This window comes from Pseudomonas sp. P4_C3 (assembly GCF_056402075.1).
The window spans coordinates 1-94435 of sequence record NZ_JBFUIC010000005.1; the positions used below are offsets into that span (position 1 = coordinate 1).

General features: G+C 61.0%; 88 protein-coding genes and 1 riboswitch. Of the genes, 47 read left to right on the top strand and 41 right to left on the bottom strand.

The window, feature by feature from the left end; translation table 11 throughout:
* On the bottom strand, positions 1–563 hold a 563-nt coding region (locus AC1DVH_RS02150), incomplete at its 3' end, for a serine dehydratase beta chain (protein WP_477752445.1).
* Positions 564–998: 435 nt separating this feature from the next.
* Between AC1DVH_RS02150 and AC1DVH_RS02155 the strand changes: the two genes are divergently transcribed.
* From AC1DVH_RS02155 to choV, 3 genes are all read left to right on the top strand, one after another.
* Positions 999–1943, top strand: coding sequence for a choline ABC transporter substrate-binding protein (locus AC1DVH_RS02155; RefSeq protein ID WP_046039346.1), 945 nt, complete (start codon positions 999–1001; stop codon positions 1941–1943).
* Between the two features lie 66 nt (positions 1944–2009).
* Entirely contained in the window at positions 2010–2855 is an 846-nt protein-coding gene (choW, locus tag AC1DVH_RS02160; protein ID WP_477752446.1) for a choline ABC transporter permease subunit, read from the top strand.
* Positions 2852–4030 carry a choline ABC transporter ATP-binding protein gene (gene choV / locus AC1DVH_RS02165; RefSeq protein ID WP_477752447.1) on the top strand — a complete coding sequence of 393 codons (1179 nt, stop codon included), beginning with the start codon at positions 2852–2854 and terminating at the stop codon, positions 4028–4030. The genes choW and choV overlap by 4 nt, the downstream gene beginning before the upstream one ends.
* Before the next feature lie 195 nt (positions 4031–4225).
* Here the strand turns inward: choV and AC1DVH_RS02170 are convergent, their stop codons facing one another.
* The gene (locus AC1DVH_RS02170; RefSeq protein WP_477752506.1) at positions 4226–6166 is read right to left on the bottom strand and encodes a BCCT family transporter; all 1941 of its coding nucleotides are present in this window, start codon (positions 6164–6166) and stop codon (positions 4226–4228) included.
* 380 nt (positions 6167–6546) lie between these two features.
* Between AC1DVH_RS02170 and betI the strand changes: the two genes are divergently transcribed.
* The 9 genes from betI (at position 6547) to yccS (ending at position 20373) form a co-directional block, all read left to right on the top strand.
* Positions 6547–7140, top strand: a complete 594-nt coding sequence (gene betI / locus AC1DVH_RS02175) for a transcriptional regulator BetI (protein ID WP_477752448.1) — start codon at positions 6547–6549, stop codon at positions 7138–7140.
* A 62-nt stretch (positions 7141–7202) separates the two neighbouring features.
* Positions 7203–8675: a betaine-aldehyde dehydrogenase gene (gene betB, locus AC1DVH_RS02180; protein ID WP_477752449.1), complete on the top strand. Its 1473-nt coding sequence runs from the start codon at positions 7203–7205 to the stop codon at positions 8673–8675.
* Between the two features lie 179 nt (positions 8676–8854).
* The gene (gene betA, locus AC1DVH_RS02185) at positions 8855–10555 is read left to right on the top strand and encodes a choline dehydrogenase (RefSeq protein ID WP_477752450.1); all 1701 of its coding nucleotides are present in this window, start codon (positions 8855–8857) and stop codon (positions 10553–10555) included.
* Positions 10556–10841: 286 nt separating this feature from the next.
* Positions 10842–12284 carry a TldD/PmbA family protein gene (locus AC1DVH_RS02190; RefSeq protein ID WP_477752451.1) on the top strand — a complete coding sequence of 481 codons (1443 nt, stop codon included), beginning with the start codon at positions 10842–10844 and terminating at the stop codon, positions 12282–12284.
* Positions 12284–13621 carry a TldD/PmbA family protein gene (locus tag AC1DVH_RS02195; RefSeq protein ID WP_477752452.1) on the top strand — a complete coding sequence of 446 codons (1338 nt, stop codon included), beginning with the start codon at positions 12284–12286 and terminating at the stop codon, positions 13619–13621. Before AC1DVH_RS02190 ends, AC1DVH_RS02195 begins: the two co-directional genes overlap by 1 nt.
* A 148-nt stretch (positions 13622–13769) precedes the next feature.
* Complete coding sequence (mdtD, locus tag AC1DVH_RS02200; protein ID WP_477752453.1) at positions 13770–15197, top strand: multidrug transporter subunit MdtD; 1428 nt, start codon at positions 13770–13772, stop codon at positions 15195–15197.
* 105 nt (positions 15198–15302) lie between these two features.
* The gene (gene dbpA / locus AC1DVH_RS02205; RefSeq protein ID WP_477752507.1) at positions 15303–16640 is read left to right on the top strand and encodes an ATP-dependent RNA helicase DbpA; all 1338 of its coding nucleotides are present in this window, start codon (positions 15303–15305) and stop codon (positions 16638–16640) included.
* A gap of 142 nt (positions 16641–16782) precedes the next feature.
* Complete coding sequence (locus AC1DVH_RS02210) at positions 16783–17961, top strand: BaiN/RdsA family NAD(P)/FAD-dependent oxidoreductase (RefSeq protein ID WP_477752454.1); 1179 nt, start codon at positions 16783–16785, stop codon at positions 17959–17961.
* 228 nt (positions 17962–18189) lie between these two features.
* Positions 18190–20373 (top strand): YccS family putative transporter, encoded by a 2184-nt coding sequence (gene yccS, locus AC1DVH_RS02215; protein ID WP_477752455.1) that lies wholly within the window; start codon positions 18190–18192, stop codon positions 20371–20373.
* Between the two features lie 155 nt (positions 20374–20528).
* Here yccS and AC1DVH_RS02220 read toward each other — a convergent pair whose 3' ends face one another.
* On the bottom strand, positions 20529–21266 hold the full coding sequence (locus tag AC1DVH_RS02220) for a substrate-binding periplasmic protein (RefSeq protein ID WP_477752456.1): 738 nt from the start codon (positions 21264–21266) through the stop codon (positions 20529–20531).
* Between the two features lie 257 nt (positions 21267–21523).
* Between AC1DVH_RS02220 and AC1DVH_RS02225 the strand changes: the two genes are divergently transcribed.
* Positions 21524–21976: a GNAT family N-acetyltransferase gene (locus AC1DVH_RS02225; protein WP_477752457.1), complete on the top strand. Its 453-nt coding sequence runs from the start codon at positions 21524–21526 to the stop codon at positions 21974–21976.
* Positions 21977–22084: 108 nt separating this feature from the next.
* On the opposite strand, the gene AC1DVH_RS02230 is transcribed toward AC1DVH_RS02225, so the two are convergent.
* The 3 genes from AC1DVH_RS02230 to AC1DVH_RS02240 are packed head-to-tail and all read right to left on the bottom strand — an operon-like array spanning position 22085 to position 25076.
* Positions 22085–22381 carry a winged helix-turn-helix domain-containing protein gene (locus AC1DVH_RS02230; RefSeq protein ID WP_090178776.1) on the bottom strand — a complete coding sequence of 99 codons (297 nt, stop codon included), beginning with the start codon at positions 22379–22381 and terminating at the stop codon, positions 22085–22087.
* Positions 22382–22418: 37 nt separating this feature from the next.
* The gene (locus AC1DVH_RS02235; protein ID WP_102699232.1) at positions 22419–22907 is read right to left on the bottom strand and encodes a YgjP-like metallopeptidase domain-containing protein; all 489 of its coding nucleotides are present in this window, start codon (positions 22905–22907) and stop codon (positions 22419–22421) included.
* A gap of 45 nt (positions 22908–22952) precedes the next feature.
* Positions 22953–25076 (bottom strand): putative bifunctional diguanylate cyclase/phosphodiesterase, encoded by a 2124-nt coding sequence (locus AC1DVH_RS02240; protein ID WP_477752458.1) that lies wholly within the window; start codon positions 25074–25076, stop codon positions 22953–22955.
* Between the two features lie 321 nt (positions 25077–25397).
* On the opposite strand from AC1DVH_RS02240, the gene AC1DVH_RS02245 reads away from it, so the two are divergent.
* Positions 25398–26063, top strand: coding sequence for a polysaccharide lyase family 7 protein (locus AC1DVH_RS02245; RefSeq protein WP_477752459.1), 666 nt, complete (start codon positions 25398–25400; stop codon positions 26061–26063).
* A 167-nt stretch (positions 26064–26230) separates the two neighbouring features.
* Here AC1DVH_RS02245 and fba read toward each other — a convergent pair whose 3' ends face one another.
* The 6 genes from fba to tkt form a co-directional block, all read right to left on the bottom strand.
* Positions 26231–27295 (bottom strand): class II fructose-bisphosphate aldolase, encoded by a 1065-nt coding sequence (gene fba, locus AC1DVH_RS02250; RefSeq protein ID WP_007981624.1) that lies wholly within the window; start codon positions 27293–27295, stop codon positions 26231–26233.
* Between the two features lie 228 nt (positions 27296–27523).
* The gene (locus AC1DVH_RS02255; protein WP_218431171.1) at positions 27524–27853 is read right to left on the bottom strand and encodes an MliC family protein; all 330 of its coding nucleotides are present in this window, start codon (positions 27851–27853) and stop codon (positions 27524–27526) included.
* A gap of 56 nt (positions 27854–27909) precedes the next feature.
* Positions 27910–28131, bottom strand: coding sequence for a hypothetical protein (locus AC1DVH_RS02260; RefSeq protein WP_223456761.1), 222 nt, complete (start codon positions 28129–28131; stop codon positions 27910–27912).
* A gap of 35 nt (positions 28132–28166) precedes the next feature.
* Entirely contained in the window at positions 28167–29330 is a 1164-nt protein-coding gene (locus AC1DVH_RS02265; RefSeq protein WP_057712964.1) for a phosphoglycerate kinase, read from the bottom strand.
* Between the two features lie 26 nt (positions 29331–29356).
* Positions 29357–30415, bottom strand: coding sequence for an erythrose-4-phosphate dehydrogenase (epd, locus tag AC1DVH_RS02270; protein WP_477752460.1), 1059 nt, complete (start codon positions 30413–30415; stop codon positions 29357–29359).
* 188 nt (positions 30416–30603) lie between these two features.
* The gene (gene tkt / locus AC1DVH_RS02275) at positions 30604–32601 is read right to left on the bottom strand and encodes a transketolase (RefSeq protein ID WP_477752461.1); all 1998 of its coding nucleotides are present in this window, start codon (positions 32599–32601) and stop codon (positions 30604–30606) included.
* Positions 32602–32862: 261 nt separating this feature from the next.
* Here tkt and AC1DVH_RS02280 point away from each other — a divergent pair, with 261 nt between their 5' ends.
* The 4 genes from AC1DVH_RS02280 to AC1DVH_RS02295 all read left to right on the top strand — a co-directional run bounded on the left by AC1DVH_RS02280 (position 32863) and on the right by AC1DVH_RS02295 (position 37533).
* Positions 32863–33858 carry an ArsR/SmtB family transcription factor gene (locus tag AC1DVH_RS02280; RefSeq protein WP_477752462.1) on the top strand — a complete coding sequence of 332 codons (996 nt, stop codon included), beginning with the start codon at positions 32863–32865 and terminating at the stop codon, positions 33856–33858.
* An 18-nt stretch (positions 33859–33876) separates the two neighbouring features.
* Positions 33877–35067, top strand: a complete 1191-nt coding sequence (metK, locus tag AC1DVH_RS02285; protein WP_477752463.1) for a methionine adenosyltransferase — start codon at positions 33877–33879, stop codon at positions 35065–35067.
* 294 nt (positions 35068–35361) lie between these two features.
* Positions 35362–37041 (top strand): NAD-dependent DNA ligase LigB, encoded by a 1680-nt coding sequence (ligB, locus tag AC1DVH_RS02290; RefSeq protein ID WP_477752464.1) that lies wholly within the window; start codon positions 35362–35364, stop codon positions 37039–37041.
* A gap of 96 nt (positions 37042–37137) precedes the next feature.
* Positions 37138–37533, top strand: a complete 396-nt coding sequence (locus AC1DVH_RS02295; protein ID WP_477752465.1) for a DUF1090 domain-containing protein — start codon at positions 37138–37140, stop codon at positions 37531–37533.
* 131 nt (positions 37534–37664) lie between these two features.
* Here AC1DVH_RS02295 and AC1DVH_RS02300 read toward each other — a convergent pair whose 3' ends face one another.
* Positions 37665–38114, bottom strand: a complete 450-nt coding sequence (locus AC1DVH_RS02300; RefSeq protein ID WP_477752466.1) for a c-type cytochrome — start codon at positions 38112–38114, stop codon at positions 37665–37667.
* Positions 38115–38242: 128 nt separating this feature from the next.
* Between AC1DVH_RS02300 and mltA the strand changes: the two genes are divergently transcribed.
* Positions 38243–39427: a murein transglycosylase A gene (mltA, locus tag AC1DVH_RS02305; protein ID WP_477752467.1), complete on the top strand. Its 1185-nt coding sequence runs from the start codon at positions 38243–38245 to the stop codon at positions 39425–39427.
* Positions 39428–39492: 65 nt separating this feature from the next.
* On the opposite strand, the gene AC1DVH_RS02310 is transcribed toward mltA, so the two are convergent.
* Together AC1DVH_RS02310 and AC1DVH_RS02315 are read right to left on the bottom strand one after the other, a co-directional pair.
* Complete coding sequence (locus tag AC1DVH_RS02310) at positions 39493–39876, bottom strand: MAPEG family protein (protein WP_477752468.1); 384 nt, start codon at positions 39874–39876, stop codon at positions 39493–39495.
* Positions 39877–39925: 49 nt separating this feature from the next.
* Positions 39926–40759 (bottom strand): EamA family transporter, encoded by an 834-nt coding sequence (locus AC1DVH_RS02315; protein ID WP_477752469.1) that lies wholly within the window; start codon positions 40757–40759, stop codon positions 39926–39928.
* 317 nt (positions 40760–41076) lie between these two features.
* Here AC1DVH_RS02315 and AC1DVH_RS02320 point away from each other — a divergent pair, with 317 nt between their 5' ends.
* Positions 41077–42246, top strand: a complete 1170-nt coding sequence (locus AC1DVH_RS02320) for an MFS transporter (protein WP_477752470.1) — start codon at positions 41077–41079, stop codon at positions 42244–42246.
* Between the two features lie 43 nt (positions 42247–42289).
* Here the strand turns inward: AC1DVH_RS02320 and AC1DVH_RS02325 are convergent, their stop codons facing one another.
* Positions 42290–42694: an acyl-CoA thioesterase gene (locus tag AC1DVH_RS02325; protein WP_007994339.1), complete on the bottom strand. Its 405-nt coding sequence runs from the start codon at positions 42692–42694 to the stop codon at positions 42290–42292.
* 198 nt (positions 42695–42892) lie between these two features.
* A riboswitch (S-adenosyl-L-homocysteine riboswitch) is annotated at positions 42893–42995 on the top strand.
* A gap of 23 nt (positions 42996–43018) precedes the next feature.
* Here AC1DVH_RS02325 and ahcY point away from each other — a divergent pair.
* From ahcY to AC1DVH_RS02345, 4 genes are all read left to right on the top strand, one after another.
* Positions 43019–44428, top strand: a complete 1410-nt coding sequence (gene ahcY / locus AC1DVH_RS02330; RefSeq protein ID WP_218431184.1) for an adenosylhomocysteinase — start codon at positions 43019–43021, stop codon at positions 44426–44428.
* 157 nt (positions 44429–44585) lie between these two features.
* Entirely contained in the window at positions 44586–45431 is an 846-nt protein-coding gene (gene metF / locus AC1DVH_RS02335; RefSeq protein ID WP_477752471.1) for a methylenetetrahydrofolate reductase [NAD(P)H], read from the top strand.
* A gap of 214 nt (positions 45432–45645) precedes the next feature.
* Positions 45646–46461, top strand: a complete 816-nt coding sequence (locus AC1DVH_RS02340) for a substrate-binding periplasmic protein (RefSeq protein WP_477752472.1) — start codon at positions 45646–45648, stop codon at positions 46459–46461.
* A gap of 223 nt (positions 46462–46684) precedes the next feature.
* Positions 46685–48553 (top strand): DEAD/DEAH box helicase, encoded by a 1869-nt coding sequence (locus tag AC1DVH_RS02345; protein ID WP_477752473.1) that lies wholly within the window; start codon positions 46685–46687, stop codon positions 48551–48553.
* A 192-nt stretch (positions 48554–48745) separates the two neighbouring features.
* On the opposite strand, the gene AC1DVH_RS02350 is transcribed toward AC1DVH_RS02345, so the two are convergent.
* The 3 genes from AC1DVH_RS02350 to AC1DVH_RS02360 form a co-directional block, all read right to left on the bottom strand.
* Entirely contained in the window at positions 48746–49339 is a 594-nt protein-coding gene (locus AC1DVH_RS02350) for a YceI family protein (protein ID WP_477752508.1), read from the bottom strand.
* A gap of 35 nt (positions 49340–49374) precedes the next feature.
* Complete coding sequence (locus tag AC1DVH_RS02355; RefSeq protein WP_477752474.1) at positions 49375–49926, bottom strand: cytochrome b; 552 nt, start codon at positions 49924–49926, stop codon at positions 49375–49377.
* Positions 49927–50191: 265 nt separating this feature from the next.
* Complete coding sequence (locus AC1DVH_RS02360) at positions 50192–51943, bottom strand: flavin monoamine oxidase family protein (RefSeq protein ID WP_477752475.1); 1752 nt, start codon at positions 51941–51943, stop codon at positions 50192–50194.
* Between the two features lie 223 nt (positions 51944–52166).
* Between AC1DVH_RS02360 and AC1DVH_RS02365 the strand changes: the two genes are divergently transcribed.
* Complete coding sequence (locus AC1DVH_RS02365) at positions 52167–53573, top strand: adenosylmethionine--8-amino-7-oxononanoate transaminase (RefSeq protein WP_477752476.1); 1407 nt, start codon at positions 52167–52169, stop codon at positions 53571–53573.
* A gap of 149 nt (positions 53574–53722) precedes the next feature.
* Entirely contained in the window at positions 53723–54442 is a 720-nt protein-coding gene (locus AC1DVH_RS02370; RefSeq protein WP_477752477.1) for a 16S rRNA (uracil(1498)-N(3))-methyltransferase, read from the top strand.
* 59 nt (positions 54443–54501) lie between these two features.
* On the opposite strand, the gene AC1DVH_RS02375 is transcribed toward AC1DVH_RS02370, so the two are convergent.
* From AC1DVH_RS02375 to AC1DVH_RS02385, 3 genes are read right to left on the bottom strand one after another with little or no spacing between them, the layout of a single operon-like run.
* Positions 54502–55404 carry a transporter substrate-binding domain-containing protein gene (locus tag AC1DVH_RS02375; protein ID WP_477752478.1) on the bottom strand — a complete coding sequence of 301 codons (903 nt, stop codon included), beginning with the start codon at positions 55402–55404 and terminating at the stop codon, positions 54502–54504.
* A gap of 29 nt (positions 55405–55433) precedes the next feature.
* Entirely contained in the window at positions 55434–55784 is a 351-nt protein-coding gene (locus tag AC1DVH_RS02380) for a RidA family protein (protein WP_477752479.1), read from the bottom strand.
* 27 nt (positions 55785–55811) lie between these two features.
* Positions 55812–57053 (bottom strand): D-amino acid dehydrogenase, encoded by a 1242-nt coding sequence (locus AC1DVH_RS02385; RefSeq protein ID WP_477752480.1) that lies wholly within the window; start codon positions 57051–57053, stop codon positions 55812–55814.
* Positions 57054–57162: 109 nt separating this feature from the next.
* On the opposite strand from AC1DVH_RS02385, the gene AC1DVH_RS02390 reads away from it, so the two are divergent.
* Positions 57163–58080: a LysR family transcriptional regulator gene (locus tag AC1DVH_RS02390; protein WP_108217029.1), complete on the top strand. Its 918-nt coding sequence runs from the start codon at positions 57163–57165 to the stop codon at positions 58078–58080.
* Here the strand turns inward: AC1DVH_RS02390 and trhA are convergent.
* Both trhA and AC1DVH_RS02400 read right to left on the bottom strand, forming a co-directional pair.
* Positions 58077–58694, bottom strand: coding sequence for a PAQR family membrane homeostasis protein TrhA (gene trhA, locus AC1DVH_RS02395; RefSeq protein ID WP_477752481.1), 618 nt, complete (start codon positions 58692–58694; stop codon positions 58077–58079). The genes AC1DVH_RS02390 and trhA overlap by 4 nt on opposite strands.
* 54 nt (positions 58695–58748) lie before the next feature.
* Positions 58749–58889 carry a hypothetical protein gene (locus tag AC1DVH_RS02400; RefSeq protein WP_477752482.1) on the bottom strand — a complete coding sequence of 47 codons (141 nt, stop codon included), beginning with the start codon at positions 58887–58889 and terminating at the stop codon, positions 58749–58751.
* Positions 58890–58946: 57 nt separating this feature from the next.
* Here AC1DVH_RS02400 and AC1DVH_RS02405 point away from each other — a divergent pair, with 57 nt between their 5' ends.
* The gene (locus tag AC1DVH_RS02405; protein ID WP_223460534.1) at positions 58947–59861 is read left to right on the top strand and encodes a LysR family transcriptional regulator; all 915 of its coding nucleotides are present in this window, start codon (positions 58947–58949) and stop codon (positions 59859–59861) included.
* A gap of 111 nt (positions 59862–59972) precedes the next feature.
* Here AC1DVH_RS02405 and madM read toward each other — a convergent pair whose 3' ends face one another.
* The 15 genes from madM to pilG form a co-directional block, all read right to left on the bottom strand.
* The gene (madM, locus tag AC1DVH_RS02410; RefSeq protein ID WP_103396750.1) at positions 59973–60737 is read right to left on the bottom strand and encodes a malonate transporter subunit MadM; all 765 of its coding nucleotides are present in this window, start codon (positions 60735–60737) and stop codon (positions 59973–59975) included.
* 1 nt (position 60738) lies between these two features.
* Positions 60739–61155 carry a malonate transporter subunit MadL gene (madL, locus tag AC1DVH_RS02415; protein WP_477752483.1) on the bottom strand — a complete coding sequence of 139 codons (417 nt, stop codon included), beginning with the start codon at positions 61153–61155 and terminating at the stop codon, positions 60739–60741.
* Between the two features lie 65 nt (positions 61156–61220).
* Positions 61221–62132 (bottom strand): malonate decarboxylase subunit epsilon, encoded by a 912-nt coding sequence (gene mdcH / locus AC1DVH_RS02420; protein ID WP_477752484.1) that lies wholly within the window; start codon positions 62130–62132, stop codon positions 61221–61223.
* The gene (locus AC1DVH_RS02425; protein WP_477752485.1) at positions 62129–62749 is read right to left on the bottom strand and encodes a malonate decarboxylase holo-ACP synthase; all 621 of its coding nucleotides are present in this window, start codon (positions 62747–62749) and stop codon (positions 62129–62131) included. Before AC1DVH_RS02425 ends, mdcH begins: the two co-directional genes overlap by 4 nt.
* Entirely contained in the window at positions 62743–63546 is an 804-nt protein-coding gene (gene mdcE, locus AC1DVH_RS02430; protein ID WP_477752486.1) for a biotin-independent malonate decarboxylase subunit gamma, read from the bottom strand. Before mdcE ends, AC1DVH_RS02425 begins: the two co-directional genes overlap by 7 nt.
* Positions 63543–64394 carry a biotin-independent malonate decarboxylase subunit beta gene (locus AC1DVH_RS02435; protein ID WP_477752487.1) on the bottom strand — a complete coding sequence of 284 codons (852 nt, stop codon included), beginning with the start codon at positions 64392–64394 and terminating at the stop codon, positions 63543–63545. The genes mdcE and AC1DVH_RS02435 overlap by 4 nt, the downstream gene beginning before the upstream one ends.
* The gene (locus AC1DVH_RS02440) at positions 64387–64686 is read right to left on the bottom strand and encodes a malonate decarboxylase subunit delta (protein WP_008001147.1); all 300 of its coding nucleotides are present in this window, start codon (positions 64684–64686) and stop codon (positions 64387–64389) included. The genes AC1DVH_RS02435 and AC1DVH_RS02440 overlap by 8 nt, the downstream gene beginning before the upstream one ends.
* Complete coding sequence (locus AC1DVH_RS02445; protein WP_477752488.1) at positions 64686–65576, bottom strand: triphosphoribosyl-dephospho-CoA synthase; 891 nt, start codon at positions 65574–65576, stop codon at positions 64686–64688. The genes AC1DVH_RS02440 and AC1DVH_RS02445 overlap by 1 nt, the downstream gene beginning before the upstream one ends.
* The gene (gene mdcA, locus AC1DVH_RS02450) at positions 65576–67246 is read right to left on the bottom strand and encodes a malonate decarboxylase subunit alpha (RefSeq protein ID WP_116579621.1); all 1671 of its coding nucleotides are present in this window, start codon (positions 67244–67246) and stop codon (positions 65576–65578) included. The genes AC1DVH_RS02445 and mdcA overlap by 1 nt, the downstream gene beginning before the upstream one ends.
* A gap of 233 nt (positions 67247–67479) precedes the next feature.
* Positions 67480–67941, bottom strand: a complete 462-nt coding sequence (locus AC1DVH_RS02455) for a chemotaxis protein CheW (RefSeq protein ID WP_477752489.1) — start codon at positions 67939–67941, stop codon at positions 67480–67482.
* Entirely contained in the window at positions 67934–73951 is a 6018-nt protein-coding gene (locus AC1DVH_RS02460) for an Hpt domain-containing protein (RefSeq protein ID WP_477752490.1), read from the bottom strand. Before AC1DVH_RS02460 ends, AC1DVH_RS02455 begins: the two co-directional genes overlap by 8 nt.
* Before the next feature lie 37 nt (positions 73952–73988).
* Positions 73989–76049, bottom strand: coding sequence for a methyl-accepting chemotaxis protein (locus tag AC1DVH_RS02465; RefSeq protein WP_477752491.1), 2061 nt, complete (start codon positions 76047–76049; stop codon positions 73989–73991).
* 156 nt (positions 76050–76205) lie between these two features.
* Positions 76206–76745, bottom strand: a complete 540-nt coding sequence (locus AC1DVH_RS02470; protein ID WP_477752492.1) for a chemotaxis protein CheW — start codon at positions 76743–76745, stop codon at positions 76206–76208.
* Positions 76746–76755: 10 nt separating this feature from the next.
* On the bottom strand, positions 76756–77121 hold the full coding sequence (gene pilH, locus AC1DVH_RS02475) for a twitching motility response regulator PilH (RefSeq protein WP_007897961.1): 366 nt from the start codon (positions 77119–77121) through the stop codon (positions 76756–76758).
* Positions 77122–77178: 57 nt separating this feature from the next.
* Entirely contained in the window at positions 77179–77583 is a 405-nt protein-coding gene (pilG, locus tag AC1DVH_RS02480; protein WP_090451937.1) for a twitching motility response regulator PilG, read from the bottom strand.
* A gap of 235 nt (positions 77584–77818) precedes the next feature.
* Here pilG and gshB point away from each other — a divergent pair, with 235 nt between their 5' ends.
* The 8 genes from gshB (at position 77819) to AC1DVH_RS02520 (ending at position 84811) form a co-directional block, all read left to right on the top strand.
* Complete coding sequence (gene gshB / locus AC1DVH_RS02485) at positions 77819–78772, top strand: glutathione synthase (RefSeq protein ID WP_431758689.1); 954 nt, start codon at positions 77819–77821, stop codon at positions 78770–78772.
* 64 nt (positions 78773–78836) lie between these two features.
* Positions 78837–79736, top strand: a complete 900-nt coding sequence (locus AC1DVH_RS02490; RefSeq protein ID WP_477752493.1) for a TonB family protein — start codon at positions 78837–78839, stop codon at positions 79734–79736.
* Between the two features lie 123 nt (positions 79737–79859).
* Positions 79860–80432 carry a YqgE/AlgH family protein gene (locus tag AC1DVH_RS02495; protein WP_477752494.1) on the top strand — a complete coding sequence of 191 codons (573 nt, stop codon included), beginning with the start codon at positions 79860–79862 and terminating at the stop codon, positions 80430–80432.
* Entirely contained in the window at positions 80432–80869 is a 438-nt protein-coding gene (ruvX, locus tag AC1DVH_RS02500; protein WP_057398155.1) for a Holliday junction resolvase RuvX, read from the top strand. Before AC1DVH_RS02495 ends, ruvX begins: the two co-directional genes overlap by 1 nt.
* Before the next feature lie 82 nt (positions 80870–80951).
* A complete protein-coding gene (pyrR, locus tag AC1DVH_RS02505) occupies positions 80952–81455 on the top strand; it encodes a bifunctional pyr operon transcriptional regulator/uracil phosphoribosyltransferase PyrR (protein WP_448109664.1) in 504 nt (167 codons plus the stop codon).
* A 27-nt stretch (positions 81456–81482) separates the two neighbouring features.
* Entirely contained in the window at positions 81483–82487 is a 1005-nt protein-coding gene (locus tag AC1DVH_RS02510; protein WP_007939362.1) for an aspartate carbamoyltransferase catalytic subunit, read from the top strand.
* Positions 82484–83755 (top strand): dihydroorotase, encoded by a 1272-nt coding sequence (locus AC1DVH_RS02515; protein ID WP_477752495.1) that lies wholly within the window; start codon positions 82484–82486, stop codon positions 83753–83755. Before AC1DVH_RS02510 ends, AC1DVH_RS02515 begins: the two co-directional genes overlap by 4 nt.
* A 594-nt stretch (positions 83756–84349) precedes the next feature.
* Positions 84350–84811 (top strand): hypothetical protein, encoded by a 462-nt coding sequence (locus tag AC1DVH_RS02520; protein WP_477752496.1) that lies wholly within the window; start codon positions 84350–84352, stop codon positions 84809–84811.
* 96 nt (positions 84812–84907) lie between these two features.
* On the opposite strand, the gene AC1DVH_RS02525 is transcribed toward AC1DVH_RS02520, so the two are convergent.
* Positions 84908–85327, bottom strand: coding sequence for an NINE protein (locus AC1DVH_RS02525; protein ID WP_477752497.1), 420 nt, complete (start codon positions 85325–85327; stop codon positions 84908–84910).
* Positions 85328–85578: 251 nt separating this feature from the next.
* Between AC1DVH_RS02525 and AC1DVH_RS02530 the strand changes: the two genes are divergently transcribed.
* The gene (locus tag AC1DVH_RS02530; RefSeq protein ID WP_477752498.1) at positions 85579–86199 is read left to right on the top strand and encodes a C40 family peptidase; all 621 of its coding nucleotides are present in this window, start codon (positions 85579–85581) and stop codon (positions 86197–86199) included.
* Positions 86200–86268: 69 nt separating this feature from the next.
* Here AC1DVH_RS02530 and AC1DVH_RS02535 read toward each other — a convergent pair whose 3' ends face one another.
* Positions 86269–87303 carry a type IV pilus twitching motility protein PilT gene (locus AC1DVH_RS02535; protein ID WP_477752499.1) on the bottom strand — a complete coding sequence of 345 codons (1035 nt, stop codon included), beginning with the start codon at positions 87301–87303 and terminating at the stop codon, positions 86269–86271.
* Between the two features lie 56 nt (positions 87304–87359).
* On the opposite strand from AC1DVH_RS02535, the gene AC1DVH_RS02540 reads away from it, so the two are divergent.
* The 10 genes from AC1DVH_RS02540 (at position 87360) to AC1DVH_RS02585 (ending at position 94327) form a co-directional block, all read left to right on the top strand.
* Positions 87360–88058, top strand: coding sequence for a YggS family pyridoxal phosphate-dependent enzyme (locus AC1DVH_RS02540; RefSeq protein WP_477752500.1), 699 nt, complete (start codon positions 87360–87362; stop codon positions 88056–88058).
* 35 nt (positions 88059–88093) lie between these two features.
* Entirely contained in the window at positions 88094–88912 is an 819-nt protein-coding gene (gene proC / locus AC1DVH_RS02545) for a pyrroline-5-carboxylate reductase (protein ID WP_477752501.1), read from the top strand.
* A gap of 24 nt (positions 88913–88936) precedes the next feature.
* A complete protein-coding gene (locus AC1DVH_RS02550; RefSeq protein WP_477752502.1) occupies positions 88937–89524 on the top strand; it encodes a YggT family protein in 588 nt (195 codons plus the stop codon).
* Entirely contained in the window at positions 89524–89811 is a 288-nt protein-coding gene (locus tag AC1DVH_RS02555; RefSeq protein ID WP_008019963.1) for a DUF167 domain-containing protein, read from the top strand. Before AC1DVH_RS02550 ends, AC1DVH_RS02555 begins: the two co-directional genes overlap by 1 nt.
* A 159-nt stretch (positions 89812–89970) precedes the next feature.
* Positions 89971–91110: a homoserine O-succinyltransferase MetX gene (gene metX, locus AC1DVH_RS02560; RefSeq protein ID WP_008046479.1), complete on the top strand. Its 1140-nt coding sequence runs from the start codon at positions 89971–89973 to the stop codon at positions 91108–91110.
* A 7-nt stretch (positions 91111–91117) separates the two neighbouring features.
* The gene (gene metW, locus AC1DVH_RS02565) at positions 91118–91738 is read left to right on the top strand and encodes a methionine biosynthesis protein MetW (protein ID WP_007975398.1); all 621 of its coding nucleotides are present in this window, start codon (positions 91118–91120) and stop codon (positions 91736–91738) included.
* Between the two features lie 26 nt (positions 91739–91764).
* The gene (locus AC1DVH_RS02570; protein WP_477752503.1) at positions 91765–92199 is read left to right on the top strand and encodes a DUF4426 domain-containing protein; all 435 of its coding nucleotides are present in this window, start codon (positions 91765–91767) and stop codon (positions 92197–92199) included.
* The gene (gene rdgB, locus AC1DVH_RS02575; RefSeq protein ID WP_477752504.1) at positions 92196–92792 is read left to right on the top strand and encodes an RdgB/HAM1 family non-canonical purine NTP pyrophosphatase; all 597 of its coding nucleotides are present in this window, start codon (positions 92196–92198) and stop codon (positions 92790–92792) included. Before AC1DVH_RS02570 ends, rdgB begins: the two co-directional genes overlap by 4 nt.
* Entirely contained in the window at positions 92789–93994 is a 1206-nt protein-coding gene (hemW, locus tag AC1DVH_RS02580) for a radical SAM family heme chaperone HemW (RefSeq protein ID WP_477752505.1), read from the top strand. Before rdgB ends, hemW begins: the two co-directional genes overlap by 4 nt.
* A gap of 9 nt (positions 93995–94003) precedes the next feature.
* A complete protein-coding gene (locus AC1DVH_RS02585) occupies positions 94004–94327 on the top strand; it encodes a DUF3392 domain-containing protein (RefSeq protein ID WP_007987827.1) in 324 nt (107 codons plus the stop codon).
* The last annotated feature ends 108 nt before the right edge of the window (positions 94328–94435 follow it).

The window sequence follows — 94435 nt, forward strand, 5'->3', positions numbered from 1 at the left end:
GGGTTATGTTTTTTACACAGTTCCAGCAGCTCGGCAGCGCTGGAAAAGTCATATGGCAACACGGTGCGGTCGAGGTCGACGACACCGCTGGAGGCCTGTGCCTCATCGACGACAAAACCGCCGCCGACCGAATAGTAGGTGTCGCGATGCAACTCGCCGTCAACGCCCTCGACAATCAGGGTCATGGCGTTGGGGTGGAATGGCAGGTTCTCGTCGATCAGGCGCATGTCCCGGGCCCAGATGAAGGGCACCGGCAAGCGACTGTCGAGCAGCAGCGTATCGGTCTCGCGAAGGGCCTGAATACGTATGCCGATTTGCGACGGATCGATCGCATCCGGCCACTCGCCCATCAGGCCCATGATCACCGCGTTGTCACTGCCGTGGCCGATACCGGTGGCCGACAACGAGCCGAACAGCTGGACTTCAACACGTCGCACCTGCTCAAGCAGCCCGCGCTCGCGCAAGCCCTGCACAAACAACGCCGCCGCCCGCATGGGCCCTACGGTGTGTGAACTGGAAGGGCCGATGCCGATTTTGAACAGGTCGAAAACACTGATAGCCATTACTGCCGAACTCCTGGATAGGCCCACTGCGCACGCGAAAGCGCACGGTGACGGAGCTGCTACGCTCAAGCTGCAATCCGCCGGGATGACCGCATCATCAAGCTTTTATCCAGTTGTTCGACGTCTCTAACCGACGCACTCATGCCCACCAGCGCCGCGTGTCTTTTACGCTGTGTTTTCGCCGTTTTTTTGCGGTTCAGAGGGGAAAATCGGGCTGAAAAAATCTGTAAACGACGTCACCGACACTGGATGCGACCATCCCTGTACTGGATACGACGCACCCTGTAGGCGTCAGATTTTCACTGGTACATGATCATATCGACTCGATTGCAAGGCGACGTGGTAGAGCTGTCTCCAGAACGCCATCCAACCGCAACCTATAAGTGCGGTGGTCCAGTCGGAACACTGCCAAAAAAAACACCAAGGAGTCCATCCATGAAAGGTTCCCCGTCGTTGTTGTTGGCCGCCATGCTTAGTCTGCCGGTTCTGGCGCAAGCCGCAGAACCGGCACAATGCAGTACCGTAAACTTCTCCGATGTCGGCTGGACCGACATCACCGCAACTACCGCGACCACCAGCGTCGTGCTCAACGCCCTCGGCTACAAGACCAAGACCACCATGATTTCCGTACCCGTGACCTACAAGTCCCTGGCCGACGGCAAGAACATGGACGTGTTCCTGGGCAACTGGATGCCGACCATGGAAAACGACATCAAGGCCTACCGCGATGCCGGCACCGTGGAAACCTTGCGCACCAACCTCAAGGGCGCCAAGTACACCCTCGCCGTCCCTCAGGCGCTGTACGACAAGGGCCTGCATGACTTCGCCGATATCGCCAAGTTCAAGAAAGAGCTCGATGGCAAGATCTACGGCATCGAGCCTGGCAACGACGGCAATCGTCTGATCCAGAGCATGATCGACAAAGATGCCTTCGGCCTGAAGGCCGCCGGTTTCAAAGTCGTCGAATCCTCCGAAGCCGGCATGCTGTCGCAGGTCGACCGCGCACAGAAACGCGACACCGCCGTGGTGTTCCTGGGCTGGGCGCCGCACCCGATGAACAAGCGCTTCAAGATTCAATACCTGACCGGTGGTGATGACTTCTTCGGCCCGGACTTCGGTGCCGCCACCGTGGCGACCAACACCCGCAAGGGTTACGCGCAGGAGTGCGGCAACGTTGGTCAGTTGCTGAAGAACCTGGAGTTCACCGTCGACATGGAAAGTGAACTGATGGGCAACATCCTGGACGACAAGATGAAGCCTGACGCGGCCGCCAAGGCCTGGCTGAAAAAGAATCCACAGGTGCTCGATACCTGGCTCGCTGGCGTGACCACCATTGACGGTAAACCTGGCCTGGAGGCCGTGAAAGCCAAACTGCAGTAATCGCTTATGCCGGGCAGGTTCGCCTGCCCGGGCTGTTTATTTCCTTGCATGCGGACGTTCACTACCATGCTGATTGATCAGAAAATACCCCTAGGCCAGTACATCGCGCGCTTCGTTGAATGGTTGACGCAACACGGCGCCAGCACCTTCGACGCAATCGCCGTGACACTGGAAACGATGATCCACGGCGTGACGTTTGCGCTGACCTGGTTCAACCCGCTGGCACTGATCGGCCTAATCGCACTACTGGCACACTACATTCAACGCAAATGGGGTCTGACCGCGTTTGTCGTTGCCTCCTTTCTGCTGATCCTCAATCTGGGGTACTGGCAGGAGACCATGGAAACCCTCGCCCAGGTGCTGTTCGCCACCCTGGTCTGCGTGGTCATCGGCGTGCCGCTGGGCATCGTCGCCGCGCACAAGCCGATGTTCTATACTTTAATGCGTCCGGTACTCGATCTGATGCAGACCGTACCGACCTTCGTGTACCTCATTCCTACCCTCACCCTCTTCGGGCTGGGTGTGGTCCCGGGCCTGATCTCCACGGTGGTGTTCGCGATTGCCGCGCCCATCCGCCTGACCTACCTGGGTATCCGCGATGTTCCGGAAGAATTGATGGACGCCGGCAAGGCCTTTGGCTGCTCGCGACGTCAGCTGCTCTCGCGGATCGAACTGCCCCACGCCATGCCAAGCATCGCGGCCGGTATCACCCAGTGCATCATGCTGTCGTTGTCGATGGTGGTGATCGCAGCACTGGTGGGCGCCGATGGCCTGGGCAAACCGGTGGTCAACGCACTGAACACCGCTGATATCGCCCTGGGCTTCGAAGCAGGCCTGGCGATCGTACTGCTGGCGATCATGCTCGACCGTATCTGCAAACAACCCGACGCCAAAGTAGGGGGTGACGCATGAGCATAATTCGCTTCGATAACGTTGACGTTATCTTCTCCAAGGATCCACGCGAGGCACTCAAGCTGCTGGATCAAGGCATGACCCGCAACGAGATCCTGAAAAAGACCGGGCAGATTGTCGGCGTTGAAAAGGCCAGCCTGGATATCGAAAAAGGTGAAATCTGCGTACTGATGGGTCTGTCCGGCTCCGGCAAGTCCAGCCTGTTGCGCTGCATCAACGGCCTCAACACCGTCAGCCGCGGCAAGCTGTTCGTCGAGCACGAAGGCAAGCAGATCGACATTGCCTCGTGCACGCCGGCAGAACTGAAAATGATGCGCACCAAGCGCATTGCGATGGTGTTCCAGAAGTTCGCCCTGATGCCCTGGTTGACCGTTCGCGAAAACATCAGCTTTGGCCTGGAAATGCAGGGTYGCCCCGAGAAAGAACGCCGCAAACTGGTGGACGACAAGCTTGAGCTGGTGGGCCTGACCCAGTGGCGCAACAAGAAACCCAACGAGCTGTCCGGTGGTATGCAACAACGCGTGGGCCTGGCCCGCGCACTGGCGATGGACGCCGACATTCTGCTGATGGACGAACCGTTCTCGGCACTCGACCCGCTGATCCGCCAGGGCCTGCAAGACGAACTGCTGGAACTGCAACGCAAGCTGCACAAGACCATCGTCTTCGTGAGCCACGACCTTGATGAAGCGCTGAAACTCGGCAGCCGTATCGCGATCATGAAAGACGGCCGGATCATCCAGTACAGCAAGCCGGAAGAAATCGTCCTCAACCCTGCGGACGACTACGTGCGGACCTTCGTGGCTCACACCAACCCGCTGAACGTACTGTGCGGTCGCAGCCTGATGCGTACCCTGGACAACTGCAAACGCATCAACGGTTCGGTATGCCTCGATCCGGGTGGCGATTCGTGGCTGGACCTGGCCGAAGGCAACACCATCAAGGGCGCTCGCCAGAACGGATCTGCCCTGGACTTGCAGAACTGGGTACCGGGTCAGGCCGTTGAAGGCCTGGGTCGTCGACCAACCCTGGTGGACTCGAACATCGGCATGCGCGATGCGCTGCAGATTCGTTATCAGACCGGCAACAAGCTGGTGCTGCATGACAACAACAAGGTGGTGGGGATTCTTGGCGACAGCGAGCTGTATCACGCACTGCTCGGCAAGAACCTGGGGTAAATAAGGCAACAGACACAAAAACGCCGCGAGAGAATCGCGGCGTTTTTGTTTGTAGAAAGATCAAAAGATCGTCCGAACGCGGCCCGAACCTTCGGCAGCTCCTACAGGGGAATGCATTCGGCGTAGGAGCTGCCGAAGGCTGCGATCTTTTCAAGCGGCGACGCGGTGCAACTGATACACCGCGCCACTCACTTCTTAGCTATAAACCCGGCCAAGGAGCTGCCGATGGCTTTCAAACTGATCGAGCACGTCACGGGTGATCTGATCCTGGGTGAAGCCCATCAAGTCGTAGTCCTGGCTGCCGTTGTGCAGATACACCTCGGCACGGTAGTAACGCTGACGTGCCTCATCGGACTGAGCCGATTCGGTTGGCGTGGCCAGGTAACCGTCCAGACTCACTTCGTAGACAAACGGATTACCCTCTTCCATCTCGGTGCGCAGGCCCATGCAGCGCTTGGACTTGCCCAGCAGCGTCTGCACTTGCAGACCTTGAGCACGCATTTGCACGGCGGCATCTTCCAGTGCCGGGCTGACGTGCTTGWCCATGAAACGCTGCACCACCGACTGGCTCGGTTGCAGGTCCAGCTGGGTCAAGCGCTCGCTGAAACCACGGCGACCGCGTGCCGCCAGTTCCGCTTGCTCCTGTTCGATCTGCACGTCCTGGCGCATGGCCTTGTGCAAGCCGAACATGAAGAACACCAGCACCACCGAGAACGGCAGACCGGCCAGCACCACCATGGTTTGCATGGCTTCGAAGTTGCCGGCGAACAGCAGGCCGATGGTCACCAGGGTGATCACCGCCGACCAGAAGATCCGCAACCAGTGCGGAGCGTCTTCATCGACGGTGCCACCCTTGCAGGACAGGTTGGCCATCATCACCGCACCGGAGTCCGCCGGGGTCAGGAACAGCACGAAACCAACGAAGATCGACACGCCGATCACCACCTTCGACGCCGGGTAATGCTCCAGCAACTGGTAGATCGCCATGGACGGCTGTTCCAGCGCCGTCTTCCCGAGTTCTACCGCCCCGTGGTTCATCACCAGGTCCAGGGCCGAGTTACCGAAGATCGACAACCACGCCAGGGTGAAGCCCAGCGGAATCAGCAGCACGCCGGCGACCAGTTCGCGCACGGTACGACCACGGGAAATACGCGCGATGAACATGCCCACGAATGGCGCCCAGGAAATCCACCAGGCCCAGTAGAACAGGGTCCACAGGCCCAGCCAGCGGTCGGACTTCTCACTGTCGCCTTCGTACACATAGAGGTCGAAAGTCTTCAGCACCACGCCGTTCAGGTAGTCACCGACGTTCTGTACGAAGCCGTTGAGCAGGTGCAGGGTCGGGCCGAACAACAGGACGAAAATCAGCAGGCCACTGAACAGAACGATGTTGAGGTTGGACAGGCGACGGATGCCGTTTTCCACCCCGGACACAGCGGCAATGGTCGCCACGGTGCTCATCACGATGATCACGATCAGCAGGTTGGTGTTGCTGTGTTCCATGCCGAACAGGTTTTCCAGCCCCGACGACACTTGCAGCGAACCAATCCCCAGGTTCGTCACCAGCCCCAGCAGGGTCACGAACATGCCGAAGCCGTCCACCGCATGCCCGGCCGCGCCCTTGACCCAACGCTCGCCCACCAGCGGATACAACGCCGAACGCAACGCCAGCGGCTGGTTATGCCGGTAGGCAAAGTAGGCAACGGCCAGACCGACCAATGCGTAAATCGCCCAGCCGTGCAGGCCCCAGTGCAGGAATGTCAGCTGCACGGCCTGACGGGCGGCAAGGTTGCTGCCGGCCACGCCTTCCGGCGGGTTGAAGTAGTGATCCAGCGGCTCCGACGCGCCGAAGTACAGCAACGAGATGCCGATACCCGACGAGAACAGCATCCCCGCCCAGGCGCCGTAGCTGAAGTCCGGGGTATCGTCCTTGCTGCCGAGCTTGAGTTTGCCGTAGGACGAAAACGCCAGGCCGACGACAAAAATCAGGTAGGCGGCAATCACCACCATGTAGTACCAGCCGAAGCTGCGGGACAACCAGGCTTGCGCCGTACCCAGCATTCTGCCGGCCTCTTGCGGGGCGATGATCAGAATGGCGGTCAACAACAGAATCAACGCGGTAGAGGTGTAGAACACCCAACCGTTGACCGTCACCTTCTCGGGTGGGGTCTTTATTAGCGAGGCAGAACTCATGGCACAGATGCTCCGGGCAGTGCGAGAGAAGAACGCAAGACAAACGAGTTACCCGACCAATCGGTTAGTGGGCAGCCGACCGGCGGGTGATATAAAGACAGCCCGAAAAAAGCCCGAAACCCCTGGAGCGCCGCAGCGCGTAGGTTTCGAGCAGTTTCGGAAGTCGTTTTTTCCGCCGCTACATGTAGGAAAAATCTGTAGGCAGCGACGATTTGTCGCAGATCTTATTCTTTGTTGATTGAACGTTCAATCAAAACAAAATAGACTGGCCTCAACCCGGTAGCCGTTCTACGCCCACCGGAAGGCCTAAGGAGATGTGCAAGATGCCCAAGGTCGGTATGCAACCCATCCGCCGCCAGCAATTGATCGAAGCCACTTTGCAGGCCGTCGATCAGGTCGGCATGGGGGACGCCAGCATTGCGCTGATCGCCCGTTTGGCCGGTGTCTCGAATGGCATCATCAGTCACTACTTTCAGGACAAGAACGGCCTGATTGCCGCCACCATGGGGTACCTGATGACCGTCCTCAGCGAGAACGTCACCCTGCGCCGACAGGCGCTGAAAGATGACAGCCCGAGGGCGCATCTGCAGGTGATCATCGAGGGCAACTTCGATGCTAGCCAGGTCAATGGCCCGGCAATGAAAACCTGGCTGGCCTTCTGGGCCACCAGCATGCACCAGCCGTCTTTGCACAGGTTGCAGCGGATCAACGATCACCGTCTGTATTCCAACCTGTGCTGCCAGTTCCGCCGCGTGCTGCCGCTCAATGATGCGCGCAGCGCCGCCCGAGGCCTGGCAGCGTTGATCGACGGCTTGTGGTTGCGCGGCGCGCTGTCGGGAGATGCTTTCGACACCGGGCAGGCGCAACAGATTGCTTACGAATACATGGATATCCAACTGGCCAAGCGGGTGAGTTAGAGCACACATAAACGCTCAACCACCGGACCGTGCCAACCACTTAATGCTCTTGCGAGGACTTTATGGCCCGTTTCGAACTGCAAAAACTCTACATCGATGGTGCGTACAGCGACGCCAGCAGCGACGCCACTTTCGAAGCCATCAACCCGGCTAACGGTGAAGTCCTCGCAAAAGTACAACGTGCGACCAAGGAAGACGTCGAGCGCGCTGTGGTCAGCGCCGAAAAGGGCCAGAAAATCTGGGCCGCGATGACCGCCATGGAGCGTTCGCGCATCCTGCGTCGCGCCGTGGAAATCCTGCGCGAGCGCAACGACGAACTGGCCGCCCTGGAAACCCTGGACACCGGCAAGGCCTACTCCGAAACCCGCTACGTCGACATCGTCACCGGCGCTGACGTGCTGGAGTACTACGCAGGCCTGGTACCGGCCATCGAAGGCGAGCAGATTCCGCTGCGCACCACTTCGTTCGTCTACACCCGTCGCGAGCCGCTGGGCATCGTGGCCGGTATCGGCGCGTGGAACTACCCGATCCAGATCGCCCTGTGGAAATCCGCACCTGCCCTGGCGGCCGGTAACGCGATGATCTTCAAGCCAAGTGAAGTCACCTCGCTGACCACCCTGAAACTGGCCGAGATCTACACCGAAGCCGGCGTGCCAAACGGCGTGTTCAACGTCCTGACTGGCAGCGGCCGCGAAGTCGGCACCTGGCTGACCGAACACCCGCGCATCGAGAAAGTCTCGTTCACCGGCGGCACCGACACCGGCAAGAAAGTCATGGCCAGCGCTTCGGCCTCGTCGCTCAAGGACGTGACCATGGAACTGGGCGGCAAGTCGCCGCTGATCATCTGCGACGACGCCGACCTCGATCGCGCCGCCGACACCGCGATGATGGCCAACTTCTACAGCTCTGGCCAGGTCTGCACCAACGGCACTCGCGTGTTCGTACCGGCCCACCTGAAAGCCGCTTTCGAAGCCAAGATCGTTGAGCGCGTTGCACGCATCCGCATCGGCAACCCGCAAGACGAAAACACCAACTTCGGTCCGCTGGTCAGCTTTGCGCACATGGAAAGCGTGCTGGGCTACATCGCCAAGGGCAAGGAAGAAGGCGCCCGCGTCCTGTGCGGCGGCGAGCGTCTGACCGACGGCGAATTCGCCAAAGGTGCCTTCGTGGCCCCGACCGTGTTCACCGACTGCACCGACGACATGACCATCGTCCGTGAAGAAATCTTTGGCCCGGTGATGGCGATCCTCACCTACGAAACCGAAGAAGAAGTGATCCGGCGCGCCAACGACACCGACTTCGGCCTGGCCGCCGGTATCGTCACCAAGGACCTGAACCGCGCCCACCGCGTGATTCATCAACTGGAAGCCGGTATCTGCTGGATCAACGCCTGGGGCGAGTCCGACGCGAAGATGCCGGTTGGCGGCTATAAGCAGTCGGGTGTCGGCCGTGAGAACGGCATCAGCTCGCTGAACAATTTCACCCGCATCAAATCGGTACAGGTCGAGCTGGGCGATTACGTCTCGGTGTTCTAAGACCCGAGTCTTGTATTGCCTGCGAGGGCCTCTTCGCGGGCAAGCCCGCTCCCACAGGTTTGGCGTCGTTCGCCAAACCTGTGGGAGCCCCGATCCCTTGTAGGAGCGAGCTTGCTCGCGATTGAGTGCGCAGCACTCATCGAGGCTCGACCTGACCCACATCAAAGAGGGTGCATTCAATGTCCCAAGAATTCGACTACATCATCATCGGTGCCGGCTCGGCCGGTAACACCCTGGCGACCCGTCTGACCGAAGACGCAGGCGTCACCGTCCTGCTGCTCGAAGCGGGCGGCCCGGACTACCGCTWGGACTTCCGCACGCAAATGCCGGCCGCCCTGGCGTTCCCGCTGCAAGGCCGTCGCTACAACTGGGCCTACGAAACCGATCCTGAGCCACATATGGACGGTCGTCGCATGGAGTGCGGTCGCGGCAAGGGCCTGGGTGGCTCTTCGCTGATCAACGGCATGTGCTACATCCGCGGCAACGCCATGGACTACGACGGCTGGGCGAAACTGCCAGGCCTTGAGGACTGGTCGTACCTGGACTGCCTGCCGTACTTCCGTAAAGCGGAAACCCGCGACATCGGCCCGAACGACTACCACGGTGGCGACGGCCCGGTCAGCGTGACCACGCCGAAAGCCGGCAACAACCCGCTGTTCCACGCCATGGTTGAAGCCGGCGTGCAGGCCGGTTACCCGCGTACCGAAGACTTGAACGGATACCAGCAGGAAGGCTTCGGCCCGATGGACCGCACCGTGACGCCGGAGGGTCGTCGTGCCTCCACCGCCCGCGGCTACCTGGACGTGGCCAAGAAACGTTCAACCCTGACCATCGTCACCCACGCCCTGACTGACAAGATCCTGTTCGAAGGCAAGCGTGCAGTCGGCGTGCGTTACCTGGTCGGTGCCGCAGAAGAGCGCGTTGAGGTCAAGGCGCGCAAGGAAGTGCTGCTGTGCTCCGGCGCCATCGCTTCGCCGCAGATCCTGCAACGCTCCGGCGTCGGCCCGGCCGAGTTGCTGAACAAGCTCGATATTCCGGTGGTCCACGACCTGCCGGGCGTCGGTGAAAACCTGCAGGATCACCTTGAGCTGTACCTGCAATACGCTTGCACCCAACCGGTTTCGCTGTACCCGTCGCTGCTCTTGCACAACCAGCCGGCCATCGGTGCCGAATGGCTGTTCAACGGCACCGGCATCGGCGCCAGCAATCAGTTCGAAGCCGGCGGTTTCATCCGCACCCGTCCGGAATTCGAATGGCCGAACATCCAGTACCACTTCCTGCCGGTAGCGATTAACTACAACGGCAGCAACGGTGTGAAAGAGCACGGCTTCCAGGCGCACATGGGCTCCATGCGTTCGCCAAGCCGCGGTCGCATCCAGGCCAAGTCCAAGGACCCGCGCCAGCACCCGAGCATCCTGTTCAACTACATGGCCACCGAACAGGACTGGCAAGAATTCCGCGACGGCATCCGCCTGACCCGTGAAATCATGCAGCAGCCTGCACTGGACGCCTTCCGTGGTCGCGAGATCAGCCCGGGCATCGACGTGCAGAGCGATGAGCAACTGGACAAGTTCATCCGCGAGCACGCCGAAACCGCGTTCCACCCGTCCTGCTCCTGCAAGATGGGCACCGACGAAATGGCCGTGGTCGATGGCGAAGGTCGCGTGCATGGCATGCAAGGCTTGCGTGTGGTCGATGCGTCGATCATGCCGATCATCACCACCGGCAACCTGAATGCACCAACGATCATGATGGCCGAGAAAATCGCCGACAAGATCCGTGGCCGCAAGCCGTTGCCGCGCAGCACCGCCACTTACTATGTGGCGGGTGAAGCGCCGGTGAAGGGCAAGCCGGTGCGGGAATTGAGCCAGACTGCATAAGGCGACAAACCGCGTCGAACCTATCGCGAGCAAGCTCGCTCCCACAGGTTTCGGGTTGGATTGCAGATTTGTGATCCAACCGAGCCCCCTGTGGGAGCGAGCTTGCTCCGGGCGGCGTTCCGACGATGGCGCCCGAACAAACAACACACAGCTCCCAGTAATCCCTCCTCCACAGATCCAAACTTGATCCTCCCCCCTCGCAGGCCTAATCTAGCGCCACGCAATCGTTTCACCCCTCCCCTCGCAGCACCGCTCCACCGCCACTCCATACCCAGGAGGTTCACGAATGTTCGATTTCTACCCCCAGCTCAAGCAGCGCTTCGCTGCCTTGCGCACGGGTGCTGAATTCTTTTCCCTGCGTTATGTGCGCGAATCCGGGCAGTACCTGTCGGTGCGCAAGAACGTCGCCGAACCGCCAAGCCTGAGCCGTGACGAAGGGGCGATGCTGACCGTGCGGGTCAATGGCGTCGAGGCCTATGCGGCCACCAACGACCTGTCGCAACAGGGCCTGCAAGCTGCCCTCGAACGCGCCGAACTCCAGGCCCGTCGACTCAAGCCCCACGCCTTGCTGGACCTGCGCGAGCAGGCTGTTTCCAGCGACCGCGCCGATTATTTTTCGCCCAACCTCGACCAGGCGTTCCCGTCCCTGAGCGACTGCTACCAACTGCTTGGCACCGAGTCGGCCGCCGTACCCAAGGACGAGCGCCTGGTGAACTGGCAGGTCAGCCTCGGCATCACCCACGTCGAGCAGATCTACCTCAACAGCGCCGGTGCCGAACTGCGCCAGGCCCAACGCTTTGTCTACCCCGGCCTGGACGTCACGGCCTACGATGGTAACGACAGCCAGACCCGCAGCCTGGGCCGCGAGAACTTCGGCCAGCAAGGCGCGGCGGACGTCATCAGCCGCTGCGGCCTGATCGGTGCCGGTGCCCAGGTGGCCGATCAGGCCCTGCAATTGCTCCTGGCACCGAACACCCCGCAAGGCAAGCGCGACCTGCTGCTGATGCCCGACCAGATGATGCTGCAAATCCACGAGTCCATCGGCCACCCGCTGGAGCTGGACCGCATCCTCGGTGACGAGCGCAACTACGCCGGCACCAGTTTCGTCAAAGCCTGCGATTTCGGCCGCCTGCAATACGGTTCCGGCCTGCTCAACGTGACCTTCGACCCGGACGTCCCCGAGGAGCTCGCCAGCTACGGCCATGACGACGACGGCACGCCCGCCAGCAAACAGTTCCTGATCCGTGAAGGCCTGTTGCTGCGCCCGCTGGGTGGTGCGCTGTCGCAATTCCGGGCCGGCATGGACGGCGTCGCCAACAGCCGCGCCTGCGGCTGGAACCGCCCGCCGATCGACCGCATGGCCAACCTCAACATCGAGCCCGGTGATCAGTCCATCGAACAGCTGATCGGCGGTATCGAACACGGCGTGCTGATGTCGACCAACCGTTCCTGGTCGATCGACGATGCGCGCAACAAATTCCAGTTCGGCTGCGAATGGGGCCAACTGATCGAAAACGGCGAACTCAAGGGCGTGGTGAAGAATCCCAATTACAGGGGCATCTCCGCGCAGTTCTGGAAAAGCCTCAGCGCCGTCGGCGATGCCAGTACCCTCAAGGTCCTCGGCACACCGAACTGCGGCAAGGGCGAACCGAACCAGGTGATCCGCGTCGGCCACGCGTCACCGGCCTGTGTGTTCAGCAACGTTGATGTATTCGGAGGAGACGCCTGATGAATCCTTCAAACAGCCAGTCCGCGTCGTTCAGGGCGCTGGTCAACAGCCTGCGTGCAGCGCTTCACGAGCCCGAGCAGTTCACCCTCAGCTACGCCGCCGAGTCGTCGGCCTTCGTGCGTTTCAACCACGCCAAGGTGCGTCAGGCCGGTCAGGTGCAGCAGGCGAGTATCGGCCTGAAACTGATCAACGAAGGCCGGCATGCCGACCTGCACATCACCCTGGCAGGCGATCCGCAGGTGGATGCGCAGCGCCTGAGCGAAGGTCTGCAACAGTTGCGTGAAACCCTGCCGCTATTGCCTCCGGACCCGTACCTGCTGCTCAACCACAACGGCTGGCAGAGCAACAACGTACAGTCGCATCCGCTGCCGGACACCGAGCAGGTGGTCGCGCAAATCACCCAGGCCGCCGAAGGTCTGGATCTTGTCGGTTTCTACGCTGCCGGCCCGATCAGTCGTGGCTTTGCCAGCTCTTCGGGCGCCTTCGGCTGGCATCAGGCCAACAGTTTCAACTTCGACTTCAGCCTGTTCCACGAGAACGGCCAGGCCGTGAAAGCCAGCTACGCCGGGCACGACTGGAGCAGCGAAGGCTTTGCCAAACGCTTCCAGCAAGCCCGCGAGCAGCTTGAGTTTCTGGGTCGGCCGCTACGCACTTTGGCGCCCGGCAAATACCGCGCTTACCTGGCACCGGCGGCGCTGGAAGAAATCATGGGCATGCTGTGCTGGGGTGGTTTCTCGGCACAGTCGATTGCCAGCAAAAGCAGCCCGCTGCAAAAGCTCTACGGTGGCGACAGCGCGTTCAGCCCGCTGATCTCGCTGGATGAAAAAGTCAGCGGCTCGCTGAGCCCGGCGTTTTCCGATGAGGGTTATCCGCGCAGCGATCTGGGGTTGATCGTCGATGGCAAGGCCGGGGCACAGCTGGTCAGCTCGCGCAGCGCCGCCGAATACGGTTTGACCGCCAACGGCGCCAGCGGCGGTGAATCACCGAGTGCGCTGAACATGAAAGCCGGGGCATTGCCTGACGCGGAGATCCTCAAGCAACTGGGCACAGGGCTGTACATCAGCAACCTGTGGTACCTGAACTTCTCGGATCAACCGGCCGCACGCCTGACCGGCATGACCCGCTTTGCCACGTTCTGGGTCGAGAACGGCGAGATCCAGGCACCGGTCAGCACCATGCGCTTCGATGACAGCGCCTTCAGCCTGCTTGGTTCGCAGCTGGAAGCGTTGACCGAGGAGCGGGAGTTGCTGTTGTCGGCGAGTACCTATAGCCAGCGGGCGACGGCTTCGGCGTTGTTGCCGGGGGCGTTGGTCAGCCGACTAACGTTGACACTGTAAACACGCATGCCCCTGTAGGAGCGAGCTTGCTCGCGATGGTCGTGAACGATGACGCGTGCTGCCTGGAAAAATGCATCGCCTTCACATTCATCGCGAGCAAGCTCGCTCCTACAGGAACGGAGTAAAGCTCACACTGACAAGAGGTCCCATGCCCAACCGCCCACCTCTCGACGCTGTCACCGCCCGTTGGGTGCCGTGGGTCGTCGCAATCGCCTTCTTCATGCAGTCCCTCGACGGGACGATTCTCAACACTGCCCTGCCAGCCATGGCCCGCGACTTGGCCGAAGACCCATTACGCATGCAGGGTGTGATCATCGCTTACATGCTCACCGTCGCCTTGCTGATCCCGGCTTCGGGCTGGATCGCCGATCGCTTCGGCACCCGAAAGATCTTTTTCAGTGCGATTCTGTTGTTCAGCTTCGGCTCGCTGCTCTGCGCATTGTCGAGCAGCCTGAGCATGCTGATCGGTGCCCGGGTGATCCAGGGCCTGGGCGGCGCGTTGATGCTGCCGGTCGGGCGGCTGGTGGTGTTGCGCGCCTACCCGCGTTCGGAACTGGTGCGGATCATGGGCTTCATCACCATTCCCGGGCTGCTCGGCCCCTTGATCGGCCCGACCATGGGCGGCTGGATGGTGCAATACCTGACCTGGCACTGGATCTTCCTGATCAACCTGCCAGTGGGTCTGGTCGGTTGCTACGCCGTGTGGAAATTCATCCCCGACCTTCGCGGCACCGAGCGCACCCGTTTCGATAGCCTGGGTTTCGTGCTGTTCGGCGCGGCGATGATTCTGATCACCATCGCCATGGAAGGCCTGGGCGAACTGCACCTGCCGCATTTGCGGGTGATGTTGCTGCTGTTCGGCGGCATGGCGTGCCTGGCGGCGTACTGGCTGCGCGCCGGGCATATCGACAACCCGCTGTTCGCGCCGTCGCTGTTCAAGACCCGGACCTTTGCCGTGGGCATTCTCGGCAACCTGTTCGCCCGCCTCGGCAGCGGCGCCCTGCCCTTTCTGGTGCCGTTGCTGTTGCAAGTGGCGCTGGGCTATTCGCCATCCCAGGCCGGGATGAGCATGTTGCCGCTGGCGGCGGCGGCGATGATCGCCAAGTGGGTCGCGCGGCCGCTGATCGAGCGTTTGGGTTATCGCATCGTGCTCACCGGCAACACCCTGGCGCTGGGGATCATGCTGGCGAGCATGGGTCTGGTCAGTGAGCAGACGCCGTACTGGCTGCTGCTGTGCCTGCTGGCGATCCTCGGGGCGATCAACTCCTTGCAGTTCACCGCGATGAACACCGTGACCCTGATCGACCTCGACGACGCCAGCGCCAGCAGCGGCAACAGCCTGCTGTCGGTGGTCGCGCAATTGTCCCTGAGCCTGGGCGTGGCCTGCGCGGGTGCATTGCTCGGTGGCTTTACGGCGGAGATCGGCAATGACGGCGTGGAGACGGTTTTGGGCGCCTTTCAACTAACGTTCGTGACGGTTGGAATCATGGCAATGCTGGCTGCAACGATCTTTTCCCAGCTCTCCCGGGAAGACGGACGGCGCGTCAAGCGTCCGGAAGAGCACATCGAACCTTAGGGCGAATGGCCATCGGACTGGTACACTGCGCGACATTTTGTTTTGCAGGCCAGTCCCGTGACCACCATCGCCACCGAATTTAATACTTTGCCGCTGTCCGCCGCCATGCTGGCTAACCTCGACTCCCTCGGTTATGCCCAGATGACGCCGATCCAGGCGCAAAGCTTGCCGGTGATCCTCAAGGGGATGGACCTGATCGCCCAGGCCAAGACCGGCAGCGGCAAGACCGCTGCCTTTGGCATCGGCCTGCTGAACCCGATCAATCCGCGTTACTTCGGTTGCCAGGCGCTGATCCTGTGCCCGACCCGCGAGCTGGCTGACCAGGTCGCCAAGGAAATCCGTCGCCTGGCCCGTGCCGAAGACAACATCAAGGTCCTGACCCTGTGCGGCGGCGTGTCCCTCGGCCCGCAGATCGCTTCGCTGGAACACGGCGCGCACATCATCGTCGGCACCCCGGGCCGTATTCAGCAGCACCTGCGCAAGGGCTCGCTGGTACTCCACGGCCTCAACACCCTGATCCTCGACGAAGCCGACCGCATGCTCGACATGGGTTTCTACGATTCCATCGAAGAAATCATCATGCAGGCCCCGGAGCGTCGCCAGACCCTGCTGTTCTCCGCCACCTACCCGGTAGGCATCAAGCAGTTGGCCTCGAAGTTCATGCGTAACCCGCAGCAAGTGAAGGCCGAGGCGTTCCACGACGACACGCAGATCGAGCAGCGCTTCTACGAGATTTCCCCGGACGACCGCATGAGTGCGGTGACCAAGGTCCTTGGCCACTTCCGCCCGGCCTCCTGCGTGGCCTTCTGCTACACCAAGCAGCAGGTTCAGGAAACCGTCGACCACCTGACCGCCAAAGGCATTTCCGCCGTCGGCCTGCACGGCGATCTGGAACAGCGTGACCGCGACCAGGTACTGGCGATGTTCGCCAACCGCAGTACTTCGGTGCTGGTGGCGACCGACGTGGCCGCGCGCGGCCTCGATATCGATTCCCTGGACATGGTGATCAACGTCGAATTGGCCCGTGATTCGGAAATCCACATCCACCGTGTCGGCCGTACCGGTCGTGCCGGTGAGAAAGGCCTCGCGATCAGCCTTGTCGCGCCGTCCGAAGCACAGCGCGCACAAGCCATCGAGCAATTGCAGAAGACGCCGCTGACCTGGGATCAGGTGGACAACCTCACCTCCAAGGGTGGTGGCCCGCTGCTGCCGCAGATGAGCACCCTGTGCATCGCTGCCGGCCGCAAGGACAAGGTTCGCCCGGGCGACATTCTTGGCGCACTGACCGGTGACGCCGGTATCCCCGGTGCCCAGGTCGGCAAGATCGCGATTTTCGACTTCCAGGCCTATGTGGCCGTGGAGCGCGGCGTCGCCAAGCAGGCCTTGCAGCGCCTGAACGACGGCAAGATCAAGGGCCGTGCGTTGCGCGTTCGTATCCTGTAAGAACGACGCATATCCCTGTGGGAGCGAGCTTGCTCGCGATGGCGGACTGTCAGACAACATCTATGTTGAATGTGCCGACCTCATCGCGAGCAAGCTCGCTCCCACAATAGTTTTTGTGGTGACACATTTAGAGGACACCGTTTTGCGCTCTACCGAAGTCGTGATCATTGGCGCTGGCGCCGCAGGGTTGATGTGTGCACTGACCGCCGCCGGGCGCGGGCGCAAGGTGCTGTTGCTCGACCATGCCAACAAGGCCGGCAAGAAAATCCTGATGTCGGGCGGTGGTCGCTGCAATTTCACCAACATGTACACAGAGCCGAGCAATTTCCTCTCGCAGAATGCGCACTTCTGCAAATCCGCCCTGGCCCGTTACACCCAATGGGATTTCATCGGCATGGTGGCCAAGCATGGCGTGCCGTACCACGAGAAAAAACTCGGCCAGTTGTTCTGCGATAACAAATCCAGCGACATCCTCGAAATGCTCCTGAATGAGTGCGACCAGGTCGGCGTCAACCTGCATCTGGACACATCGATCCAGACCATCGAGAAGCTCGAAACGGGCTATTTGCTGGACACATCGCTTGACCAGATAACGTGCGAATCGCTGGTGATCGCCACTGGCGGCCTGTCGATCCCGACCCTGGGCGCCACCGGTTTCGGCTACCAGGTCGCCAGGCAATTCGGCCACGAGCTGCTGCCGACCCGCGCCGGTCTCGTGCCGTTCACCATCACCGACCAGCTCAAGGCCTTGTGCACCGAGCTGTCCGGTACGTCGGTGGATTGCCTGGTGAGCTGCAATGAACAGAGCTTCCGCGAGAACATCCTGTTCACCCACCGCGGCCTCAGCGGCCCGGCGATTTTGCAGATTTCGTCATTCTGGGAATCCGGCGATACCGTCGAGATCAACCTGATGCCCGACCACGACGTACCAAACTGGCTGCAACAGCAACAGGCCGAACGTCCCAACAGCGAGCTGAAAACCCTGCTCGGGGAAATCTTCACCAAGAAGATGGCCAATCTGTTGGCGGACAACTGGTTCGTGTCCAAACCGATGAAACAGTACACCCACGCGGAACTGGCCGATATCGCGGAAAAACTGGCGAGCTGGAAAGTCGTGCCGGCGGGCACCGAAGGCTATCGCACCGCCGAGGTGACCTTGGGTGGCGTCAACACCAATGAAGTGTCGTCCAAGACCATGGAATCGCTGAAAAGCCCGGGGCTGTACTTCATCGGCGAAGTGCTTGACGTGACCGGGCATCTGGGCGGGTTCAACTTCCAGTGGGCGTGGGCTTCGGGCTACGCCGCTGCGCAGTACGTCTGATTCAAAAATCCACACAATCCCTGTGGGAGCGAGCTTGCTCGCGATGAGGCCATAACATTCAACAGAGATGTTGACTGACAGGCCGCTATCGCGAGCAAGCTCGCTCCCACAGGGGTTTGTAGTGCCTGACAAGGAACAGATTTTGCTGTCTGATGTGATCGACGCCATTGCGTCGGCGTCATTAGTGGCTCAATTTAGCGTCATTGCCTCGGAAGGCCTTCGCATTTCATGTCATCGACTTCGTTCCGCCAGACTCTGCGGCGCCTTTGGGCGCTGGATAAATYCAGCTACAGCGTGCGGGTATTCATTGCCCTGACCGGCACCATGGCGCTGTGTTGGTATCAGGATGAAATGGGCCTGCTGATCCCGTTGTTCCTGGGGATTATCGCCAGTGCCCTGGCCGAAACCGACGACAGTTGGCAGGGCCGCCTCAACGCGCTGGCCGTGACGCTGGTGTGTTTCGCTGTCGCCGCCCTGTCCGTCGAACTGCTCTTCCCCTACCCTTGGCTGTTTATCATCGCCTTCGCCCTGGCCGCCTTCTGCCTGACCATGCTCGGCGCCCTCGGCGAACGCTATGGCGCGATTGCCTCGGCGACACTGATTCTGTCGGTCTACACCATGATCGGCGTGGACCAGCGCGGCGGCGCGGTCATCGATGTCTGGCACGAGCCGGTACTGCTGGTGGCCGGTGCCGCCTGGTATGGTCTGCTCTCGGTGTTGTGGCAGGCGCTGTTTTCCAATCAGCCGGTGCAGCAGAGCCTGGCGCGCCTGTTCCGCGAACTGGGCTTTTACCTGAAGCTGAAATCCTTGCTGTTCGAGCCGATCCGGCAAATGGACGTGGAAGCACGGCGCCTGGAGCTGGCCCAGCAGAACGGTCGGGTGGTGGCGGCATTGAACGCTGCCAAGGAAATCATCCTGCACCGGGTCGGTAACGGTCGCCCGGGGTCGAAAGTCAGCCGCTACCTGAAGCTGTACTTCCTCGCCCAGGACATTCACGAGCGCGCCAGCTCTTCACACTATCCGTACAACGCACTCGCAGAAGCGTTTTTCCRCAGCGACGTGCTGTTCCGCTGCCAACGCCTGCTGCGTCAGCAAGGCAAGGCCTGCCGGGCCCTGGCCGAATCGTTCCAGATGCGCCAGCCGTTCACCTATGACGCCAGTTTCGCCGAGGCCCTGAGCGACCTGGATGCTTCTCTCGAACACCTGCGCATCCAGAGCAACCCGGCCTGGCGCGGCTTGCTGCGTTCACTACGGGCACTGGCTGCCAACCTTGGCACTCTCGACCGCTTGCTCAGCGATGCCAGCAACCCCGACGCCCTGGCCGACGCCACCGACAGCAGCTTGCTCGACCGTTCGCCGCGCAGCCTCAAGGACGTGTGGCTTCGCTTGCGCACGCAGCTGACGCCAACCTCGCTGCTGTTCCGCCATGCCCTGCGATTGCCCCTGGCCTTGAGCATTGGCTATGCCATGGTGCATTTGATTCACCCGTCCCAAGGCTACTGGATCATCCTCACGACGCTGTTCGTCTGCCAACCGAACTACGGCGCCACCCGCCGCAAACTCGGTCAACGGATCATCGGCACCGCCATCGGCCTGACCCTGGCCTGGGCGCTGTTCGACCTGTTCCCGAACCCGCTGATCCAGTCGTGTTTCGCCATCGCCGCCGGAGTGGTGTTCTTTACCAACCGCACCACCCGCTACACCCTGGCGACGGCAGCGATCACCCTGATGGTGCTGTTCTGCTTCAACCAGGTGGGTGACGGGTACGGACTGTTCCTGCCCCGGTTGTTCGATACCTTGCTCGGCAGCCTGATCGCCGGGCTGGCGGTGTTCCTGTTCCTGCCGGACTGGCAGGGCCGACGCCTGAACAAAGTGCTGGCCAACACCCTGGCCTGCAACAGCATTTACTTGCGTCAGATCATGCAGCAATACGCTGCGGGCAAAAGCGACGACCTGGCTTACCGCCTGGCCCGCCGTAATGCGCACAACGCCGACGCGGCGCTGTCGACCACACTGGCCAATATGCTGATGGAGCCTGGGCATTTCCGTAAGGAAGCGGATGTCGGATTCCGCTTCCTGGTGCTGTCGCACACGCTACTGAGCTATCTGTCAGGCCTGGGCGCACACCGGGAAACCCAACTGCCGGCGGACGTGCATGAACATTTGATCGACGGAGCCGGGGTGAAACTGGCTGCGAGCATCGACGAAATCGCCCATGGGCTGGCGAGCAAATCCTCAATTGCGATTCAAAGCGATGAGGAAGAAGCTCTGGCCAATGAGCTGGAACAGATGCCCGATGAAATCGATGAGGGGCAGCGGTTGGTGCAGACGCAACTGGCGCTGATTTGTCGGCAGTTGGGCCCGCTGAGGACGTTGGCGGCGCATCTGATCAAGGATACGAGTGAGGATTGAGATCTGTGGTGTCTGAGCGGGCCTCWTCGCGAGCAGGCTCGCTCCCACAGGGGCTCTGGTGTTCATAAAACTTGTGTCGACTGAAGATCTACTGTGGGAGCGAGCCTGCTCGCGAWGAGGCCATCAGTAACAGCAAAAAATCTGGATCAACTCACTTACATCCCATGCTGCCTCATCAACTTGTCATAACTCCCGTCCGCCTTCATCGCCGCGATCTCCCGGTCGAAACCGGTGACGATCCGTGCATGCTCGGGATTCTTCAGGCTGACCATGATATGCAGGCTGTTCTCGCTCAATGCCTTGGGCAGGAACTCCACGGCGTTTCGCAGTTTGGGTGACTCACGGGCCAGGTAGTAGCGGGCGACGAATTCATCTTCCAGCGTCAGCTTGACCCGGCCGGCCGCGACCATGCGCACTGCCATGGCGAAGCTGTGCACCGGGATTTTCTGCAATGAGTCGTCGTTGTCGAACGCGGGCGAATAGGCGTAACCGCGCACGATGGCAATCGGATATGTGTGCAATTGCTGCAGGTCGTTGAACTCGATGGGCGCGTCTTTACGCTTGAGAAACCGTACGCGATTGAGCAGGTATTCGCCAGAAAACTGGCCGAGTTTTGTACGTTCGTCGTTGTACCAGGCGTTGACCAGCACGTCGTAGCGGCCCTCGCCCACACCCATCAAGGCCCGCGCCCAGGGCACTTGTTCAAACTCACTGGCATAGCCGGCCCTGGCGAGCGCGGTACTGACAATATCCGTGGCCAAACCACCGTTGACGAGCGTGGAATCGGTAAAGGGGGGCCAGGCATCAGCGACCAACCGCAGTTTTTCTGCCGCTGCTCCCTGAACCAGCAACAGCAATCCAATCAAGGCAAAAGCTCGATGCAATCGCGGCATGCCAGAAAATCCTTAGCGGGCGGATTGCCCAACGTGTTTTCAGCCAGAACCCCAAGGCCTCGTACTGACAAGACCCGGGTACGAAACATTAGCTCATCGAAGCCACAGCACAGCGCTTCGATCCAGATTACACAAAGAAGACATCCGCGCGAGAAATGAATGATGGCATTTTGGCCTATGTCACAGATTCTTCCGCCATAAAGACTTCTGGCGTGACTGCGCTTAGTATCGGAACGACGTTTTCAGGGAATCAAAACATGACAGTCGATTGGATCTGCAAACACCACAGCGACCTGGGCAAGGAGCAGCTGTACGCCATTTTACAGCTGCGTGCAGAAGTGTTCGTCGTCGAACAAAAATGCGTTTACCAGGATATTGATGGCCAGGACCTGGAAGGCGACACCTGCCACGTGATGGCCTGGGACGGTAACCGGCTGGTGGCCTACCTGCGCCTGCTCGACCCGCAATCACAGGGCGGCGATGTAGTGATCGGGCGGGTGATCATTGCCCCGCAGGCACGCGGTGCAGGCCTGGGGCATGAGCTGATGGATCAGGCGTTGAAACAGATCGAGAAATACTGGCCCGGCCTGCCGGTCTACCTCTCGGCCCAGGCGCATTTGCAGGGGTATTACGGGCGTTATGGTTTTGTCGTGGCAGGTGAGGAATATGTGGAAGATGGCATTCCACACATTGGGATGCGTCGTCCTTGAAGACCCTTTCGCGAGCAGGCTCGCTCCCACACTGGATCGTGTTCACAGCTCAATTCAACTGTGGGAGCGAGCCTGCTCGCGATGGCGTCAGTTCAGGCACCGCAAATCTCAGGGATACTCCAGCACTGCCTTGATCTGCCGCAGATTACGCTCGATCCACCCACGATCAATCGCCCCCCACTCGCGAATCCGATAGCGCCCCGCATGGTTGCGCGCACCCTCTTCCTGCTCGAACTCACAAATGATATCCAGATCCGCCAGCGCCGCGATGGTGTCCTGTGCCGTGCGCCGGGGCATGCCGGTGACCTCGGTCAGCGCCGGGACACTGCTGGCCAGCCCGCTGTCGATCAGGTACGCCACGTACAACCGGCGGTAGAAGCTGCTCTTGGTCTTGCTCACGTCCATCCAATGCTCCTTAAAAGGTCGCAGCCTGCGGCAGCTCCTACAGATCCCGCCACGTCAGGTACACCCGCACATCAAATTCCACCTGGTGATAACCCGGCAGCATGTGCTCGCACAGTTTGTAGAAGGCCTTGTTGTGGTCCGACTCCTTGAAGTGCGCCAGCTCATGCACCACGATCATTTTCAGGAACTCGCAAGGCGCTTCCTTGAACAGCGAAGCGATGCGGATTTCCTTCTTGGACTTGAGTTTTCCGCCTTGCACCCTGGAGATCGTGGTATGCAGGCCGAGCGCGCGATGAGTCAGGTCCAGGCGGTTGTCGAACAGCACCTTGTCGATGGCCGGCGCATTACGCAGGTATTCCTGCTTGAGGTCCAGGGCATAGGTGTACAGCGCCTTGTCGCTCTGCACCCCATGCTTTTGCGGGTAACGCTGGCTCAGGTAATCGCCCAGCCGACCGTCGGCGATCAGCTGGCGCACCTGATCCTGCAAGGTAGCGGGATAAGCCTGGAGATATTTCAACACGGTCATCGGGGCGGCAATACACGTCACTAAAAGGTCGCCAGTGTAGCGAATTCAGCGGAACAGCGCGCTCCAGTCAAACGGCTGGACAAAGACCCCGGTGTCTTCGGCCATCATCGGCCGGGCCACCAGAAAGCCTTGCACATATTCACAGCCGTTGGCCTGCAGCCATTCATACTGCGCGACGGTTTCCACCCCTTCGGCAATCACCAGCATCCCGAACTGTTTGCACAGTTCGATCACACTGCGCACCAGCGCCGCATCCCGTACCGACTCCGGCAACCGGGCGATCAAATGCCGGTCGAGCTTGAGGGTATCCAGCTCCAGGTCGCGCAAGTGCGACAGGGAGCACGGTCCAGCCCCGAAGTCATCCAGTGCCACTCGTACGCCCAGATTGTGCAGCAGGCGCAATTGCTTGCGGGTTTCTTCGGGGTTATGCATCAAGGCCTCTTCCGTGACCTCGACTTCCAGATAACGTGGTTGCAAGCCATGGCGTTCAAGCACCTGACGCAACTCAGTGACCAGGTTGGGCACGCCGAACTGCGTACTGCTCAAACTGACGCCGAGCACCAGGTCCTCGGCAAACAGGGACTCCCAGGCTTTGCGTTGCCCGGCAACGCGATGGTAGATCCAGCTGCCCAGACGACTGATCAGCCGCGCCTCCTCCAGCAATGGCAAAAACAGCCCCGGGGGTACATCGCCAACGCTCGGATGCTGCCAGCGCAACAAGGCCTCGAAGCCACGAATCCGCCCGTCGGCAATCGCCACCTGAGGCTGATACACCAGATTGAAATCCCGATTCTCAATGGCGCTTCGCACACTTTCTTCCAGCATCAGCCGCGAGCGCGCCCGGCCGTTCATTTCGTGATCGTAGAAGCGATATTGCTGGCGACCGGCACGCTTGGCTTCGTACATGGCGATGTCGGCCGCCCGCAGCATCCCGTCGAGATTGGCACCACAATCCGGGAACGTGGCGATGCCGATACTGGCACCCAGGGCGATATCGAGGCCGTCGATCTGCTGACAGATCGACACTCGCTCGATGAGCTTCTCGGCAATCTTCGCCGCTTGCTCGGGGAACTCCAGATCCAGCAGCGCGGTGAATTCGTCGCCGCCCATCCGCGCCAGAATGTCGAAGGGCCGCAGGCAGGCCCTCAACTGTTCGGATACCCAGCGCAGCACTCGATCGCCGGCATCATGCCCGAGCGAATCATTGACTCGTTTGAAGCCGTCGAGGTCCAGGTACATCAAGACCCAGGAACTGTCGGAACGCTCACCGCGCAACAGCAGGTTCTCGACGGTCTGGTAGAAACCCCGGCGGTTGAGCAATCCGGTCAGCGGATCGGTGACCGCCTGAAATTCCAGTTGCTGATGCAGATGGCGCACCACCGACATGTCCAGCACGGTGACCACCATCGCATGCTGCTCGGCAGGCAACGGCGCGCAGGACAAGGCCACCGGCACCTGCTGGCCGGGCGCCGTACGTAGCAGGGCATCGTGCAGGCGCAGGGTTTCGCCGCGTTTATATCCGGCCAGCAACTCGGAATCGGCCCAGATCGGGATATGCGGTTTTTGCAGGTAGTCCAGAAACTCCTTGCCTTGCAGTTCCTGCACCGTGGCATTGAGCAGCCGCGACATCGCCGGATTGGCAAAACGAATCAGACCGTCCTCACCCAATACCAGAATGCCTTCGGCAGCGTTATCCAGCACCGACGCATTAAAGGCACGAGCGGATTCCAGATCATGACTCAAGCGCTGCAAGGCCCGGCGGTTACGCTGGTGTTCGAGCAACGCCTGGACCTTGGGCGTGAAGATCTGTGGGTCGAACGGCTTGAACAGGAAATCCACCGCACCACTGGCATAGCCCTTGATCACCGCGTCCTGGGACTGTTCGTTGGCGGTCAGGAAAATGATCGGCGTGAAACGGGTCCGCTGGCTACCGCGCATCAGGCGCGCCACTTCATAACCGTCCATGCCCGGCATCTGTACGTCCAGCAGCACCAGGTCGATATCGTGTTCAAGCAACAAGCCGAGGGCCTCGAAACCTGAGGCGGCAGTCATGACCCGCCAGCCCTGGCGCTGTAACAACGCACGCATGCTGATCAGGTTTTCAGGGTAATCATCGACGACTAAAAGGGTTGAGCCGCCTTCTACTGGCGTGGGTTGCGCGCATTCCATGCTGCCTCTCTAATTGCGGGGTGTCAGGCCGGCTTCTCGTGAAAACCGGACAAATACGGTGCCATCACTCTAGACCCGGTTCTGCAAAAGCAGAAGGTGTCAGTAAGCCATCATATAATCATTGTGTCTTTTACCGACTAACGGTCGATTGTTCAGCTCCATGAAAACCAGGAAGATGGCATTTCGACAGGTTGTTGACGTCAACCACCCGTCAGACAAGCGTTAACAAAATATCCCGCTACGCTTATAAAGGCCGCCACAAAGGTGCGGTCTAGAGCTTCTGGCACGCCCGTTCAGCATGAATCGAGTGGAAGAACCGACATGATCGATCTCGCAAGCTGGAACCTCAGCGTTCCCGTTGGCAACCCGCCGTACACCGTCGAAACCGCCAAACTGGTGGATGGTTTCAAGGATCAATACTTCCACTCCGACACCGGCACATTGTTTTTCTGGGCGCCCGTGACCGGCTCCCGTACCGAAAACGCGATTTATCCACGCACCGAATTGCGTGAAACCTACAGCAACGGCACGTTGAAAAACTGGTACTACCCCGACGCTGACAATTCCCTGCATGCGACCCTTTCGGTCAGCCAGGTACCCAGCTCGGGCAAGATCGTCATTGGCCAGATCCACGCCTATAACAGCCAGAAGCCCATGGTGAAGGTCGAGTATCAATACAAAACCGACAGTTCAACCGGCAACATCGTCGCCAAAGTCCGCATGCACCCCGACGACACCCCCCGAGTCATCACCATCGCCACCGGCGTGAAACTCAATCAGGAATTCTCCTACCTCATCCACCTCAGCCCCGGCGGTGCATTGGGCATCAGTGCGGCGGGCTATCAGTGGAATACCGATATCAGCGCGATGTGGCGTGATAAACCGCTGTACTTCAAGGCCGGCGTCTATGTGCAGGACAACACGGGGTACACAAGCGAAGGCGGGGAAGTGACGTTCAGCAAGCTGGATATCGATCACAATCAATAGTATTTACCGTTGAAAAGATCGCAGCCTTCGGCAGCTCCTACAGGAAATTGTGTACACCCGTAGGAGCTGCCGAAGGCTCGGGCCGCGTTCGGACGATCTTTTGATCTTGCGCTCACAAAAAACCCGCATTTCTGCGGGTTTTTCATGCGACTAAAACGCTGACGGTCTTAGTTGACCTTGGCGTTCAACTCACCTTTCAGGTAACGCTGATACATGCCTTCCAGCGAGATCGCCTTGATCTTCGAAGCGTTGCCGGCAGTACCGAAGGCTTCGTAGCGAGCAATACACACATCGCGCATGGCGGTCACGGTGGCGCCGAAGAATTTACGCGGGTCGAACTCGCTCGGGTTGGTGGCCATCAGGCGACGCATTGCGCCAGTGGATGCCAGACGCAGGTCGGTGTCGATGTTGACCTTGCGCACGCCGTGCTTGATACCTTCGACGATTTCTTCAACCGGTACGCCGTAGGTTTCCTTGATGTCGCCGCCGTACTGGTTGATGATCGCCAGCCACTCTTGCGGAACCGAAGACGAACCGTGCATCACCAGGTGAGTGTTCGGAATGCGCTTGTGGATTTCCTTGATGCGGTCGATGGCCAGCACGTCGCCGGTAGGCGGCTTGGTGAACTTGTAGGCGCCGTGGCTGGTGCCGATGGCGATGGCCAGGGCATCAACCTGAGTGCGTTTTACGAAGTCGGCGGCTTCTTCCGGGTCGGTCAGCATCTGGCTGTGATCCAGAACGCCTTCGGCGCCGATGCCGTCTTCTTCACCGGCCATGCCGGTTTCCAGCGAACCCAGGCAGCCCAGCTCGCCTTCTACCGAAACGCCGCAGGCGTGAGCCATGGCCACGGTTTGTTGGGTCACACGCACGTTGTAGTCGTAGTCGGTCGGGGTCTTGCCGTCTTCGCCCAGGGAACCGTCCATCATCACCGAGCTGAAGCCCAGTTGAATGGAGCGCTGGCAGACGTCAGGGCTGGTGCCGTGGTCCTGGTGCATGCACACCGGGATGTGCGGGAATTCTTCGATGGCTGCCAGGATCAGGTGACGCAGGAACGGTGCGCCGGCGTATTTGCGAGCACCGGCCGAAGCCTGGACGATCACCGGGGAGTCAGTCTTGTCAGCGGCTTCCATGATGGCGCGCATCTGCTCAAGGTTGTTGACGTTGAAGGCTGGAACGCCGTAGCCGAACTCGGCTGCGTGGTCCAGCATCTGGCGCATGCTGATAAGTGCCATTGTGTATATCTCTCCCGGTTGAGGGTCGTTAATCGTGCCAGCCTGCCGTAGCGGCGGCGGCTATTCAAGTTTTTGCAGATCGGGGGTTGGCCCGGACTGCGGATTTGGTGTTGCATCTGGTAGCTGCCCCCCCTGTAGGAGCGAGCCTGCTCGCGATGGTAGACCAGACAACGCGGGCATTCAGGCCCCCAGCGTTATCGTTAACGACCATCGCGAGCATGCTCGCTCCTACAGGTGACAGCCACGGCCAATCAAATCATTGGTGGCGACCCAGTAAACCAGGCCTTCCTCACCTTTTATGTGAAACGCCAGCATGTCATTGCTGTACAGCGAACCCGACGCACCCGGTTCCTGCTTCAAGCGGTAGACCTGATCGGCACCGCCCAGGCGCACGTCGACTTCCCTAAGGCTGTCATCGGTGTAGCGCCACAGCACTTTGGCCTGGCTGTCGCAGGTCCAGGTGGTCCAGTTATCCACAGGCGCGGACGAATGGAACAGGTTCAACTGAGCACAACCGGCCAACAACGCCAATGCCGCAACTGCGATAAAACCTTTCATCCGTGTCCCTCGGCTGACGGCGCACGCTGCCAGCCCTGAGTAAAGAGTCAGACCCGTCAAGGGCAGCCATGTTCCTTGGCGGGTGCCTGGGTCTCGTATTTGTCCAGACCCTCGGGACCTGCGCGCTTGTTGAGCACCGGGTTGGTTTCGGCCTGCCAGTCAGCCTGGTAGCAGCCTTTTTCCGACTCGGACGGCGCAGGTTCCGGTGTGGCCTTCGGGTTACTCCCGCACGCCACCAGTGAACCCGCGACGATCAACAGCGCTAACGTCTTGACCATGTAAACACTCCCTTGCCTGGTCAAACGGGCGACCCTCAGGCCTTGGCCCGGCTTTCCAGGACTTCAACGGCTGGCAGAACCTTGCCTTCGACGAATTCGAGAAACGCGCCGCCACCGGTAGAAATGTAGGAGATTTGCTCGGCAACGCCATATTTGTCGATGGCCGCCAGGGTGTCGCCGCCGCCAGCGATGGAGAACGCAGCGCTGTCCGCAATAGCCTGAGCCAACACTTTGGTGCCATTACCGAACTGATCGAACTCGAACACGCCGACCGGGCCGTTCCACAGGATAGTCTTGGACGACTTCAGCAGCTCGGCGAAATTCGCCGCGGTCTGCGGGCCGATGTCCAGGATCATGTCGTCGGCAGCGACGTCAGCGATCAGCTTGACGGTCGCAGCGGCGCTTTCAGCGAACTCCTTGGCAACCACCACGTCCACTGGCAGCGGTACGCTGACCTTGGCGGCGATGGCGCGAGCGGTATCCAGCAGATCCGGCTCGTACAGCGACTTGCCGACTGGATGACCGGCAGCGGCCAGGAAGGTGTTGGCGATGCCGCCACCAACGATCAACTGGTTGCAGATCTGGCTCAGGCTGTTCAGCACGTCGAGTTTGGTCGACACCTTGGAGCCGGCAACAATGGCCGCCATCGGCTGGGCCGGAGCGCCCAGGGCCTTGCCCAGCGCATCCAGTTCAGCGGCCAGCAATGGACCTGCCGCAGCAACCTTGGCGAACTTGGCCACGCCGTGGGTCGAACCCTCGGCACGGTGAGCGGTGCCGAAGGCGTCCATCACGAACACGTCACACAGGGCAGCGTATTGCTGGGCCAGTTCGTCAGCGTTCTTTTTCTCGCCTTTGTTGAAACGCACGTTTTCGAACAGCACGATGTCGCCGGCCTTGACGTCAACGCCGCCCAGGTAATCGGCCACCAGCGGCACTTCACGGCCCAGAGCGCGGCTCAGGTAGTCGGCGACTGGCTTGAGGCTGTTCTCGGCCGAGAACTCGCCTTCGGTCGGACGGCCAAGGTGCGAGCAGACCATCACGGCCGCGCCTTTTTCCAGGGCCAGCTTGATGGTCGGCAGCGAGGCCAGGATACGCGCATCGCTGGTGACAACACCGTCCTTGACTGGGACGTTGAGGTCTTCGCGGATCAATACGCGCTTACCTTGCAGATCGAGGTCGGACATCTTCAACACGGTCATGGGTCGCATTTCCTGAGTAGCTGATCTTAAAGAGCAGGTTTTTTTGAAGTCGCTGTTTGCAGATAGTGCTCTGCAACGTCCAGCATTCGGTTGGCAAAACCCCATTCGTTGTCGAACCAGGCCAGGATGTTCACCAGCCGTGGGCCGGAAACGCGGGTCTGACTGGCATCGACGATCGCCGAATGTGGGTCATGGTTGAAATCACAGCTTGCGTGAGGCAACTCGGTATAGGCCAGCAGGCCTTTGAGCGGGCCGCTGGTGGCGGCTTCGCGCAGAATCCGGTTGACCTCGGTGGCGTCGGTCGCAGTGGCGGTCTGCATCGTGATATCGAGGCAGGACACGTTGACCGTCGGCACCCGCACGGCTTTGGCCTGAATTCGGCCGGCAAGTTCCGGCAGCAGGCGTTCGATACCACGCGCCAGACCGGTGGACACCGGAATCACCGACTGGAACGCCGAACGGGTGCGGCGCAGGTCTTCGTGGTGATAGGCATCGATGACCGGCTGATCGTTCATGGCCGAGTGAATGGTGGTGATCGACACGTAGTCCAGGCCAATGGCCTGATTCAGCAGGCGCAACAGCGGCACACCGCAGTTGGTGGTGCAAGACGCGTTGGACACCAGCAGTTCGTCGCCGGTCAGGCAATCCTGGTTCACGCCGTAGACGATGGTGGCGTCGACATCGGTCTCGCTGGCCATCGGCTGGGAAAACAGCACACGCGGGGCGCCGGCGTCGAGGAAACGCTGGCCGTCTTCGCGAGTGTGATAAGCGCCGGAGCACTCCAGCACCAGATCGACGCCCAGGGACGCCCAATCGATGCCTTCGGGGGTGGCACTGCGCAGGACCTTCACGCAGTCGCCATTGATATGCAGACAATCGCCGTCGATCTTCACTTCGCCGGGAAAACGCCCGTGGGTGGAGTCAAAGCGTGTCAGGTATTCGATGCTGGCCATGTCCGCCAGATCGTTGATCGCGACAATCTCGAACCCGGCCTTGTCGCCTCGCTCGAACAACGCACGCAAGACGCAACGACCAATCCGGCCGTAGCCGTTGAGTGCAACTTTGTAGGGACGCGGTTGAGGCATGGGGTTCTCGATAGACGCAGGCAGATCGAAATCTAGTTAACAACGCAAACCCTGTAGGAGCGAGCATGCTCGCGATGGTGGCCCGGACAACGCGGGCATTCAGGCACCCAGCGTTATCGTTAACGACCATCGCGAGCATGCTCGCTCCTACAAGGGATCGCGGTGGTCCGGAAACCACCGCGTCATGCTTAGTCTTCCAGCAGCTCTTCAGCCTGACCCAGGATGTTTTCCAGGGTGAAGCCGAACTCTTCGAACAAGGCTGGCGCAGGCGCCGACTCGCCGTAGGTGGTCATGCCGATCACACGCCCTTCCAGGCCCACGTACTTGTACCAGTAGTCGGCATGGGAAGCCTCGATGGCGATACGCGCGCTGACCTGCAACGGCAGGACCGCTTGCTTGTAGCCGGCGTCCTGGGCATCGAACACGCTGGTGCAAGGCATGGAAACCACGCGAACCTTACGGCCCTGCTCGGTCAGTTTGTCGAAGGCCTGAACGGCCAGGCCGACTTCCGAACCGGTGGCGATCAGGATCAGCTCAGGCTCGCCTGAGCAGTCCTTCAACACGTAGCCGCCACGGCTGATGTCGGCGATCTGCAGAGCGCTGCGGGTCTGGTGCTGCAGGTTCTGACGGGAGAAGATCAGAGCCGAAGGACCGTCCTTGCGCTCCAGTGCGTACTTCCAGCTCACCGCCGATTCAACGGCGTCGGCTGGACGCCAGGTATCGAGGTTCGGCGTGCAGCGCAGGCTGGCCAGTTGCTCGATTGGCTGGTGAGTCGGGCCGTCTTCGCCCAGACCGATGGAGTCGTGGGTGTAGACGTGGATCACGCGCTGCTTCATCAGGGCCGACATGCGTACCGCGTTACGGGCGTATTCCATGAACATCAGGAAGGTCGCGCCGTAAGGCACCAGGCCGCCGTGCAGGGCTACGCCGTTCATGATCGCGGTCATGCCGAACTCGCGCACGCCGTAGTACATGTAGTTGCCGCTGGCGTCTTCGGCGGTGACGCCTTTGCAACCTTTCCACAGGGTCAGATTGGAACCGGCCAGGTCAGCCGAACCGCCGAGGAACTCAGGCAGCAACGGGCCGAACGCGTTCAGGGCATTCTGGCTGGCTTTACGGCTGGCGATGGTTTCGCCCTTGGCCGCCACTTCGGCGATGTAGGCCGAGGCTTTTTCCGAGAAGTCAGCTGGCAGGTCACCGCTCAGACGACGCACCAATTCGTTGGCTTCGGTCGGGAAAGCGGCAGAGTAGGCAGCGAAACGCTGATCCCACTCGGCTTCCACGGCGCGGCCGGTTTCCTTGGCGTCCCACTCGGCGTAGATGTCGGCCGGGATTTCGAACGGGCCGTGATTCCACTTCAGCGCCGCACGGGTCAGGGCGATTTCCGCGTCACCCAGCGGGGCGCCGTGGCAATCTTCCTTGCCTTGCTTGTTCGGCGAACCGAAACCGATGGTGGTCTTGCAGCAGATCAGGGTTGGCTGCTCGCTTTTGCGTGCAGTGTCGATCGCAGTCTTGATCTCTTCCGGGTCGTGACCGTCGACATTACGGATCACTTGCCAGTTGTAGGACTCAAAGCGCTTCGGCGTGTCGTCGGTGAACCAGCCTTCGACTTCGCCATCGATGGAGATGCCGTTGTCATCGTAGAAGGCGATCAGTTTGCCCAGGCCCAGGGTACCGGCCAGGGAAGCGACTTCGTGGGAAATGCCTTCCATCATGCAGCCATCACCCAGGAATACGTAGGTGTGGTGGTCGACGATGTTGTGACCAGGACGGTTGAATTGTGCCGCCATGACTTTTTCAGCCAGGGCAAAACCCACGGCGTTGGCCAGGCCCTGGCCCAGTGGACCGGTGGTGGTTTCAACGCCCGGGGTGTAGCCGAGTTCCGGGTGGCCCGGGGTGCGGCTGTGCAGTTGACGGAACTGCTTCAGGTCGTCGATCGACAGGTCATAGCCGGTCAGGTGCAGCAGCGAGTAGATCAACATCGAGCCGTGGCCGTTGGACAGCACGAAGCGGTCACGGTCGGCGAACGATGGATTGCTCGGGTTGTGCTTGAGGTAGTCGCGCCAAAGTACCTCGGCGATATCCGCCATACCCATCGGGGCACCGGGATGGCCGCTGTTGGCTTTTTGCACGGCATCCATGCTGAGGGCACGAATGGCGTTGGCACGCTCACGACGGCTAGGCATCGCTGTTCTCCTGGGGGCTTGAATAAAACGAATCGGAAAAAAGGCGAGCATTTTCCCTCACCGGGCCGCCTCGGGGCAATGACAGATAGTCATCTGGAGGCGTTTTTCCAATGGATAACGACGTATTAACGTGATGAAACCTTTCTGCTCTGGCTTTGTTGACTGAACCTAACGTCAAGAAGTGCCATCTATCGAGCAATATCAAAACTTTTTGATATTGCTCTTGCGATGCTTTCGGCTCGTGACTAGACTGCCGGCCTTATGAACTTACGCGTGCCCTCCATTCAACATGACGATTGCGATGAACTGGCGGCCTTGTGCAAGGCTGGCGGCGATCCCCTGCGGTTGAATGTTTTGCGCGCACTGGCCAATGACTCGTTCGGTGTGCTGGAACTGGCGCAGATCTTCGGCATCGGCCAGTCAGGCATGAGCCACCACCTCAAGGTACTGGCCCAGGCCGGCCTGGTGGCAACGCGCCGCGAAGGCAACGCGATTTTCTACCGTCGCGCCCTGCCCCACACCGAACTGCCGGGCGGCAAATTGCACGCCGCCCTGCTCGAAGAAGTGGACAACCTGACGCTGCCGACCGACGTACAGTCGCGCATCGCCCAGGTCCATGGGCAACGGGCGGCCGCCAGCCAGGACTTTTTCTCTCGGGTAGCGGAGAAGTTTCGCGCCCAGCAAGACTTGATCGCCGGCCTGCCGCAATACCGCGAAAGCGTGGTGGCCCTGCTCGACAAGTTGAGCTTCGACAAAGACGCCACGGCCATTGAAGTCGGCCCCGGCGATGGCGCATTCCTGCCGGAACTGGCGCGCCGCTTCTTGCAAGTCACGGCGCTGGATAACAGCACCGCGATGCTCGAACTGGCGCGTCAGGTCTGCGAACGCGACAAGCTGACTAACGTTAGCCTGCAACTGGCCGATGCATTGAACGGCGTCAGCCTCAAGGCCGATTGCGTGGTACTGAACATGGTGCTGCACCATTTTGCCGCGCCGGCCGATGCGCTCAAGCACATGGCCAATTTGCTGCAACCAGGCGGTAGCCTGTTAGTGACAGAGTTATGTAGCCACAACCAGAGTTGGGCCAAGGAGGCCTGCGGTGATCTCTGGTTGGGGTTTGAACAGGACGATCTGGCCCGTTGGGCCACCGCTGCGGGACTCGTTCCCGGGGAAAGCCTCTATGTAGGCTTACGTAATGGTTTCCAGATCCAGGTCCGCCATTTTCAGCGGCCGGCTGGCGACACTCACCATCGGTAATTTCAGGAAAACATCGAGATGAGCGAATACTCCCTTTTCACCTCCGAGTCCGTGTCTGAAGGGCATCCGGACAAAATCGCCGACCAGATTTCTGATGCGGTGCTGGACGCCATCATTGCTGAAGACAAGTTCGCCCGTGTGGCGTGCGAGACTCTGGTGAAAACGGGCGTGGCCATCATCGCTGGCGAAGTCACCACCTCGGCCTGGGTCGACCTGGAACAGATCGTTCGTGACGTGATCACCGACATCGGCTACACCAGCTCCAACGTCGGCTTCGACGGTGCGACCTGCGGCGTGATGAACATCATCGGCAAGCAGTCCCCTGACATCAACCAGGGTGTCGACCGTGCCAAGCCTGAAGATCAGGGTGCCGGCGACCAGGGCCTGATGTTCGGCTACGCCAGCAACGAAACCGACGTGCTGATGCCTGCGCCGATCACCTTCTCGCACCAGCTGGTGCAGCGCCAGGCCGAAGCCCGCAAATCCGGCCTGCTGCCTTGGCTGCGTCCGGACGCCAAGTCGCAAGTGACCTGCCGCTACGAAAACGGCAAGGTTGTCGGCATCGACGCCGTTGTCCTGTCGACCCAGCACAACCCTGAAGTGTCGTACAACGACCTGCGCGAAGGCGTGATGGAGTTGATCGTCAAGCACGTGCTGCCTGCCGAACTGCTGAGCAAGGACACCCAGTTCCACATCAACCCGACCGGCCAGTTCATCATCGGCGGCCCGGTGGGTGACTGCGGCCTGACCGGTCGCAAGATCATCGTCGACAGCTACGGCGGCATGGCCCGTCACGGCGGTGGCGCGTTCTCCGGTAAAGATCCATCGAAGGTTGACCGTTCGGCAGCCTACGCCGGTCGTTACGTGGCCAAGAACATCGTTGCTGCCGGCCTGGCCGAGCGTTGCGAAATTCAGGTTTCCTACGCGATCGGTGTTGCTCAACCGACTTCGATCTCGCTGAACACCTTCGGCACCGGCAAGATCAGCGATGACAAGATCGTCAAACTGGTCCGCGAAGTGTTCGACCTGCGTCCATACGCGATCACCACCATGCTCGACCTGCTGCACCCGATGTATCAGGAAACCGCTGCGTACGGCCACTTCGGTCGTACCCCGGCAACCAAGACCGTTGGCGAAGACACCTTCACCACGTTCACCTGGGAAAAAACCGACCGCGCCGACGCTCTGCGTTCTGCTGCCGGCCTGTAAGATTTCCCCGCAACACCCGAAGCCCCGCACGGTTCGCGCCCTGCGGGGCTTTTTATTGCCTTGCGCTTGAGACCGTATGGCCTCTTCGCGAGCAGGTTCGCTCCCACAGTTGATCTTTGGCGTGACTGATATCTGTGGGCAAACGCAAATCCCTGTGGGAGCGAGCCTGCTCCGGGCGGCGTTCCGACGAAGAGGCCAGCACAGCCACCGGACATACCCGGCAAAATACCCCCTCTGCGCGCCACCCCATACTGACCTAGCCTTCACGCACCTCACCGAGCAAGGACGCTCAAGATGCTTCCCGACCTGCGCCTGTTTTTCGCCTTTCTACTGACCTTTGCCCACCTGACCGCCAATGCCACCGAGTGCCCGGACTGGCCATCCGAACGCGCCCTGAACGAAGTCAACAAACAGCAACAGCAAATCGACTTCTGGGACGACAGCTATCACCGCCAGGGACGCTCACTGGTCGCCGATGAGCTCTACGACCAGTCCCGCTCGCAACTTACGCAATGGCGCCACTGCTTCAACCTGAGCCCGTCCGCAGACCCCTTGCGCACTGCGCGCGGCACGCTGCCCCACCCCATCGCCCACACCGGTCTGGACAAACTGCATGATCGTCCCGCCGTGGAAAACTGGCTGCGTGACCGGGTGGACGTCTGGGTCCAGCCTAAAATCGATGGCGTGGCGGTGACCCTGGTTTACCGCAACGGTCTGTTGGCCCAGGCAATCAGCCGTGGTGACGGCGAAAGCGGTCAGGACTGGACGGCTCCGGCACGGCAGATTCCGGCCATCCCGCAACGGCTGTCGCAGGCCCGGGACGTGATCGTGCAAGGCGAACTGTATTGGCGCCTGACCGATCACGTGCAGGCCCAGGCCGGCAGCCTCAATGCTCGTGCCTCGGTGGCCGGCCTGATGGCACGCAAGGTCTTGAGCGCCGAACAGGCCGCCGGCATCGACCTGTTTGTCTGGGACTGGCCCCAAGGGCCGGCGAGCGTACCCGCGCGTGCCGCGGCGCTGACCGCGCTGGGCTTCCCGAGTACCACGGCATACAGCCAGCCAATCACCTCCGTCACCAATGCCGAACGCTGGCGCGAACACTGGTATCGCTCCCCCCTGCCCTTTGCCAGCGACGGCATCGTCCTGCGCCAGAACCAGCGCCCGGCCGCCGAACGCTGGCAGGCCAGGTCACCTTACTGGGCCATCGCCTGGAAATACCCCTTTGCCCAGGCGCTGGCCGAAGTCCGCCGGGTTCATTTCAGGATCGGCCGGACCGGGCGGATCACTCCGGTACTTGAACTGACCCCGGTGATGCTCGATGACCGGCAGATCAAACACGTCAGCGTTAGCTCGCTGCAACGCTGGCAGGCGCTGGACATACGTCCGGGTGACCAGGTCGCCATCAGCCTGGCCGGGCTGACCATTCCCAGGCTCGATAGCGTTGTATTACGCAGCAGCGCACGCGCCGAGTTGAACGTGCCGCTGGCAGAGGACTTTAATTCATTGAGTTGCTGGCGACCGACTCCGGGCTGTGAGAGCCAGTTTCTCGCGCGCCTGACCTGGCTCAGCAGCAAACAGTGTCTGGCGCTGCCCAATGTGGGTCCGGGCACTTGGGAAAAACTTCTTGCAACAGGTCGCCTGAACGGTCTGCTGGATTGGTTGACCCTCGATGCTCAAGAGCTTGCTACCATTGACGGTTTCGGCGAGCGCAGCGCGGCTCGCCTTGCAGACAGCTTCAACCTAGCCCGGCAACGCTCGTTCGCGCACTGGCTGAAAGCCCTGGGATTGCCGCCGACAGGTCAGGTGCACCTCGGCAACTCATGGCAGGCACTGGCGCAGCGAGACATCGAACAATGGCGGGCCGAGACCGGTATCGGTCCGGGACGCGCGGCGCAACTGAACGCCTTTTTCCGCGATCCGCAGGTCCTGGCCTTGAGTGAAACATTACGTGATGCGGGGATTGACGGCTTTTAGCGGTCAGCCTTGCGCCCAGCGGGAACCCCAGGGGACCGCCGGGCTCCAACAAGCCATTGCCACACCGGCCCGCTTGTCTTCTTACATGGAGCTTTTATGAAATTTCTTTCACCGCTCGTCCTGCTAGCCCTTTGCAGCGTGCTGGCCACCCCGTTGATGGCGGACGAGGAAGCGCCGGGGCTGACCGGTTGCGCGGCCAGGAAGCAAGGTATCGTCAACCAGATCGAATTGGCCAAGGTCCACGGCAACGCCGACCAGCAGGCAGGCCTGGAAAAAGCCCTGAGCGAAGTCGAGGCGAACTGCACCGACGCCTCGCTGAAGAAGGAACGGGAAAACAAGGTGCTTGACGCCAGGCACGAGGTCAGCAAGCGTCAGGCGGAACTCGACAAGGCCATGAGCAAAGGCGACTCTGACAAGATCAACAAGCGCAAAGACAAACTCGCCGATGCCCGCAAGGAATTGCAGGACGCTTTGGATGAGCTGGATAAATAAGAACAGATAACGAGCAAAGATCTTTGGTGTTGCCGAAGCAGTCTTCGCGAGCAAGCTCGCTCCCACAGGGTCATGCGCTCACCTGTGGGAGCGAGCTTGCTCGCGAAGACGCCAGACCGGGCACCGCTGGGTCAATGATCCCGAAACGCCTTATGACACGCACTGCAAGCATCTTCGACTTTCTGCACCGCCGGCCCAAGATTGCTGGCCTTGTAGGGTTGAACCTGGCTGGCGATCACCAATTCACCGGTGGCGGATTCAAGGTCACGGGCCATGGCCTGGAAGCGCGCCTGCTGCTCCCAGACATCGCTCTTGGCGCTGGTGTGATCTTCCTCGCGCACCTGCGGAAAATGCTGCCACGGCTCACGGGACAGCGCATCGAGTTTCACCGAGCCCTTGGCGAACTTCGGGCCATCGAACGCAATGCGCCCACGCAGCATGCCGCCCAGGTCTTCGCCAGTCTTGAGCATCTGCTTGAAAATGGCCTTGCGCTGGCCGAGCGGCGAGTTGGGGTCGACTCCGCCACAAGCGGACAACGTCAGGCAGGCCAGCAATACAACAGAAAGTCTTTTAAGAGTCATGGTGGCTTCAGGTCACGGGAAACGGCGGCCAGTATCCTCGCGTCATCGGCAAAGACCAATAGCCCTATTATCAATAAGGGTTGTTTGAGCGCATGGAGCGCCCAGGCAACCGGCAAAGGAATCACTCCATGAACAGCCGTTTCAAGGCATGGCGTCACAGCCTGGCCTGGACCCTGCCGATGGTGACCCTGCTCGCAGGCTGCACCGGTGGCGACAACCAACAACCGAAGACCCACGCTCTGGCGACCTATTCCAGTGCCACATGGGAAGCGCTGCCGGCGGTGTCCGACAACGACCTGGTCGCCGGCTTCGGCTCGTGGCGCAGCGCCTGCACCCGACTCAAGGCCGACCCGGTCTGGGGTGGCACCTGCACAGCGGCTGCCAACGTGCCGCAAACCGCCAGCGACATTCGCGGCTTTCTCAAACAGAACCTCGATGTCTATGGCCTGCGCGCCGCCAACGACAACCCCAGCGGCCTGATCACCGGCTACTACGAGCCGGTCTATCCCGGGAGCCTGACCCAGACCAGCGCGGCCAATGTCCCGGTCTATGGCGTCCCCGAAGACATGATCATCGTCGCCCTCGACAGCATTTACCCGGAACTCAAGGGCAAACGCCTGCGCGGTCGGCTCGAAGGTCGCGTGCTCAAGCCGTACGACGATTCGGCGACCATTGAAAGCAAAGGGGTCAAGGCGCCGGTCGTGGCCTGGCTGACCGATCCAATGAACCTGCAGTTCCTGCAAATCCAGGGTTCGGGTCGTATCCAGCTCGACAATGGCCGCCAGTTGCGCATTGCTTACGCCGATCAGAACGGCCATCCGTATCGACCGATCGGCCGCTGGCTGGTGGAACAGGGCGAGTTGAAAAAAGAAGACGTGACCATGGGCGCCATCAGCACCTGGGCCAAGGCCAATCCGTCGCGGATTCCCGAACTGCTCGGCAGCAACCCCAGCTACGTGTTCTTCACCCGTAACCCGGACAGCAACGAAGGCCCGCGCGGCTCGCTGAACGTACCGCTGACCGCCGGTTACAGCGCGGCAGTGGATCGCAAGGTCATTCCGCTGGGCAGCCTGTTGTGGCTGTCCACCACCAAACCGGACGGTACAGCCCTGGTTCGCCCCGTGGCAGCACAGGACACCGGCGGCGCCATTGCCGGCGAGGTTCGGGCGGATCTGTTCTGGGGTACCGGCGATGCGGCCGGGCAACTGGCCGGGGACATGAAACAGCAGGGGCAGATCTGGATGCTCTGGCCCAAAGGTGCGGCGCTACCACAAGTGCCGCAGGTGGCGGATACGGTTAAAGCAAATCCGTGAGCAACTGATTACTGTAGGAGCCGGCTTGCCGGCTCCTACAGGTCAATGGTGTCGGCGAAGATCTCTCAGACCGACACCACAAAGAAACTCACGATCAACGCTATCCCCACGAACCACACCAGCGACCGCAGTGTCGGCCAGTCCGCCAGGTAGCAAATGATGTAGAGCAGGCGACTGGTGATGAACAACACCGACAGCACATTGATCGTCACCAGTTCGGCATTGCCGGCCAGGTGCGCCACGATCACCGCCGCGGCGAACGCCGGGATCACTTCAAAACTGTTCAGTTGCGCCGCGTGCGCCCGTCTGCCCACGCCTTCCAGAGAGTCGAGAAAATCCCGAGGGTCATGATTGTCTTTCAGCCGGAACCCGCCACTGATCTTGGCGAACCACGCACACACATACGGCAGGAAAATCGCGATCAAAATGCACCACAGAGCCACCGTCATAACGCCGTCCTTTCTTCTAGTTGTGGAGAATTGAATTCCATCCGGGCGATCAAAATTTCATCACCAGTATGCCGATCATGACAAGGCTACAGGCGAGTAACCGTGGCCCGCCAAACGGTTCTTTCAGGTAACGCATGCCAAACAGCACCACCAGAATCACGCTGATCTCGCGCAACGCTGCGGCCTCGGCAATCGAACCCAACTGCATCGCCCACAGCACCAAAGCGTAGCTGAACAACACGCAGAACCCGACCGCCAGGCCCAGCCGCCACTGCTCGCGCCAGAACAGCATGAACGCGGGTCGTTTACGCACCAACGCCAATAGCGGAAACGGCCAGGCGCTGAGCAGAGTGACCCAGACCAGGTAATCCAATGGATGGGACCAACGCCGCAATGCCTGCCCATCGATGTAGGTGTAGCAACCGATGCACAGGCCGATCAGCGCCACCACCGGCAGCATTGACCACGGCAAACGCGCACCGCCGCCGCCCTGCCAGAGCAGGCACAGCATGCCGAACGGGATCAGCAGGATTCCGAAAATCTGTTGGCGGGTCAGCTCTTCCCCGGCAAAGATCAGCGTCAGCGCCAGCACCATCAACGGCGACAGGCCGCGCATCAACGGGTAAACCAGCCCGAGGTCGCCAACCCGATAGGCCTGGATCAACAAATAGCGATAGAGCAACTCGAGCGCCGCCGATGCCAGGATCCACGGCCAGATCTCCAGCGGCGGTACGCTCAGGAACGGCAACATCAGTGCGACAAAGAGCAGCGCCACGCTGTCCATGCAGGCCACCACCAACAACCGCTCCGCACTGAACTTGATCAGGGTATTCCACGCCGCATGCAACAGCGCCGCGACCAACACCAACGCCGTTGCAAGCACGGCCTACTCCTTTTGTTGTCTCCACGATCCTTGTAGGAGCGAGCTTGCTCGCGAAAAAAGCAAGGGCAACGCGGTTAGCCAGCAAACACGCGTCATCGTTGACGTCCATCGCGAGCAAGCTCGCTCCTACAGGGGCCTGGTACAGAATTGATTCGCCATATATCAGTGGCTGTTTATACTGCAAGCGACCACGCCGCACTCAGTTGCGCACAGACTAATTCCAATAATAACTCTGCCCGGCCCGCTCTCGTCGAGAACGGTCGTCGGCCTGCGTATGCCTGATCACAGCGTCAAGACTACCGATAGAGACCTTGCGCATGCCACTCGCTTTGCTTGCCCTCGCTGTTGCCGCCTTCGGCATCGGCACCACCGAATTCGTCATCATGGGCCTGTTGCCCGACGTCGCCCGCGATCTCAGCGTGAGCATTCCCGATGCCGGACTGCTGATCACCGGCTATGCCTTGGGCGTGGTGTTCGGCGCACCGATCCTCGCCGTCGGCACCGCCAACATGCCGCGCAAAGCTACCCTGCTGGGCATGACGCTGATGTTCATCCTCGGCAACATGCTCTGCGCGCTGGCGCCGAATTACGCCACGCTGATGGCCGCGCGAGTGATCACGGCACTGTGCCATGGCGCATTTTTCGGCATCGGTTCAGTGGTCGCCGCCGGGCTGGTGGCACCCAACAAACGGGCCCAGGCGATTGCCATGATGTTCACCGGCCTGACCCTGGCCAACGTGCTCGGCGTGCCGCTGGGCACCGCACTCGGGCAATACGCAGGTTGGCGCTCGACCTTCTGGGCGGTGTCGGTGATCGGTGTACTGGCGGCAATCGCGCAATGGGTCTGGTTGCCGAAGAACATCGCGATGGATAAAGCCAACCTGGCCAGCGAGTTCAAGGTGCTGGGCAAGGCCAACGTACTGCTGGCGCTGGGCATGAGTGTGCTGGCCTCGACCAGCCTGTTCAGTGTGTTTACCTACATCGCGCCGATCCTGCAGGAAATCACTGGCGTCAGCCCCCACGGTGTCACCATCATGCTGCTGTTGTTCGGCGTTGGCCTGACCGCCGGCAGCATGCTCGGTGGTCGTCTGGCGGACAGCCGCTTGCTGCCTTCACTGGTGGGCATGGCGCTGGCGGTGCTGGTGCTGCTGGCGGCGTTCACGCAAACCAGTCATTCGGCCATTCCGGCAGCGATCACGCTGGTGCTGTGGGGTACGTTCGCCTTTGCGCTGTGCCCGATCCTGCAACTGCTGATCATCGATCAGGCCTTTGAGGCGCCGAACCTGGGTTCGACCTTGAACCAGAGCGCCTTCAACCTCGGCAACGCCGCCGGAGCCTGGATCGGCGGCCTGGTGGTGGCCAGCGGCGCGGACCTGGCGGACTTGCCGTGGACCGGTGCGCTGGTCAGCGGGCTGACCGTGTTGACTGCATTGTTCTTCATCTATCGCCAGCGTCACGTTGCGGCTGCGTTTGATGTGGCGGGTTGAGCATCAACTTGATTGTATGCTCGCAAAGGGGGCGCCACCGATCTCACTGAGCGGCGTCATCATCCTTGAACTGGTCTTTGACGTACTTGATCTCGGTTCGGCCATGGGGCGCGGGCAAGCCGTCTTCACCCAGGTTGACGAAGACCATCTTCTCCACCGTCAGGATGCTTTTGCGGGTGATCTTGTTGCGTACTTCGCATGTCAGGGTGATCGAGGTGCGGCCGAATTCGGTCGCCGTGATGCCCAGCTCGATGATGTCGCCCTGGCGCGAGGCGCTGACGAAGTTGATTTCGGAAATGTACTTGGTCACTACACGCTGGTTCCCCAACTGGACGATGGCGTAGATCGCCGCCTCTTCGTCGATCCAGCGCAGCAGGCTACCGCCGAACAAAGTGCCGTTAGGGTTGAGGTCTTCGGGTTTTACCCATTTGCGGGTGTGGAAATTCATATTCACTCCTGACCATCTTGCCGATTGATGCCTGGCATCATGGCAGAGCCCGGGCTAGAGCTCTATCAAGCTTCGACTATGGTCTCGATTACCGTTCGGACATTGACCAACAGAAACGCTTTGGAAGATCAGCATAGCCCGCTATAATCGCCACCGTTTCAAAACGGTCATCATCGCTTGATACCGTTTTCCCGCCACCTGTCCGAGGGGCGCTGCAGCAGGTTCGACCTGTCAGGCTCGGATGGGGCGTTGCCAGGCCTTGATCGGCCCGACACTAAACGCACAACGGCGCCCATTCGCATACATTACGAATGGAGGCTCTTCATGAGCGCTGTTATCACGCCTGCAGATTTTACCGATTACAAAGTCGCCGATATGTCCCTGGCTGCCTGGGGCCGTCGCGAAACCATCATCGCTGAATCCGAAATGCCAGCCCTGATGGGTCTGCGTCGCAAGTACTCCGAAGAGCAACCGCTCAAGGGCGCGAAGATTCTCGGCTGCATCCACATGACCATTCAGACTGCCGTGCTGATCGAAACCCTGGTTGCCCTGGGTGCCGAAGTACGCTGGTCGTCCTGCAACATTTTCTCGACTCAGGACCAGGCCGCCGCTTCCATCGCCGCTGCCGGAATCCCGGTTTTCGCCTGGAAAGGTGAAACCGAACAAGAGTACGAGTGGTGCCTGGAGCAAACCATCCTCAAGGATGGCCAGCCATGGGACGCCAACATGATCCTCGACGACGGCGGCGACCTGACCGAGCTGCTGCACAAGAAGTACCCACAGGTTCTCGATCGCGTCCACGGCGTGACCGAAGAAACCACCACCGGCGTTCACCGCCTGCTGGACATGCTGGCCAAGGGCGAGCTGAAAATCCCGGCCATCAACGTCAACGACTCGGTGACCAAGAGCAAGAACGACAACAAGTACGGCTGCCGTCACAGCCTGAACGATGCGATCAAGCGCGGCACCGACCACCTGCTGTCCGGCAAGCAAGCGCTGGTCATCGGCTACGGCGACGTGGGCAAGGGTTCCGCTCAGTCCCTGCGTCAGGAAGGCATGATCGTCAAGGTTTCCGAAGTCGACCCGATCTGCGCCATGCAAGCCTGCATGGACGGTTTCGAAGTGGTTTCGCCATTCATCGACGGTATCAACAACGGTACTGAAGCAAGCATCGACAAGGCATTGCTGGGCAAGATCGACCTGATCGTGACCACCACCGGCAACGTCAATGTTTGCGATTCGAACATGCTCAAAGCCCTGAAGAAGCGTGCCGTTGTCTGCAACATCGGTCACTTCGACAACGAAATCGACACCGCTTTCATGCGCAAGAACTGGGCATGGGAAGAAGTGAAGCCGCAGGTTCACAAGATCCACCGTACCGGCGCTGGCGATTTCGACCCACAGAACGACGACTACCTGATCCTGCTGGCCGAAGGCCGCCTGGTTAACCTGGGCAACGCAACCGGCCACCCGAGCCGCATCATGGACGGTTCGTTCGCCAACCAGGTTCTGGCGCAGATCTTCCTGTTCGGCCAGAAGTACGCCGACCTGTCGCCAGCCCAGCAAGCCGAGCGCCTGACCGTTGAAGTACTGCCGAAGAAACTCGACGAAGAAGTGGCCCTGGAAATGGTCCGTGGCTTCGGCGGCGTCGTGACTCAACTGACCAAGACCCAGGCCGACTACATCGGCGTGACCGTCGAAGGTCCGTTCAAGCCGCACGCTTACCGCTACTGATCGGCCGGCTCTTCCTGTGTAGGAGCGAGCTTGCTCGCGATGGACGTTAACGAAAACGCGCGCTATCTGGCTAAACGCGTTGCCCTGACGTTTTTCGCGAGCAAGCTCGCTCCTACAGGGGCCTGCGTCCGCCTTACGCGTTTTCAAGGGTATTCCCATGTCCCAAGATCGTCGCTACAGCTTCGAGTTCTTCCCTACGAAGACCGATGCTGGGCAAGAAAAGCTGCTCGCCACTGCTCGCCAGTTGGCCACCTACAACCCCGATTTCTTCTCCTGCACCTACGGCGCCGGCGGTTCGACCCGTGATCGCACGCTGAACACCGTGTTGCAGCTAGAAAGCGAAGTCAAAATCCCTGCCGCTCCGCATCTGTCTTGCGTGGGCGATAGCAAAGCTGACCTGCGCGGCCTGCTGGCCCAGTACAAGGCCGCCGGCATCAAGCGTATCGTCGCTCTGCGCGGTGACCTGCCTTCGGGCATGGGCATGGCCAGCGGTGAATTGCGCCACGCCAACGACCTGGTTGAATTCATTCGTGAAGAAACCGGTGATCATTTCCACATCGAAGTCGCCGCTTACCCGGAAATGCATCCGCAAGCGCGCAATTTCGAAGACGATGTTGCCAACTTCGTGCGCAAGGCCAACGCTGGCGCCGACAGTGCGATCACCCAGTACTTCTTCAACGCCGACTGCTACTTCTACTTCGTGGAACGTGTGCGAGCGCTGGGTGTGAACATCCCGATCGTGCCGGGCATCATGCCGATCACCAACTACAGCAAGCTGGCGCGCTTCTCCGATGCCTGCGGTGCGGAAATCCCGCGCTGGATCCGCAAGCAACTGGAAGCCTACGGCGACGACACCCAGAGCATTCAGCGCTTTGGTGAACAGGTCATCACCGAAATGTGCGAACAACTGCTGCAGGGCGGCGCTCCAGGGCTGCACTTCTACACATTGAACCAGGCTGAAGCGAGCCTGGCGGTGTGGAATAACCTGAAGTTGCCACGTTGAGGCAGCTACAAGCTGCAAGTTGAACGCTACAAGCAAGATCAAAAGATCGCAGCCTTCGGCATCTCCTACCCCGGAATGTGTATTCCCTGTAGGAACTGTCGCACGCTGCGATCTTTTGCTTTCAGCGCACTATTAATGTGCAGCAATCCACGGAGTTAGAGCATCTGCAGTGAGTTTCTGGCTCTTTCCGGTTTCTCGTCGTAATCTCAAACCCATGCCTTTGATCACGCAATTAATCGCCATGCTTGTCTTCACTTGCCTGAGCTTCGCCGCTCGGGGCGAGAAGCTGCGCATTGTCACGGAGCCGTGGGCGCCTTATGTGTACGAAGACAACGGCAAATCACTGGGCCTGGACTACGAAACCACCGCCATTGTCTTCAAGCGCCTGGGCATCGAAGTGGAGTGGCAGTTCCTGCCATGGAAACGCTGCCTGTCGATGCTTGAAACCGGGCAGGCCGACGGCGCGCTGGACATCTTTCACAGCGTCGAACGTGATGCGACCCTGCTCTACCCCGGCGAACCACTGTCTGAAGTCCAGTTCGTGATGTTCTACGCCAATGAACGGCCCCATCCGTTTCGCACCCTCGATGACTTGCAAGGCCTGACCATCGGCACCTCGCCGGGTTACCTGTACAGCAAGGACTTCAGCGATTCGACGCTGTTCACCCGCGAGCCGGCTCCCACCCATGAAGCCAACTTCGGCAAACTGGTACGCGGGCGGATTGACCTGCTGATCACCGACCGCCGGGTTGGCCAGCATTTGCTCGACGAGCTGGGCATCCGCGACAAGATCACCGAAAACCCCACGATCATCAGCCAGCAAAGCCAGTTTCTCGCGGTACGTCGCAATGCGGGCATGGATCTGCTGGTGCAGCGTTTCGGCGCCGAACTCAAACGTTTCAAACGCGAGCCTGCCTACGCTGAACTGAGTGCGCGCTACGGCGCGGAACCGGCAGCCAACGTGAAGACTGAAAAGACCACGGCCGCCACGGAAAAAACCGTTGAGCAGCAGGAAAGCGGCGCGCAGTGATTGCTCTGTTATACTCCGGCCTTCCCGCCAGGCTCACGCCCGGACGCTCGGAATCGTTCAAGGCATCTCAACCCCGCTACTGCGCAGCTTTCAGCCCGCGCGAGCGCTTGCAGACGAGCCTTCGAGACCCAGCAGGACCGGACGGGATTGCGTCCTCTTAAACGCCATTCGCGCCAGGCAAGACTCCCATTGGGCCAAGCCCTAACTTAAAACAGGATTACTCATGTCCTTTGCTTCCCTCGGTCTCTCCGAGGCTTTAGTCCGCGCCATCGAGGCAGCGGGCTATACCGAGCCTACTCCGGTGCAACAGCGGGCCATTCCCGCCGTGTTGCAAGGTCGCGACCTGATGGTCGCGGCACAGACAGGTACTGGTAAAACCGGCGGTTTCGCCCTTCCGATCCTGGAGCGGTTGTTCCCCAACGGTCACCCGGACAAATCCCAGCGTCACGGCCCGCGCCAGCCGCGCGTACTGGTCCTGACCCCGACTCGCGAACTCGCGGCGCAAGTGCATGAAAGCTTCAAGGTCTATGCCCGTGACCTGAAGTTCGTCAGCGCCTGCATCTTCGGCGGTGTTGGCATGAACCCGCAGGTTCAGGCCATGTCCCGTGGCGTAGACGTGCTGGTGGCCTGCCCTGGCCGCCTGCTCGACTTGGCCGGCCAAGGCAGCGTCGATCTGTCCCACGTGGAAATCCTCGTGCTGGACGAAGCCGACCGCATGCTCGACATGGGCTTCGTCCATGACGTGAAGAAGGTCCTGGCCCGTCTGCCGGCCAAACGCCAGAATCTGCTGTTCTCGGCGACCTTCTCCAAGGACATCACCGACCTCGCCGGCAAACTGCTGCACAACCCGGAACGCATCGAAGTCACGCCGCCGAACACCACGGTCGAGCGCATCGAACAGCGCGTATTCCGCCTGCCAGCCAGCCACAAGCGTTCGCTGCTGGCGCACCTGATCACCGCTGGCGCCTGGGAACAGGTACTGGTGTTCACCCGCACCAAGCACGGCGCCAACCGTCTGGCCGAGTATCTGGACAAGCACGGCCTGAGCGCCGTCGCGATCCACGGCAACAAGAGCCAGAACGCCCGCACCAAAGCCTTGGCCGACTTCAAGGCCGGCACCGTGCGCATCCTGGTGGCCACCGACATCGCCGCCCGCGGCCTGGACATCGACCAGTTGCCACACGTGGTCAACTTCGAACTGCCGAATGTCGATGAAGACTACGTGCACCGCATCGGCCGTACCGGCCGTGCCGGTCGTTCGGGCGAGGCGATTTCGCTGGTAGCCCCGGACGAAGAAAAACTGCTGAAAAGCATCGAACGCATGACCAGGCAGAAAATCGCCGACGGCGACCTGATGGGCTTCGATGCCAGTGCTGTGGAAGCCGAGAAACCTGAAGTGCGCGAGCGTCCGGACATGCGTAACCCACGCAATCCACGTGGCCCGCGCGGCGACGGTCCGAACGGCAGCGGTGGCGGCGGTGGTCGCAAGGACAAAGGCAAGGACAAGGGCAAGGAAAAACCGGCCGGCGAGCGCGGTGAGCGCCCGGCCCGTCAGCAAAAACCACGTGAAGGCACTCCGGCTCGCGAACAGCGTCCGTCGCAGCCTCCTCGTGCCGCCGCTGACCGTGCCCCGGACGAGTTCCTGGACGACGATGTCGATAACTTCGGTAACCGCGTCGACTACGTGCCGCAGCAGAAACCCGCGCAAGGCCGTGGCCGCCGTCCGGGTGCTCCGGCACAAGGCACTGCAGCAGGTTCGGGCGCTCCACGTTCCGGCAAGCCACAAGGTCGCCAGAGCGGTCCGCGCAACAGCGATGGCGCCAGCACCGGCACCCCACCGGCCAAGCGTAGCGGCCCTCGCAGTGGCGCACCGCGCGACGGCCAGGCCCGCCGCGAAGACTCGCGCAATCGCCGCCCGGCCCGTGACGACCAGCCGCGTTCGGAACCGGCCGTGCAGAACCCGCGCGGCCCCGCGCCGAAGATCATGCACAAGGAGTCCAAGGCTGACCGCTTCCCGACACCAGAGCAACTGGATCAACTGCCAAGCCGTCCTCGTGGTGAGAAACCAGCGCTGCTGACCCGCAATCGCTGAGTTATCGCTGCAATGAAAAATGCCCCTGATCGCGAGATCAGGGGCATTTTTTTATGGCTGATGAAATCCTGTAGGAGCGAGCCTGCTCCGGGCGGCGTTCCGACGATGGTCGTCAACGATAACGCTGGAAGCCTGATGCTCCGCGGCGCTCTCAGGTTTTTCGCGAGCAGGCTCGCTCCTACCGTCTCAGCATTACTTCGCTTTAACACCTTCAAACGTGATGTACAGATCGACCGCGTCGGACTGTGGGCCCAAGTCCATCATCTTGCCGAAATCGGAACGCTTGATGCTGGTAGTGCCCTCGAAGCCTGCACGGTAGCCGCCCCATGGATCCTTGCCTTCACCCAGGAAAGTGGCCTTGATCACGACTGGCTTGGTTACGCCATCAATAGTCAGGTCGCCGGCCACGTCGGCCGTGTCTTTGCCAGCGGCGTTTTTACCGGTGGCTTTAACGCTGGTGGACACGAACGTGGCCTTAGGGAAATCAGCCACTTTCAGGAAGTCTTTGCTGGAGACGTGCTTGTCACGTTCGGCGTTGTTGGTGAAAACGCTGGCGGTGTTCACGTTGAACTCGATCTTGCTGTCTTCAGGCTTGGCAGCGTCGAAGCTGAACTTGCCGTCCATGGTCTTGAAGGTACCGGTGATGAAGCTGTAGCCCAGGTGGCTGATCTTGAAGTTGACGAAGGCGTGCTGGCCTGTTGTGTCTACTACGTAGTCAGCAGCCATCACATTAGCGGACAGCAGGGCCGAACCGATTGCCAGAGCGGCGAGAGTCTTTTTCAACAACATGCTTTGTTTTCCTTGGGAGTCGAGGTTGAACTTCAGGCTTTGCGACCCAGCATTCGCTTGAGGGTCACATCACGGTCGATAAAGTGGTGCTTCAATGCTGCCAACGCATGGAGGCCGGAAAAAATTACCAGCACCCACGCCAGGTAGAGGTGAATCGCACCGGCGTTATCTGCCTGGTCCGGCAGTCCGGAAACCAGGGCAGGCACTTCAAACCAGTCAAACACCGGAATCCCGGCACCTTCTGCGGTGGAAATCATATAACCGGCAATCATCACAGCGAACAGACAGAGATACAGAAAGGCATGGCCGAACATGGCACCCAGACGCGTCATGCGGCTATAGCTGGCCAGGGTTGGCGGCGGCGGGCTGATGAAACGCCACAATACCCGCAGCACCATGACGCCCAGCAAGATCAAACCGATGCTCTTGTGCAGATCCGGCCCGGTCTTGCGCCAAGGGTCGTAATAGCCGAGCCCGACCATCCACAGCCCGAGGGCGAACAAACCGAACACGGCCAGTGCCACGCCCCAGTGCATGAAGATGCTGACCCAGCCGTAGCGGGAGGTCGAGTTACGTAGCTGCATTGCCTAGATCCCTGTAAGTGCTGGCCCAAGACTATCGAGTTATCTATCGAATTAAAGCCGAAAATTTCGCTTTGAAATATCGAGAAATACGATCAAGAGTCTGAAACAGGCGAGTTAAGGAAAGATTAAAGTCGAAAGTGTTAGAAAAAATGAATACAAACCGAAGAACACCTGTACCAAATGTTTTATTCGATTTTTGACCCCGGCTTTCTTCAGGCAAAAAAAACGCGGCATTTACGCCGCGTTCTTTTTGTCCCAGGGCTTACTACGCCTTGGCATCCATTGCCGGAGTCGCCGCAGGTTTAGCTGCTGGCTTCTTCACCGGCTCGGTTTTCTTGGCCGGTGCCTTGACCGGGGCTTTTTTCGCCTCAGTCTTGGCAGCCGGTTTTGCCGGAGCCTTTTTGGCCGGCTCGGTTTTTACCGGGGTCGCAGGCTTCGGTGCTTCCACCGGGGCCGGTGCGACCGCCGGGGCTGGCACCGGAGCAGGCGCTGGCGGTGCAACCGGCTCAGGTGCCTTGACCAGCTCTGGCTTCTTCTCGTCATCGGAGCCGCCGAACAGATTGCTGAAGAAATTGCCTTTCTTCGCCGCCACCGCACCAGCGCCCGCCGCAGCGGCGGCCGGGACCACTTTCGTCGGTTCGAACGACTTGCCCGCCGCCAGGTCTTCAACCTGGCTGGCTGCACGCTGACCAGTGCGCAGCGCGCCTTCCAGGGTGCCCGGGTACAGGGTGTCGGTGTGTTCGCCAGCGAAGGTTACGCGCTGAATCGGGCGTTCCCACAGGCGCCAGAACTTGCTGATCTGGCCCGGACCGAAGGCCAGGTAGGCGCCGCCAGTCGACGGATCGGTGCTGTAGCGACGGAGTTCATAACCAGTGAACGAACCGCGAGCCTGCGGATAGAACGCATGCAGGCGAATCAACACCTGATCGACCATCTGCTTGTCGCCGAACGCCTGCATCACTCGCGCATTGTCGCCGGACAGGTTGATCACCACATTGGCACCGCCCTTCAGGGCAGGCTCGATCCACAACATGCCCAGGCCGGTGTTGCTGTAGATCTCGCCAGACATGCGCGCCTTGGATTCCCACACCGGCGTCTTGAACTTCAGCATGATCTGGTCGCGCCATCCGTAGTTGGTGCCCTTGATCGCCGCCAGGTGCTGGGCGTCCAGCGCCGGGGTCATCTGGATCTTGTCCAGGGCACGCAGTGGCACGGCCAGCACGACGTAGTCAGCCTGATAGCTGACGCTGTCGACTTTGACGTTCACGCCGTCCTTGTCCTGAGTGATTGACGAGACCCGGGAATTGGTCTTGATGGTTTTCAGCTGCTTGACCAGGGCCTGGGCCAGCACCGGACTGCCACCGACCAGGCGCGAAGCCCGCAGGTCACGATCGGAGACGCCTCGGTAAACGCGGCTCTGCTGCGCGAAGTACAGCAGCGACAAGCGCGAAGGTTCGTCGTAGCGGGTACGGATCTGCTGGTTGATCAACTGCCGGGCGGTGGCCGGCAGGTTCTGCTTGTCGAGCCAGCTCGACACGTTGATCTGATCCAGCGCATACAGCGTGTTGTTGGCGGCCGGGTTCTGCGGGTCGTCGATCGAGCGCGCCAGATCGTCCACGGTCTTGTCGAAGCGCTTGAGCGCCTCGGCGGTGGCCGGTTGTTTGGTCGCCAGGTCGGCGGCGGAGAAATACTCACCATCGATCAAATAGCCTGGGGTCCGCACGAATTCAGGGGCCGGCGTGGTGCTCAGCTTGAAGTTCGATACGTATTTGTTCAGCACCGGTTGGACCTTGTCGTTGCCGATCCACTCGCTGGTGGCCATGCCGGAACGGCCGCCCAGGCTCGACTTGGCTTCCAGCAGGGTGACCTGCCAGCCCTTGTTCTGCAGCTCGTACGCAGCAGTCAGGCCCGACAGGCCGCCGCCGATCACGATCGCGGTTTTATCCTTGGCCAGCGCAGACACGCTGAACAGCCCCAACATCACCAGCGCACAGGCGCGCAGCCAACCGACAGACATTCAGCGAACTCCGGAATCACACGAGGAAAACAGCAGTTTTTGCGAGCCAGACGGCTCAAGAACCGCGAAGGATACGTCAGCCTTCAGACGCCCGCCAGCAACGTCTATCGGCCTGTAGAAAGTAGCTCATTCGACACAATGGGTTGTCCCCGTGGCACGCATTGCATAGGCTTGCGCGATTGTTTGTCCGCGCTGGTCACGGACCGCCTCCAGGAGAGTGAAAATGGGCCTCAATAATCAGTGGATGCAACGCGATCTCGCCGTGTTGTGGCATCCCTGCACCCAGATGAAAGATCACGAACAACTGCCACTGATCCCGATCAAGCGCGGGGAAGGCGTGTGGCTGGAAGACTTCGAAGGCAAACGCTACCTCGATGCGGTCAGCTCCTGGTGGGTCAATGTATTCGGGCACTCTAACCCGCGGATCAACCAGCGCATCAAGGACCAGGTCGATCAGCTCGAACATGTGATCCTCGCCGGTTTCAGCCATCAACCGGTGATCGAACTGTCCGAGCGCCTGGTGAAGATGACGCCGGAAGGCCTGACCCGGTGCTTCTACGCCGATAACGGTTCGTCCTGCATCGAAGTCGCGCTGAAAATGAGCTTTCACTACTGGCTCAACCGCGGTACGCCTGCCAAGAAGCGCTTCGTCACCCTGACTAACAGCTACCACGGCGAAACCATGGCGGCGATGTCGGTGGGCGACGTGCCGCTGTTCACCGAGACCTACAAAGCGCTGTTGATGGACACCATCAAGGTGCCGAGCCCGGATTGCTACCTGCGGCCCGAGGGCATGAGCTGGGAAGAGCATTCGCGCAATATGTTCGCCGCGATGGAACAGACCCTGGCCGAGCACCACGACACAGTTGCGGCGGTGATCGTCGAGCCGCTGATCCAGGGCGCCGGCGGCATGCGCATGTATCACCCGGTCTACCTCAAGCTGCTGCGAGAAGCTTGCGACCGCTACGGCGTGCACCTGATCCACGACGAAATCGCCGTCGGCTTCGGCCGCACCGGGACGATGTTCGCCTGCGAACAGGCCGGCATCCGCCCTGACTTCCTCTGTCTGTCCAAGGCCCTGACCGGCGGCTATCTGCCGCTGGCGGCGTGCATGACCACCGACGAGGTCTACAGCGCCTTCTACGACGACTACCCGACCCTGCGCGCCTTCCTGCACTCCCACAGCTACACCGGCAACCCGCTGGCGTGCGCGGCGGCCCTGGCGACCCTGGACATCTTCGAAGAAGACAATGTCATCGAGAACAACAAGGCCCTGGCGCAGCGCATGGCTTCGTCGACGGCGCATCTGGTCGACCACCCGAACGTGTCCGAAGTGCGCCAGACCGGCATGGTGCTGGCCATCGAAATGGTCAAGGACAAGGCCAGCAAAGAGGCTTACCCATGGCAGGAACGTCGCGGCCTGAAGGTGTTCCAGCACGCCCTGGAGCGCGGTGCTTTACTGCGTCCACTGGGTAGCGTGGTGTATTTCCTGCCGCCGTATGTGATTACCCCGGAGCAGATCGACTTCCTCGCCGAAGTGGCCAGCGAAGGGATCGACATTGCGACCCGTGACAGCGTCAGCGTGGCGGTGCAGAAGGACTTCCATCCGGGGTTCCGTGATCCGGGTTGATGATGCGGTCAATGTGGGAGCGAGCTTGCTCGCGATAGCGGTCTTTCAGCCACCATCAATGGTGAATGTCAGATCGTCATCGCGAGCAAGCTCGCTCCCACAGAAGTCCCCACCGATCAATGACCAACACCCTTTTTCAGAGACCCAGCATGAGACTGTCCCGCTTCTTCATCGACGCCCCCTTGAGCATCGGCGAGCACGAGTTGCCCGAAGCCCAGGCCCATTACATCAGCCGCGTGCTGCGCATGGCCGAGGGTGATGCGTTGCAGTTGTTCGACGGCTCGGGCCAGGAGTTTCGCGCCACACTGGTCGAAGTCGGCAAAAAGCGCGTCGTGGTGCAGATCGATGAAAGCTTCGCCGGGCAGGTCGAGTCGCCGCTGCAAATCCATCTCGGCCAAGGCCTGTCCCGGGGCGAGCGCATGGACTGGGCAATTCAGAAAGCCACGGAACTGGGCGTCACTGAAATCACCCCGATCTTCACCGAACGCTGCGAAGTCCGGCTCAAGGACGAGCGCGCCGACAAGCGCCTGCTGCATTGGCGCCAGGTGGCGATCAGCGCTTGCGAACAGTGCGGTCGCTCGCGAGTACCGGTGATTCATCCGCCATTGTTGCTGGCTGACTGGATGAAGCAAACGCAAGCCGAGTTGAAACTGGTGCTGCACCCGGTGGCCGAACCGCTGGTGAGCCATGCCAAGCCTTCAAGTCTGGCATTCCTGATCGGTCCGGAGGGTGGTTTGTCCGATGCCGAAGTCGATCAGGCCAAGGCCGGCGGCTTCCATGCCGCCCGCCTCGGTCCACGGGTGCTGCGCACCGAAACCGCGCCGGTTGTCGCACTGGCGGTGGCCCAGCAACTGTGGGGTGATTTCTAAAAAAGATCGCAGCCTGCGGCAGCTCCTACAGGCTGCCGCAGGCTGCGATCTTTTGTATTTTACTGCACCGGATCACTCACCGGTTTGGCAATGATCGCCTTGAGTTCGCTGGTCATCGGGAACTCGAGGTTCAAGCCCTTCGGCGGGATCGGTTGCTCGAACCAGCGTTTGTAGATGCCGTTGATCTCGCCCGAGCTGTACAGATCCGCCAACGCACCGTTGACCAGCGCCAGGAACTGCGGGTCGTCCTTGCGCACCATGCAACTGTAGATCTCACGCGATTGCTCCTCCCCGACTACCGCCCACTTGTGCGGGTCTTGAGCCTTGGCGCGCTCGCCGTAGAGCAGCGCGTCGTCCATGTAGAACGCCACCGCCCGGCCTGATTGCAGCATCTGGAAGGCTTCGCCGTGGTCCTTGGCGCTGATCACGAACATGTCGATCTTGTGATCGACGTTGTAGCTTTTCAGGAAGCGCTCGTTGGTGGTGCCGGCGGTGGTCACCACGTTCTTGCCGCGCAGGTCAGCGAAGCTCTTGATCCCGCTGTCCTTCGCCGTCAGCAACTGGCCTTTGACGTAGATGAAGCCATAGGAGAAAGCCACCTGTTTCTGCCGTTCGGCGGTCACGCCGGTGGAGCCGCACTCCAGGTCCACGGTGCCGTTCTGCACCAGTGGAATGCGGGTCTGCGAGGTCACCAGGTTGTAGTTCACCTTCAAGTCTGGCAGTGCCAGTTGCTGCTGGATGCGCTCGACGATCTTGCCCGCCAGATCCACCGAGTAACCCATCGGCTTGCCGCTATGATCACCCACGTAGGAGAACGGCACCGAAGCATCGCGATAGCCCAGGGTGATGCTGTTGGCGCTGGCGATCTTGCTCAGGGTGCCGGTCAGCGGCGCTTCATTGGCCTGAACCTGACTGCCGAGCAACAGGCCAAGCGTACAAGCGAGCAACGTGATTTTTTGCATTGTTATTCTCCGTTGTGGGTGTTGGTTTATCAGACGCGTGCAGCGATGACGGTGATTTCCACCAGCACCTGCGGACGGGCCAGTTCGGCCTGCACGGTGGTGCGGCTCGGCGCCTGCCCCGGCGACAGCCAGGCCGACCAGACCTCGTTCATCGCGGCGAAATCCTCGGTGATGTTCTTCAGGTAAATGGTCGCGCTGAGCAGATGATCCTTGTCGCTGCCCAGTTCGGCCAGCAAGGTATCAATTTTCGCCAGCACTTCGCGGGTCTGGCCGCTGGCATCCAGGGCATCGCCCGGCACCTGCCCGGAGAGAAACACCAGGTCGCCAAAGGTCACGGCGCCAGACAGGCGCGGGTTGCTGTGCAGTCGGGTAATGGTCATCGCAGTGTCCTTTTCAGAAATCGCTATTCAGGCGGCCCGGTGGTTGAAGCCGCGCAGGTCGATGGAAGGCTCGCGCTCGCCGATCAGCTCGCTGAGCAAGCGCCCGCTGCCGCATGCCAGGGTGAAGCCCAGCGCGCCGTGGCCGAGGTTGAGCCACAGATTGCGATACGCCGTCGCGCCCAGCAACGGCACGCCGCTGGGGGTGGCCGGGCGCATGCCGGCCCACTCGACGGCTTCGTCATAGGCGCCGGCATTTGGAAAGGTGTCATGGGCCTGACGCTTGATCAGCGCCAGGCGCTTGGGGTCCAGCGCAGGATCGAAGCCGACGATGTCGACCATCGCCGCCACTCGCAATTGCTCGCCGATGCGGGCGTAGACAATCTTGCGGTCGTAGTCGGTGATGCTCACGTCCGGCGCCCGGTGACCGGCGCCGATCGGCACGGTCAGGCTGTAGCCCTTGAGCGGATAAAGCGGCAGTTGCAGCCCGGGCAGCGCCAATAGTGGGCTGCGGTGACCGGCGGCGATCACCAGTTGCTCGACCGGCAGCACGTGTTCGCCCAGTTCGATGGCGTTGACGCTGCCGTTGCTGTGGCGAATGCCGGTCACCGCTTGCCCGAGGAGAAATTCGCAACGGCCGGACGCCTTCAGTCGTGCGGCCAGTTGCTGGCAGAAACCGTGGCAATCGCCGACCTCTTCGTCCGGGGTGTAGATTGCCCCGACAAAGGGCGCATCGGTCAGCGCCGGTTCCAGCTGCGCGCATTCGGCCGGCGACAACACCTGCTGTTGCTGCGGGTCGGCCAGACACTGGCGCGCATGCTCGAAGCTGCTGTTCTGACGGAAAGTCACCAGTTTGCCATTGCGCCGCCACTGGAATCCCGCCAGTCCATCGTCCTCGCGCCAGGACCTCAAGGTGTCCTGGCTGAACAGCGCCAGGCGCAGCAAGTGCGCGGCGTTCTCGCGGTTGACCGAGCGGCGGCAGGCGCCGAGGAACGCCGCCATCCAGCGCCACTGGGCCGGGTCGAAGCGCGGGCGCAGCTTCAACGGTGAATCGCCGCGCAGCATCCAGCCGATGGCTTGCAAAGGCACACCGGCGTCGGCCAGGGGCGCGACATAGCGATAGGACAACTGGCCGCCGTTGGCGAAGCTGGTTTCGCTGCCCAGCGAGTCCCGTGCCTCGATCACCGTCACCTCGAAGCCGTCGCGCACCAGCGCATAGGCCGTTGCAAGGCCAATCACGCCGCCACCGATGATGCACACACGCTGAGCCATGTCCGTCCTTAAAACCGTTGTGAAGACGAGGCCAAGGTTAGAGCCAGGTGACAGACGTTGAACAATGCATAAAGATGGCAATCCCATAAACAAAGGTTATGGACTTGCCATGCGCCTCCGCCATATCGAGATTTTCCAGGCCATCCGCCAGACCGGATCGATCAGCGCTGCCGCGCAATTGCTGCACGTCTCGCAACCGGCAGTGAGCAAGGTGTTGCAGCACGCCGAGCAGCAATTGGGCTTCCCGTTGTTCCTGCGGGTACGCGGCAAGTTGCAGGCGACGCCGGAAGCGCTGGAGCTGGAGCGCGAAGTGGATAAGGTCAGCGAAAGCCTGCAAGGCGTGCGACGCCTGGCGCAGAGCCTGCGCCGCGAGCCTGGCCACAGCCTGCGCATCGGTGCCACCCCGGCGCTGGCCCTGTCATTGCTGCCGCCGGCCATTCACGAATGGACCGGGCGTTACCCGGACATCGTTTGCGAACTCTCCAGCGCCCACAGTCGCGAACTGGTGCAGAACCTGTTGATGCGCGAAGTGGATGTCGCCCTGACCCTGCAACGCCCGGATCACCCGGGGCTCAAGGCCCAGGCGCTGGCGTCCGGCGTGCTGGTGGCGCTGGCGCCGAGTGGTTACTGGCCTCAGGAAGAGGCGGGTAAACCGTTGCCGCTGATGGCGCTGGCGGATGCGCCGCTGATCGGTTTATCCAGCGCTGATCCGCTGGCCGCGCGGCTCGACAGTTACCTGGAAGCGGTCGAACCGCCGCCGCGGGTACGCATCGCCGTGCAAACCTACTCACTGGCACGGGCGATGGTGGAATCCGGCGCGGGCCTGGCGGTGATCGATCCGTTCACCGCCCTTGGCGCCTCTTGCGCCAGCACAACGATCCGCCCTCTGGCACCGCCGCTACCCATCACCCTGTACGCAGTGACCCGCGCCGCCGAACCACCGCCCCACACCTTGAACGACCTGTTGCAGGTGTTCAGCCGTCGAGCCCGGGAGCAGCTGGATCGCCTGGTTCCGGTACAGCCTTAAAGCACATAAAACAAGATCGCCACAAAGTGCAGCAAGCTCCCGGCGATCACGAACAGATGCCAGATCCCGTGGGCATGCCGCAGCCGGTCGTCCAGGGCAAAAAAGATAATCCCGACGGTGTACAACACCCCGCCTGATGCCAGCCACGCAAATCCGGCGGCGCCCAGCGCCGCAAGTAACGGCTTGACCGCCACCAACACGATCCAGCCCATCACCGCGTAAATCACGATCGACAGAATGCGTGCTTCCGAACGCGGTTTGATCTCTTGCAGGATGCCGATCAGCGCCAGCCCCCAGACAATCCCGAACAACGTCCAGCCCCACGGCCCGCGCAGGGTCACCAGGCAGAACGGCGTATAGCTGCCGGCGATCAACAGGTAGATCGAGAAGTGATCGACCTTCTGCATGATCGCTTTCTTGCGCCCGCGCACGCTGTGGTAAACGGTCGATGCGCTGTAAAGCACCAGCAAGGTAAAGGCGTAGATCGCCATACTGACAATCTTCCACGGGCTACCGTCGAGACTGGCCAGCACAATCAGCCACACCCCGCCGACAAACGCCGCCACTGCCCCGACCAGATGCGTCCAAGCGTTGAGTCTTTCCCCGTGATACATGCGTTGCTCACCTCAAAATTCGTTACCGCCTTGCGCAAGGCTCAGGCCTCAAGGTTAAAAGCGCAATGTTTCCGTATAGCGCAATCCCGTGTAGGAGCTGCCGAAGGCTGCGATCTTTTGATCTTCAGCACCTTCAAGGGCAGCGAAAATCAAGATCAAAAGATCGCAGCCTTCGGCAGCTCCTACGAAAGCCATCGAGCCAAACGTTAGCCAATTGGGCACAATCGAGTCATTCCAAAAAGAGTCCGCCCCATGCTGATCGATGAAGAGTTGACCCTGAAAAAACTCGAGGTGTTCCTGGCCTTCATGCGCACCGGCAACCTGGCGCGGGCCGCGGCCGAATTGCAGACCAGCAATGTCAGCGTGCATCGGGCGATCCATTCCCTGGAAAGCGCCCTGCGCTGCCCCTTGTTCAAGCACGAAGGCCGCAGCCTGACGCCGCTGGAAAGCGCTTATGTGCTGGAAGAGCGGGCACAGAAGCTGATTCAGGACGTCGTCGAAAGTGTGCGCTTGACCCGCGAAGCCGCCGGGTTCTCGGCCGAACGTTTCAAACTCGGCTCGCTGTATTCACTGACGGTGAAGACCGTGCCGCAGCTGATCATGGGTTTGAAGATCCGCCGTAGCGAGCTCAACATCGACCTGATTCTGGGCTCCAATATCGACCTGCTCTACAAGCTCAAGAACATGGAAGTCGATGCGGCCCTGGTGTCGCTGGACGAGAGTGTCAACGATCCGGATTGCGAGCAGATCCCGCTGTTTTCCGACGACATCTTCCTCGCCACGCCCGCTGACTCGAAGTTTGCCCAGCGAACTGAAGTCGACCTGGCCGAGGTCCGCGACGAAACCTTCATCACCCTGACCCAGGGCTTCGCCACCCACCAGGACGGCAAGCGGGTATTCGAGCAGGCAGGGTTCGAGCCGAAGGTGGCGATGCAGGTCAACGACATCTTCACTCTGCTGAGCATGGTCAGCTCGGGCGTGGGTTATGCGTTGCTGCCGGGGCGGATTGCGGCGGTGTACGAGAACCGGGTGAAGCTGATCCCGCTGCAGGAAAAGTACCGGTTGCAGCAGCACATTGGCGTGGTGTTCCTGAAGGCCAAGGAGCGCGATCCGAATCTGCTGGCGTTGTTGGCGGAGTGTCGGATGTATGCCAATCGGCAGGCTTGAAACCGTGTCGCGGCCATCGCGAGCAAGCTCGCTCCCACAGGAGACCGCATTCCAATGTGGGAGCGAGCTTGCTCGCGATGACGTCGGTACAGTCAGCGAAGATCCTGCGACTTACCCGACAATCCCGCGAACAATGAAGAACAACAGCGAAGGCCCGAGCAAGCAGCCAAGCCCGGTGTGGAAGGTCGCGGTCAACGCGCCATAAGGCACCAGGCGCCGATCCGTCGCCGCCAAACCGGCGGTCACGCCACTGACAGTCCCGGCCAGCCCACCGAACACCATCGCCGAGCGCGGATTGTCCAGGCCCATCCAGCGCGCCGCCATCGGCGTACCCACCATCACCAGAATCGCCTTGATCAGGCCGGTGGCAATCGACAGCGCCACCACATCGGAACTGGCACCAATGGCCGCACCGGTCACCGGCCCGACGATGTAAGTCACCGCACCGGCGCCAATGGTGGTCATGCTCACCGCGTCGCGGTAACCGAATGCCCAGGCCATGCACGCGCCGACAATAAACGGCAGCACCGTGCCCAATAGCAGCGCGATCACGCCGATCAAGCCGGCCTTTTTCGCTTCCGTGGCCTGCACCTCAAATGCCGTGGCAACGATGGCGAAGTCCCGCAGCATGGCGCCGCCCATCAGCCCGATGCCGGAAAACAGCGTCAAATCCGCCAGGCCTTTTTGCCCCCCGGTCATCGTGCCACCGACCCAGGCCAGTACCAGGCCGATGACGATGGCAATCGCCGAACCGTGGATGCGCCCGAAGGTCAGGCGTTTGGAGATCACCACTGACACCCACATGATCACGCCGACAAAGGCGAATGCGGTGACCAGACCGTTGTGTTCCAGACCGTTCTTGATGAGATCCCACATATCAGCGACCTCCCGCCGGTGCGCCGACCGGCGTTACATCCGCCGGTTCATCGGGCAAGGGTTCGCCTTTGTGGGTCCGGCTGATCAGGGCAATGGTGCAGCCGCAGATCACCACCGAACCGATCGCCGCCAACACCGCCACYGGACCACCATGCAGCGCCGTGACCACATTCTGTTGCGCCGCCATCGCCACCACCACCGGGATGTACATCGCGCCCCAGAAGCCGACGCCCAGCTCGCAATCCTTGGTCATGCCGCCACGCTTGTGCATCCACAACCGTGCGCAAATCAGCAGGATCATCGCGATCCCGACGCCGCCGACGTTTGACTTCACACCCAGCAATACACCAAGCATGTCACCCATGATCACCCCTGCCAGCGTACAGATCGCCAACAGCGCCACACCGTARATAATCATTGTTGTAGTCCTCAAAGTGCATTTCGAATGTTGTTTTTGTTGTTCGAAGCCTTAAGTCGGATGATCTAAGAGTGACGGCTTCCCTCCTCACGCATCAGCGCCTGCAAGGTATCGAGCCGGGCACCGTCGAAGGCAATCACGGTGCCCTGCTCGAACACCCGGCGCGCCAGCCCGGTCAGCACCGCACCGGGCGGCAGTTCGATCTGTAGACGTACGCCGCGCTCGTAGGCGCTTTGTACTGTGCCGCGCCAGTCGACGATGCGGCACATGTTGAAGGCCAGGTCGTCACGCAAGGCTTCAGGCTTGATCAGCGGACGCGCGCGACTGCCGCTCAGGTAGCCGATCTTCGGGGTTTGCAGCGGCACCTTGGCGAAGGCTTCGGCCAACCGTTGCGCGGGCACCTCAAGCAATGGGCAGTGGGACGGCACGCTCACTGCCAGCCGCCTGGCCAAGCCAGCCCCGCAACCTTTCGCCAACTCCGCCACCACTTTCATCGCCGCGTCGCTACCGGCAATCACCACCTGGTTATCGGCGTTGATATTGGCCAGATAAACCGGCATTTCTGCGCGGTACACCCGGGCCAGTAATCCTTCCACCGTGGCCAGGTCCAGACCGATGATCGCGGTCATGCCGTAGCCTTGTGGATAAGCCTGCTGCATCAGCTCACCGCGCAGACTGACCAGATGCAGCGCATCGCTGAAACTCAAGGCACCGGCCACCACCGCGGCCGGGTAAGCGCCGATCGACAAGCCGGCCACGTAGTCCGGGGTCAAGCCCAGCTGGCGTGAAGCGGCGACACCGGCGATCAGCAGGCAAAGCTGAACCGCCCTCGTCGACTGCAACGCCTCGGCAGAATCCAGCTGCGTCACATCCTCACCGAGCAGGTCGCTCGCCTCGTTCAACGTTTCCCGAGGCAAACGCGCCAGCATCCCGGGTTGTTGTGCACCCTGGCCGGGGAACACCAGCAAGCGGCTCACGCGGCTTGCTCCTGCGGATTCCACGGGTCGGAAACCAGAGTGGCTTGAATGGCATTTTTTAGCAGGACCCGCGACGAAGCACCGGCCCATTCGCGCAAGGCAACGGCGCCCGACGGTGTCTGCAATTGCAGGTCCACGCGACACACGGCTGCGTCGAGAACGGCCACCAACGCCTGGGCGTCGACACGACTCAACGGACGTGGCGTACGCAGGATCAGATCGAGGTCGCTGCCCTCGTGCAAAGCGGCAAACCCACTGGCCAACTCGAACCCGGCGCTGCCGCTGACACCCCAGACCCAACCGCTGTCATCGAGGTGCGAGCGCAGTTGCGCCAAGGCCCGCAGCGCCGGGAAATCGCGTCGGCCTTGAACATGGCACAGCTCTTCCGGCCGCACCCGGCGCGTGACGGCAGCGACTTCCATCACCGCTGCAAATCGCTGTTCGCGCAACGGCCCGCGCACGCCCACCGCCACCTGCCCCGCCGCGCTCAAGGCACGACGGACCACCACCGGCTGRCCGGCACTGATCGACTCGATCACCCAGGCAGGCGCATCCGCCGGCAACTGCTGCGGGGTCATGCCCCACAGCAGGTCGTGAGCCAATAGCGTGCTCACCACTGCGCTCTCAGCAATTGGCGAACCTTGCTCGACGCCGCCCGATTGGCCGCCCCCAGGCGACCGCTCAGATCACGGCCACTGGCGACCACATCGCCAATCGCCTGATGCAGGCACTCGGTCACCCGYGCCAAATCCGCCGCAGTCGGCTGCTCGATCTGCTCCACCGACAAGGTTTCCCACAGCAGCCCGAGGCTGGCATAGCTGTCGATGTCATAGGCCATCGGCGGCACGCTGGCAGCCAGGGCTTCGAGCTCTTCGACGCTGCGCAAGGTCACACGTGCCGCCGACGCCTTGCCCATGGCGTGCACCATCACCCCCGGATCGCGCAGGGCGATCAAGCGGTTGGCCTGATAGCCGTGGGCCAGAAAAGCCCCGGACATTGCCTTGCCCACCAGCAAACCGATCACCGCATGACCAGCGAGACGGGCACGGGCATAACTATCCGCCGCAGCGGCCAGCGCCTGATGAATGCCAAGGGCTTCCTCGCGTCGACCGTAAGCCTGGCTCGGCACGTCGACGATGGCGATCACTGCGCGCTTCTGCGTTTTGTCAGCATCGGCAGCAATCACCTCATCCACCGCCTTCGCCAGGCCCCAGCCTTCGAGCAACCCCACCTCGCCGTTGCGCGCACGGACGAAGCGGTTTTCCGGGTCGGCCACCACCGCGATGAAGCGCACAGGCTGATCGCCCAGCGAACCGTCCGCGACCTTCAGCGAAGCCGGCAAACCTTCGACCGCTTTCGCCCCGGCACTCAAGGCGTTGAACCAGTTCAAGCCTCGCAGGGAATTCGAACTCATGGGTGTTCTCCTTGGTACAGATCGCGAACCACAGAAGGCTCGATTTGCGGTTCGGCATCCAGACGCGCCAGGCGTTGCAGGAACAACTCGGCCTGCTGGCTGCGCGGCTGTGCAGGCAAACCCTGCTGGAGCAACTCAGCCACCTGTTGGCGAATCTGCGCCACATCGTCATCGACGTAACGATCCACCAGACCACTGGCGAAACGCTGCTCACCACCGGTCAGGCTCCAGATAAAGGGGCGGTCGCGGGAATCGTATTCTTCGAGTCCGGCTTCCTGCTCGATCACCTGCGGGCCGTTCAGGCCGAGTCGCGCTTCCTGGGTCACCAACAGATAACTGCACAACCCGGCGGCAATCGACATGCCGCCAAAGCAACCGACGCTGCCCGCCACCACACCGACCACTGGTTGGTACTGCTGCAAATCGACAATCGCCGCGTGGATGTCGGCAATTGCCGCCAGGCCGAGGTTGGCTTCCTGCAAGCGCACGCCGCCGGTTTCCAGTAGCAGCACGGCGCGGGTCGGGATGCCGTTGCGGTTGTCTTCGGCGGCCAGCTCCAGTGCACCGGCAATTTTTGCTCCGCCGACTTCACCCAGGCTGCCGCCCTGGAACGCACCTTCGATGGCCGCGATCACCACCGGCAAACCATCGAGATTGCCCTTGGCGATCACCACACCGTCGTCGGCTTGTGGCACCACGCCCTGGCGCGACAGCCACGGCGACATGATCCGTTGAAAGGGGTCGAGCAGTTCGCGGAAAGTGCCGGCGTCGAGCAGGGCCTTGGCCCGTTGCCGGGCACCGAGTTCGACGAAGCTGTGCTTGTTGAGCAGGGATGCGCTGTCAGTCATGGCCGATCTCCTCGAAGCCCTGTTCCAGACGAAGGCGCACCACGCCGGGTGTCGCACCGAAATCGTGGATGTCGATGGCCATCGCCGGTGGCGTCTGGCCGTCGAACATCCGTGCGAACAGATGCTGCCAGCGTTGTTCGCTGCCATTGACCGAGGTCTGCACGTTGATCGTCAGCTTGCCGGCCTGACCCGGTTCGATCAGTACTTCCAGATCGCCCGAGCCGACACAACCCACCAGTGTCCGGCCGCGTGGTGGCTGCCCGGCGGGGAATTCAAAGGATAAAGTTTCCATCAAAACGCTTCCCTTCTTGAATGGCAGAGGATGAGGCCGTCGTCCGACTCGATACGGTCGATGAACAGGCTGGCTGCAAGCAAGTCGGCAGCACCGCCGGGCGAGGCATTCAACGCGATGAGTTGTTGGTCCAGCTCATGCAGGCGGCGACGTCCGGCGAGGCTGGCACTGCCACCCGCGTCGAGCACCGCCCGGGCGCCCCGCTGCATGGTGTTCAGCCCCTCTTCGCCCGCGCGGTAAAGCACGCAGGTGTCGGCCAGATTCGTCATGATCGCCAGCAGCGCATCGAGCCGGGCGTTCTGTTCGCCATGGCCGGTGGCGCGGCTGCGCAGCAGTTGTGGCAGAGCACGTTGGATCACCGCCGGAAAACCCAGTTGCGCTTCTTCACGGGCGCCGCGAGCGCCGTAGCGTTGGGCGACTTGCGCACCGTGACTGAGCGGACGTGGTGCAAAACGGTCGTCGAGCAAGGCCAACCGCGCAGCACGTATCGCCACACTATTGGCGCTGCAGGATTGAGGTTCCAGCGCCACGGCCGTGACCAACAGGCCCAAGGCCCAGATCGCCCCGCGATGGGTATTCACGCCGCCGGTGGTGTCGAGCATCACTTGCTCGCCTTCGCGACCGATGCGGCCCACGGCTTCGCGCAGGGGCAATCCGACCTCGCCGAACTCGATGGCGGCTTCCGCCATTTCTTTAAAGGCCGGCCACAAGGACAACGCCGACGCGTGCATCAACCCCAGGTGCAAATCGGTGTGGGCGCCATTGCCGCGACGGTCGACCAGTGCCGGTTTCGGCGACAGATCAGCCTCGTCGATCAGCGCGTCCACCGCCAGGTCCGCCAGCCGCTCGGCCAGGCTCAGGGTTTTGGTTTGCAGGTTAAGTGCGTGCATTACCAGCTCCTGAACTTGGCGGGCGGGTTATAGAGGCCACCGGACCATTCCACCAGATCGGCCACGCTTTTCGCCGCGAGCAATTCGCGAGTGGCGTCGGTGCGGCGGATGCCGAGGTCTTCGGGCAAGGCGATCAGGCCTTCGCGGCGCATGCGCGCGGTGTCTTTGGGGTTGTGGCGCAGGCCGATGGCGGTCACCCCGGCGACGGCGGCGATCATCGCCTGGCGTTCTTCCAGCGAGCGCGCCTTGTACAGGTAGGCGATGCCTTCTTCAGTCAGCAGGTGGGTGACGTCGTCGCCATAGACCATGATCGGTGCCAGCGGCATGCCGCTTTTCTTCGCCACATCGACCGCATCGAGGGTTTCAACAAAAGTCGGTTTGCCGCCCTCCTGGAAGGTTTCGACCATCTGCACCACGAGTTTCTTGCCGCGTTCGAGCATGGGTTCGGCCACATCGGTGTTGCGCATGTCGAGCCAGGCTGGCGTGCCGTGACGACGACCGCGCGGGTCGTGGCCCATGTTCGGAGCCCCGCCGAAACCGGCGAGGCGCCCGCGCGTCACGGTGGAGGAATGACCGTCGCCATCGACCTGCAAAGTCGCGCCGATGAACAGGTCCACGGCGTATTGCCCGGCCAGTTGGCTGAACATCCGATTGGAACGCAGGGAACCGTCGCGCCCGGTAAAGAACACATCCGGCCGCGCAGCAATGTAGTTCTCCATCCCCAGTTCGGTGCCGAAGCAATGCACGCTTTCGACCCAGCCGCTTTCGATGGCGGGAATCAGGGTCGGGTGCGGGTTGAGGGTCCAGTTGCGGCAGATCTTGCCTTTGAGGCCGAGGGACTCGCCATAGGTCGGCAGGATCAGTTCGATGGCCGCAGTATTGAAACCGATACCGTGGTTGAGGGACTGCACGTTGTGTTTTTCGTAGATACCGCGGATCGCCATCATCGCCATCAGCACGTGCACGGGCTTGATGTGCCGTGGGTCGCGGGTGAACAGCGGTTCGATGTAGAAAGGCTTGTCGGCCACCACCACGAAGTCGACCCAGGACGCCGGGATGTCGACCCGCGGCAGGTCGCTGACGTCGTCCACCAACTGGTTGACCTGGACGATGACGATGCCGTCGCTGAAGGCCGCTGGCTCGATCAGCGCCGGGGTGTCTTCGGTGCTCGGCCCGGTGTAGATGTTGCCCGCGCGGTCGGCCATGAACCCGGCCGACAACACGACGTTGGGAATCAGGTCCACCACCAGCCGTGCGTAGAGTTCGATGTAGGTGTGGATCGCGCCGATTTCCAGCAGGCCGTCCTCGAGCAACTGGCTGATGCGCAGGCTTTGGGTGCCGGCAAAAGAGAAGTCGAGCTTACGGGCAATACCGCGTTCGAACAGGTCCAGGTGCTCGGAGCGTCCGACGCTGGGCATGATCATGTGCAGGTCATGCAGCTTCGCGGGGTCAGCCTTGGCCAGGGAACGGGAAAGGAAATCCGCCTGTTTCTGGTTGTTGCCCTCCAGTACCACACGGTCGCCGGGCAGGATCAGCGCCTCAAGCGCCGCGACGATGTTGTCGGTGGGTAACACCACACCGTCGGCCAGGCCTCGCACCAGCTCGAGGCGCCGCTGCTTTTCGCTGCGCCGCCGCGTCCATCGCGAGTCGGGGGATATTGTTGTTGTCATGACCACTCCACGGGTTCGCTGTCGTGGAGCTACCTTAGGAGTGTTGGGTGGGGGTATCAATCAAGCAGAGCGGTGGATCGTTACGCTCAGGGTAATGGTTGTCTGGACTGACGCCTTCGCGGGCAAGCCCGCTCCTACAGTGGCTCTGCGGTGCACACAAAACCTTGTAGGAGCGGGCTTGCTCCGGGCGGCGATCCGACGAAGAGGCCGGTCAGATCACCGCTGAATCGGGATCAGTTGATTAACCCGGCATCCACCAACAACGCCTCCAGCGCCAACAGATCCGGCACCTTGGCCACCTGCTCGCCCACCTGCACCGCCRCCTGCTCCAGCGCACACAACGGCACATCCACATAACTCAACTGGCTGTCGAGCTTGCAGGAGCGCGGAATACCCTGCACCAATAGTGCGATGAACTTAAGCTCGGGGCGCCCGCCGAGGGCGTTGAGGATCACGATCCGCGCACGTTCGCCGATGACGGTTTTCTGCGCACATGCCGACTCGAAACTCAACAGAGGAATCTGCCGGTCGCGCCACATCACCAGGCCCAGGTACCACGGCGGTGTGTCCAGGTCGAAGGTCCCCGGCTGCTGGTAGTCGATCAGCTCGGCAACGGCGACGTTGGGCAGGATCAGGTTGCGGTCGGCCAATGGCAGCAGCAGGCCGGTCAGGTTGCTGGTGCGGTGCTCAAGCATGGGTCTTGCTCCACAAGGCGATGCTTTCGAGCAGCACCGATTCCTGGTACGGCTTGCCAAGGTAGTCGTTGACGCCGATGGCCATGGCGCGGTCACGGTGTTTCTGTCCGGCGCGGGAGGTGATCATGATGATCGGCAGGTGTCGCAGACGTTCGTCATTGCGCACCTGGGTCGCGACTTCGAAGCCATCCATGCGCGGCATCTCGATGTCCAGCAGCATCAGGTCGGGCACGTGTTCTTCCAGTAGCAGCATGGCATCGACTCCATCCTTGGCGGTCAGCACGTTCATGCCGTGGCGTTCGAGCAAGCGGCTGGTGACCTTGCGCACGGTGACCGAGTCGTCGACCACCATCACCAGCAGCGGCCGATGCGGTTCGGCCTCGACCTCTTGTCCTGCCGGACGCTGGGGCATACAGGCCTGCATGGCACGGATCGGCGCCAGCAAATCCAGAATCAGCACCACCCGGCCGTCCCCGAGAATCGTCGCCCCGGACACCCCTTGCACCGCCGCAAACTGCGGCCCCAGGCTCTTGACCACGATTTCGCGAGTGCCGGCCATGGCGTCCACCAGCACCGCGATGTGCCGTTCGTTGCACTGCACCAGCAGCACCGGAAACGGCAGGCTCTGACCCAACAGTTTCGGGCGCGGGCTGGTTTTCAGCAGCTCACCCAGATAGCACAGCTCGTAACGTTGCCCGGCGTATTCGTAGGTTGGCGAATCGAAACGGAAATACCCTTCGAGTTCATTGGGCAGGACACGCACGATGCCGTCGATGGTATTGAGCGGGATCGCGTATTGGTCCTCACCGCACTGCACCATCAGCGCCCGATTGACCGATACGGTGAACGGCAGGCGAATGCGGAAATGCACGCCCTGCCCCGGCACCGAGTCGATGCTCATGGTGCCGCCCAGTTGCCGCACCTCTTCGTGCACCACGTCCATGCCAACACCGCGACCGGAAATCTGGGTGATTTTTTCGGCGGTGGAAAACCCCGGTTGCAGGATGAACTGCAACACATCGTGATCACTGATGACACTGTCCGGGGCGAGCAGGCCGCGCTTGATCGCCTTGCGCCGCACCGCGTCCAGCGGTACACCCGCGCCATCGTCGCGGATGTCGAAAATGATGTCGCCGCCTTCGCGCAGCAGATCGAGGGTGATTTTGCCCTTGGCCGGTTTCCCCGTCGCCAGCCGCACGTCGACGGACTCCAGGCCGTGATCGACGGCGTTGCGCAGCATGTGTTCCAGCGGCGCGGCCATACGTTCGAGAACGTTGCGATCCATCTCGCCTTCGGCGTTGTCGACGATGAAATCCACGTCCTTGCCCAGTTCGCTGGACACCTGCCGGACGATGCGCTGTAAACGCGGGAGCATGCGTTCGAACGGCACCATGCGCGTGCGCATCAGGCCTTCCTGCAGTTCGGTATTGATGCGGCCCTGCTGTTGCAGCAGGTTTTCCGTGTCGTGATTGCGTCGTTCGAGGGTTTCCTTGAGGTCGAGCAAGTCAGAGGCCGATTCGAACAGAGCCCGGGACAGTTGCTGCAACTGTGAGTGGCGGTCCATTTCCAGCGGGTCGAACTCCTCGTAACCCAGGCGTTCGGCATCGACTTGCTGGCGGCTGAGGATCCGCCCCTGGGTTTCGGTGTCGAGGCGGCGCAACTGGTCGCGCATGCGCTCGATGGTGGTCTCCATCTCATTCAGGGCGATGTGCGCATCGTTGACCTGCTGTTCGATCCGGCCACGGAAGATCGATGTTTCACCGGCCAGGTTGACCAGATCGTCGAGCAGCTCCGCCGAGACCTTGACCATGTCCGCGCCGGCATCGGACGGCGGCGCCGGCGGCTCGGCCTTGGGTATGGTCGGCGGCGCAATCGGCACGGGCGCTTCAGGCACGGCCGGGTGGCTGAAGTTCTTGATCGCATCGATCAAACGGTCGGCCGGCGGCATCGGCTCACCGGCGCGGGCCGCATCGAGCATCTGCGCCAGGCGGTCATGGCTGCGCTGCAACAGCGCGAACAACGGCTCCGTCGGTTGCAACACGCCGGTAGACAGGCCTTCGTAGAGGAACTCCAGTTCATGGGCCAGATCGCCAATCGCGGCGATTTCCACCATGCGCGCACCGCCCTTGAGGGTGTGCAGGTCGCGCAGCAGGGTTTCCACTTCCTGCCGATTCGAAGGCTGGGCCTGCCAGCGCTCCAGCGCCGCCCCGGAGCTTTCGATGATGTCGAAACCTTCCTCGAGGAATATTTCCAGCAATTGCGGATCATGCGCAGCCGAGTCGTTGCCGGTCGCTTGCCGGGCCGTCTCGGTGCCGCCCGCGTGACTCTGACGGTAGGCACGCATGGCTTCGATCAGTTCACGGGAATCGCCCAGTGGCTGGTTGAGCTGCAACTGTTCGAGGTACAACGCCAGTCGCTCATGGCTCTGTTGTAGCAGCACCGCCAGTGAATCGCTGAAGGCATAACGACGGTCCACCAGGCCCTGGTAAAGGCTTTCCAGCTCATGGGCCAGATCGCCGATCGGCCCGACCTCGGCCATGCGTGCGCCGCCCTTGAGGGTATGCAAATCCCGTTGCAGGGACACCAGCGGCGCGGCGTTGTCCGGGTCGCGCAACCAACGCTGCAAGGCCTGACCGGCGCTTTCGAGGATATCCACCGCTTCTTCAAGGAAGATCGCAATGATTTCATCGTCCAGTTCGACCGCGCGGTCCTCTGTAGGAGCGAGCTCGCTCGCGATGGACGTTAACGATGACGCGTTGTCATTGGATAAACGCGGTGCCGGTGAGCTCATCGCGAGCGAGCTCGCTCCTACAGGGGGTAGCGTGCGCTCAAGTTCCTCGGTGGCAGAACCCAACTCGCGGATGCTCAGGCTCCGGCTGCCATCGCTGCGGATCAGGCCCACGGCCGACGGGTCGAGGCTCTCGTCGAGCAGTTCGCGCAAGGCCCTGATCCGTTGCGGCTGCGGGCTGACTTCCTGGCCGGCGGCCAGTTCGTCGAGCATGTTGATCAGCGCTTCATGGGCACCCTGTGCCTCATGGAAAAACCGCTCGCTGACCGCGAGGCTGCTTTCTTCCACGGCACCGTAGAGATCGAGCAATGCTTCGCACAACTCATCCACCGGGTGCAGGTCGGCCAGATGGGCGCCTTCGCCGAGGGTGGTCAGTTCGTCCAGCAGCGCGCTGAGTTCCTGACGCTCGCCGGGGTGTTGCTGCCAACGCTGCAACAGGCTTTCGGCGTCCAGCAGGATATCCATGCCCTGGGCGAGGAAGTTGTTGATCAGCTGCGGATCGCGCTTGATCCGCAGCCCGGTGTTCGGTGTGTTCAGGAGGTTTTCCAGACGCTCGGCCAGCAGCGCCCTGGCTCGCTCGGTCAAACCCCGGGCGCCGGGAATTTCCGCCAGCGGATCAGTCTTGAGCTGGCGCAAGCCGAGGCGGAACAGTCCTTCTGCTTCCAGCAGCAATTGGACTTCATTCAGATCCAGTGCGATCAGGTGCGCCTTGTATTCCCGCGCCAGTTGATCCAGCGGTGCGGCCAGTTCGGCAATCGGCAACACACCGGCCATGGAGGCACTGCCCTTGAGGGTGTGCAAGGCGCGCTGCAATTCGTCGCTGGCCGGCAACGGCACATGTTCGGCGGCCTGATCAAGGAAGCGATTGAGGCTGCCCAAGTGGGTTTCGGCCTCTTTGCGGAAGATCTCCAGCAACAGCGGGTCGAGGGCCGCGACATCCTGCGTATCCTCATCGGACACCGGCTCTTCGCCCTTGGCCAGGGCATGGGCGCGGGCAGCCAATTGATCGACATCGCTGCGCTGGCACTGGGCATTGGCGGCGTATTCAGCCACTAGCTCCGGAAGCAGCTGCAGCACATCGCCGATCAGTTGCTGCACCGTAGCGCCCGGTTCCACGCTGCCTTCCAGTACGCGATTGAGCAGGTTTTCCACGGCCCAGGCCAGCTCGCCCAGCACCAGAGCGCGCACCATGCGGCCACTGCCCTTGAGGGTATGGAAGGCACGGCGCAGCTCACTCAGGGCCGAGCGGTCGTCAGGGTTGACCGAACAGCGCGGCAAGTACTCGCGCAGGATCTCCAGGACTTCGTCGGTTTCTTCGAGGAACACCTCACGCAGTTCCTCGTCCACCGGCTCTTCGCCCGCTGGCGGCGGCAGCAGGCTGCCCGGAGTGTTCAGGGCGGGTGGGTTCAGGCTCGAAACCGGGCTGGCAAGCACGTGGGCCAGGGTCTGGACGATCTGCGGATCATCCAGCTCCTGCATCATCTGCATGACCTGCGCATCGCTCGGGTTGAGCACATCATCAAGCACTGGCACATGCTGCTCACTGGGGAAAAACCCGAGGCCGGCCAGGCTTTTTTCCGCGACATCGAGCAGGTTTTCACCTTGCGCTTGCGGGTCATCGCTGAGGCGCTCGAGGTAGTACTCGATGCTGGTGATCACGTCGGCCAGGCTGTCCAGTTCCTGCCAGCCCGGTTGACCCGGTTCGAGCAACAGGTGCTCGCGGATAAAGTGATTGCAGGTTTCTACCAGGCTCGCTGCCCGGCCCAGCGGGATCATCGCCAGCGCGCCGCGCACCTGGGTCAGCAAGGCCGGCAGCGCCTGCAAATGCTGGCGGTCCCAATCGGCGTCGATGTAGTCGACGATCATGTCCTTGGCCTGCAGCAAACAGATGCGGGCCTCCTTGATCACGATCTGATGGATCTGCGTCAGGTCGGTGGTCGGCAGGCGGTTGTCATCCGGGCTCTCCGGCTCCACGGTACCGACCATGCCGGCCAGCGTCGCTTCGACGTACAGCAAGGCCCCGGCAACGTCCATGAGGATCGCATCGTTGGGTTCGCGCTGGCCTTGGGCGAGGCTGAGCACCACCGCCAACTGATCGATGATCACCTTGCGCGGCTGGCCGAAGCCCAGGACCGCCAGGGTGTCGGCGATTTGCCGCAGCGGCGCCAGCAGGCTGTCGAGATCAGAGGTGTGCTGGCGGTCACTGCGCACGAACAGGTCCAGACGCTCCTTGACCCGCACCAGCTCTTCGCACAGCGCTGCCAGCACCGAGCGCATGGCGTCACGGTCGGGACCGGCCAGCCGCGCGCGTTCTTCATCGACCATCGCGCTGTCGGGCAGCGCGTCGTCCAGTGAGTAGCGTTCTTTCATGGTCAGCATCTGCCCGGTGGGTTGTTCGGCCTTGGCAATGTAGAACAGCAAACTCTTGAGCAGCTCCGGCGGGGCCGGTTGGTTGATGCCGTGCATGCCTTGTTCGAGCAGGCGCTTGAGTTCCTTGTCGGCATCCTTGAACAGGCTGCGCAAGGCCGGGCTGTTGGCGATCGCACCGCCCTGCATGCCCTCGACCAGCGCCGATGCCACCTGCCATAACGGGCTCAGGGGTGCATTGGCGCACAGTGCTTCGAGGTGGGTGAAGACCTTGGCCAGGTAATCGAGGGTGGTTTCATGGTCCTGTTCACGCAGGAATCCGACCAACGCCATTTGCAGCATCTGCCGCAGCTTGCGCAGCACATTGGGCAATTCGGCCGGTTCCATCTGCGCCAGCGTTTCTGCGTCCAACGCCGGCAACTCGGGCAATTGCGGGCTGAACAGACTGGTTTCCGACAACAGGCTTTCGCCACGGGCGCTGCGCAGGTCATTGATCAGGGGCAACACCACCAGTGGCAAGTCGCGGCGCGCGCCTTGCACCCGGTCGAGGTAGATCGGCAGCTGTCCCAGGGCCTGCATCAACAGGTGCAACGCCTCGTCGCGATGACTGACACGGCTGCCCTGCAAGGCCATGGCCAGTTGTTCCATTTCTTCGGCGAGCAACGCCGCGCCGTAGAACTCGACCATCTGCAAACTGCCGTGGACCTGATGGATGCACGAAAGGCTTGCATCCAGCGCATGCGTCGCCTGCGGGTCATCGAGCACGGTTTCGATCGCGTGATGAGCCTGTTTCAGCGTTTCGGCAATCTCGCCCTTGACCCACTCGAGGGCCACATAGTCGTGCCGATCACCCATAACCACTCCAATCACCATAGTTCTACCTGCGGGCGATTCACGCTTTGTCCACAGCCTGCGCCTTGGCCGCCGGCAAGGTGAAACCGGACACCGAACGACGCAACTGACTGGCCATTTTCGCCAGGTTGCCGATGCTGTCGGCCGTGGCGGTGGAACCCGATGAGGTCTGCGAGGTGATCTGCTGGATCACGTTCATCGTCAGGGAAATCTGACCGGCCGACGACGTCTGCTGTTGCGCCGCATTGGAAATGCTCTGGATCAACGCCGCAAGTGTCTTGGACACGCCTTCGATTTCTTCCAGGGCCACACCTGCATCCTGCGCCAGACGGGCGCCGCGCACCACTTCGGTCGTCGTCTGTTCCATGGAGATGACCGCTTCGTTGGTGTCGGTCTGGATCGCCCGCACCAGGGTTTCGATCTGCCGGGTGGCAGCGGATGAGCGCTCGGCCAGGCGCTGCACTTCATCGGCGACCACGGCGAAACCGCGACCGGCGTCACCGGCCATGGACGCCTGGATGGCCGCGTTGAGGGCAAGGATGTTGGTCTGGTCGGCAATGTCATCGATCAGGCTGACAATGTCGCCGATTTCCTGGGACGACTCGCCCAGGCGCTTGATGCGCTTGGCGGTGTCCTGAATCTGCTCGCGAATGTTGTCCATGCCGTGGATGGTGTTGTGCACCACCTCGTTGCCCTTGTTGGCGATTTCCACCGAGCGTTCGGCAACCGCCGAAGATTCCGCTGCGTTGGCCGACACCTGGTCGATGGACTCGGCCATGTCGTTGATGGCCATGGATGCCTCGGAAATCTGCTGGGCCTGATGTTCCGACGCCTGGGCCAGATGCATGGCGGTGGCCTGGGTTTCCTGCACGGCGGCGGCGACCTGGCCGGCGGTGAGGTTGATGGTCGCGACCAGATCGCGCAGCTGGTCGACGGAGTAATTGATCGAGTCGGCGATGGTGCCGGTAAAGTCTTCGGTCACCGAGGCCGTCACCGTGAGGTCGCCGTCGGCCAGGTCTTCGATCTCGTCGAGCAAGCGCATGATCGCGTTCTGGTTACGCTCGTTTTTCTCGGCGGTTTCGTGCAACTGACGATTGGTTTCGCGCACCATCACCATGCCGATCAGGATGATCGAAGCCAGCGCCAGCAAGCCCAGCACATAACCGCCTATGGTGTCGGTGGTGCGCCCGCCGACCATGTTTTCGAACCCGCTGGCCAGGTGTGAGGCTTCGTCGAGCAGGGTTTGCGACAGGCTGAAAATGTTCGAGGCCGATTCGCGGACCTTGAACAGCTCCGGTGAGGTTTCGAGGATCTCGTCCACCGAACCCGATACGAATTCGAACAGCTCGGAGATTTCCGCGAGACGCGCACGGGCGTCACGATCCTCGACCTGGCTGACCTTGAGCGCCGGGTCGCCCTGGAGCATGCCGTTGAGCACCTTGCCAAACTGCGTTGCGTCACGCCCGAATGCATCGGCGGCCTGCTGTGAATTTTCGTCGCCGGCCAATACTGTGTTGACCGCGCCGAGGATCCGCTCGGCCAGCAGCGACTGGCGCTGGGCCATGGCCACCTGGGCCGCCGGGGCGCCCCGTTGCAGGAGGATCTCGACGACTTTTTCGTACTCGACCTGCAACTGCGGCACGGTTTCGGCCAGGGTCGCGGCGACCTGATGCAGCGACAGTACGGTTTGCTCGCTGGAAAGAATCGCATCGGTGTTTTTCAGCAGGCGCTCCCAGTCCTGTTGCACCGCGCGCATCTCCGGACGCACGGTAGCAGGGGCCGGCGGCAGGCCGGTGGCCGGGTCGCCTTTCTTCAGGTAACCCCAGCGCTGGGCAAAATCGTTGCGCGCATCGCTGAGCAACTTGAACGCGGCAGCCTTGCCGGCGGCGGCTTCGGTGGCGTTCTTGGCGATACGCTGGGACAGCACGCGCAGTTCGCCCGCGTGGCCGATGTACTGTTTGTCGTAGGTAGCCTGGGTGTTGAGGTACGCGAAGTTGGCGAACAGCAGCATGATGAAGACGATCAGCGCGATGAACAGCACGATAATCTGCGACCGGCTGCGCGACCCTTCCAATGGCTTGCCTGCTTTTGCTTTTATCATCGGTCCTCGCCTGTTAACCCACACCTTCCAAGACTTGCCGAGGAACCTGTGGGAGCGAGCTTGCTCGCGATAGCGGTGTGTCAGTCGACATTAATGCTGGCTGCAAGTCCGTCATCGCGAGCAAGCTCGCTCCCACAAGGTTCTCTGTTGCTCCAACTACACCGCGACGTTCATGAACCCCTGGGACTGCGCCAACGCAAACGGGCTGAACACCTGCCAACACTGCTCGCGCTGAAACCGGCCTTTGACGAACGCCGCCACTGGCCCGTGCAGCTGGTCTGCCGGCACCGGCTCCAGGCTGTCCTGGGCAAAGTGCTGGAGGCCGAAGACTTCATCGACCAACAACCCGGCAAACACCTCTTCATGTTCCACCACCAACACCCGCCGCTGCCGGCGCACCGCCGAAAGCTCGTGCCCGAAGAAACCGCACAAGTCCATGACCGGCAGCAAACGCCCGCGCAGGTTGGCGACACCCTTGACCCAGGGTTTGACCCCCGGTAGCTGAGTGAAGCGCGGTTCGTGCAGGACTTCGCTGACTTCGCTCATGGGCGCGACATACCAGTGCTCGCCCAGGCGAAAACCGATGCCGCTCCAGCTGTCCCGCCGGGGTGGCTGGGACGGCAAGTCCGCCGCCAGCAAACGACATCGCCGGTCGATTTGCAGCAGCAGTTCAAAAGCCGTCAGCGACTCGTTCATGACCTGACGATCAACCGGCCAGCACGTTATTCAGGGTCTTGATCAGGGTGTCTTCATCGACCGGCTTGGTCAGGTAATCCTTGGCGCCCTGGCGCGTGCCCCAGACCTTGTCGGTTTCCTGGTCCTTGGTGGTGATGATGATCACCGGGATGTGTCCGGTTTCCGGATCCTTGGTGAGCTGACGGGTCGCCTGGAAGCCGTTGAGGCCGGGCATGACAATGTCCATCAGCACCGCGTCGGGTTTTTCCTGGCGGGCCAGGGCCACACCGTCGGCGCCGTTTTCGGCTTTCAACACTTCATGACCGTGCTTTTCCAGCATGCCGGTCAGTTTGTACATTTCGGTCGGCGAATCATCGACGATCAGAATACGTGCCATGGTCTTCCCCATTCTTGTCGACGCCGGGCCCGATGGCCGAGCGTCACTGTGCGTGTCCTACTGCGGCAAAACGGCGGCGAAGCCAGGAACATGGGCCTGGATCGCATCAAGCAATTCTTCCTTGCTGAAAGGCTTGGTCAAAAACTGGTCGGAGCCGACGATACGCCCCTTGGCCTTGTCGAACAGCCCGTCCTTGGACGACAGCATGATCACCGGCGTGGACTTGAACGCGCTGTTGTTCTTGATCAGGGCGCAGGTCTGATAGCCATCCAGGCGCGGCATCATGATGTCGACAAAGATGATGCCGGGATGGTTGTCGACAATCTTGGCCAGGGCATCAAAACCGTCGATGGCCGTGATGACCTCACAACCCACGTTCTTGAGCAGCGTTTCGGCGGTGCGACGGATCGTCTTCGAATCGTCGATCACCATGACCTTCAAGGCGCTGGGGTGCTGTTCCATAAAATGCTCTACCGTCGCCTTTGCGAAACAAATTGTCCGTTTGCCGGTTAACGCGGCTCGAAACCCTTGATGCTCAAGGGCCGGCACGACATGGCAGCCTTTTTAGCACAGTCTCCAAAACCAATCTATCGGCCGACCCGCAAGGTGGTTTTTCCTTGACCGGGAACACACTCAGCGCCACTCTGACGCCACTTTTTTCATACCGATCCGGTAGCCAATTTTCGAGGAAAACCCAATGAGCGTTCGCGTCGGGATTGTCATGGACCCTATCGCCAGCATTTCCTATAAGAAGGATAGCTCGCTGGCCATGCTGCTGGCCGCGCAAAAGCGTGGCTGGGAGCTGTTCTACATGGAACAGCGCGACCTGTATCAGGGCGAAGGTCAGGCGCGGGCGCGGATGCGTCCGCTGCAGGTGTTCGCCAACCCGGAAAAATGGTTCGAACTGGGCGCCGAAAGCGACGCGCTGCTGAGCGATCTGGACGTGATCCTGATGCGCAAGGATCCGCCGTTCGACATGGAGTTCGTCTACTCCACTTATCTGCTGGAACAGGCCGAGCGCGCCGGTGTGCTGGTGGTCAACAAGCCGCAAAGCCTGCGCGACTGCAACGAAAAACTGTTCGCCACACTGTTCCCTCAGTGCACGCCGCCGACCATCGTCAGCCGTCGCCCAGACGTCCTGCGCGAATTCGCCGACCACCATGGCGATGTGATTCTCAAGCCGCTGGACGGCATGGGCGGCTCCTCGATTTTCCGCCACACCGCCGGCCACCCGAACCTCTCGGTGATTCTCGAAACCCTGACCTTGCATGGCCAGCAGCAAATCATGATCCAGGGCTACTTGCCGGCCATCGTCGATGGCGACAAGCGCATCCTGATGATCGACGGCGAGCCAGTGGATTATTGCCTGGCACGGATTCCGGCCCAGGGCGAAACCCGTGGCAACCTCGCCGCCGGCGGCCGTGGCGAAGCCCGCCCGCTGACCGACAAAGACCGCTGGATCGCCGCGCAAGTCGGCCCGACCCTGCGTGAAAAAGGCCTGTTGTTCGTTGGCCTGGACGTGATCGGCGAGCACCTGACCGAGATCAACGTCACCAGCCCGACCTGCATTCGCGAGATTGATAATGCGTTTGGCACCGACATCGGCGGCCTGTTGATGGATGCCATCGATCAGAAGCTCAAGGCACGTTGATTAGCCAAACCAACATTGCGTTATCATGCGCGGCCTGTGAAAACGCGATGTTGGTTTCCTTGTCATGACCCTCCCGTCCGATCTGCCTGCCGAACTCGCCCACCGTGGCGTGCGCCCGGCCGATCGCCTCGGTTTTACCCTGTTTCTGGCGGCGCTGATCCACCTGGCCTTGCTGTTGGGTGTCGGGTTTGCAGTGGTCGAACCCAAGCAGATCAGTAAAACCCTGGAAATCACCCTCGCCACCTTCAAAAGCGAAAAGAAGCCTGAAAAGGCCGACTTCCTCGCCCAGCAGAATCAGCAAGGCAGCGGCACCCTGGATAAAAAGGCGATTCCCAAGACCACCGAGGTCGCGCCGTTCCAGGACAACAAGGTGCAAAAGGTCACGCCACCGCCGGCCGCCAAGCCTGAAACGCAGGAAGCTTCGCCCAAGGCTGCCGTGACCACCGTGGCACCGAAACCGAAAAAAGCCCCCGCCAAGACCGAGGAGCCCAAGACCGAGGTCAAATCCCAGGTCCAGGCACCGACGTTCGACAGTGAGCAACTGTCCAGCGACATCGCCAGCCTCGAAGCGGAACTGGCCGCCGAACAACAGCTGTACGCCAAGCGCCCGCGCATCCACCGCTTGAGCGCAGCATCGACCATGCGCGACAAGGGCGCCTGGTACAAGGACGAATGGCGCAAGAAAGTCGAGCGCATCGGTAACCTCAATTACCCTGACGAAGCGCGGCGCAAACAGATCTACGGCAACTTGCGCCTGATGGTGTCGATCAATCGCGACGGTTCGCTGTATGAAGTGCTGGTGCTGGAGTCCTCAGGCCAGCCGCTGCTGGACCAGGCGGCGCAACGGATCGTCCGGCTGGCGGCACCGTTTGCGCCGTTTACCGGGGATTTGTCGGATATTGACCGGCTGGAGATCATCCGCACCTGGAAATTTGCCCGTGGGGATAGACTTTCCAGTAATTAAAAGATCGCAGCCTTCGGCAGCTCCTACAGATGTACACATTCCCCTGTAGGAGCTGCCGAAGGCTGCGATCTTTTGGCTCGTTCAAGCTTGTCAGTTTGCCCCTCGAACGCCACACTAGCGCACATGAAAAACGTCAGCCCCAGCTACCTCAAGCATCAATTCCTGATCGCCATGCCACACATGGCCGACCCGAACTTTGCGCACACCTTGACCTACATCGTCGAGCACACGGCCAATGGTGCCATGGGGCTGGTGGTCAACCGTCCGCAAGAGCTGAACCTGGCCGATATCCTTGAGCAATTGCGCCCGGATATCGAACCGCCTGCGCTCTGCCAGCATGTGCCGATTTTTATCGGCGGCCCGGTGCAGACCGATCGCGGCTTCGTCTTGCACCCTAAGGGGCTGACTTTCCAGGCAACCGTTGATCTGGAAGACGAGTTATCCCTGTCGACCACCCAGGACATACTGTTCGCCATCGCTGACGGCGTCGGCCCGGCAAAAAGCCTGATTGCCCTCGGCTACGCCGGTTGGGAAGCCGGCCAGCTTGAAGCCGAACTGGCGCAGAACGCCTGGCTGAACTGCCCGTTCGACGCCGACATCCTGTTCAATACCAGCAGTGAGTTGCGCCTGGAAGCGGCGGCCAAGCACCTGGGCATCAACCTCAGCCTGCTGACCAGCCAGGCGGGGCACGCCTGATGGCCCTGCGGCTGATTCTCGGATTCGACTACGGCACCAAACAGATTGGTGTTGCGGTCGGCCAGGTGGTGACCGGCCAGGCCCGCGAGCTGTGCACGCTGAAAGCGCAGAACGGCATTCCTGACTGGAACCAGGTCGAAGCCCTCATCAAAGAGTGGAAACCCGATGCCGTGGTGGTCGGCCTGCCGTTGAACATGGACGGCACCCCCAGTGACATGTGCGCCCGCGCGGAAAAGTTCGCCCGGCGCCTGAACGGCCGCTTCAACCTGCCCTTCTATACCCACGATGAACGCCTGACCACCTTCGAGGCCAAGGGCGAACGCCTGGCTCGTGGCGGCCAGAAAGGCAGTTACCGCGACAACCCGGTCGATGCCATCGCCGCCGCCCTGCTGCTGCAAGGCTGGCTCGACGAGAATGGCGCGCTGTTCGAATCCTGAAGAGCCGCTACGCGCCTCTATTAGCTACAACAACCCGAGCCACCTTGCGCACAAGCCGGCTCGGGCCCAAGAAGGAGCAACCATGAGCCTGCCCAATCCCGCCGAACTGATCAGCCAGATGGCCACGCGCCTGAAGGCCCACCTGGAGCACCGTGGCATCAGCGACCCGCGTTTCATCGGCATCCGTACCGGCGGCGTCTGGGTGGCCCAAGCCCTGCTCAAGGAATTGGGCAGCGATGAGCCCCTCGGCACCCTGGACGTGTCCTTCTACCGCGACGATTTCAGCCAGAACGGCCTGCACCCGCAGGTTCGCCCTTCGGCGCTGCCGTTCGAGATCGAAGGCCAGCACCTGGTACTGATCGACGACGTACTGATGAGCGGCCGGACCATCCGCGCCGCCATGAACGAACTGTTCGACTACGGCCGCCCGGCCAGCGTGACGCTGGTGTGCCTGCTGGATCTGGACGCCGGCGAATTGCCGATCCGCCCGAACGTGGTGGGCGCCACCCTGTCGCTGGCGGCCCACGAACGGGTGAAGCTGTCCGGCCCCGAGCTCGCGCTCGAACTGCAAGACCTCGCCCTTTAATTCGCCCTATTGAGAGTCCCCCTTGCGATGACGCCTCTAGAAACCAAGCGCCCGCTGCAGCTCAATGATCAGGGCCAGCTGCGCCACTTCCTCTCGCTCGACGGTTTGCGCCGCGAGCTGCTGACGGAAATCCTCGACACCGCCGATTCCTTCCTCGAAGTCGGCGCCCGGGCCGTCAAGAAGGTCCCGTTGCTGCGCGGCAAGACCGTGTGCAACGTGTTCTTCGAGAACTCGACCCGCACCCGCACCACCTTCGAACTGGCGGCCCAGCGGCTCTCGGCGGACGTGATCACCCTCAACGTGTCCACCTCGTCGGCGAGCAAGGGCGAAACCCTGCTCGACACCCTGCGCAACCTGGAAGCCATGGCCGCCGACATGTTCGTCGTGCGCCACGGTGATTCAGGTGCCGCTCACTTCATCGCCGAGCATGTCTGCCCACAAGTGGCGATCATCAACGGCGGCGACGGCCGGCACGCGCACCCGACCCAGGGCATGCTCGACATGCTGACCATCCGCCGGCACAAGGGCGGGTTCGAAAACCTTTCGGTGGCCATCGTCGGCGACATCCTGCATTCGCGGGTCGCGCGTTCGAACATGCTGGCCCTGAAAACCCTCGGTTGCCCGGACATCCGCGTGATCGCGCCGAAAACCCTGCTGCCGATCGGCATCGAGCAGTATGGCGTGAAGGTCTACACCGACATGACCGAAGGCCTGAAAGATGTCGACGTGGTGATCATGTTGCGCCTGCAGCGTGAACGCATGACCGGCGGCCTGCTGCCGAGCGAAGGCGAGTTCTACCGCCTGTTCGGCTTGACCACCGCGCGCCTGGCCGGTGCCAAGCCCGATGCCATCGTGATGCACCCGGGGCCGATCAACCGTGGCGTGGAAATCGAGTCGGCAGTGGCCGACGGCCCGCATTCGGTGATCCTCAACCAGGTGACCTACGGGATCGCCATTCGTATGGCCGTGCTGTCCATGGCCATGAGCGGGCAGACTGCCCAGCGCCAATTCGAGCAGGAGAACGCCCAGTGAAGCTCAGCATTCTCGGCGCCCGCGTGATCGATCCGGCCAGTGGCCTGGATCAAGTGACCGATATCCACATTGAAGCCTGCAAAGTCGTCGCCCTTGGCACTGCGCCAGCCGGTTTTGTCGCCGTCGACACAATCGACGCCAAAGGCCTGGTGGCCGCTCCCGGCCTGGTAGACCTCAACGTTGCCCTGCGCGAGCCGGGTTACAGTCGCAAAGGCTCGATCGTCAGCGAAACCCGCGCAGCGGCGGCTGGCGGCGTGACCAGCCTGTGCTGCCCGCCGAAGACCAAACCGGTGCTGGACACTTCCGCGGTGGCCGAACTGATCCTCGACCGTGCCCGCGAGGCCGGCAACACCAAAGTCTTCCCGATTGGCGCCCTGAGTAAAGGCCTGGACGGTGAACAGCTCGCCGAACTCGTCGCTCTGCGCGATGCCGGTTGCGTGGCCTTCGGCAATGGCCTGGAGAGTTTCCGCAACACCCGCACCCTGTGCCGGGCGCTGGACTACGCAGCGACCTTCGACCTGACGGTGATTTTCAACTCCCAGGATCACGACCTGGCCGAGGGTGGCCTGGCTCACGAAGGCCCGACCGCCAGCTTCCTGGGCTTGCCGGGCATTCCGGAAAGTGCCGAGACCGTCGCCCTGGCCCGCGATCTGCTGCTGGTTGAACAGACCGGCGTGCGCGCACACTTCAGCCAGCTCACCAGCGCCCGCGGTGTTGAATTGATCGCCCAGGCTCAGGCCCGAGGCCTGAAGGTGACCGCGGATGTCGCCCTGTACCAGCTGATCCTTACCGACGAAGCGCTGATCGACTTCAGCAGCCTGTATCACGTCCAACCGCCGCTACGCACCCGCGCCGACCGCGAAGGCCTGCGCGCAGCGGTGAAATCGGGGGTGATCTCGGCCATCTCCAGCCATCACCAACCCCATGAGCGTGACGCCAAACTGGCACCGTTCGGCGCGACCGAGCCAGGCATCAGCAGCGTTGAACTGCTGCTGCCACTGGCAATGACCCTGGTCGAAGATGGCTTGCTGGACCTGCCGACGTTGCTCAAACGCCTGAGCGCCGGCCCTGCCGAGGCCTTGCGCCTGCCGGCAGGCAAACTGGCGGTGGGTGGTGCGGCGGACATCGTGCTGTTCGACCCGGCGGCCTCGACCGTGGCGGGTGAAAGCTGGCTGTCCAAGGGCGAAAACTGCCCGTTCTTTGGCCACAGCCTGCCGGGTGTGGTGCGTTACACATTGGTGGATGGGCGAATCAGCCACCAGGCTTAAAAACAAAAGATCGCAGCCTGCGGCAGCTYCTACAGGGAAATGCATATTCCCGTGTAGRAGCTGCCGCAGGCTGCGATGTTTTGATCTTCGCTTATCGTCTCCGCGCGTTACGCACAGAAACCTGTTCATTCAACGTCCAGAAGTCATATAGCCCTCCTGCCCTTCCTCCACTGCCTTTCTCCAAACAGCACATCCGCATCAAGAATATTTCTACAAGCGATGGTAAATAAAACTATCCAATGAACAGATGCTTCTGACTTCTCACCATCTGCACGAAAAGAACCTCACAACATACAGAAACTTCCTACAAAGTTATTGAGTGCAGATTCAAAATCCATCATTTAGTATAAATACAGCACAAGGAAAATCACTACACCCCCCCTGAATACAAAGACTATAAAAACAAGGAGCAACGGGAAATTCAGGCGGCTTTACAGTTAATCCTGGGTTCACTTGGGGAACCTATGGGACTGCAGATTGGCAGGGCGCAGGTGAAGCCATCATCACCAACGACGGGCAAACTTACTCACTGCCACTGTGCGACGGCCCCGTCATCTCCCCAGCCGAAATGGATATGTTCCATGATTGGCTAGAATGAAAAACGGTATAAAAGCCTTTACTTATGAGCTTCTGCATTCAGGAAGAGCCAACATGAAGCCTCTCTACAAACACCTGAACTACATCTACCCAGTGCTTTTAGCGATCACCTCCAGTGTAGCAATATTTATTTTAGAAAATAATTTGAGCACAGGCATTTACAACATAGATCGAGACTCAATTGGAATACCAATAGGTGCAATCCTGATTGCAGGCTTAACATTACTTACACTTCATCTAATGCAAATACTCTTATACAAAAAAGCCCGCACACACCGCACGAACGGAACCTTAATAAAAGCATCAGCGTTGATAATTGCATTTGCATCACTTGCGATTCTCGCTGACAGCATAAATTACTGGGCTACTCCAAACCACCTCATCATTTCAACTTTATACAGCATCAGTACAATTGCATTTGCAACACTTCAACTTCAACTGCTAAAAGCATTTCAATAGTCATTCACAGGCTATGACTCAAGCAGACGAATAGCAGGATCAGCCACCAGACGTAAAACCCTGTGGCGAGAGGGCATGCCCCCTCGCCACATTTAATCAACGACTCTGCGCATTACGCACCGACACCTGATCATTCAACGTCCAGAAGTCATACAGCACGCCAACAAAGAACAACCCGCCCGTCAGCAAGTACAGCAACCCACTGATCCATTTCCCCTGATACATCCGGTGCACGCCAAACACCCCGAGAAACGTCAGCAGAATCCACGCCACGTTGTATTCGATCGGCCCGGCGGTGAACCGCAGGTCCGCTTCACGGTCCATGGACGGGATCAGGAAGATGTCGATCAGCCAACCGATCCCCAGCAAGCCAAAGGTGAAGAACCAGATCGTCCCGGTCACCGGCTTGCCGTAATAGAAGCGGTGAGCGCCGGTAAAACCGAAAATCCACAGCAGGTAACCGATCACTTTGCTGTGGGTGTCTTGCTGCTGGACAGCCTGTTGATAGGGGTTCATGAATGGCCTCGATTCACACGATAGATAAATATTCTTTAATTCTTTGTGACTTTTTTACAGGCATCCGACGTATGGCAAATGCTACCTTCACTCCCGTCAAAGCCTTGTAACACCGGACTTCTGTCCGACAATTGCGTCATTTTGCCGCTTTTTTGCCACCATTGCCCTCCAGATTGAATCGACCAACGGCCTCGGAAGCGGCAAAAAAGCTGTTATAAAGTTGCGCGCTAACTTATTAAGAGCCTTGCCTAATGCGTTCATTTTTCAAGACATGGCTAACCATTTGCCTTTTGATGCCACTGGCCGCCCACGCCACCAATCGTGAGCAACGTCTTCCTAACGTTAATGGTTACACCCCAAAATCCCATGCCTCTGCTCCTTCGAGCAAAGACAAAAAATCCGCTAAATATGCTCCAAGCCTGGCCAGCAGCAAAAGCGGCCTGGTTCCACCGATGGGCACCAAGGAAAGCAGCGACGTGCTGAGCCGCGCCGTGAACGTCCTTGGCACTCCCTATCGTTGGGGTGGCAGCAGCCCAAGCAAAGGCTTCGATTGCAGCGGCCTGGTGAAGTACGCGTTCAACGACGCTACGTTCGACCTGCCACGCACCTCCAATGCCATGGCCAGCGGTCATGGGGAAAAAGTCGATCGCAACGACCTGAAGCCGGGCGACCTGATTTTCTTCAACATCAAGAGCCGTCGGGTCAATCACGTCGCCATTTACCTGGGCAACGATCGCTTCATCCACGCGCCACGTCGCGGCAAGTCGGTGTCCATCGACACTTTGAATAAACCGTACTGGGAAAACCACTACGTGGTTGCCAAGCGGGTTCTGCCGAAAGAGCCGAATCAGTTGCGGGTTGTTCAGCGCTGATTGAAGCAAGATCAAAGGATCGTCCGAAGGCTCGGGCCGCGTTCGGACGATCTTTTGCTTTCAGGGCCATCAAAACCCATCCGGTGACCGCGCCTTCTCCCGCGCATGGTCACGACTGATCAAGCCCTTGGTCACCAGGTCCTTCAAGCTCATATCCAGCGTCTGCATGCCCAGCGCCCCTCCCGACTGAATCGCCGAGTACATCTGCGCCACCTTGTCCTCGCGGATCAGGTTCCGGATCGCCGACGTCCCCAGCATGATTTCGTGGGCCGCGATGCGCCCGCCGCCGATCTTCTTCACCAGGGTCTGGGACACCACCGCCAGCAGCGACTCGGAGAGCATCGATCGCACCATCGACTTCTCGTCCCCCGGAAACACGTCCACCACACGATCGATGGTTTTCGCCGCCGACGTGGTGTGCAGCGTGCCGAACACCAGATGACCGGTTTCGGCGGCGGTCAACGCCAGGCGAATGGTCTCCAGATCGCGCATCTCGCCCACCAGAATCACATCCGGGTCTTCCCGCAGCGCCGATCGCAAGGCGGTGGCGAAGCTGCGAGTATCGCGATGGACTTCACGCTGGTTGATCAGGCACTTGCGCGGCTCATGGACAAACTCGATAGGGTCCTCGATGGTGAGGATGTGGTGATGGCGATGGGAATTGAGGTAATCGATCATCGCCGCCAGCGTGGTGGACTTGCCGGAACCGGTCGGGCCAGTCACCAGCACCAGGCCACGGGGCGCGTCGGTCATTTTGCGAAACACGTCCCCCATGCCCAGTTCGTCCATGCCCTGCACTTTCGACGGGATGGTACGAAACACAGCGCCCGCGCCACGGTTCTGATTGAACGCATTGACCCGAAAGCGCGCCACACCGGGCACATCAAAGGAAAAATCGGTTTCCAGATGTTTCTCGAAATCCACCCGCTGGGCGTCATTCATGATGGCATGGATCAGCGTCTGCACCTGTTGGTGATCCAGGGCCGGCAGATTGATGCGCCGCACATCACCGTCAACCCGAATCATCGGCGGCAGGCCGGCAGACAGGTGCAGGTCGGATGCGCCCTGTTTCGCGCTGAATGCCAGCAGTTCGGTGATATCCATAGCGCCCCTCAATTCCAGTAGAATGCCGCGAACCTTCAGACCGCTGGCGCCTCTTGATGTCCACCATAGCAGACAACATTCTCGAAGTTAGTTCGCGCATCCATGCCGCAACACTCGCCGCCAACCGCGGTGAAAACAGCGTCCATCTGCTGGCCGTGAGCAAGACCAAACCCGCACAAGACCTACGTGAAGCCTACGCCGCCGGCCTGCGCGACTTTGGCGAGAACTACCTGCAGGAAGCGCTGGGCAAGCAGCTCGAACTGGCCGACCTGCCCTTGATCTGGCACTTCATCGGCCCCATTCAATCGAACAAGACTCGTGCTATCGCCGAGCACTTCGACTGGGTGCATTCCGTGGATCGTCTGAAAATCGCACAACGCCTGTCCGAACAACGTCCCGCCGATTTGCCGCCCCTGAACATCTGCATTCAGATCAATGTCAGCGGTGAAGCCAGCAAATCCGGCTGCACCCCGGCTGACCTGCCGGCCCTGGCCAACGCCATCAGCGACCTGCCGCGCCTGAAACTGCGCGGGTTGATGGCAATCCCCGAGCCGACTGAAGATCGCGCTGCCCAGGATGCCGCTTTCGCTGCCGTGCAAAGCCTGCAAGCCAGCCTGAATCTGCCGCTCGACACACTTTCCATGGGCATGAGCCACGACCTCGAGTCAGCCATTGCCCAGGGTGCCACTTGGGTGCGGATCGGTACCGCCCTGTTTGGCGCTCGCGGCTCTTCACAAATGCACGGCCAGCCATGAGCCATGGCCGACACCTCTCTTTATAAGGACCTGACATGAGCAAAATGCGTATTGCCTTTATCGGTGCCGGCAACATGGCAGCCAGCCTGATCGGCGGCCTGCGGGCCAAGGGTCTGGAAGCCGCACAGATCCGCGCCAGCGATCCGGGCGAAGAAACCCGCGCCCGCGTGAGCGCTGAACATGGCATCGAAACCTTCGCCGACAACACCCAGGCCATTGATGGCGCCGACGTCGTTGTCCTGGCGGTCAAACCCCAGGCGATGAAAGCCGTTTGCGAAGCCATTCGCCCAAGCCTCAAGCCCAATCAACTGGTGGTTTCGATTGCCGCGGGCATCACCTGCGCCAGCATGAACAACTGGCTCGGCGCCCAGCCGATCGTGCGCTGCATGCCCAACACCCCGGCGCTGGTGCGTCAGGGCGCGAGCGGCCTGTTCGCAACAGCCGAGGTGACAGCCGAACAGCGTCAGCAGGCCCAGGAACTGCTGTCCGCCGTCGGCATCGCCCTGTGGCTGAATGAAGAGCAGCAACTGGACGCCGTCACCGCCGTTTCCGGCTCGGGCCCGGCGTATTTCTTCCTGTTGATCGAGTCCATGACCGCCGCCGGTGTGAAACTCGGCCTGCCGGCGGACATCGCCGCGCAACTGACCTTGCAAACCGCCTTGGGCGCCGCCCACATGGCGGTCTCCAGCGACGTCGACGCCGCCGAGTTGCGCCGCCGTGTCACCTCGCCTGCGGGCACCACGGAAGCTGCAATCAAGTCGTTCCAGGCCAATGGCTTTGAAGCCCTGGTCGAACAAGCACTCAGTGCTGCCGCGCATCGCTCGGCCGAGATGGCTGAGCAACTCGGTCGCTAATCAGCTCTTACAAAGGAATCAACGATGCTTGGACTCAATGACGCTGCCATTTTCATCATTAAAACCCTTGGCAGCCTGTACCTGCTGATCGTACTGATGCGCTTCATCCTGCAACTGGTTCGGGCGAATTTCTACAACCCGCTCTGCCAGTTCATCGTCAAGGCCACGCAACCACTGCTCAAGCCTCTGCGCCGGGTCATCCCGAGCATGTTCGGGCTGGACATGTCGTCACTGGTACTGGCGCTGATCGTGCAGATAGTGCTGATGGCGGTTATCCTGCTGCTCAAAGGCTTCGAGGTCGACTTGCTGCTGTTGGTGCCTTGGGCTCTGATCGCCCTTTTCTCGCTGTTTTTGAATGTTCTGTTCTACGCGATGATCATCAGTGTGATTCTGTCCTGGGTTGCACCGGGCAGCCATAACCCTGGCGCAGAACTGGTCGCTCAGATCACTGAGCCGGTCCTTGCACCGTTCCGCCGGATCATCCCTAACCTGGGTGGTCTCGACATCTCGCCGATCTTCGCGTTCATTGTGATCCAGTTGCTGCAAAGCTGGCTGATCCCGCGCCTTGCGTACTTTGCCTTCATGCCGCAGGGGCTGCTCGGCCTGATCTGATGAGCTACTTTCGTTGGGACGGTGACGACCTGATTCTGGAGTGTCACCTGCAACCGGCAGCCCGCAGTGATGATTTTTGCGGGCTGCACGGCGATCGCCTGAAGATTCGCCTGACCGCGCCGCCAGTCGAGGGCAAGGCCAACGCCTATCTGATGGCGTTTCTGGCCAAGGCCTTTGGCGTGTCCAAGAGCCAGGTCAGCCTGATCAGTGGTGAGTTGAACCGGCAGAAACGGGTGCGGATCTGTTCACCGAAGAAGCTGCCGGATTTGCCCGGACTGGAACGCTGAACCTACTGTAGGAGCTGGCTTGCCAGCGAAGGCGGCGTGACTGACACACCGTGACATCTGGTTCGCCGGCAAGCCGGCTCCTACAGTGGGCAAGGGTTAGCTTGCTGCTAGGGGCAGCGATCTTTAGACTTACGCCTCATTTCAATGAGAGCAGGGTCGATGCCAGCTGCCTTTCCCCCCGATTCTGTTGGTCTGGTGACGCCGCAAGTGGCGCACTTCAGCGAACCCCTGGCGTTGGCCTGCGGACGTTCGCTCCCGGCCTATGACCTGATTTACGAAACCTACGGCACGCTCAACGCCACGGCGAGCAACGCCGTGCTGATCTGCCATGCCCTGTCCGGTCACCACCACGCCGCCGGTTACCACAGCGCCGACGACCGCAAGCCCGGTTGGTGGGACAGCTGCATCGGCCCCGGCAAGCCGATCGACACCAGCAAGTTCTTCGTGGTCAGCCTGAACAACCTCGGCGGCTGCAACGGTTCCACCGGCCCGAGCAGCATCAACCCGGACACCGGCAAGCCGTTCGGCGCCGACTTCCCGGTGTTGACCGTCGAAGATTGGGTGCACAGCCAGGCGCGCCTGGCGGATCGCCTCGGTATCGCCCAGTTCGCGGCCGTGATCGGCGGCAGCCTCGGCGGCATGCAGGCGATGCAATGGAGCATCACCTACCCAGACCGCATCCGTCACTGCCTGGCCATCGCCTCGGCACCCAAGCTGTCGGCACAGAACATCGCGTTCAACGAAGTGGCGCGCCAGGCGATTCTCACCGACCCGGAATTCCACGGCGGTTCGTTCCAGGAACACAACGTGATCCCCAAGCGCGGCCTGATGCTGGCGCGGATGGTCGGGCACATCACCTACCTGTCCGACGACTCCATGGGCGAAAAATTCGGCCGAGGGCTGAAGAGCGAAAAGCTCAACTACGACTTCCACAGCGTCGAGTTCCAGGTTGAAAGCTACCTGCGCTATCAGGGCGAAGAGTTCTCCGGACGCTTCGATGCCAATACGTATCTGTTGATGACCAAAGCGCTCGATTACTTCGATCCGGCGGCGAACTTCGACGATAACCTGGCAAAAACCTTTGAAGGTGCCAAGGCCAAGTTCTGCGTGATGTCGTTCACCACCGACTGGCGCTTCTCTCCTGCCCGCTCGCGGGAACTGGTGGACGCGCTGATGGCCGCGCGCAAGGACGTCTGCTACCTCGAGATCGACGCACCGCAAGGCCACGACGCCTTCCTGATTCCGATCCCGCGCTACCTGCAGGCATTCGGCAATTACATGAACCGCATTACGTTGTGAGAAAGCCATGAGAGCTGATCTGGAAATCATCCAGGAATGGATCCCCGCCGGCAGCCGCGTGCTCGACCTCGGGTGCGGCGATGGCGAACTGCTGACCTGGCTGCGCGATAACAAGCAAGTCACCGGTTATGGCCTGGAAAACGACGCCGACAACATCGCCGAGTGCGTGGCCAAGGGCATCAACGTCATCGAACAGGACCTGGACAAGGGCCTGGGTAACTTTGCCAGCAACAGTTTCGACATCGTGGTCATGACCCAGGCGCTGCAAGCTGTGCACTACCCGGACAAGATCCTCGAGGAAATGCTGCGCGTGGGCCGGCAGTGCATCATCACTTTCCCGAATTTCGGTCACTGGCGCTGCCGCTGGTACCTGGCGAGCAAGGGCCGCATGCCGGTTTCCGAGTTCCTGCCCTACACCTGGTACAACACGCCGAACATTCACTTCTGCACCTTCGCGGACTTTGAAGCCTTGTGTCGCGAACGTGAAGCGAAGGTCATTGATCGGCTTGCCGTGGATCAACAGCATCGGCACGGGTGGGCCAGTAAGCTATGGCCTAATCTGTTAGGTGAGATCGGAATCTACCGGGTCAGCAGCCCGGGACTTTCCGACCACAAGGTCGCAGTCTGATCCACCCTATTTCAAGGAGAACGATCATGGGTCGTCTAGCGTTGTTTCTACTCACTGCCTGCCTGAGCGTCACCGCCATGGCCGCTGACGCCATCAAAGGCGAGCGCCAGGAAACCTTCGGCGACGTGACAGTGCACTACAACACCTTCAATTCCACCTATCTGACACCGGACATTGCCAAGTCCGCCGAACTGATCCGCAGCAAGAATCAGGGCGTGATCAACATTTCGGTCCTCAAGGAAGGCAAGCCACAGATGGCCCAGGTGAGCGGCTCGATCAAAGACCTGACCAGCCAGACCGTGCCACTGCAGTTCAAACAGATCACCGAACAAGGCGCGATCTACTACATTGCGCAATATCCAGTGGATCAGCAGGAAGTCCGCACCTTCGACATCAAGGTGCAGACCGGCGACAAGATCAACACCATCAATTTCAACCAAGAGCTCTTCCCCGGCCAATGATCAACTTCACGCAGCTCGTATTGGCCAGCCATAACGCCGGCAAACTCAAGGAACTCCAGGCCATGCTCGGCGAGTCGGTGCATCTGCGCTCGATTGGCGAGTTCAGCAGCGTCGAGCCTGAAGAAACCGGCCTGTCGTTCGTCGAAAACGCCATCCTGAAGGCCCGCAATGCCGCGCGCATTTCCGGCCTGCCGGCGCTGGCCGACGATTCCGGGCTGGCGGTGGATTTCCTGGGCGGCGCGCCAGGCATCTACTCGGCGCGTTATGCCGACGGCAAGGGCGATGCGGCGAACAACGCCAAGTTGCTCGACGTGTTGAAAGACGTACCCGAAGCCGAACGTGGCGCGCAGTTCGTATGCGTGCTGGCCTTGGTGCGCCACGCCGATGATCCGCTGCCGATCCTCTGTGAAGGTTTGTGGCACGGGCGAATCCTGACCCAGGCCAGCGGCGAACACGGTTTTGGCTACGATCCGCTGTTCTGGGTGCCTGAGCGTGATTGCTCCAGCGCCGAACTTAGCCCAAGCGACAAGAACCAGATCAGCCACCGCGCCCGTGCAATGGATCTGCTGCGCCAGCGTCTGGGCTTGAAATGACCCGTGAATCATCCGCGTCGCCGCTGATCTTCGGCGGCGATGCACAATCGCCTCGGGCAGCCCTGTCTGTGCTGCCGCCGCTGGCGCTGTATATCCATATCCCGTGGTGCGTGCGCAAATGCCCTTATTGCGACTTCAACTCCCACACCGCCAGCCCCGTGCTGCCGGAAGAAGAGTACGTCGACGCCTTGCTGGCCGATCTCGATCAGGACCTGCACGCCGTTTATGGTCGTGAGCTGAGCTCGATTTTCTTTGGTGGCGGCACACCAAGCCTGTTCAGCGCTGATTCGCTGGGTCGCTTGCTCAAAGGCGTCGAACAACGCATCCCGTTTGCCAGCGACATCGAAATCACGCTGGAAGCCAATCCGGGGACGTTCGAGCAAGACAAGTTCGTGGCGTACCGGAAACTGGGGATCAATCGCCTGTCGATCGGCATCCAGAGCTTTCAGCAAGAAAAGCTCGAGGCCCTGGGGCGGATCCACAACGGCGACGAAGCCGTACGTGCCGCCGGCATGGCGCGGCAGGCCGGGTTCGACAACTTCAACCTGGACTTGATGCATGGCTTGCCGAATCAGTCCCTGGACGATGCCCTGGCGGACCTGCGCACAGCCATCGCCCTGAAACCGACACACCTGTCGTGGTATCAACTGACCCTGGAACCGAACACGGTATTCTGGAACCAGCCGCCGACGCTGCCGGAAGACGACACGCTCTGGGACATCCAGGAAGCCGGACAAGCGCTGCTGGCTGAACATGGTTACGCGCAATACGAAGTCTCGGCCTACGCCCTGCCCGGTCGCCCGGCGCGCCACAACCTCAATTACTGGAGTTTTGGCGACTTCATTGGCATCGGCGCCGGCGCCCATGGCAAGCTCAGCCATCCGGACGGGCGCATCATTCGCACCTGGAAGACCCGCCTGCCGAAGGATTACCTGAATCCGGCCAAGAGCTTCCTGGCTGGCGAGAAAGCGCTGGGCAACGATGAAATGCCGTTCGAATTCCTGATGAACGCGCTGCGCCTGACTGAAGGCGTCGAATCGCGGCTGTACCCGGAACGTACCGGCATGACGCTGGAAAGCCTTGCTGAAGGCCGCCGTGAAGCCGAACAAAGCGGCCTGTTGCAGGTCGAACCGTCACGTCTGGTAGCCACGATGCGCGGACAACTCTTCCTCAACGACTTGCTGCAGAAATTTCTGACATAAGGAAATCGAATGGATTTGGTACTCGACCTGCTTGCCACCGTGTCTCGCTGGAGCCGCAGCAACCTCTCGGAAATCGCCTTGGCCCTGGTGGGCTGCCTGCTGGTGCTGTTTGGTGCGGATTTCAAAGGCTGGGTCGAGCAGCGTCTGGGCAGCATCGCCGGCGCGTTGCGCGTGCCACTGATGTCCCTGCTGTGCATGATCGGCAGCGGTGCGGCGCTGATCTACGCCACGCCATGGGTCGTGCGCGGCTTGAGCCAGTTCAACAACTACAGCCTGGCGCCGGTGTTGTTGGTGGTGTTGGTGTTGATTGGCGTGGTCGCTGACCGCCGCTGATCTTCGGGCATACCTAAAACAACTGCGGGAGCGACGGTGCGACGATTCGACTTGCTCGCGATGAGGCCATCAAATTCAACATCTCTGTTGACTGTCAGGCCGCCATCG

What these genes read in the sequence shown, in the direction of transcription:
- AC1DVH_RS02155 (WP_046039346.1), top strand. Translation starts at nt 999, where the DNA reads ATGAAAGGTTCCCCGTCGTTGTTGTTGGCCGCCATGCTTAGTCTGCCG.
- choW (WP_477752446.1), top strand. Translation starts at nt 2,010, where the DNA reads ATGCTGATTGATCAGAAAATACCCCTAGGCCAGTACATCGCGCGCTTC.
- betI (WP_477752448.1), top strand. Translation starts at nt 6,547, where the DNA reads ATGCCCAAGGTCGGTATGCAACCCATCCGCCGCCAGCAATTGATCGAA.
- betB (WP_477752449.1), top strand. Translation starts at nt 7,203, where the DNA reads ATGGCCCGTTTCGAACTGCAAAAACTCTACATCGATGGTGCGTACAGC.
- AC1DVH_RS02190 (WP_477752451.1), top strand. Translation starts at nt 10,842, where the DNA reads ATGTTCGATTTCTACCCCCAGCTCAAGCAGCGCTTCGCTGCCTTGCGC.
- AC1DVH_RS02195 (WP_477752452.1), top strand. Translation starts at nt 12,284, where the DNA reads ATGAATCCTTCAAACAGCCAGTCCGCGTCGTTCAGGGCGCTGGTCAAC.
- mdtD (WP_477752453.1), top strand. Translation starts at nt 13,770, where the DNA reads ATGCCCAACCGCCCACCTCTCGACGCTGTCACCGCCCGTTGGGTGCCG.
- dbpA (WP_477752507.1), top strand. Translation starts at nt 15,303, where the DNA reads ATGCTGGCTAACCTCGACTCCCTCGGTTATGCCCAGATGACGCCGATC.
- AC1DVH_RS02220 (WP_477752456.1), bottom strand. Translation starts at nt 21,266, where the DNA reads ATGCCGCGATTGCATCGAGCTTTTGCCTTGATTGGATTGCTGTTGCTG.
- AC1DVH_RS02225 (WP_477752457.1), top strand. Translation starts at nt 21,524, where the DNA reads ATGACAGTCGATTGGATCTGCAAACACCACAGCGACCTGGGCAAGGAG.
- AC1DVH_RS02230 (WP_090178776.1), bottom strand. Translation starts at nt 22,381, where the DNA reads ATGGACGTGAGCAAGACCAAGAGCAGCTTCTACCGCCGGTTGTACGTG.
- AC1DVH_RS02235 (WP_102699232.1), bottom strand. Translation starts at nt 22,907, where the DNA reads ATGACCGTGTTGAAATATCTCCAGGCTTATCCCGCTACCTTGCAGGAT.
- AC1DVH_RS02240 (WP_477752458.1), bottom strand. Translation starts at nt 25,076, where the DNA reads ATGGAATGCGCGCAACCCACGCCAGTAGAAGGCGGCTCAACCCTTTTA.
- AC1DVH_RS02245 (WP_477752459.1), top strand. Translation starts at nt 25,398, where the DNA reads ATGATCGATCTCGCAAGCTGGAACCTCAGCGTTCCCGTTGGCAACCCG.
- fba (WP_007981624.1), bottom strand. Translation starts at nt 27,295, where the DNA reads ATGGCACTTATCAGCATGCGCCAGATGCTGGACCACGCAGCCGAGTTC.
- AC1DVH_RS02255 (WP_218431171.1), bottom strand. Translation starts at nt 27,853, where the DNA reads ATGAAAGGTTTTATCGCAGTTGCGGCATTGGCGTTGTTGGCCGGTTGT.
- AC1DVH_RS02260 (WP_223456761.1), bottom strand. Translation starts at nt 28,131, where the DNA reads ATGGTCAAGACGTTAGCGCTGTTGATCGTCGCGGGTTCACTGGTGGCG.
- AC1DVH_RS02265 (WP_057712964.1), bottom strand. Translation starts at nt 29,330, where the DNA reads ATGACCGTGTTGAAGATGTCCGACCTCGATCTGCAAGGTAAGCGCGTA.
- epd (WP_477752460.1), bottom strand. Translation starts at nt 30,415, where the DNA reads ATGCCTCAACCGCGTCCCTACAAAGTTGCACTCAACGGCTACGGCCGG.
- tkt (WP_477752461.1), bottom strand. Translation starts at nt 32,601, where the DNA reads ATGCCTAGCCGTCGTGAGCGTGCCAACGCCATTCGTGCCCTCAGCATG.
- AC1DVH_RS02280 (WP_477752462.1), top strand. Translation starts at nt 32,863, where the DNA reads ATGAACTTACGCGTGCCCTCCATTCAACATGACGATTGCGATGAACTG.
- metK (WP_477752463.1), top strand. Translation starts at nt 33,877, where the DNA reads ATGAGCGAATACTCCCTTTTCACCTCCGAGTCCGTGTCTGAAGGGCAT.
- ligB (WP_477752464.1), top strand. Translation starts at nt 35,362, where the DNA reads ATGCTTCCCGACCTGCGCCTGTTTTTCGCCTTTCTACTGACCTTTGCC.
- AC1DVH_RS02295 (WP_477752465.1), top strand. Translation starts at nt 37,138, where the DNA reads ATGAAATTTCTTTCACCGCTCGTCCTGCTAGCCCTTTGCAGCGTGCTG.
- AC1DVH_RS02300 (WP_477752466.1), bottom strand. Translation starts at nt 38,114, where the DNA reads ATGACTCTTAAAAGACTTTCTGTTGTATTGCTGGCCTGCCTGACGTTG.
- mltA (WP_477752467.1), top strand. Translation starts at nt 38,243, where the DNA reads ATGAACAGCCGTTTCAAGGCATGGCGTCACAGCCTGGCCTGGACCCTG.
- AC1DVH_RS02310 (WP_477752468.1), bottom strand. Translation starts at nt 39,876, where the DNA reads ATGACGGTGGCTCTGTGGTGCATTTTGATCGCGATTTTCCTGCCGTAT.
- AC1DVH_RS02320 (WP_477752470.1), top strand. Translation starts at nt 41,077, where the DNA reads ATGCCACTCGCTTTGCTTGCCCTCGCTGTTGCCGCCTTCGGCATCGGC.
- AC1DVH_RS02325 (WP_007994339.1), bottom strand. Translation starts at nt 42,694, where the DNA reads ATGAATTTCCACACCCGCAAATGGGTAAAACCCGAAGACCTCAACCCT.
- ahcY (WP_218431184.1), top strand. Translation starts at nt 43,019, where the DNA reads ATGAGCGCTGTTATCACGCCTGCAGATTTTACCGATTACAAAGTCGCC.
- metF (WP_477752471.1), top strand. Translation starts at nt 44,586, where the DNA reads ATGTCCCAAGATCGTCGCTACAGCTTCGAGTTCTTCCCTACGAAGACC.
- AC1DVH_RS02340 (WP_477752472.1), top strand. Translation starts at nt 45,646, where the DNA reads ATGCCTTTGATCACGCAATTAATCGCCATGCTTGTCTTCACTTGCCTG.
- AC1DVH_RS02345 (WP_477752473.1), top strand. Translation starts at nt 46,685, where the DNA reads ATGTCCTTTGCTTCCCTCGGTCTCTCCGAGGCTTTAGTCCGCGCCATC.
- AC1DVH_RS02355 (WP_477752474.1), bottom strand. Translation starts at nt 49,926, where the DNA reads ATGCAGCTACGTAACTCGACCTCCCGCTACGGCTGGGTCAGCATCTTC.
- AC1DVH_RS02360 (WP_477752475.1), bottom strand. Translation starts at nt 51,943, where the DNA reads ATGTCTGTCGGTTGGCTGCGCGCCTGTGCGCTGGTGATGTTGGGGCTG.
- AC1DVH_RS02365 (WP_477752476.1), top strand. Translation starts at nt 52,167, where the DNA reads ATGGGCCTCAATAATCAGTGGATGCAACGCGATCTCGCCGTGTTGTGG.
- AC1DVH_RS02370 (WP_477752477.1), top strand. Translation starts at nt 53,723, where the DNA reads ATGAGACTGTCCCGCTTCTTCATCGACGCCCCCTTGAGCATCGGCGAG.
- AC1DVH_RS02375 (WP_477752478.1), bottom strand. Translation starts at nt 55,404, where the DNA reads ATGCAAAAAATCACGTTGCTCGCTTGTACGCTTGGCCTGTTGCTCGGC.
- AC1DVH_RS02380 (WP_477752479.1), bottom strand. Translation starts at nt 55,784, where the DNA reads ATGACCATTACCCGACTGCACAGCAACCCGCGCCTGTCTGGCGCCGTG.
- AC1DVH_RS02385 (WP_477752480.1), bottom strand. Translation starts at nt 57,053, where the DNA reads ATGGCTCAGCGTGTGTGCATCATCGGTGGCGGCGTGATTGGCCTTGCA.
- AC1DVH_RS02390 (WP_108217029.1), top strand. Translation starts at nt 57,163, where the DNA reads ATGCGCCTCCGCCATATCGAGATTTTCCAGGCCATCCGCCAGACCGGA.
- trhA (WP_477752481.1), bottom strand. Translation starts at nt 58,694, where the DNA reads ATGTATCACGGGGAAAGACTCAACGCTTGGACGCATCTGGTCGGGGCA.
- AC1DVH_RS02400 (WP_477752482.1), bottom strand. Translation starts at nt 58,889, where the DNA reads ATGGCTTTCGTAGGAGCTGCCGAAGGCTGCGATCTTTTGATCTTGATT.
- AC1DVH_RS02405 (WP_223460534.1), top strand. Translation starts at nt 58,947, where the DNA reads ATGCTGATCGATGAAGAGTTGACCCTGAAAAAACTCGAGGTGTTCCTG.
- madM (WP_103396750.1), bottom strand. Translation starts at nt 60,737, where the DNA reads ATGTGGGATCTCATCAAGAACGGTCTGGAACACAACGGTCTGGTCACC.
- AC1DVH_RS02435 (WP_477752487.1), bottom strand. Translation starts at nt 64,394, where the DNA reads ATGACTGACAGCGCATCCCTGCTCAACAAGCACAGCTTCGTCGAACTC.
- AC1DVH_RS02440 (WP_008001147.1), bottom strand. Translation starts at nt 64,686, where the DNA reads ATGGAAACTTTATCCTTTGAATTCCCCGCCGGGCAGCCACCACGCGGC.
- AC1DVH_RS02445 (WP_477752488.1), bottom strand. Translation starts at nt 65,576, where the DNA reads ATGCACGCACTTAACCTGCAAACCAAAACCCTGAGCCTGGCCGAGCGG.
- mdcA (WP_116579621.1), bottom strand. Translation starts at nt 67,246, where the DNA reads ATGACAACAACAATATCCCCCGACTCGCGATGGACGCGGCGGCGCAGC.
- AC1DVH_RS02460 (WP_477752490.1), bottom strand. Translation starts at nt 73,951, where the DNA reads ATGGGTGATCGGCACGACTATGTGGCCCTCGAGTGGGTCAAGGGCGAG.
- AC1DVH_RS02465 (WP_477752491.1), bottom strand. Translation starts at nt 76,049, where the DNA reads ATGATAAAAGCAAAAGCAGGCAAGCCATTGGAAGGGTCGCGCAGCCGG.
- AC1DVH_RS02470 (WP_477752492.1), bottom strand. Translation starts at nt 76,745, where the DNA reads ATGAACGAGTCGCTGACGGCTTTTGAACTGCTGCTGCAAATCGACCGG.
- pilH (WP_007897961.1), bottom strand. Translation starts at nt 77,121, where the DNA reads ATGGCACGTATTCTGATCGTCGATGATTCGCCGACCGAAATGTACAAA.
- pilG (WP_090451937.1), bottom strand. Translation starts at nt 77,583, where the DNA reads ATGGAACAGCACCCCAGCGCCTTGAAGGTCATGGTGATCGACGATTCG.
- gshB (WP_431758689.1), top strand. Translation starts at nt 77,819, where the DNA reads ATGAGCGTTCGCGTCGGGATTGTCATGGACCCTATCGCCAGCATTTCC.
- AC1DVH_RS02490 (WP_477752493.1), top strand. Translation starts at nt 78,837, where the DNA reads ATGACCCTCCCGTCCGATCTGCCTGCCGAACTCGCCCACCGTGGCGTG.
- AC1DVH_RS02495 (WP_477752494.1), top strand. Translation starts at nt 79,860, where the DNA reads ATGAAAAACGTCAGCCCCAGCTACCTCAAGCATCAATTCCTGATCGCC.
- ruvX (WP_057398155.1), top strand. Translation starts at nt 80,432, where the DNA reads ATGGCCCTGCGGCTGATTCTCGGATTCGACTACGGCACCAAACAGATT.
- pyrR (WP_448109664.1), top strand. Translation starts at nt 80,952, where the DNA reads ATGAGCCTGCCCAATCCCGCCGAACTGATCAGCCAGATGGCCACGCGC.
- AC1DVH_RS02510 (WP_007939362.1), top strand. Translation starts at nt 81,483, where the DNA reads ATGACGCCTCTAGAAACCAAGCGCCCGCTGCAGCTCAATGATCAGGGC.
- AC1DVH_RS02520 (WP_477752496.1), top strand. Translation starts at nt 84,350, where the DNA reads ATGAAAAACGGTATAAAAGCCTTTACTTATGAGCTTCTGCATTCAGGA.
- AC1DVH_RS02525 (WP_477752497.1), bottom strand. Translation starts at nt 85,327, where the DNA reads ATGAACCCCTATCAACAGGCTGTCCAGCAGCAAGACACCCACAGCAAA.
- AC1DVH_RS02530 (WP_477752498.1), top strand. Translation starts at nt 85,579, where the DNA reads ATGCGTTCATTTTTCAAGACATGGCTAACCATTTGCCTTTTGATGCCA.
- AC1DVH_RS02535 (WP_477752499.1), bottom strand. Translation starts at nt 87,303, where the DNA reads ATGGATATCACCGAACTGCTGGCATTCAGCGCGAAACAGGGCGCATCC.
- AC1DVH_RS02540 (WP_477752500.1), top strand. Translation starts at nt 87,360, where the DNA reads ATGTCCACCATAGCAGACAACATTCTCGAAGTTAGTTCGCGCATCCAT.
- proC (WP_477752501.1), top strand. Translation starts at nt 88,094, where the DNA reads ATGAGCAAAATGCGTATTGCCTTTATCGGTGCCGGCAACATGGCAGCC.
- AC1DVH_RS02550 (WP_477752502.1), top strand. Translation starts at nt 88,937, where the DNA reads ATGCTTGGACTCAATGACGCTGCCATTTTCATCATTAAAACCCTTGGC.
- AC1DVH_RS02555 (WP_008019963.1), top strand. Translation starts at nt 89,524, where the DNA reads ATGAGCTACTTTCGTTGGGACGGTGACGACCTGATTCTGGAGTGTCAC.
- metX (WP_008046479.1), top strand. Translation starts at nt 89,971, where the DNA reads ATGCCAGCTGCCTTTCCCCCCGATTCTGTTGGTCTGGTGACGCCGCAA.
- metW (WP_007975398.1), top strand. Translation starts at nt 91,118, where the DNA reads ATGAGAGCTGATCTGGAAATCATCCAGGAATGGATCCCCGCCGGCAGC.
- AC1DVH_RS02570 (WP_477752503.1), top strand. Translation starts at nt 91,765, where the DNA reads ATGGGTCGTCTAGCGTTGTTTCTACTCACTGCCTGCCTGAGCGTCACC.
- rdgB (WP_477752504.1), top strand. Translation starts at nt 92,196, where the DNA reads ATGATCAACTTCACGCAGCTCGTATTGGCCAGCCATAACGCCGGCAAA.
- hemW (WP_477752505.1), top strand. Translation starts at nt 92,789, where the DNA reads ATGACCCGTGAATCATCCGCGTCGCCGCTGATCTTCGGCGGCGATGCA.
- AC1DVH_RS02585 (WP_007987827.1), top strand. Translation starts at nt 94,004, where the DNA reads ATGGATTTGGTACTCGACCTGCTTGCCACCGTGTCTCGCTGGAGCCGC.